This window comes from Streptomyces sp. NRRL B-24484 (genome assembly GCF_000717715.1).
Lineage (GTDB): Bacteria > Actinomycetota > Actinomycetes > Streptomycetales > Streptomycetaceae > Kitasatospora.
Genome location: NZ_JOAI01000007.1, coordinates 54,113 through 169,455 on the forward strand (window position 1 = coordinate 54,113; position 115,343 = coordinate 169,455).

The following is a 115,343-nucleotide window of genomic DNA, read 5'->3' on the forward strand; positions in this document are numbered from 1 at the left end:
GGCGATCGGCACCCGGTGGGGCTGCGGATCGCGCTGCAGGCCCACGTAGGAGGTGATGAAGGCCGCGGCGACGACCAGGGCGATCACCACCGGCTGGAGCCAGGCCCGCAGCGGCGCGCGGCGGGGTGCGGGGGTGGGGGCGGTGTCCATGGCGAGACCTTCGGGTGGGGCGTCGGTGCTCCGCGTCTCGGCGGAGCCCCGCTGGTATTTACGAGCATATGCTCCTATTGGGGGAGCGGCAAGGCGGTCCTCGCCTGTGCGAGCACATGCTCCTATCCTGGAGGGGAGCCCTGGAGGAGACCATGACACCTGCGCCGGCGAACCCCGCCCCCGCGTGCAACAACCTCGCCCTCCGCAAGGCCGCGCGGTACCTCGGGGCCACCTACGACAAGGCCCTCGCCGCGGCCGGACTCCGGGCCACGCAGTTCAGCATCCTGCAGGTGCTCGACGCGCACGGCGAGACCACGATCACCAGCCTCGCCGAGACGATCGCCATGGACCGCACCACCCTGGCCTCGAACCTCAAGCCGCTGGCCCGCGAGGGCCTGGTGGCGGTCGAGCCCTCGCCGGCCGACCGCCGGGCGCGGATCGCCGCGATCACGGACGACGGCCGGGCCCGGCTCGCCACCGCGGTGCCGCTCTGGCGGGAGGTCCAGTCGAAGTTCGAGGAGGCCTTCGGCGCCGGCGAGGCCGCCGCGCTGCGCACCTCGCTGGACGCCGTCCTCGGCACGGGCTTCGAGCCCTGGGCCGAGTAGCGGACGGCGTCCGCGCGGGTGCCCTCCGGCGCGGACGGCCGGCGGCCGTCAGGCGGACTCGGTGGGCAGGCCGGCCGCCACCCAGTCCTGGATGCCCTCGCGGTACTTGCGGACGTCGGTGTAGCCGAGTGCGGTGAGCCGGTCCGCGACCTGCCCGCTGTTCGGGCAGGCCTCGTTGGAGCAGTAGGTGACGACGGCGGCGTCGAGGTCGGGGAGCAGGCCCGGGGCGAGCGCGTCCACCTCGGCCCGCACCAGCGGGACGGCGCCGGGCAGGTGCTGCGCGGCGTAGTACTCGCCGCCGAGCGTGTCGAGGACGGTGACGGTGCCGGCCTCGATCGCGGCCGCCAGGTCGTCCCGGGTGATGAGTTCGGTCATGTCGTACCTCCACGGGGAGTCGGATGCGGACTATAGTCCGGTTATGGCTTCCGACATTAACGGACCGCAGTCCGGTTCTGCAATCCCCCCGCACCCCGGCGACGCGCCCGCCCGCCCGGTGGACCTCGAACTGCTCCGCACCCCGCCGCCGGTCGAACGCGCCGACGCCGCCCGGAACAGGGCCGCCGTCCTGCAGGCCGCGGCCCGGCTGTTCGCCGAGCACGGCGCGGAAGCCGTCTCCATGGACCAGGTCGCCGCCGCGGCGGGCGTCGGCAAGGGCACGCTCTTCCGCCGCTTCGGCGACCGGTCCGGACTCGCCGCGGCCCTGCTCGACGCCCGCGAGCGCGACCTCCAGGAGGCGATCCTGCGCGGGCCCGCACCGCTCGGCCCCGGCCCCGGCGACGGTCCCGACCCGGACCCCGCCGACCGGCTCACCGCCTTCACCGACGCCTACCTCGACCACCTGCTGGCCCACCTCGACCTGGTGCGGATGTCCGAGACCGCCGCCCGCGGCGCCCGCTACCGCATCGGCGCCTACCGCTTCTGGCACCGCCACGCCTCGGTCCTGCTCGCCGGACGCTCCGAGGACCCGGACCACGACGCCCACGCGCTGCTCGCCCCGCTCGCGGCCGAGCACGTCGCCGCACTGCTGCCCGAACTCGGCGAGCAGCGGATCCGGGCCGGCGTCCGACGGCTCGCCGCCCGGCTGGCAGCACCCCCGGCCGCCTGACCGCCCGGCCTCCGCCTCCTCCGCCGCCTCCGCCGCCCCGGCGTGGTTGCCCCGGGCTCCCACTGCCGGGCCCGCCGGGGGAGACGACAATGGAACGAGGTCCGGCCGGGCGGTCCGGCACCGTCGTCCGCCGCCGTGACGGCCGTTCTCGTCACGGCCGTCGTCGCCACGACTGGGGGCACCCCGATGGGACAGGAAGCCATCAGCGTCGTCGGCCTCAGCAAGCGGTTCGGTCCGGTGACCGCGCTGGACGGGATCGACTTCGACGTCCCGGCCGGCAGCATCTTCGGCCTGCTCGGGCCCAACGGCGCCGGCAAGACCACCGCGATCCGGATCCTCACCACGATCCTGCGGCCCAGCGGCGGCCGGGCCGTCGTCCTCGGCCACGACGTCGTCCGCGAGGCCCCCACCGTCCGCCGGCTCATCGGCCTGGCCGGCCAGTACGCCGCCGTCGACCCCAACCTCACCGGCCGCGAGAACCTCCGGCTGATCGGGCGCCTCACCCAGCTGCCCCGCGCCCGGATCCGCCCCCGCGCCGGCGAACTGCTCGACCGCTTCGACCTCGCCGACGTCGGCGACCGCCCCGTCCGCACCTACTCCGGAGGGCTCCGCCGCCGCCTCGACATCGCCGCCGCGCTCGTCCCCGAGCCGCCCGTCCTCTTCCTCGACGAGCCGACCACCGGGCTCGACCCGCACAGCCGCACCGCCCTGTGGGAGCTGATCCGCGAACTCGTCCGCGACGGCACCACCGTCCTGCTCACCACCCAGTACCTGGAGGAGGCCGACCGCCTCGCCGGCCGGGTCGTCGTCGTGAACGAGGGCCGGATCATCGCCGACGACACCCCCGCCGCCCTCAAGACCCGGCTCGGCAACACCGTGATCGAGCTCGGCATGGGCGACGAGACCCGCGCCGTCCGGGCCGCCACCCTCCTCACCGACCGCCTCGGCGAACCGCCCGAGCGCGAGGGAGTGCTGCTCCGGCTGGCCTCCCGGGACGGCTCCCGGCTGCTCCTCGACGTCCTGCACTCCCTGGACGGCAGCAGCCTCGTCCCGCACACCGTCACCGTCCGCGAGTCGAGCCTCGACGACGTCTTCCTCGCCCTCACCGGCCACCGCACCGGGCCCGACCGGTCCGCCGAGGACGGAGCCGGCGACCCGGCCACCCCGGGAGGCACCCCATGACCGCCACTGCCACCGCCACTGCCACCGCCCCCGGCGCCGGCCGGCTCGGCGCCCGGATCACCGCACCCGTCCGGGACGGCCTCGCGGTGGCCTGGCGCAACCTCATCGCGCTGCGCCGCGTCCCGCGGCTGCTCGTCTTCTCGACCGTCCAGCCGCTGGTCTTCGTGCTGATGTTCCGCTACGTCTTCGGCGGCGTGGTCGGACCGGCGCTGCCGCCGGGCGTCGGCTACGTCGACTTCCTGATCCCCGGCATCTTCGTGCAGACCGCCGTCTTCGGCTCGATGAACACCGCGATCGGGCTGGCCACCGACATGCAGACCGGGCTGATGGAGCGCTTCCGCTCGCTGCCGATGGCGAGATCGGCCGTCCTCTCCGGCCGCACCACCGCCGACCTGGCGCGGAACGTCTTCGTGGTGGCGCTGATGACCGCCGTCGGCTTCGCCCTGGGATTCCGGATCCACGCCGGTGTCCCCGCCTTCATCGGCGGCATCCTGCTGGTGCTGGCCTTCGGCTTCGCCATGTCGTGGATCTTCGCGGTGGTCGGCATGGCCGTCGGCGACCCGGAGACCGCGCAGGCCGCCGCCTTCCCCGTGCTCGCGCCCCTGGTCTTCGCCTCCTCGGCCTTCGTACCCGTCAGCACCATGCCCGGCGGGCTGCAGGCCTTCGCCGACCACCAGCCGGTCTCCAAGACCGCGGAGGCCGTCCGCATCCTCGTCCTCGGCGGCCCGGCCACCACAGCCGTCTGGGAGGCCCTCGCCTGGGACGCCGGCATCGTCGCCGTCTTCGCGCCCCTCGGCGTCTGGCTCTACCGGCGGGCGGTCTAGGCCGTCTCGTTCGGATCCTGCCGGGCACGCGGCGGTGGGCGCCCGCCCGGATCCGAAAGAGATGACCTGGCAGTCTTCGGGCGAGCCGCGGCCCGGCCGGCCCGGAGGTGCCGCGTGGACGGGGAACTCCGGGCCGGGCCGGGCGCGTCAGGGGCGGTCGCCGGGGGCGTCGACGATCGCGCGGGCCAGGACGGCCGTCTCGGCGATCACGTCGCCGGCCTTTCCCTGGAGGCCGTCGCGCAGCACGACCCGGCGCTCGCCCAGGAACTCGCCTGTGTTCCGGTCGAAGATCCACTCCACGCGGACGTCCTGCGAGCTCAGGCCCACCGCGACGCCGTGCCGCCCGGCCGCGTCGACCGAATCCCGGATCACCTCGACGCCCGGGATCTTCGCGGCGGCCCGGTAGAGCGCGGCGGCCACCGCCGGCGGAGCGATCTGCTCCCCGAGCAGGTCGCCGATGGTGCCGAAGGGCCGCTGGTCCGTCCACCTCTCGCCGTGCGGCTCGGAGTTGAGCAGTGCGAACATCTCGTCCGGGTCGGTGGGCAGCCCCGCGAGGTACCGGTAGGTCGGGGAGTGCAGGTTGGGGCTGGGGTTGGTGTCGAGCGGCAGGGTGCCGTCCGGCGCGGGACCCCCGGGACGGCCCGCCTTCACGTCCGCCGCGTCGACCAGGGTGCGGTCCAGCAGCCGCCCGGGCCGGCTGCCGTCCACCGAGAGCCAGACCTGCCGCTCGTGGAGTGCGCCCGGGACCGGCCCGTCGGGCGTCTGGTCCGGGTACTTCACCACCGACATCACGTAGACGAACTGGTTGTTCTCGACCTTCCGGACCGGCCCGCTCGCCGCCACCGCGGCGATCCGGTCGAGCAGCTGCACCGCGGCGGACGGTGTCACCGGCGCCGTCCCGGACGGAGCGGACGACGCCGGCCCGGCCGTGGGCGCCGTGGGCCCGGCCACGGTCGGCGACCCGCGCCCTGCCGGCTCCTCGCCGGGGGTCAGCACCACGGCCAGCGACAGCGCGCCCGCCAGGGCGGGCAGTGCCACCCAGCCGAGCCGTCGCCGCCGCGGGCGGACGGGGGCCTCGACGTTCTCCGTGCCGATCTCGTTCATCAGATGATCCCTCAACAGCTGGCGGCGGTCGGCGGGAAGCGCCGGCCCGTCGTGCTCCGGGATGCCGTTCATGCGCCCTTCCCCTCCACCGACCGGACCGCTGGGACGCGGTCACCCCGTACCTGTCCGCTGCGCCCGGCCGGTTCCGTGCCGGCCGGCGACCGCCGGGGCGCCGCCAACTCCTCCTCGGCCAGCCCGCGCAGCCGGGTCCGCGCCCGGGACAGCCGGGACCGCACGGTGCCGACCGGCACCCCGAGCGCCTCCGCGGCCGCCGCGTAGTCGAGACCGGACCAGACGCAGAGCGTGAACACCTCCCGCTCGGCGCGCCGCAGCCCGGCCAGCGCCCGCCGGGTCGCCGCCAGCTGGGCGGCGTCGTCGAGCCGGCCCACCAGCTCGTCGGTGAAGTCCGGCACGGCCTCCCGCTCCGGCAGCCGGGCCATCGCGGCCCGGTGCCGACGCGCGGCCCGGGCGGTGTTGCGCAGCACGTTGGCGGCGATGCCGAACAGCCACGGCCGCACGCTGTCGCCCTCCTCCAGCAGCTTGGCGCGCAGCCGCCAGGCCTCCAGGAAGGTCAGCGAGACGACGTCCTCGGCGGCGGCCCAGTCCCCGAGCGTCCGCAGGGCGTAGCCGTACAGGGCGTCGGCATGGTCATCGAATATCTCCCCGAAGGCGTTCTGGTGCCCGGCGCGCAGCCGGGACCTCAGTGACGGTTCCACACCCCTACCTGTCCGCTCGCCCGGTGCGGTTCCCGGTCGATCTCCGGACGCCCGGCGGGCCCGGTCGAGCGGCGGTGGTCACGGCGTGGCCCGCTCCTCCGGCGCGATCGCGAAGGCCTCGATCTCCACCAGGAAGTCGGGCCGGGCGAGCGCCGCGACCTGCACCGCGGAACTGGCCGGCGCGTGCTCCGGGTCCAGCACCTCGTCCCAGACCGTGCGGACCGCGGGCAGGTCCGCGATGTCGGCGAGGAAGAAGGTCAGCTTCACCACGTCGCGCCAGCCGGCGCCCGCGGCGGCGAGGCAGCGCTCCAGGTTGGTGAAGACCTGCCGCACCTGGGCGAGCGGATCTCCCGCGCCGACCAGCTCGCCCTTCTCGTCCAGCGCCACCTGCCCGGCCACCGAGACGAACCGCCCCCGCCCGCTCACCACGTGGCTGTAGCGGCCGCTCGGCGCGACCCCGGCCGGCTCCATGATCCGGGTGATCTCCGACATGGCGTCACTCCCTTCCGCGGCCGCACACCCTGCACGGCCGTCGTACGACCCCGCCATCCTCGCGGCCGCGGCCCGCCCGCCGACAGCGAATATCGCGGGCACGAACCGCCGTCGGACGACCCGGTCGGTAGGCTGCACCCCGCCCGGACGGCCGGGCCGGCGGGGAGGCGGGGCGGGTGGCGCGAGCGTGGACACGGACGCTGTGGTGGCGTGCGGCCGTGATGGTGGCCGCTGCGGCAGGGGTGCTCTCCGACGGACCGCTCCTGCAGCGGGTGGTGGTGGGGATCTTCCTGGCCGCGGGCGTGCTCGACCCGGCGCTCGGCACGGCCGAGCGGCTGCGTGCCCGACGGGCCGTCGGCTCCCCGGGGCGGGCCCGGGCCGACCGGCGGGACCGTCGAGGTGACGCCTCGTGAAGGCGACCGACCCCGACGACCGGTGGATCCCGTCGTTCCTGGTCGCCCGGTTCGTCGAACTCGGCAGGGCCGAGGAGGTGGCCCGGCGGGCCCGCGGCGGTGACCGGAACTGCGCGCAGGAGTGGGCACGGATCCTCGGCGGCCAGGACGGCCCCGACCGGCGCGGCGAGGCCCTGGCGGTACTGGAGCCGTACCTCGCCGCCGGCAGGTGGGAGGCGGTTGCGACGGCCTCCGGGCTGCTGGAGCGGTGGCGCCGGGCGGACGAGGCGATCGCCCTGGTCCGCCCGCACGCCGAGGCCGGCGGGCGGGACGCCCTGCACCACCTCGGGCGGCTGCTCCTGCGCAGCGGACGGCCCGAGGAGGCCCACGCGCTGCTGCTGCCGCACCTGAAGGACTGGCACCTCGCCGCCGTCCTGGTGGAGGCCGCGGGAGTACTGGACCGGGACGAGGAGGTCGCCGAGCTGCTGGCCGCCCGGATCGCGGAACCGCACGGCTGCGGCGACCCGTCGTGCACCCGGCGGACCGTCGAGCCGCTCAACGCCGTGGCCCTGCTGGCCGGTGTGCGCGAGCGGCAGGGGCGGACCGGCGAGGCGGTCGCCCTGCTCGGCGACAGCAGCGAGCTCGCCGACCTGCTGGCCCGCCACGACCGGCTCGACGAGCTGCGGGAGTTCGCGGCCGCCGAGTACCACGGGTTCGCCGCCCGGCGGCTCGCCGCAGTGCTGGAGGAACACGGCGACGTGGCGGGAGCGGTCGAGGTCCACCGCTCCCGTCTGGAGAACGGGCGCGGACGGCCCTCGGACGCGGCGCTGCCCCTCACCGAGCTGCTGGTGCGGCACGGCCGGGGCGAGGAGGCGGTCACGGTGCTGCGGGCCGTGCCGGTGTCCCCGTACGGGCCGGAGGCGTGGCTGGTCGAGTCGCTGTGCACCCTCTACGCGGACCTGGGCCGCCCCGAGGACGGCCTCGCCCACCTGGACGGGGTGCGGCGCTGCGACGGTCTCGACGACCGGGGCCACTTCCGGCTGCGCGCCCGGATGCTCGCCGCCTGCGGCCGCCGGGAGCAGGCGATCGAGGAGGCCCGCGCCCGGGACCTGCCCGCCGAGGACCGCTGGTTCCTCGGCGAGCTGCTGTCCGAGGCCGGACGCGGGGAGGAGGCGCTCGCCGCCGTGGCCCCCGCCGCCGACCTCGACCCCGACACCGTGGCCTGGCACCTGCTGGCGCTCGGCCGGGTCGACGAGGCCCTGGCGCTCTACCCGTGGCGCGGTGACGGGACTGCTGCCGGCGGCACCTGATCCACGTGCGGCGACCTCACCTGGCCGGGAGGGGCGGTGCCGGACCTGCCGGCCGACCGGTTCCGTGCGCCGGACGCGGGCGGCCACGGCGGCCCGCGGGCGGCCGGTCGCCCGGAGCACACCCTCGGCCCAGGCCGTCGGGTCGCCCTGACGCTCGTACAGCAGGCGTCCCCACAGCCGTCGGAGGTCGGCGTCACGGACGTCGGCGTCACGGACGTCGGCGTCGCGGACGTCGGCGTCACGGGGATCGGTCATCGGGTGATCGTGGCAGGACGGGCCGGTGCCGCCAAGGAGTTTCCGGTGGCCGGAGGGCGGTCGGACGGATCTCTTCCGGTTCGCCTGCAACCTGATGGGTGGTCAGGAGCGTTCTGCATGGCAGGGACGGTCGAACGCGTGGCCGGTCCGCGGGCTCGGCCGTCCCCGGCCGGCCCGTACGCAGGGCAGCCGACCCCCCGGCTGCCGCCGAGGAGGAACGAGGAAGACGATGAGAACCTCACGCGGCCTGGCCGGCCTGTTCGCGGTCGGTGTGGCCGGCGCCGTCACCGTCGCCCTGCTGCCGGGCTCCGACGGCGACCCGGAGTCCCCGCGTCCCGTCCCCGCCGCCGCCGCGGGCAGCGCCGCGGGCAGCCCCGCGCCGGCCCGGACGCCCGGGCCCTCGCCGTCACCGACCTGGGACGGCGTCGTCCGGTCGATCGGCGACGGCTCCACCTCGGACACCGGCCCGCAGCCGAACCGGCCGCCCGTGGCGAAGCTCAAACCCGGTGAGAAGCCGCCGCAGTTCGTCGTCTTCTCCTGGGACGGCGCGCTGGAGAACGAGGACCACCTGTTCTCCCACTTCCGCAAGGTCGCGCAGGAGAACGACGCCCACATGACGTTCTTCCTCAGCGGCATCTACCTGGTGCCCAACGCCAAGCGCTCGCTGTACCACCCGCCGCAGCACGACGCGGGCAAGGCGGACATATCCTTCCCCACCGACGCGCACCTCCGGGCGACCCTGGAACAGGTCCGGCAGGCCTGGTCGGACGGGAACGAGATCGGCACGCACTTCAACGGCCACTTCTGCGGCCCCAAGGGCGGCGGCGACTGGAGCGTCGCCGAATGGCAGAGCGAGCTGGACCAGGCCCGTTCCTTCGTCACCGACTGGAAGACCAACACCGGCATGAAGGACGTGCCGGCGCTGCCGTTCGACTACACCCGGGAGCTGGTCGGCGGCCGCGCGCCCTGCCTGGAGGGCCAGACGAACCTGCTCTCCGCCGAGAAGGCCTCCGGGTTCCGGTACGACGCCAGTTCGCCCGGCGAGTTCCAGGTCTGGCCGGCCAAGAAGGGCGGCATCTGGAACTTCCCGCTGCAGCTGGTCCCGTACCCCGGCAAGTCCACCCAGGTGCTGTCGATGGACTTCAACTTCCTCGCCAACCAGTCCGGGGAGAGCACCAACGGCGATCCGAAGAAGTACCAGGCCTGGGAGCGGGAGACCCGCGACGGCTACCTCAACGGGTTCGAGCGGGTCTACAACGGAAGCCGCGCACCGCTGTTCATCGGCAACCACTTCGAGACCTGGAACGGCGGCATCTACATGCAGGCCATCGAGGACGTGGTGAAGAGCGTCTGCAAGCGCGAGGGCGTGCGCTGCGTCTCCTTCAAGGAACTCGCCGACTGGCTCGACGCGCAGGACCCGAAGGTGCTCGAACGGCTGCGCGGCCTCGACCCGGCGCAGCCCGCCGACTGGTCCACCCTGGTCAAGTAGCCGCGCTCCGGGGCCGGGCGGCGCCGCCCGGCCCCGGAAGGACGGCCTACCGGCCGTGCCCGGCGCCGTCGGGCTGCCGGGTGTAGGCCGTCCAGATCCGCGTCGGGTAGGCGGAGACCGGGTCGGTGGCCGGTGCGCCGCCGACGCCGTCCAGCGGGAGCAGCGCCAGGCTCGTCGGGTCCATCCGGAACATGGTGACGGCGGTGGCGACCTGCCCCCGGTAGCCGACGAACCACCCCGCGGTGCGGTCCTCCGTCGTCCCCGGCTTGCCGGCCGCCCCGGTGCCGGCCGCGGCGGCCTCGCGCGCACTGCCGTCGCGGACGGCCCCCTGCAGCGCCTCGTCGACCCGGTCCGCGACCGCCTCGGGCAGCGCCCGGACGGCGGCCGGCCGGATCAGCACGACCGGTGCGCCGTTGCGGCTCACCGACACCACCGAGTACGGGTCGGTGTGCATCCCCCCGGCCGCGAAGGCGCCGTAGGCCGCAGCCGTCCGGATCGCGCTGGGCCGGGAGTTGCCGAGCGCGAACGACGGCACCAGGTCGCCGAGGGTCTCCGGCAGCAGCCCGAGCCCGGTGGCCGTCGCGCGGACCCTGTCCAGGCCGACGTCCATCCCGAGCTGCACCATCGGGCCGTTCACCGACTGGGCGACGGCGTCGCGCAGGCTGATGCTGCCCCAGTTCCTGTGGCCCTCGTTGGCGGTCTTCGCCATCTTCCCGTCCCGTCCCCAGTACGGGCCCTCCGGCGTCATCACGGGGATCCCGTCACCGCCGTCGTAGCGGGTGGCCGGGGCGACCTGGCCCCGGCCGCCCTCCCGGCCCTTGCGGACGCCCTGGTCGAGACCGGCCGCGTACACGATCGGGGTGAAGGCCGTGCCGACCGGGACGTTCGAGGTGTTGGCGTTGTCGAAGCCCTGTTTCAGGTAGTCGGGCCCGCCGTACAGCGCGAGGATCCGCCCGTCCGCGGCGACCGAGGCCGCGCCGATCCGCACGTGGGCGTCGGCCTCCCGCGCCGGGTCCAGCTGCGGGCCGGCGCTCTGCACGGCGGCGGTCAGCTCGGCCGTGCGCTGCCGGTCGAACGTGGTGCGGATCTGGTAGCCGCCCAGGTCGAGCAGGGCGGGCGTGACGGCGGAGTGCGCGACCAGGTAGCTCTCGGCCAGGTCCACCAGGTAGCCGGTCTGGCCGCCGAGACCCCGGGCGACCGGCGGCGCCACCGGATCGGGGAAGACGGTGTAGCGGGCGCGTTCGGCGGCCGAGAGCCTCCCGGTCTCCACCATCCGGTCCAGCACCCACGACCAGCGCTCGACCGCCCGCTGGCGGTTGTCCTTGCCCAGCGACGGGTCGTACAGCGAGGCGCCCTTGAGCAGCGAGGCGAGGAAGGCCGCCTCGCTCGGGTTCAGCGCCGACACGTCCTTGCCGTAGTACGCGGCGGCGGCCCGCTGGATGCCGTAGCTGCCCCGGCCGAACCAGCTGGTGTTGAGGTAGCCGGCGAGGATCTCGTCCTTGCTGAGCCGGCGGTCCAGCTTGACCGCGATGACGATCTCGCTGGCCTTCCGGGAGACGTCGCGCTCCTGGGTCAGGTAGATGTTCTTGACGTACTGCTGGGTGATGGTCGAGCCGCCCTGCGTGTCGCCGCCGGTCACCATCGCCCAGACCGCCCGGGCGATGCCGGTGGGGGAGACGCCCGCGTCCGAGTAGAAGGTCGCGTTCTCCGCCGCGAGCACCGCCGACCGGACGGACTCCGGCACCTTCTCCAGCGGCACCTCCTGCCGGTTCACCCAGCCGGTGCGGGCCATCTCGGTGCCGTCCGACCAGTAGAAGACGTTGTTCTGCTGGGTGGCGAAGGAGTTGAGGTCGTCCGGGACGTGCGTGGTCGCGAACAGCCACACGACCGTGCCGGCCAGCGCGGCCACCCCCGTCAGCAGGACGGTGAGCACCTGCCGCCAGGACGGCAGCCACCGCCGGACACCGCGCAGCCCAGGCCGCGGGTAGGCCGGCCGCAGCCGCCGGACCACCCGCAGCGCCCGGCCGCCCCGTCCCGCCCGGGCCCCGGCCCGGTGCCGGCGCCTCCCCGATCCTGCTGTACCGCTCCGGCGCCGCCCTGGGACACGCACACTCAGCTCCGATTCGTCGACGACAACGTCACCCCCGCCCTATAGACGCGCGATGCACCCCGTCATGGCTTTGTGATCTTCGCCATGCCGGCATCGGACGCCGACGACTTGACGGAGCCTCACCCGCCGTGATGCACCTCCGGCAGCACCCGCTCGCCCGTCACGAGCGGGCCGAACGGCAACCGGGACGGCGGCTCGGAAAATCCGGACCCATCCGCACCCCCGTCGGCCCCGAATGCCGTTCGTGAGCAACGACCATGACCACCCGACAGGCCGCCGCAGGGCGGGGCTCGGACGGGTGTGCGCCGCCGGCGCGGTGGGCCTGGTGGCCACCGGGCTGGCCCTGGCCGCCGGTGAGGTCACCGCGGCCCTCACCGGCCCCGGCACCTCCCCGGTCGTCGCGGTCGGCTCGGCCGCGATCGACCTGGCCCCGACCTGGCTCAAGGAGTACGCCGTCCGCTCCTTCGGCACCCACGACAAGGCCGTCCTGCTCACCGGCATCTACGCGGTGACGGCCCTGTTCGCCGCCCTCGTCGGGCTGATCGCCCTGCGCCGTCCGGCCGTCGGTGCGGCCGTCACCGCCCTGTTCGGCGCACTCGGCGTCTGGGCGGCCGCCTCGCGGCCGACCGCCCGGGCCGCGGACGCGCTGCCGTCCGTCGCCGCGGGCCTCGCGGACGCCGCCGCCCTCTGGTTCCTCTCCCGTTCGCTGCGCCGCGCCACCGGCCGCGCCCCGGACACCCCCACCGACCGGACGGGACCGCCGGACGCGGCCGCCGCCGGCCCGCCCCGGCGGACCGTCGTGGTCGCCACCGGCGCCGGCGCCGCGGTGGCCGTCCTCGGCACCGCCGGGGGCCGCCGCCTCGCCGACAGCCGCAACGACGTCGGCGCCGCCCGGGCCGCCGTCCGACTGCCCGCCCCCGCCGTCCCCGCCCGGCCCCGGCCGGCCGGCGTCCACCCCGCGGTGCCCGGCCTCACCCCCTTCGTCACGCCGACCGGCGACTTCTACCGCGTCGACACCGCGCTCACCCTGCCCGCGATCGACCCGCGGGACTGGTCGCTGCGGATCCACGGCCTGGTCGACCACCCCGTCGTCCTGAGCTTCGAGGACCTGCTGCGCCAGCCCCTGGAGGAGCTCGACCTCACGCTGAGCTGCGTCTCCAACGAGGTCGGCGGCCGGTACGCGGGCACCGCCCGCTGGCTCGGCGCCCCGCTGCCCGCGCTGCTGCGCCGGGCCGGTGTCCGGCCCGGCGCGGACCAGCTGGTCGGCCGGTCCCGGGACGGCATGACGATCGGCACCCCGCTGGAATCCGTCCTGGACGGGCGCCGGGCGCTGCTCGCCGTGGCCATGAACGGGGAGCCGCTGCCGGTCGCGCACGGCTTCCCCTGCCGCAGCCTGGTGCCCGGCCTCTACGGCTACACCTCCGCCACCAAGTGGCTGGTCGAGCTGGAGGTCACCCGCTTCGCCGCCTTCGACCCGTACTGGGTCAGGCGCGGCTGGGACCGCACCGGGGAGGTGCGGACCGCCTCGCGGATCGAGGTCCCCGCGCCGTTCGCCCGCGTGCCGGCCGGCGACGTCGACCTCGCCGGGACGGCCTGGGCCACCCACCGCGGCGTCGCCGCCGTGGAGGTCCGCGTCGACGGCGGCGCCTGGCAGCAGGCCGCGCTCGCCGCCGACGGCGGTCCCGACCTGTGGCGCCAGTGGTCGCACACCTGGCGCGGCGCCGCCCCCGGAACCCACCGCATCGAGGTCCGCGCCACCGACGCAGGCGGCCGGACCCAGCCCGAGACCCGCAGACCCCCGTTCCCGTCCGGTTCGACGGGTTGGCACAGCACGGTCGTCACCGTCTTCTGAGATCCAGGAGGATCCCATGTCCCGTCTCTCCGCTCCCCGGTCGTTCGCCGTCCTGCTCGCCGTCGGTTCCCTCGCCCTCGGGCTGGGCGGCTGCAGCAGCAGCGGCAGCGACTACTCCGCCGGTGCGGACTCCGCGGCCACGGCGATGCAGTCCCCGGACGGACAGGTCCCGGCCGCACAGGCCGCGCCGGCGGGCGGCGCGCAGCCGTTCGGCGCGGCCTGCGCCTCGGTGCCCTCCCAGGGCGCCGGGTCCTTCGCCGGGATGGCCCAGGACCCGGTCGCCACCGCCGCGTCCAACAATCCGGCGCTGTCCACCCTGGTCGCGGCGGTGACCAAGGCCGGTCTGGTCGACACGCTCAACTCGGCGCAGAACATCACCGTGTTCGCGCCGACCAACGACGCCTTCGCGAAGATCCCGAAGGCCGACCTGGACGCCGTCCTCGCCGACAAGGCCAAGCTCACGAAGATCCTCACCTACCACGTCGTACCGGAGCGCCTCGCCCCCGCCGCCCTGCCCGGCGAGCACAAGACCCTGGAGGGCGGCAAGGTCAGGGCCACCGGCTCCGGCGAGGACTTCACCGTCAACGGCAAGGCGAAGGTCGTCTGCGGCAACGTCCGGACGGCCAACGCCACGGTCCACATCGTCGACACCGTCCTGATGCCGACCTCCTGACCGGCCGTCCCGTCCGACGGCCCGACGGCCCCCGTGGTCTGCGTTCCCCCGGGGCCGTCCCGGACAGCGCCCTGCACCGCCGCCCTCCTCCCCGGCCGCGGCGGTGCGGGGCGCGCCGGTGCGGAACACCACGGTGGACCGTCCCGTCCCGCGGACCTGCTCGTCAGTGGGGCGGAGCGAGCGGGGTGAAGGTGTGCGGGGCGGTGGGGAAGGCGTCGGTGAGGATGCCGGAGCGGAACCGGCCGGTGAGAGTGGCGAGGAGGAAGCCGGCGAAGGGCAGGTCGACGTGCTCCCACCGCTCCTCGCGGGCCGCGTCGACCATGACCGTCCACGCGTCGGGGTGCCGGCCGGGGCGGACGAGCCAGTACAGGAACTCGCCGTTGTCGGTCGACGCCCAGGGGATCAGCCGGGCGCCGGACCCGCGGAGTTCGGCGGGCGGTTCCTCCGAGCTGCCCCAGAGGTGGGCGAAGGCCTCGGCACGTTCCTCGGCCGCATCGACGAGGTCGTGGTACGCGTTGGGGGAGTCCGGCTCCAGGACGTACAGGTAGCCGTCGACGTGGCCGCCGCCGATGCGCTCGACGAACTCCCGGTAGTCACGCGGGAGTCCGGACCCGAGCGCGGCCTCGACGGCCGTCCAGTCCTTGACCCGGCCCCGGTGGGGGCCCGGGAGCAGCCGGGCGAGCCGCTCGACCGCGTCGTGGGCGGCGGCCGCCCGGTCCGTGCCGCTCATCGGGTCGCGGCGGGTTCGGCGGCGAGCAGCGTCCAGGCCAGCGCGCGGAGTTCCTCGTCGGGGTGGCCCGTGCCGGAGAGGCCGGAGGCCGCGAGCAGCCTGAGCGGGGAGAAGGCGAGACCGCGGAGGGTGGGGCGCAGTTGCTCGGGGGTGCGGCCGACGGCGGCGAGGGCACGCAGGGCCGCCAGGCCGACGGGGCTGGGGCCGGCCAGGCCGGCGAGGACGGGGACGGCGCGGTCCGCGGAGCCGGTGATCCGGTGGTGCGCCTCGGCGGCCGCCAGCCGCGTCCAGTCACCGCCGTCCAGCAGCCGTTCGACGACCGGCAGCAGTGGAGCGGCGGCCGCGCCGAGCGGCTGGAGGTGGTCGAGGTACCAGTGGACCTGGCCGCCACCCGCGAGCAGCCGCTCGAAGGTGCGCAGCGCCGGGCCGGCCTCGCCGGTGAGCCGGTGGTGGGCGGCGGCCGCGGCGCTGCTCAGCGAGGCGTCGGTGCTCAGCGCGGCCTCCGCCAGCAGGCCGGTGATCTCCTCGGTCCGCTCGCCGAGGAGCCCGAGCAGGTGGGCGGCGACGATCGCGGCGCGGCCCGTCCGCAGGCAGTCGGTGAGTTCGGGCCGGGCCTGCCGGGCGGCCGGGCCGAACTGCTCCAGGGCGCCGACGAGGGCGACGGCCGCGTTGCCGTCGGCGCCCGCGGCCAGCGCGCGGCGGATCGCCGGTACCAGCCGGTCGGCGGCGCCGGGGAAGGACCGGGCCGCCGCCGAGAGCAGCGCGCTGCCGGGGTGCTCCGGCAGCAGGTCCGCTGCCCGCCCAGGCCCTTGCTCCAGCACCAGGTCCAGCGCCCGCGGGTCGCGGGCGTGCACCAGCGCGAGGAGGGCCGCCTCGGCGCTCGGGTCGTCGGCGGTCGCGTACCGGTGCAGGGTGTCGCGGAGGTCGGCGCCCGGCTCGGGCAGGTGCCCGATCCAGCCGCCGAGGACGCGGAGCCGGGCGCTGCGGGCCTCCGCGTCCGGCTGGTGGGGCAGGGCGGCGAGCAGCAGGTCCACCACCTCGGGCTCGCGGTCCCGCCAGGTCTCCGCGACGTTCCGGGCGAGCCAGGAGCCGCGCGCGCCGAGGTCGCCGGCGGCGATCCAGCGGGCGGCCACGGCGAGGGCGGCGTCCGGGTCCCGGACCAGCAGCCCGGTCAGGCGGCCGTCCGCGGTGCTGCCGTCGGCCCACGGCAGGTCGTCGTCCCGCCGGTCGGGTTCGGCGCCGTCCGCGGCGACCACCGCCACGAGCTCGGCCCGGTACGGCGGCCCGGACCGTTCGGCCTCCAGGACGGCGACCGCCAGCCTGACCTCCCGCAGCGGGTGGTCGAGCGCCCCCGTCTCCCGGCCGAGCAGGGCCAGGACGGTCGCCGCGTCCGCCCGGACCGCCGGCACCGGATCGGCCGCGTACAGGCCCTCGACCCGCGACGGGGCGGACGACCCGGCGGGGAGCAGGTCGGCCACGGCCCCGACCACCCGGAGCGCGGCCCGCCGGACGGACGGCTCGGCGTCCCCCAGGCAGGGCAGCAGGTCCGGCAGGACGCGGCACAGCTCGGTGCAGACGGCGGCCACGTCGGCACTGAGCCGGGCCGGCGAGCCGGCAGCCGTCCGGTCGTGGTCGGCCATCACGGCGAGCAGCATCAGCAGGTCGGCGCGGTGGCCCGGGGCGTGCCGGACGGCGTGCGCCAGGAAGGGGACGGCCGGGCCGGAGGCCCCGTACACCGTGCCCTGGTGGTGGATGCTCCCGAAGAGCTCGTAGACCGCCTCGGAGGCGGCCTCCTCGTCCCCGTAGAGCGCGCCGATCAGCTCGGGCACGTCCTCGGCGGAACCGTAGGCGTGGTCGAGGGCGTCCCACTGGACGCCGTCCAGCTCGTCCGGAGATCTCATGGCGCGCGTTCCCGTGGTGCTCGGTCGTTCAGGTGCCGCCGACCCTACCCACCGCCGCCGACAGCGGTGCCGGGCGGTGCCGCGTCCGGGGGCCGGGTACGGCGGGTGCGCGCCCGCCGGACCGGCGGATCCCGGACTGATACGGTGTCACGCGCCGTTCGCCCAGGGCGACATGCCGGTGCGGGACCCGGCCGTCGCGGCGACGACGCATCCAGGTTCCACGGGGGAAGGTCCATCACCATGTCCGCATCCGCGCGCGTCCTTCGCGCCAGCCTCGCCACCGCTGCCGCCGCAGCCCTGCTGACCGCCTGCGGCTCCGACGGGGGCAGCAGCTCCGCGGCGTCCGCCGCACCCGCCACCACGGCCGCGTCCGCCGGCACCACCACCGCCCCACAGACCGCCGGGACGCCGACCGCGGGGACTCCGAGCGCCGGCGCCACCGTGGGCAAGGAGCCGTGCGGGCCGGCGGCCGGTGCGAAGTGGGTGTACGTCGAGGGCATCCAGATCGAGACCACCGGCCTCCTGCTCAACGGCAGTGCGCCGAAGGTCACCTGCCACGGCGGTGCCACCGCGCCGACCGTCGAGCGGCAGCCGGACGCCCCCACCGACACCTACCCCCTGGCCCCGACCGCCAAGGTGCTGCTGCAGACGCCCGGCAAGCAGCAGGCGCCCGCCGCGACCGCCGACGACCTCGCGAAGCTGTTCAAGGCCCACGGCGAGGGCAAGAACACCTTCGGCGCGTTCGGCTGGCAGGGCAACGTCTTCACCATCCGCACCGACGCCCACAACACGGTCGTCTTCGCCGCGCAGGGCCTGAGCGTCAACCCGTGAGCAGGCGCCCGGCCGCCGGCCCACCGTCCCGGGGCCGGCCGGCCGGAGCCCCGGAGCCGAATTGACCCTCCCCCTGCGTCAGGCCCGAAGCTGAGGCCGACGAAAGGGCACGGGGATGAACCACTCCGTCGGACAGGTCGCGGCGTTCGCCGGGATCACCGTCCGCACACTGCACCACTACGACCGGGCGGGACTGCTCTCGCCGAGCGGCCGCAGCGACGCCGGCTACCGCCTCTACGACGACGCCGACCTCGCCAGGCTGCAGCAGATCCTCTTCTACCGCGAGCTCGGCTTCCCGCTCGACGGGATCGCCGCGATCCTCGCCGACCCGGACGCCAACGCCCTGCAGCACCTCCTGGACAGGCAGCGCCAGTTGGGCGAGGAGATCGCGCGACTCCAGCGGCTCGCCGAGGTCGCGGAACAGGCGATCGCCGTGCAGCGGACCGGCGTCGCGATGACCCCGCAGGAACGCTTCGAGGTGTTCGGCGAGATCGCCTTCGACCTGAGCTACGCCACCGAGGCCCAGCAGAAGTGGGCGCACTCCGAGGGACAGCGCGAGTCCATGGCGCGCGCCGCCGCCCACTCCAAGGAGGACTGGCGGCAGCTCATGGCCGAGTCCGCCGCCTGGCGGTCCGAACTCCTCGCCGCCTTCGACGACGGCGAACCGGGCGACGGCGAACGGGCCGCCGACCTCGCCGAGGAGCACCGCCTGCACATCGCCCGCTGGTTCACCACCTGCCCGCCCGAGATGCACCGCCGGATCGCCGACGACTTCGCGACCGACCCGCGCGCCTTCGCCCTGGTCGTCCCGCCCTCCCAGCAGCGCCCGGGCCTCGCGGGGTACCTGCACACCGCCGTCCACGCCAACGCGGACCGCCGCACCGCCCGTCCCGCCGACCGGCACGATGTCGACCACCATGACTCCGGGGAGTCACGATGAGGATCCTGATCGCCGCCGCCGGCTCCCGCGGCGACATCGCGCCCTACACCGGCCTCGGTGCCGAACTGCGCCGCGCCGGCTACGAGGTCGCCGTCGCCGCCGCCGACCCCTTCGCCCCGCTCGTCCGCGCCGCCGGACTCGAGTTCCGCAGCCTGCCCGCCGACACCCGGCCCCGCCCCGGCACCGGCCCTGCCCCGGACCGCCGCGAACTGCTGCGCACCGCCGGTGCGTTCGTCACGGAACTCGGCCAGGGTTTCGCCGACGCGGTGGACGGCGGTGCCGACCTGCTCCTGCTGTCCGCGACCACGGCACCGCTCGGCTGGCACCTCGCCGAGGCCACCGGCATCCCGAGCCTCGGCGTGCACCTCCAACCCACCGCTCCCACCGGCGACTTCCCGCCGACCGTCCCCGGCGTCCGCCCGCTCGGCCGCCTCGGCAACCGGACCACCGGACGCCTCGCCCTGCGGATCGCCGACCGGCTGTACGACCCCGCCGTGGCGCGACTGCGCGGCCGCCTCGGACTGCCACCGCTCTCCGCCGCCGCGATGCGCCGACGGCAGGAACGGGCGAACTGGCCCGTCCTGTACGGCTTCAGCACCGCACTCGTGCGCCGGCCGGCCGACTGGCGGCCCGGTCTCGACGTCGTCGGCCCGTGGTGGCCCCACGTCGACCCCACCGAGCGACTGCCGCAGGCGGTCGAGGACTTCCTGCGGGCCGGGCCGCCGCCCGTGCTCGTCGGCTTCGGCAGCATGGCGGCCGGCGAGGGCGAGCGGCTGGGCGACCTCGCCGTACGGGCGCTGCGCCGGGCCGGTCTGCGCGGCATCCTCCAGTCCGGCAGCGCCGGGCTCGCGGCCGAGGGCGAGGACGTGCTCACCGTCGGGGACCTCCCGCACGCGCTGCTGTTCCCACGACTGGCCGCCGTGGTGCACCACGCCGGGGCCGGCACCTCGGCCGCCGCGCTGCGGGCCGGCGTCCCGGCGGTCACCGTGCCGGTCACCGCCGACCAGCCGTTCTGGGCCGGCCGGCTGGCCGCGCTCGGCGCCGCGACCGAGCCGATCCCCTTCGCGTCCCTCACCGCCGCACGGCTGGCCGAGGCACTGCGCCGGGTCGTGCGGCGGCCGGCCTTCGCGCAGGCCGCCGCGGGGGCCGCGGAGCACCTGGCGGGCGAGGACGGGGCGGGCCGCGTCCTGCTGGCCGTCCGGCGGCTGACCGGCGGGTGACCCGGGCCTCGGCGGCGGGCGCTCCTCGGTGGCGGCCGTTCGCCGGTGGACGGACAATCCGTCGTGGTCCTGGAGACACCGGAGGCGGCATGACCGACCCGCAGACGATCCTCGAACACGCCCGCCACGGCGCCGCACCGGCGAACTGGCGGGTCTTCACCAAGAAGCGGGGGAAGCTGTCCGGCCTGCTGCACGGCTCCTCGCACGACCCCGACCCGCTGCTGGTGATCACTCCCGAGGGCGCCGTCGAGTACCGCGACGACCGGACGCCGCCGGACGTCGTGCGGTTCGACGACCTGGCCGGGGTGGAGCTGAAGGTCCGCGGGCAGAGCTTCTCCGACAGCACCACGGTGAGCATCGCCGCCTGGCTCGACCTCCACCACCGCGACGGGGGGAAGGCGAAGTGGCGCCCCGTCTCCTTCGGCGACGAGCTGGAGGCGATCCAGGCCTTCCTGGAGGCGTACGGCGCCCACAGGGCCCTCCGCGGCGGGTGACGGGCCGGGACGATCGTCGGAGGCGGACGCTAGGGTGCCCACCCGTGGATGCCGTCGATCTCGAAACCCGGACCCGCTCCGGATGGATTCCGCCCCGGCTGGTCGCCCTGATGGTGGAACGCGGCCACCTCGACGAGGTGGCCGCGCAGGCCCGTGGGGGCGACTGGTTCTGTGCGAGGGCGTGGGCGGGGGCCCTGGCCGGGGCGGGCCGCTTGGAGGAGGCACTGACGGCGCTCGCGCCGTTCACCGCCACGGGCCGGTGGAAGGCCGTCGAGACCGAGGCCGGACTGCTGGAGCGGTGGGGACGGCCGCAGGAGGCCGTCCTCCTGGTGCGTCCGCACGCGGAGCGGGGACACCCGCCGGCCGTCGCGCATCTCGCGCGGCTGCTCGCCGGGCAGGGCCGCGGCGGCGAGGCCTTCGACCTGCTCCGGCCGTACGTCGAGGACTGGTCGCTCGCGGAGGCGCTGGTCGAGGTGACCGCCGGTCTCGGCCGGGACGAGGAGGTCGCCGCCCTGCTGGCCGACCGGATCGAGGCTGCCGAGCGGTGTGACGGGCCGTGCGGCTGCCGGTCCGTCACACCCGACAACGCCGTGGAGCTGCTGGCTGAGGTCCGCGAGCGGCAGGGCCGGATCGACGAGGCGATCGCCCTGCTGCGCACCCGTGCCACCACGTCGATCGACGGGCGCGACCAACTGGCCGAGCTGTTGGCCCGGAGCGGCCGGATCGGCGAGCTCCGCGCGTACGCGGCGACCGACTCCCACGGCCATGCCGCCCGGTGCCTGGGGGACCTGCTGGAGGAACGCGGCGACCCGGACGGCGCAGCCGCGGTGTACCGCCGGCACGCCGAGGAGCACGGACCGGGCGGCAACTCGCTCGACCTCCTGGCGCAGCTCCTGGTGCGGCACGGCCGGGTCGACGAGGCGATCGAGGAGGTGCGCTCACGGGTCGACAGGCCCGGCGGCGGCACCGACGAGCGGGCCGTCGACACGCTGTTCCGGCTGTACGCCGACCACGGGCGGGCCGAGGAGGGGCTGACCCACCTCGACGCCCTCGAACCCCGCCTGGGATCCGAAGACGTGGAGCCCCTCCGGCTGCGGCTGGGACTGCTCGTCGCCGCCGGACACGTCGACCGGGCGGTCGGAGCCGCCCGGGCCCACCCCGCGAGCGGCTCGGGGTACGGCGCCTCGCACGTGGCCGGGCTGCTCGCCGGGGCCGGGCGGCCGGAGGCGGCCGTCGCGTACCTGGAGCAGTGCCGCTCGGTCATTCCCGCCGATCTCGCGCGGCACCTGGTCGAGGTCGGCCGCATCGGGGACGCCCTGGCGGCCCTCCGCCGGCCGGTGCCGCGCATGGTCCCGCCGTCCGCGAGCGACGGCCCGCCCACCGACCGGCCGCCCTTCTGAGGAGCAGAACCTCCTGGCCATCGGCCGGACCCGGCGGTACCCGGTCCGCTGACGACCTGCCACGGTGGCGGTCGGCGGGGGTGCGATACTCGCGGACGAATCGATCAGCACCCGCCGTGGCCGGGCCGGGCGGCCTTCCGTCGTCAGTGGAGCCATGGACCGTACCGCGTCACCCCCGTCACCGGCCCGCCGCATCCGCAGGGCGGTGCTCGCCGGTCTTGCGGTCCTCGGCGCTGCGGCCGTCGCCTTCCTCGCGCAGCGCCCGCTGCACCAGCACGGCGGGGGGTGGCACGGCTGGCTCGGCACGATCAACGGCGTGGTGTTCCTGACGACGGCCGGACTGCCGTTGGCCGTGCTGGCCGGGTGGGCGCTGGCCCGTCGTCGCCGCGCCGGCGGGACCTCCCCGGGGTGGGCGCGGCGCGCGTCGCTGGCCGAGGTCGGCATGGTCTACGGGACGCTGCCCTGGGTGTGGATGATCCTGCTGCCGGGCGCCGGGGCCGGCTCGGCTCCCCGCCGGGTGAGCCTGGTGCCGCTGCGGGACCTGTACGCGGTGCTCGCGGGCGCCCCGCTCACGGCGACCGTCCAGGTCGTCGGCAACCTGCTGGTCTTCGCCGCGCTGGGCTTCCTCGCCCCGGTGCGGTTCGCGGCGCTGGCCTCGGTGCCGCGCGTCCTGGCGCTCGGGGCGGTCTGCTCCGTCCTGGTCGAGACGGCGCAGTACGTGCTGTGGCTGGACCGGGTCTCCTCGGTGGACGACGTCCTGCTCAACGCCGCGGGTGCCGGGCTGGCCGCGCTGGCGTCCCGCGGCCGGTGGCGTCCCGCGGCCGAGCCCTCGGAACGACCCCGGCCGGCTCAGGTCCCGGCGCGCTGAGTCGTCGACCGCACGGCCTGCCGGGACGGCCCACCGCACGGCCCGCCGGGGTGGCGCAGTGCGCCGGGGGAGGGCGCGGAGAAGCACGGCACCGGCGGGTGGCGGTCGGCCCGCGCTGTGCGGGGTCCCGACCCCGGGCCACCGACCGGGTTCCATGACCGGGAACGGCGGCCGGGGAACGGTGACCAGGGAGCGGCGGTCCGGTGCGGCGTCATCTCCGTGCACCCGTCCGGGCCGGGCGACTTGGCCAGTTGCGCATGTGTTCACATGTGCGTGTGGCAGCGCCCGGTGCCTCCGGGCCGATACCGTCCCCGACATGCGGCGCCGAGGCCGTCCGACACCGGCGGGCCCTCGTGCCCGGTCCGGGCCGGGCCTGTGACCTGCGTTGCTACAGTCGAACCAGTACGCGAACCCACGACACGGACGGTGACCCCCATGCATGCCGGCGCCCCGCAGCAACCCTCCGTCGCCACGGTGCCGCTCTACCAGATCAAGGCCGAGTTCTTCAAAACCCTCGGTCACCCCGTGCGCATCCGGGTCCTCGAACTGCTGAGCCAGCGCGAGCACGCCGTCGCCGAGCTCCTCACCGACGTCGGCGTCGAGGCATCCAACCTCTCCCAGCAGCTCGCCGTGCTCCGCCGCGCCGGGGTGGTCACCTCCCGCCGCGACGGAGCCACCGTGATCTACCGGATCGCCAGCCCGGAGGTCGCCGAACTCCTCGCCGTCGCCCGGTCGATCCTGACCGACGTGATCACCGGCCGGGCGGAGCTGCTCGGGGACCTGCGCCCCGGCACCTGACCGCCCGCCATGTCCGCCGGGGCGGCGGTCAGCCCTCCCGGCCGGTGCTGCGGGCGACGTCCGCGACCAGCCGGGCCGTGGCCGGGGCCCCGATCCCGTGCGCGGCGGCGGCACGCAGCACCGCCCCGCCGATGGCGTCGAGTTCGAGCGGCCGGCCGGCCTCCGCGTTGCGCTGCATCGAGGACCTCATCCCGTGCGGCGACCGGTCGAAGAACCCGAGCACGTCCTCGCTCCTGACCGCCGTGCCCGCGGCCCGCGCCACGGCGGTGACCTCGTCGACCACGGCGGCGAGTTCCGGTCGCCGGTCACTGCGGACCGTTCCGGCGCCGGCCCGGTAGCGGGTGGTCAGCAGCGCGAACGGGGCGAGGAAGGCGAGCTTCTCCCAGAGCATCGCGGACTCGTCGGTGCGCAGGGTCACGCCGAGGCCGGCCGTCCGCAGCGCGTCCGCGAGGTCGTCCACCGGGGCGGCGAGTTGGACGTCGGCGAACGGGCTCCCGTGGACGATGCGGCCCGGCGCCGTCCGGGTGGCCTCGACCCGGATCGTGCCGGCCGCGACCCGCGCGGCGGGGTAGCGCCCGCGCAGGACGGCCGGGTGGTCGAGGCCGTTGAGCAGCGGAACGACGACGGCACCGCCGAGGACGTCGGCCGGCACGCGGTCGAGCGCCGCTTCCAGGGCGGTCTGCTTGACCGTCACGAGGAGGGCGTCCACCGGCCGTCGCAGCACGGTGTCCGCCTCGACCGCCGCGGTGAACTCCCCGTAGCGGGCGCTCTCGACGTGCAGACCGTCCGTGTCCAGCACGGCGGCGGTGGACTCGCCGGCCAGGCAGAGGACGCGGTGGCCGTCACGGGCGAGGAGTGCGCCGATCAGTCCTCCGACGCCGCCCGGTCCGAGGACGGCCACGGTCAGGGGGGTGGTGGTCACATGTGCTCCTGTCGTCTCCGGGTGCAGGGCGCGGGTGCGGCCGAGCGCCGCGGCACGCCGTTCGGACCGGCGCGGGGCAGCGACGGCCCGAAGCGGGTCGACACCCGCCGCCGCAGCCACCGCGTCCGGAGCGGGTGGAGGCGGCGGCGGGTTGCCGCCCTGGGCCCTGCAACGATCTTCGAGCACGGCGAAAACCCAAGTCAATCCTCGGGTTTGCTCGCAGAGACCCAAGCGGTACCTTGGGTCGCCGTGACCCTCGACGACCTCCGCGTCTTCACCGCCGTCTGCCGGACGGGTTCGCTGAGCGCAGCGGCCCGGGAGCTGTCCTGCACCCAGTCCGCCGTCAGCCAGCACGTGAAGCGGCTGGAACGCGAGGTGGGGCTGAGCCTGATCGAACGGCACACCCGCGGCGTGGTGCCGACGGCGTTCGGGCGGATGCTGGACGCGGCCGTCACCGAGGGCCTGGGGTGCATCGACCACGCCCTGCGGCGACTGGAGGAGACGGCCCGGGCCGGTGCGGGCTCGGTGCGGATCACCACGGGTGCCACCACCGTGCGGCACTTCATGGCCGCCGCCGTCGTCGACTTCCGGCGGCGATTCCCGCGGGTCAGCCTGGAGTTCCAGACCGAGACCTCCAGCCGCGGCTGCTTCGACGCCCTGGCGGCCGGCAGCGTCGACCTCGCCTGGATCACCCTCGGGCCCGCCGCCCGCGCCGTCCAGCAGCGACCGGTGGTCGAACTCCCGTGGTCGCTCGCCGTCTCGGCGGCCGATCCGCTGGCCGCGCGGACGGAGGTGGCGCCGGCGGACCTCCAGGACACGCGACTCATCGGACTGCCGGAGAACTCCACCGCACGGCGCCAACTCGGCGCGTGGCTGGCGGAGTCCGGCATCCGTCCGGTCTTCGACACCAGCGTCACCGACTGGGACACCGCGATCCTGCTCGCCGAACTCGGCCTCGGCCGCGCCGTCGTCCCGACGCTTCCCGCCTGGAGCGGTCCCGGCCACCCGGACCTGCGGTTGATCCCCCTCCCCGGACTGCCGGCCCTCACCGCGGGCTGGGCGGTCCGCCGCTGGGACGCCCTCTCCCCACCGGCACGCGCCTTCGCCGAGACCGTCGAGCACCACTGCGGCACCGCGACCGTCCCCGAACAGCGGCGGGCCGTGGCCCACCCGGAGCCGTCCGGGCGGTGAGTCACGGCGCCCGTGCACGGCGCACGGACCGTCCGGTGGATCGTCCGGTGGACAGACGGGGCGCGGCCGCCGGCTCAGGCGTCCCGGTCGGGGGCGCGGCGCTGCGCCCGGTCCTCCTCCGGGGTGCCGGGGCGCTCGCCGGGCTCGCAGTGGTAGCAGCGGAAGGTGCGGTCGTCCTGCCGGTACCACTGGTGGTCCCCGCAGTCCTCGGACCCCTTGGGGAACAGCCGCATCAGGGCGGCGGGCAGCGCGATCCGGGCGTCGGTGCGCCACCGGTAGCGGCCGGTGCCGCTCAGAAGAACCACCCGGGCGTCTCCCGGTAGACGGGAATCGGGTAGTCGCAGGACTCCCCGCCGTTCTGCCGGAAGTCGGCGGCCGCCGCGGTGGCGATGCCCGCGCCGACACGGTCGAGTCCGTCGGCGCCGACGACCGCGGTCAGCGCGAGGAGCACGTACACGAGCGGTGCGGCGATCCGGGCGGGCGGGTCGACGACCAGGTGGACGACGCCGAGCGCGCAGACCAGGCCGGCGAGGAGGACCGCCGGGACGGCCACGAAGCCGATGAGGGAGAGCTCGGCCGGCGTCGTGCAGAGCACGTGCACGTCCTGCGGCCGGGGCTTGGTCACCACCCGCTCGAAGACGGCGGCGGCGACGAGGAGCACGCCGCCCATCGGCAGCAGCGCCCAGCGCTGGGAGACGGGCCGGGTGCGCTCGGCGGTGGCTAGCAATGCGGTGTGCCTTCCGGTTCGGCGGGGCCGGAGGGAACCCGCGCCGTTGATCCGGGAGAGCGTAGCCGACGGGCGCGCCGATCCCGCAGGTGGTCGTCCCGCCGGCGGCCCACGAGGGTCGCGTCCCGTAGTACAGTCCGCTCACATGATCCACTCGGGGGGGCGGATGACCCAGAGGCGTCGCAGACAGGTTGCGTGGGGGCTCAGAGGACTGGCGCTGGTGCCGTTGCTGGCGTACCTGTCGGGCATTCAGGCTTCCCACTCGGGCGGGCTGGTGGAGGTCGAGCAGTGGTTCAACCACCCCGTGCCGCTGGTCGGGGCGGCGGTCGTCCTGACGGTGGTCTCGGCGGTGGTCGAGCTGGAGTTCCGCACGCAGTGGTCGCAGATCGGCTGCGCGGCCGGCCTGGTGGCGCTCATCCTCGGCGGCGTGCCGATCGCGTTCCTGGCCCTGGCGCTCGGCGGGTCCGGGACGCCGGTGGACCGGACGGCCCGGCCGGGCCACCCGGACCACGTGCTGACCGTGACCAACAAGGCCTTCTCGATCGACCCGGTCTACCACGTGGAGCTCATGACCGGCAGCGGCTGGTCGGCCCGGCACTGGGACCTGGGCGTGTGGGACGAGCGCGACGGGCGCGGCTGGTTCCAGAAGGCCGAGTGGTCGGGGCCCGACCGCATCACGGTGACCGCCGAGAGGGAGGTCAGGGTCATCACCGTCGACCCGGCCACCGGCCGCCCCGGCGAGCCGACGGTGACGCGCCGGTAGCCCACCGCGGCAGCACGGCGGACCGGACCGGCCCGGTCCGGCGGCGGCGACCGGGCCACCGTGCGCCGGACGACCGTGCAGCAGGGCACCGAGCCCGGCTGGGCCGGCGCCGCCCTGGCCGCCGCGCCGGACTCCACCTCGCCGCCATTTTCATGTGGTCAGCGAGATGAACCGAAGGAGTGCCCCGCAGGGACCGGCCGAGGATCCTCAGCCCTTGGGACTGACGGTCCAGGGCATCTCCGTCGAGCCGGAGGCCGCAAATCCGGTGGCGCCCCACTCGGCGCCCCAATTCCTGCCGGCCCAGTCACGACTGGGCGACCAGAGCGGCCGGGCCACCTCGGGGCCCCACACCGCGGGGTCCGCACGCACCAGGAGTTCGGCCTCCGCGGCGTACCCGCCCGTCAGTACGGTCACCAGGAAGTCCGCGAAGCCGCCGTCGAAATGATCGAGCCGATCCTCGAAGAACACCGTCACCGGCCACTTGTCGGGATCCGGTCCGATCGTGCGCCAGCAGCACTGGTTGTGGTTGCTGTTCCAACCCCAGGGCAGCAGGCCGTCCGGGTCCGGGAAGACCGGAGTGGCGCCCGGTGGATTCCAGTAGCATTCCTCGCCCTCGACCTGGTCACGGAAGCTGATGTCGGTGTCGTAGCGCCACCAGGCCAGACCACTCGGCTCCACGCCGCGCGGTTCCGATGTCGGGGTGTACACACCCCACTCGCCGTTCAGCACCACCCCGCCGTACAGGTCGATGAACGCCCGGTAGTCCGAGGGGAGTCGGACACCCATTTCAACGGGCGCCAGCTCCCACGGAACACGGGCCGGGACGTAGAGCGGTTCCCCCATGATCGCCCGAAGTCGATTCCACGCCTCAGCCATCCCCTTGCCTTCCTGCCGACCCGTCGGACACACCGATGCGCACCCTAGGAGACGACTCGGACAGGCATCTCATGAAGGCGGTGGCCCTGCCGCCCGATGATCCGAAAGAGACCTAGGCCTGCTGATCGCCGGCGAACTCGCCGACCGCGGCGCGCAGGTGATGATCTGCGCCCGTGATCCGCAGGAACCCACCACCGCCGAACGGGAACTGAGCCGGCGCGGCACCGTCGCGTCCACCGTCTGCGACCTCGCGGATCCGGACGCCCCGGAGCGGCTGGTCGCCGCCACCGTCGAGCGGTTCGGCCGGTTCGACGTGCTGGTGAACAACGCCGGACTGATCAAGGTCGGCCCGCTGCAGGCCTTCGGCGCCGAGGACTTCGACCGGGCACTGGACGTGATGGTGCGGGCGCCGATCCGGCTGGTGCTCGCGGCGCTGCCCGGTATGCGCGAGCGCCGCAGCGGCACGATCGTCACCGTCTCCTCGATCGGCGGCCGCATTCCGGCCCCTCACCTACTGCCGTACGTCGCCGCCAAGTTCGCACCGGCCGGACTCTCCGCGGGCCTGCGGGCCGAACTCGCCGCCGACGGCATCGGCGTCACCACCGTGCTGTCGGGCCTGATGCGCACCGGCTTCCACCGGGCCGCCGCCTTCGCCGGGCGCCCGGAACACGAGTACGCCCGGTTCGCGCCCGCCGCGAGCCTGCCGCTGCTCTCCATGGACGCCGCGCGTGCCGCCCGGGCGATCGTCCGGGCCGCCGAACGCGGCCGCCCGGAACTGGTGCTCACCCGGCCGCCAAGCTCGGCAGCCGGGTGTACGGCCTCGCGCCCGCCACCACCACCCGGGCCCTCACCCTGGCCGCCCGCCTGCTGCCCTCCGCCGGCACCCGGCCGAGCCGCCCGGTCCCGGGCACGGACGCCGCCGCCGAGGCCGAGCACAGGCACCCGCCGCTCGGCGCACTGACCGCGCTCGGGGACCGCGCGGGACGCAGCGCCAACGAGCCACGGTGACCCGGCACAGTCGGTCCGAGCTCTCCTCCTCCGTCGAATCCGCTCGTCGAGCAGGCGCGGGCCGGGGCGATCCCGGCGGCGACCAGATCGGCGGGCTGTCCGTGGTGCCGCAGCCCGTCCGGGCGGCTCGCAGCCGGCGCGGTGCAAGGTCCGCGACCACGAGTCCCGGATCGGGCGGCCCCGGCCGGCATCAGCTATGTGCGATGAGTCACCCTGACCGCCGAACAGAGCGAGGTCACCTGTCTCGGCTCCGTGGTGGTCGGCCCGCGGCTGTCCCGTCAGGTGGCGGGTGCGCCCTCGGGCTCGGTGGCCGGCTCCGGAGGGGCGGATGTGGGCTCCGGCTCGGAGTCGGTGTCCGGTTCCGGTTCCGGGGGCATGCTGGGCGTCAGCTGGCGCATGAGAGCCGCGTTGGTGTCCTGCACCGCGTCGTCGGCAGGGTTCGGGTCGAGACGGGCGACGAGATCGCGGGCATGGAGACGGACCGTGGCCTCAAGCAGGGTGGCGTAGGTGTCGGCGGCGGCGCGGGTGCGCTGCCGGCCGGCGACGGCGAGCACCGTGGTGGTGAGGAGGGCAGGCCACCACCATGCGGCCAGCGGAAGGTAGAGCAAGGCCCAGGCACTCAGCGCAGCAGCGCGGGTGAGGCCCTGCCGCGCCGTCGTGATCTCGCCGCGGACGGTGTCCGGAAGGACCAGCCACAGGTGCGGCCAAAGGGCGGCCAGGTCGAGGTTCTGGTCGCGGCCCAGGCGCAGCGCCGCAGCGTTCACGCGGTCGCCGGTCCAGGTGGGGCGGTCGGGTGCTTCGGGGGCGATCCTGGTCATGGCCGTCCATGCGGTCCGGAGCTCGGTGGCCTGCTCCTCGGTGCGGGCCAGGTCGGTGCCGGCCAGGCGGGCCATGGCTGCGCGGGCGCCGTCGGCGTTCCGCAGGCGGTGCCATTCCCTGGCGTAGTGCTTCCAACGGCGGTTCCTGCTGTCCCTTGCCCGCCGGGCGAGGGCGCGGGCCGGCGCGGGCCAGCTGCGCCAGTCGGCGGCCAGGTGGATTCGCTCGACGAGGGAGCCCAGTGCCTGGGCGGCCAGGCCGATGCCGGCGGCGCCGCCCAGTACCGCCGCCAGGAGGACGGTCTGGCCGCCGGCAGTGCGTACGGAGGGGGAACCGGCCCAGGCGGTGATTTGGTCGGTGAGCCGCTGCAGGTCGAGCGCATGGGCCTGGCCCAGGGTGTGGGCGACGGCCATGACGGCCAGGTACAGGGCGCCGGGCAGGACGAGCAGGGAGAGCCACCGGTCGGCGAGCTTCTTGCCGAGTTCCCCCAGCAGGCCGCCCACCGGCTACCGCCGCTCGCGGTGCAGGGCGTCTCCGCTCACTGCGCATCGTGGTACGGGAGCGGGGCCCTGCGGCCGCCAGAAGCGAGTGCATCGCGCCTCGGGACAGAGGTAGACCGGATCGGACGGGAGGCCCCGATCGATTCCGACGGCGTGGACGCCTCGGTCGCCGGTGGTCCCGTGCTGGTCGAAGGCCTTCAGGCCGCGTACGACCCCGACGGCCTCGAGCACGGTGTGCAAGGTGTCCAGCCGGTCGCCCACGTCCTCGCCGGCCCGGGCCGCCCGGATCAGCTCCCGGAGGAGATCGTCACTCCCCAGCTGCCCCGCCCGCAGGCGTCTCCCGATCTCCTGTTCCTGCGCGCACACAATCGCCATCCGCTGCGCAGTCTCTTCCGCACCAGCCATGTGTCCGAAAACCCCCCAGCTCCCCGACAGCCTCGCCGCTCGAGATCGGGCCGTCCGGTGGGGAGCGTATCCGACTGGCCTCCAGTTCAGCAGAGGATCGGCTGACTGCCTGTCAGCAGAAGGCTCTTCTCAGTAGCATCGCCGTTGCGATCGATCGGGGGGCATGGTGCGTGAGGCACAACTGGCCGCGCTGCAGGCACGGGTGGACCGGACCTTGGAGAGCGGGGATCCGTCGTGGGTCCTGGGACCGGGTGTCCTCCGTGACGCCCGACGGCTGGCCGAGGCCCATGACGACGTCGAGGTCCGCTACGCCCTCGGCTGGTTCCGCTGGAGTCGGTACCTGTACGGCGGCCGGCGGAGCTTCTCCCGGGACGAGCTGACAGCCGAGCTGAGGGATGCCGTCGAGGCGTTCACCGTGTGCTTCATGCTCGTCGGTGCCGATGATCTGCCCGAGCCGCTGCTGCCCGTGATCGCGGAGCGTGCGGCCCTGCAGGCTGTCGCGGCCTTCCGGCGTGCACAAGGCTCACCCGACCGCATCAGCTGCGCCGTCGCTGCAACGATGGTGCGGCGCGTCCTGGCCGCCACTCCCACCGACAGCCCGAAGCGCGCGGAACGATTGGCGTTGGTCGCCGAGGTGGTTCGTGACTGGGGCGTACGCGGCCTGCGGATCCTGGACCCGGATCTGCTTCTCGCATGCGTCCGCGGGGCTCTGGAGGCCGCTCCTGACGACCACCCGGACCGCGTGGCGTGGCTGACCGACATCGCAGGCCTGCTCCAGGCGCGCGGCCAGCGGACCGAGTCGGCGGACGACCTGGACGAAGCGGCCGAAGCGGCGTGGGAGGCCGTGGTCGAGGCCGGTCCTGACCACCCCGACATCGCGGAGCCGCTGTGGATGCTGGGCATCACCCTGGCGAGCAGGCACAACGTGACCGCGGAGGACACTGACCTCGACAAGGCCATCACCTACCTGCGGATGGCGCTCTCCGCCACCCCCGCCGACCACCCGCGGCACGCGATGCGGCTCTCGCACCTCGGCACAGCGCTCCGCGCCCGCTACCAGGCCAAGGGGGAACGGGCCGACCTGGAGGAGTCCATCGAGGTCGGCCAGCGGGCCGTGTCGGTCGGCTCGGCCGAGGAATTCGTCCACGCGGACGCGCTGGCAACGCTGGGGAACGCCCTGTGGGCCCGGCGACTGTTGACAGGGTCCGCGGACGACCGGGACGAAGCCATCGTTCTGGGGCGGCAGGCGGCGGCCACTGTGTCCGATCAGGAGCGGCCGGTCGTGCTGGCGAACCTGGGAGGCCGGTTGGCCCAGCGGTTCGACCGGACAGGGGCGCTGGCGGACGCGGACGCCGCCGTCGAACACCTGCAGGAGGTGACGGACGCCACGCGGGCCCGCGGCGACTCCGTGTTCCTGGAGGCGGCAGCGAATCTCAGCTCCGTGCTGATGCGGCGGTTCGAGGTGACCGGCGCGCTGGCGGACCTGGACGAGGCCATTGCGAAGGCGCGCGAGGTCGTTGCCGCTGCCGCCACCGAGCCGCTCTACCTGTGGGGTGCCCGGGGCAACCTCGCAGTCATGCTGATGCGGCGGTCGGAACGGACCGGCACGTCGGCGGACCTGGACGAGGCCGTCACCCTGGCGCGTGCCGCCGCGGCCGCGGCCACCGAGCCGCACCGCAGCAGACTCCTGGCCAACCTCGGCAGCGTCTTGCAGGCGCGGGCCGAACTCGGCGAGTCGGCCGCGGACCTGGACGAGGCGATCACCGCGGCGCGGGCCGCCGCGGCCACGACCACCGACCCGGTCGACCTCGCTTCGGCGCAGTCCGGCCTCGCCAACGCACTGATGCGGCGGTCGGAACTGACCGGCACGTCGGCGGACCTGGACGAGGCCATCACGATCGGGCGGCAGGTGGCGGACACCGTGCCTGCCGATTTCCTCGAACGGGCGACCTGCCTGTCGAACCTCGCCGGTGCGCTGACCGTCCGGTTCCGACGGTCGGCGTCCCAGACAGACCTGACGGAGGCGATCTCCCACTACCTGGCAGCGGCGAAGGCGGCCGCCACCGCCTCGGCCGCGGTCAACGCCTCGTACCGGGCCGCTCGTCTGCTGGCCGAAACGGGAGACCACGGACGAGCGGCACAAGCGGCGGAGAACGCGGTACTGCGGCTCCCCGAGGTGGCCCCACGCCGTCTTGAACGCGGGGATCAGCAGCACGCAGTAGGGCAGTTCTCGGGGCTGGCAGGCCGCGCCGCCGCGCTGGCACTCGCCGCCCCCGGCGGTACGGATGCAGAGCGGGCGGCTCGGGCGCTGCGCCTGCTGGAGGCCGGCCGGGCGGTTCTGATCGGCCAGACGCTGGAGACCCGCGGTGACCTCACCGACCTGTACGCGCTCCGGGCCGACCTGGCCACCCGTTACGTCGAGCTGCGCGCGCGGCTCGACGCGGGGACGAGGACGACCGCGGCGATCCGTCCCCTCGGCGGGACGGCCGACGAGGAGCTCGCCCACGAGCGCCTGGCCCGGGGCCGGCGCGTGGCGGCAGAGGAGTTCGCCGCGCTGCTGGAGGAGATCCGCGACCTGAAGGGCTTCGCCTCCTTCGCCCTGCCGCCCACCGACGAGGAGCTCATCGCCGAGGCTGCCCACGGCCCCGTCGTGGTGTTCAACATCAGCGAGTACCGCAGCGACGCACTGCTGATCACCACCGACGGCATCAGGAACCTGGAACTGCCGGGCCTCACCCCCGGCATGGTGACCGACCAGGTGAACCGCTTCCGCAACGCCCTGCACACGGCGCGCGCGGCCACAGAGGCGACCGACGCGGAGCTGGCCGCGGCCCAGCGGGCCGTGGTCTCCGTCCTCACGTGGCTGTGGGACGTGGCGACCGGCCCGGTGCTGGCGGCGCTGAACATGCACGGCCGCCAGGATGTCTCGGACGACTGGCCCCGCGTGTGGTGGGTTCCGGGCGGGCTGCTGGGCCTGCTCCCCCTGCACGCCGCCGGCTATCACAACGACCGTCCGGAGAGGCCGCGCCAGCGGCGCACCGTCATGGACCGCGTCGTCTCCTCCTACACCCCGACGGTCCGCGCGCTGCGCCACTCCCGCGAACGTGCCGCCCGTGCCACGGGCGGCACGCCGGCCCGAAGCCTGGTGGTGGCGATGCCGACCACTCCCGGTCTGCCGGGAAACGGCCGACTGCACTACGTGGGGAAGGAAGTGGCGATGCTCCTCGGGCGGCTGCCCGATCCGGTCCTGCTCGAGGAACCGGACCCCGAGAACGGCCGTGCAGTGTCGGCCGGCGCCCTGCCGACGCGAGACCACGTCCTCGCCCAGCTGCCGCACTGCTCGATCGCGCACTTCGCCTGCCACGGTTTCAGCGACCCGGCCGACCCGTCCCGGAGCCTCATGCTGCTCCACGACTTCGCGCAGGCTCCGCTGACCGTGGGCAGCCTCGCGTCCGTCGCGCTCGACGAGGCGCGGCTCGCCTACCTGTCGGCCTGCCGCACCGCGGCCATCGACAACTCCGAGCTGCTGGACGAGGCCATCCACCTCACGTCGGCCTTCCAGCTCGCCGGCTTCCCCCATGTGATCGGCACCCTGTGGGAGATCGACGACCAGGTTGCCGTCACGGTCGCCTCGCTGTTCTACGCCGGCCTCGGAGCCGGCCGGGCGTCGCCGGACCCGGACCGGGCGGCCCGTGCGCTCCACCAGGCTGTCCGTCGGGTCCGCGACGGTTACGGGCTTCCGCCTCACCTCAACCTCAACCTGAACGGGGCACCGAGGCTCTGGGCCGCCTATCTGCACGTGGGCGCCTGAGCGGTCGATGCGCCGACTGTCCGTCCCGTTGGACAGGGAGGCGTGCAGCTTCGTGTCGGCAGGTTCGTCGAAGGTGTCCAGGGCCAGTTCCTGCACGGGTCGGTGGCACCCGGACGGATCGGACGGCCCAGCCGGAGTACCGGCACCGCGGGCGGGCCGCCGACGTGCTCCACCGGTTCCTCGCCGCGGTCGCCCTCGGGCTCCTCTCCCGTCAGGGGCGCTTCCCCGGTCCCCTGGGCAGAGCGGGAGCGAGACCGGACAGCCGGTGTGCAGGAGCGCAGGGCTCGGCCGGCGACCTGCTGCACGGTCAGATGAGGACTTGGGCGAACAGGCCGGTGACGTCGGCGGCGAGAGCGAGGACGGCGGCGAACCCCGCGTCCGCGCCCGCACGGGCGGAGGGGTGGGTGACGAGTCCTACCCCCTCCGCGCAGCTTCCGACAGCCCGGTCGGTCGGGCGGCCTGTTCTGATGGTCCCGGTCAGTCCGCGGTGATGCGGAGGTTGGCGAGGACGGTGGTGTCGTCGTCGGCGAGGGCCAGGATGCGGCCGCTGCGGTGCCAGTAGGTGGCGGTGGTGGCGTGGCGGCGGACGCCGACCGGGGTGGGGCGGCCGTCGGGGCCGCTGGGTGCGGCGGGGACACGGAGGGTCAGGAGCGGGCTGTCGGTGGGGCGGCGGCCGGCCCGGACGGTGAGGTCACCGGTGCCGGATACGGGGACGGTCAGCGCCCAGTCGTCGCCGTCGGTGTGCGGGGGCGCGACGGGCAGGCCGTCGACGGTGAACGGGCCCGGGGTGGGGACGCCGAACCAGCGCAGGGTGGTCCGGCCCGCCTCGCGGTCGGCGGTGGTGAGCAGCCGGCCGCCGCCGGCGAGTGCGGCGAGGCCCACGAACGTGCCGGCTGAACCGAGTTCGTCGTCGGTGAGGGCGGTCCGGGAGGTCAACCGCCAGCCGGGCAGCTCCCAGGTCCAGCACTCGGTGAGTCCGGTGCCGAAGCGGGGACGGGTCAGGACGATGGCGGAGCAGCGGTTCGCGGTGCGCGACGGCGGGCCGGCCGGGCGCTGGTCCCCTTGGGCGTTGTCGCCGCCGAGTTCTCGCCAGACGACGGTGGGCCGGTCCGCCGCGGTGTCGAGGACCACGATGCCGTGAGCGTCGACGCCGATCAGGTGCCGGCCGTCGTAGGTGCCGAGCGTGGCGGTGGAGCGCAGGGTGGTCCAGGGTCGCAGCGTTCGGGTGGCGAGGTCGAGCCGGGAGATCTCGGTGACCCGGCCGTGGTCGGCGATCACGAGGGCGTTGCCGCCGTGGTCGGCGAGGACCAGGCGGTCGGCGGGGGTGTCCCAGCGGGCCTTGGTCCGCCCGTCGGGTGTGAGCAGCCGGACGCCTGCCTGGCCGCAGGCGAGTAGCAGGGCGCCGGAGTGCAGGTAGGCCGCGTCGAGTACCGGGAGGGTGCCGGGGCGGTCGGCGGCGGTGAGTTCCAGCGGTCGTCCGCCGCTTCGGCCGGGTCGGACGGGACGGGGCAGGTCGGCGGCGGTGAGTGGGTCGGCGCGGGCGAGCAGGCGGTCGAAGCGGGCGCGGTCGGTGCCCTGGGCGGCGTGTGTGCCGAAGCCGCCGTCGCGTACGGCGGCGCGGGCGGCGGCGGTCGCCAGTTCGCGGTCCACCACCGGGTCGGCGGCTGGGAGTTCGGACAGGGTGGTGAGCAGGGCTGCCCGCCCGCCGCGACCGGACCGCTCGTCGCTGTCGATCACGGTGCGGGCGAGTTGCACGGTCGCGGCGGGCGCGCCGAGGGCGAGCAGGTGAGCGAGTGCCCGGCCCTGGGCGGGGCCGCCGAGGGCCACCGCGTCGCGCAGGTCGGCGACGACGGAGCCGCGCAGTTCCTCCTCGGGCCAGACCGCTTCGACGGCGCCGATCCGGTCGCCGGCGCTGCGGCAGTGCTGTGCCCAGGCGAGCCGCAGTTCGCGGGCCGCGGCCGGGTCGGTGGCGGTGAGCCGTTCGACGGCGAGCGGGAAGGCGCCGCGCCGGTGGGCGGTCCGCACGGCGCGGTCGCGGTCGCCGGCCCGCCACCAGAGACGGACGACCAGGTCGGGGTCGAGTTCGCGGCCCTCGGCCAGTTCGGCGGCCTGGGCGGTGCGGCCGTGCCGGTCGAGGAAGGCGACCGCCTCGCCGGACCGGTGCAGCAGGTCGGCGAGGACGAACGCGGCCTCGTCGATGCGGCCCTCGCGTTCCAGGGCCTCGGCGGCGGCACGGTAGAGGCCGGTGAGGTACTGCTGCGCGTCGAGGCCGGAGAGTGCGGACGTGCCGCCGGGGACGGCGACACCCGGGGTGGCGCGCAGTGCGCCGGTGTAGCGCGACGGCAGGCCGAGGCTCAGCCAGTCCTGCCGGTCGCCGCCGGGGGCGCCGAGCTGGATGGCGTCGCGCAGCGCGTCCTCCCAGCGCTTCTCCCGGAACGCCCGGTCGAGGCGGTACAGGTAGCGGGCGTGGCGGCCGCGGACCAGGGCGGCGGCGGGGCTGCGCAGGGTGAGCCGGGCGAGCAGGCCGCGCAGCAGGGGACGGCGGGGCCGGCCGCCTGCTGCTGAGCGGCCCGCTGCGCCGGCCGCCGTCCCGGGGCGGCCGGTGCCTGCTGCGCCGCCGCCCGCGCCGCCGGTCTGCTGCCGCCGGGCACGAGCGGCGAGGGCGACGACCAACAGGAGGACGAGACCGAACAGCGGCGACGCGGATCCGATGTCGCCCGAGGCGAGCCCGTCGACCGTCCGGACCAGGATCAGCACGAGGCCGATCAGCACGAGACCTGCGCCGGCGAGGTTCACGAGGAGTCGCAGCGCGGTCCGGGCACCGTGGAGCGCGGATCGCAGGAGGCGGCCGAGGCCGCGCGGTGGCCACAGTCCGGCCCGGGATGCCGCGCCGCGGTGCGGGGTCTTCGGTGACGGCCCGCGGCGGGTGAAGCGCGGCCCGTCGGCCGTCCGGCGCAGGCGTGGCCGGGGCAGGGCGATGACGGGCAGGCGGTCGCGGAGCCGGGGCTTACGGGTTGTGTCGAGCAGCCGGTCGGCGGTGGCCGAGCGGGCGCCGAGTCCGGCGGCGGTGCGCAGATCGGGGGCGGCCGGGGGCGGCACGGCGTCGACGACGGGTGCCGGGGCGGGCAGGGTGCCGACGGGGCCGAGCCGGTGGACGGTGAGGCCGCCGGGGTCGAGCCAGTCCGCCGGGTCGACGGTGGGCAGTTCGGCGATCGGGTGCGCCTCGATGCGGCCGCGGGTGGTGAGCAGCAGGTACCCGGCGGGTGCGTCGGTGGGGCCGGTGCCGACGGCGACCAGCGCGCCGGCGGTGCGGCGCACGGGCAGTCCCGGGGCCAGGTCGGCGCGGACGGTGACGGGTGCGCTCAGGGTGAGGAGCCAGCGCCCGTCGGGCAGGCGGTGCAGTTCGGCGCCGTCCTGCCAGTGGGCGAGGACCCGGGTGGCGGCCTCCGCCGGTCCGGTGACGGGGGTGTCGAGGACGAAGCCGGCGGCTTCGACGGTGCCGCGGAAGTCCCCGGGTGCGGGCGGGCGGGCGGTGGTGGTGCGCGGGTCGGGCCCGTCGGCTGCTGCGGGGGTGCGGGCGGCGGCCCGGTCGGTGGCCGGGCGGGCCGGGCGGGGCGCCCCGCTGGTGCTCACTGGTCGCTCCCGATGACGTGGTGGATCCGTCCGGTGCCCGCGTCGCCGACCAGGATCCGGTCGGGGCCCTTGGGCACGGCGATCAGGGGCAGGGTGGGGTGGAGGGCGGGGCGGCCGCTGCCGCCGGACAGCCGGGCGAGGGTGCGCCGACCGTTGGCACCGGCAGAGCGCAGTACGGCGTCCTTGCGGCCGACGGTGATCAGGGCGGCACCCTCGGCGCCGTGGGTCAGCCCGATCACGTCCGCCTGCTCCCGGACGGTGACGAGCTGGTGGCCGCCGTCGCGGTCGACGAGATCCCAGGTCTGGCGGTCCGTGCTCCAGGCGACGGCGCCGGCGCCGTGCAGCAGGTGGCGCGCCTGCGCGGCGCCGGCCGGCAGGTTGCCCTGGTACAGGCGGGTGTCACGGGCCCGGTCGTAGGGCAGGTCCGCTGCCTGTCTGCCGACCGGTCCGTCGTCCTGGGCCCGGCCGTCCGGGCCGATCCGCCACCAGCGGCCGGCAATGGGCAGCCGCAGGAACCGGTCGTCGACCAGGAGCGGCAGCACCGGCTCGGTCAGCAGCGCGTCCAGGCCGTCGCGGTCGAGCCCGAGAGCGGCGCTGTCGGGGACCACGTACTCGCCGCGTTCGCAGAACCGGCGCCCGCTCACGTACGGGAAGAGCCGGCGGTCCCGGGCGCAGAGGACGATCAGGCGCCGTCCTGTGCGGCCGGCGGCCAGGGCGGGCCCGGGCAGGTCGTGGCGGCGGGCGCGGACCGTGGTCGCCTGCCGGGCGGTGCCGGGCAGGTGCACGGCGAGCAGGACGTCCGCGTGGCGGCCGCGGGCCAGCAGGGTGCGGGAGTCGGTGGTGAAGACCGGCAGGGCGCCGCCGCGGACTCCGGTCGGCAGCACGGCTTGCACCGGGGCGGCGCGGCGGAAGGCGGCGCCGCGCAGTGCCCGGACGGCGATGTCGGGGGCGGGCAGTGGCAGCAGCGCGGTGGTGGGGGCGGCCCGGCCGGTGGTGATGTGCACCTCGACGCCGGTGGCGCCGTTCGCGTCCCACTGCGCGGGCCGCGCGGTCAGGGTCCGGGTGCCGGCCGGGAGGAGGGCGGCGAGGTGTTCGGAGGTGAGCACCCAGGCACGGTCGCCGTCCTCCAGGAGCTCGCAGGCGTGCCGGACGTCCTCGGGGGTCGGGTCGCTCCGGCGGCGGGCCTCCAGCCAGGCCGGGAGCAGGTCCTCCAGGTCGCCGTCGAGCCAGGTGCCGGAGAGGTCGCCGAGGATGCCGACCCGCAGATCGGTGCCGCGGGCGGCGGCCCTGCGGTGCAGGACGAGCAGGGCGGCGAGCTGGACGAGGCGGGCGGCGCCGGCCTGCTCCGGGCCGGTGTCCGCCAGCACGACGGTCCGGCCGGTCGGCGTGGGCGAGGTGAACTCGGGCGCGAGGTGCAGGAGTTCGCCGTCGACGAGGCGGCGGACGAACTCGTCGGGGAACTCGTCGGCGAGCAGCCACTCGGAGGGGAGCAGTTGGTCCGGGCGGCCCGTGCGGGCGAGGCCGCCGTGGCCGTCCGGGGTGCCCTGGGCCCTGGTGACCGGCTCGTGCTCGGAGACCAGAGCGTCCAGGCGGCGCAGCAACGGGCCCAGGGCGGTGGCGAGTTCGGGGGTGAGGGCGGCGAGGGAGGCCGACCAGGGGGCGAGGGCGGAGGGAAGGGCGCCGGTCATGCGGGACGGCTTCCGGTGGGCTGCCCGGCGGATCCGGGTGCGGCCGGCCCGGGCCCGGTGCGGGCCGGTGCGGGGCCGGGGGCCGGGACGGCGTCGGGCCGCGGCCCGGCATCCGGCTCGGCCGGAAGGAAGCGGTCCAGCGCCGCGGGGTCGGTGGTGAGCGGCGGCGGGTCGGCGACCATCGCATGCCCGGGCAGCAGGACGCACACCTGGCCGCGCCGGGCGCCGAGGGCGGCCGGCCACAGGGCGGCCGCGGGCAGCGGGCGTGCCGTGGTGGGCACGAGCAGGTCACCGTCGCGCCCGAGGTAGCGGGCACCGTCGGCCCAGGGCAGGTCGCCGGCGGCGCCGAGAACGAGCAGGGCACCGGCGTCCGCGAGCGTGCCGAGCCGCGCACCGGCGAGCAGCCGGGCGCGGGCCGCCGCGGCCAGCGCCGGCACGGCGTCGCCGAGCGCGAGCACCGCGGCGGCCGGCAGGGGCGGTTCGCGCCGTTCCCAGCGCAGCGTGAAGACCGGCTCCGCGGCCGAGCCGCGAACGCTGAGCGGCCCGGCGGCGGTGGCCGCGCCGGACGCGACCGCGCTGCCGGGGCTGCCGGGGCCGCCAGGGCGGGACGGCTGGACGGGAACGGACGCCTCGGCGGAGTTCATCTCGAGGAGACCGCCACGACCAGGTCCGCACGTACACCCCGGAGCACGGCCGGCAGGTCGTCCGGATCGAAGCCCGCGTCGATCTCACGCAGCGCGCCCTCCAGCCGCAGCCGCGAGTCCGGGCCGCTCGGAAGCGTCCCGTGCTCGGCGAGCAACGCGGCCGCGGAGCGCGCGAGCCGCTCGGCCCGGGCGCCGGCACTGCGCGACATCTCCTCGGCGGCGTGCACCAGGCTGTGGTTGGCGGACTTCTCGATCAAGTCGGCGAGGGTGTCCCGGGCGAGCGCCTGGGCGTCGGCGGTGGGGGCGACGAGCGGCAGCACCCACAGGTCGCGGGTGGTGGCGCGGTCCCGTCCGTCGAGGACGGCAGCGGCAGCCACCAGCCGCTGGGAGCGCACGGCCCGGCGATCGCTGACGGGGACTCCGGCGGTGCGCAGCCGGCGCAGGGCGGTGGCGACCGCCGGGGTGACGTCGGTGAGGTCGCAGGCCCGGGCCGCGGCGGCGAGGCGGTCGAGGGCACCGAGCAGGTCTGCGGGCCCCCCGGGTGCGCCGTGGGGCGGAGCACCGGCGCCCGCCGACAGCGGGACCGGGGCCGGGCGTCGCCCGGCCTCGAGGAGGTCCTCCAGCCGGGCGTCGGCGACCGGTTCGACGAACAGCCGGGCGAGGAACCGGTCGGCGAAGGCGGCGAGCTCGGGATCCTCGGGCAGGTGGTTGGCAGCGCCGACGCAGACCCGCAGCGGGCTGGCCAGGACCGTGCCGCCGCGGCGGAAGACCCGCTCGTTGAGCAGCCCGAGGAGGGTGTTCAGGACAGCGGTGGAACCGAGGAACACCTCGTCCAGGAAGGCGATGTCGGCCTCCGGCAGCATGCCCCCGGTCTGGAACTCGACGCGGCCCTCGCGCAGCCGCTGCAGGTCGACCGGTCCGAACAGCTCGTTCGGCTCCGTGAACCGGCCGAGCAGGTACTCGAAGTAGCGCCCGCCGAGTTGTCCGGCGACCCGCCGCACGGCCTCGGACTTCGCCGTCCCCGGCGCACCCACGACCAACAGGTGCTCACCGGCGACCGCGCACAGCGCCACGACCTCGGCGACGACCTCGCGATCGACCATGCCCCGGCCCGCGGCCGCGACGGCAGCCGCCACCGTCTCCGCATCCGACGCGCCCGCACCGCCGTGCGCAGGCACACCGTCCCGGCCGGGCACCGGGGCCGACGCGGCCGCCGGGATCGACGGGGACTCGGAGTGCAGCGGGACCGCAGGTTTCGGCTGCGCGGCGGCGGAGGGTATGTCGGTCATGATCACGGGAGTCTACGGTCCGCGACCGTCGACCCACCAAAGGGTTTCGCCCGGCGCAGCGACGGGCGCGCTCCCGCCGACCGGACGCCGAGACCCGGTGGCTGCGCCGCCTGCTCCCGATCGCCAGGACGGGCCCCGCCGCACCGGGACGATCAGGCCTGTGCCGAGGGGCGGCCGGACCGGGCAGTCACCGTTCCTGCCCTGGCGCTCGCCGGTGGGGATGACCACCCTCCGCGGTGGATGAGCGGTCTCACTCCGCGGAGAGCGCGCCGCTGCCGTCGCGCTGCCGCTGGCGGTGTTTGCGCATGGACACCTGGGAGCCGCAGCCGGTACTGCAGTACAGCCCGCCCCCGTTGCGGGTGCGGTCGAAGAAGCCGAAATGGCACGGGGGGTTCCGGCACGCCTTGATGCGCCCCCAGTCGCCGGTCTGCGCGAACGTCGTCACCGCAGCCAGCACGGTTCCGAACACGCGCGGCACCCCTGTCTGGGGCGAGGCCAGCTGCACGCCGCCGGCCGTGACCACCGTTGCCAGCGGGTAGAGCGAACCCACACGCCGCAGGTGCCGTTCGGCACGCAGCAGCGGCTCGCCCGGACTCTCCTCATCGCCCGAGTGCGCGAGCAGCACGGTCACCAGGGCGTCACGCAGCTCGCGCGCGACCGCGGCGTCGGCGTCGGTCACCACGGTTTCGCCGCCGAACTCCTCACGCTCCGCCAGCCATGACGCGAACGAGTCCCCGTCCCCGAACAGCTCCCGGCGACCCGATCCGTCCGCACGCGTGTTCACGAACGCGAGAACGGTCTCCACCGTCGGCGTGACGGTGCGTGGGCTGGGTTTGGGGGATCCGGCTGCCGCAGTGACCATCCTCCCACGGTACACCAATGCGAGCTGCGCTAATCCGACTAGTGGGCAACCTTCCGCGCGATCCATGTTGACTCGTTGCGAGCTAAGCGCTTACGGTCGCAACATGAATGGAACGCCCAAGCACCAGACCCGCCTCCGCACATGGCTGATCACCGGCGCGACGTCCGGCATCGGCCGCGAACTGACGCTCCAGGCACTGGAGAACGGCGAAACCGTCTCGGCCCTCGCCCGCGACACCTCCTCCCTGGACGACCTGGCGCAGACGCACGGTGAGCGCCTGCATCTCATCCAGACGGACGTACGTGACGAGCGAGCCGTCAAGGACGCAGTGGACGGCACGCTCGCCCGGTTCGGCCGCATCGACGTCGTGGCCAACAACGCGGGATACGGACTGTTCGGAGCCGTCGAGGAGGCCTCCGACACACAGGTCCGCGCCGTGTTCGACACCAATGTCTTCGGAGTGCTCAACGTGCTCCGCGCAACGCTGCCGGTCCTCCGCGCCCAGCGCTCCGGGCACGTCCTCCAGGGCTCATCGGTCTACGGGCAGTCCGCCCACCCCGGCGTGGGCCTACTGGCCGCCACCAAGTACGCGATCGAGGGCCTGTCCGACGCGCTCGCGGCCGAGGTCGCGCCGCTCGGCATCAAGGTCACGATCATCCAGCCCGGGATGACCGCGACCCCCTTCCTCGCCAACCTCGATGTCGCAGCCGGCCTGGGCGACTACGACCAGACCGTCCGCGAGGTCCAGAAGGGCATCGGAGAGCTGCCGGCCTCCGCGTTCTCCGCCCCGGCGCGGATCGCCGCAGGCATCAGGACCGCGGTCGACAGCCCCAACCCCCCGCTGCGCCTGGCCCTCGGCACCTCCAGTGCGACGGGCATGCGCCCCGCTCTGGAGGCACGGATCGCAGACCTGGACGGCTGGCAGCGTGTGACCGACGCCGTCGACAGGGAATGAGCCGCGAATCCCTCGGGGGACGCGGTCATGGCGGAGCCGGCCCGGCCCTCCTCACCGCCCGGCCATGACCGGTGGGTCCGGGTCGAAGCCACGGCAGATCGCTTCGCCCCGGACCCCCGCCCGCCACTGCCCGGCGCCCCCGGCGGGCGCCGGCCACGGCCCGTCCGCCTCATCCGCGGCCCGCGATCGTCCCGGCCGTTCCGGCGGGTCGGGCCGCCGTGCCCGAGGCGGCAACGAGGACAGGCTGACCGGATCCGGTGTGGCCCGGCCACCGACACCGGCCCGGTCGGAGGAGACCGCCGGCGTCCTCCCGTGTCCTCGGCAGGGGCCACGCGGGCCGCGAGGCTCGTGGGCGGCTCCCCGCGATCGTCCCGCGTGAACCGACGCGCGCGGAATCAAGGAAGCGCCGGGCCGTCTGCGCCCGGCTGCGGCACCGCGCTGCGCCGTGGCGGGTATCCGGCGCGGGCCCGCTCGGTGTCCCGTGACCGGTCGGCGCAGGCCTTCGCGTGGGCCCGTCGGCTGCGCGCGCCGGGGCGGTGTGCCGGGCCTGTCGGGAGAATCGACGCGGGAGCTTTCAGACCCTGCCCTCCTGGACCCGGAGGCCGCTGATCCTGCCCGCCTCGGCGGGCGTCGATTCGCGGCCGAGGCCGACCCGGTATGCCGTGACGACCCGCGTGACGGATCGTTCGTCCGCCTGGTCGATCCGGCCACGCCTCCCTACGGCCCGGACAAACCGCACTTGAAGGCCCGAGGCTGGTTGGTCGGAGGACGGAAATCAACGGCCGCTCGGCGGCGTGCGTCAGGTCCGGAGGTCCAGAACCATGGTGTCCGAATTGCCGCTACGCCCGACCCTGGTGAAGCCGAGGGCGGTGTAGAGGTGCACCGCGGGGTTGCCGTCCTCGACGCTCAGGCTGAGCCGGGCGACCGGGACCGGTCCCTCGGCGGCGGTCCGGATCAGCGCCTCCATCAGAGCCCGGCCGTGCCCACGGCCGCGGTGTTCGGGCAACAGGCCCAGGGTCAGCTCGGGAACGTCCGCGGCGACGAAGCCGTATCCGGGTTCACTCCCGGGAAGGTGCCGCGCCCACGCCGCACCGATCGGTTCGCCGGCGTCGGTCTCCGCGACGACCCCGAAGTCGTCCCTGCGGGGCCAGCCGACGAGGTAGCCCGCGGCGTGCGGCTCAGCGGCGAGCTGCTCGGCGGTGAACCGTTGCCCGCCGTTCCAGTTGTACGCCTCGAGCAGGATGCGCCGGAGGAAGTCGGCGTCGTCGGCGACGGCGGGGCGGACAGGCATCAACGTCCTTCGGATCGGGAGCGGTTCGGGCCGGCCGACGATAGGTCGCCATCCGCAGATCGGCAAGGCGTTTGTCACGGGACGTCTGCAGCACCGGTCGGTCCCTGCAGAGCTACGGGAACCTTCGGGGGCCGACGCCTCGACCAGCGGCCGCCCGCCAGGGCCGGCGTTCAGGGTGACGTTGCGTTCCTCGTCGGGGTTGTCGGACGGGTCCGCGGGCTGGGCTGCGCCGTAGGGTGCCGGGGACACCGTGGGTGGGGACCGCGGCGGTGGGCGGGGGTGCGCCGCCGGAGGGGTTTCCGGTGCCGGCGGCGGTCCGGGACTGCGTTCGGCCGGAGGAGGGGAGCGCGGTGTTGCCGCGGCCGTCGATCCTGGCTCTGGAGATCAGCGCAACTGCGGCCGCCACGGTGTCTGCCACGAGGACGGCCGCCGCCGCGGTGACCGTGCCGTGGTGCGGACGGGATTCTTGCAAGCCGCCTTCCGTGCGCCGGATGCGGGTCTGGGAACGGCGGTGCGGGCTGGGCATCAACGGGGCAATCGGCGCCGACATCCGCACGCTCCAGGGGCCCGCCATCCTCACCCGACGTGGGTGGCTCGATCACCGGCGCCCGTCGGGGTGGTCCGGCGCCAGCGCGACTGGCTGTGAGGATCGGACCGGATACTGCAGCGGGAGATGCGACACTGCTTGGAGGTTCTCGCGGGCGGCATCGGTGAAGGCGTTCACTGCGTCCCGCAGCCCCCGGCATGCGTGCTTGACGTCGATCCCCGGAGTCCCGAACGGGATGTCCTCGTCGCCAAGATCTGCCCTCCCCAGAGTCAGCAGCCGATTGAGGACGACCGCCCGGACGTTGATCTGCTCGACCAAGGGGACCAGGGCTTCGGGAACGTCGAGGCGAGCCAGAGCGAGCGCCTCGAAGGTCGCGAGGGCGCGTGCCGACGGCGGGGCCGGGTACGAGGCCACCGGCGCCAGGTGTTCCTGCCATGCCTCGCGCCGGAACGCCGTCGCCTCGGCGATGAGCCTTGCGTACGCGGCCCGGCGTGCAGAATGGCGCGTCTGATCGAGCGCGGCCCAGTAGGACGTCTGGGCCTGGGCAAGGGCGGCCTTGGTCTGCCAGCGGGCGGCCAGCAGAGCGGCGGGGATACCGGCGAGTGCGGCAATCGAGGCCATTCCGGAGAGGTCCATGCGGCGGAGCGTAGGTGACCTGCGCCACGACCGACAGGGCGCACAGGTGGGTTCGGGAGCCCGTGGTGCAGCGCACTCAGGCGGATCTTGGCAGGAGACCCGCCGCGTGAGCGGCCGAGTGCCTCACCTCCCGCGCCACCTCCGCCGGCCGGTCGATCAGTTCCGCCCGGAGCCGAGCTGCTTTGACCACCTGCGCGGAGCCTCTTTTGGGGACGGGCGGTGGAACGAGCCGGGCCCCGGCCGCGTGCTGGTGCACGCGCACGGATGTCGAGTCGACCGCAACGTCCCAGTCGATCTCGCCGGCAGCAGCGGCTCCAGCCGCTCCCACTGGGCGTCCGTCAGATCAGTCCTCCTTCCCACGGTCGAGCGCGAGCGTTCGTTTTACTGAACGCCATGTTCGTCATCTCCACTCGTTCGGTATAGTGAACATATGGTTCATTCAAGCGCGACGCTTCAGGGAGCCGTCCAGGTCGCCACCTACCTGGACGACACGTATCTGGATCAGGCCGACACACGGGTGATCGCCGTAGGTGAGCGGGACGGTGCGCCGTGGGCCGCCGTCGAGCACTGCCTGTTCCACCCGCAGGGAGGCGGCCAGCCCGCCGACCCGGGCTGGCTGGACGACGGGGAGGTCGTACCGGTCCGGGACCGGGAGTCGGGGCTGGTCGTGCTGCTGGCGCCCGAGGGCGGCCGGCTGCCGCTCCTCGCCGTGGGCCAGGAGGTGCGGGCGCGGATCGATGTGCAGGCCCGGATGACGCACGCCGCGCTGCACACGGCCGGGCACCTGGTCGAGGCGGCCGGACGCGTTCAGGGGTGGGAGATGCTCAGCAGCAACCACTTCCCCGGTCAGGCCCGCATCGAGTTCCAGGCGCCGCAGACCGATGCCCGGCTGGCCGACCCGGAGGGGCGGGAGGAAGCCACCGCCGCTCTGCGGGACGCGGTGGCCGCCGCGATCGCCGACGATCTGCCCGTCCTCGCGCGGTACGAGGGCGAGGGGCGCCGCGTGGTCCACCTGGGCACCCTGCACTGCGCGCCGTGCGGGGGCACCCATGTGCGCAGCCTCGGCGACCTGGCCGAGGTGGCCCTGCCGACGCTGAAGGTGAAGAAGGGCCGTATCCGCGTGTCCTACTCCGCCACCCACCGGAGCCACTGATGGCCGCGCAGTCCGGCTCCGGCCGGCAGCCGGTGAGCAGTACCGCGGCCGCGGTCGGCGCGAAGATCCGTCTGCGCCGCCAGCAACGCGGCATGAGCGCCGCGGAGATGGCCCGGCGCGCCGGGCTGAGCAAGGCCACGCTGTCGCAACTGGAGGCGGGCAAGGGCAATCCGACGATCGACACCCTGGACGCGATCGCAATCGCGCTGCGCATTCCGATCGCGGACCTGCTGGCGCGCGACGCCGACACCGGGCCCGTCTACCGGCCGGGCACGCCCGCGGAACCGGGCGAGGTCGCCCGGGAACTACTGCGCCGCATCAGCAGCGGCAACAGCCTGGAGATCTGGCGGCTGCGCATCCCGCCCGAGACGGAGCTGACCGGCGTCCCCCACGCCACCGGCACGATCGAGCACCTGCTCATCGCCACCGGGCACGTGACCGCCGGGCCGGTCGATGCCCCGCAGGACCTGGGCCCCGGCGACATGCTCGCCTTCGCCGGCGACGCCCCGCACTTCTACCGCACCGGCGCCGAGGCGGTGGACATCACCGTCGTCTTCGCCTCTCCCATCAGCACCTGAGCAGCCTCGGCCGGGTGAGTGCGGAAGTGGAGCTTCCCGCACAGCCCGGGTGCCAGGCCGCTGGGGGCTGGTCCCTACCGCTTCCGGCGTCACCTGGAGCGGATAGCCTCCGGCGGAATGGACGACCGACGGGAGTGGGCGTGGAGATCGAGGACACGCCGGACCGGCTGGGTGCGGTGATCGGGCCGCCGCCAGAGGGCGGTGTGGTGCCGGTTCCGTGGGAGCTCGGGCCGGAGGTGATGGGTTTCCAACTGCCTGCGGACTACCGGGCGTTCGCCGACCGGTACGGGTCGGTCAGCATCAGGGGGAGCTGCACGTCTTCACGCCGTCGGCAGCACCCACCACCACGATCGGCCGGCCCCTCGGCTTCGAGGGGTTCCTGTACGACACGACGGAGCCCTACGGGTACTGCGGCATGCTGGCCCAGGCATACGCGGAGGGCGACTCGGACCGGGTGGGACTGTTCCTCGGGAACGGCTGCCGCGCCGGTGAGTCGCTGACATACTCGGCCCATGCCTGCAGAGGTGGAGCCTGAGCGGACATCGGAGCAGCAGTCGGCCTGGGGGTCGTGCCGCGCGCTGCCGGTCGCGACACGCGGGGTCACGCTCTTCCCGTCCGCGCTGTGACCGGCCGGCCGGCACCCGTGGTGCTGCCCCCGGCGCTGCGCGGGGGGCTCGGGCTGATGGCGGCCCTCGCCGCGTTGCTGGTCGCCCTGCTGGGGATCCGGTATGCCGACGCGGGTGGGCCCGGCGCGGTGGACGTGCGGGTCCGGGCGGTGGTGGACGGTGTGGGGCCGTCGTGGCGGTACGTCGCGTTGGCCCTGGACTCCTCGGGAGAGCCGGTGGGAGCCGCGACGCTGGTCGTGGCCGTGATGACGGGCTGTCTGCTGCGTCGGCGCCTGCGCGCAGCGGTGTTCGTCGTTGCCGGTGTCGGCATCGCCGTGGGGACGACGACGCTGCTCAAGCACCTGGTGGGACGCACCATCCACGGTGGGCACCTGTCCTACCCGAGCGGGCACACCGCCTTCGCCACCGCGCTCGCCCTCGCGGTGGCGATGCTCGCGACCCGCCGCCGGGGCCGGGACGGGCTCGACCCCGGCAGGACGGCCGGCACCGTGCTCGTGCTCGCCGCGGCGCTGGCCGCCGGGGCCGCCATGGGCTGGGCGCAGGTCGTCCTGGACGCGCACTACCCGACCGACGTCCTCGGCGGCTGCTGCACCGCGCTGGCGGCGGTGCCGGCGACCGCGTGGCTGGTCGACCGGGCGGCCGACGTCGGCCGGCGGGAGCACCGCTGACGTCATGCCGCGTGATGTCACGCCACGTGAACACCACACGACATCACGCGACATGACGTCACACCAGGCGGCGGAACACCGGCTTCACCGGCCGCCCGGCGAGCCAGGGGGTGGGATCGGCGGCGTCCAGCGCCTTCCGGTACACGGCACATGCCCGGGCCACCACGTCGACGGTGTGGTCGATGTCGGCGTCGCCGAGCGCGCTGCTCACCACGAACGACGGGGCCAGCACTCCGCCTGCGAGGAGCTGGCGCAGGAACAGGGTGCGGTACTGCTGCGACGGCTGCCGGTCCTCGTCGAGGGTCGCGAAGACCAGGTTGCTCTCCCGGCCGCGGAGGACGAGGTGGTCGCCGACGCCCGCGCAGGCGGCGGCCTCGCGGACACCGGCGGCCAACCGCTCGCCGAGGGCGTGCAGCCGGGCGGTGATGCCCTCCTCGACGTAGGTGGTCTGCACGGCCATCGCGGCGGCCAGCGAGTGCGTCTCCGCACCGTGCGTGGTGGACAGCAGGAACACCCGGTCGCCGGAGTGGCGCAGCCCGCCGTGCTCCATCAGGTCCCGGCGCCCCGCCAGCGCGGAGACGGCGAACCCGTTGCCCAGCGCCTTGCCGAACGTCGAGAGGTCGGGGACGACGCCGTACAGGCCCTGGGCGCCCGCCTCGGACCAGCGGAAGCCGGTGATCATCTCGTCGAAGACCAGTACGCAGCCGTGCCGGTCGGCCAGCTCGCGCAGGCCGGCGAGGTACCCCGGCGGCGGTTCGGTGTGGCCGGCGGGTTCGAGGATCAGGCAGGCGACCTCGTCCCGGTACCGGGTGAGCACTTCCTCCGTGGCGGCCAGGTCCGCGTAGGGGAACGCCACGGTGAGCTCGGCGGTCGCGGCGGGGATGCCGGCGGACATCGGCGTGGTGCCGATGAACCAGTCGTCGACGGAGAAGAACGGGTGGTCGCCGCAGACGGCGACCCGCGTCCGTCCGGTGACGGCACGGGCCAGTCGTACGGCGGCGGTGGTGGCGTCGGAGCCGTTCTTCGCGAACTTCACCATCTCGGCGGTCGGTACCGTGGCCAGGAAGCGTTCCGCGGCCTCGACCTCCACGACGGACGGCCGGACGAAGTTGCTGCCGCGGTCGAGTTCCCGCCGCGCTGCCTCGACCACCCGGGGGTGGGCGTGGCCGAGGCTGACCGACCGCAGGCCGGAGCCGTACTCGACGTAGCGGTTGCCGTCGAGGTCCCACACGTGGGCGCCGCTGCCGTGGCTGATGACCGGGGCCAGGTGCTCGGGGTACTGGTCGTCGCCCTTGGCGTAGGTGTGGGCGCCCCCGGGGACGAGTGCGTGCAGCCTCTCGTTCGCCTTCCGCGACCGGGGCAGGCTGAACCCGTCGGCGTCCTGCGGGCCTTCGGAGCCTCGGGCGTGCCAAGCGTCTCGGACGTCTCGGATGTCCCGGGTGTTCACGCCGGCCGCCCCTCGTACCGCAGGACCTCGGCGAGGCTCGGCGCCTTCCGGTCCCGCTCGGACACCGACACGGCCGGCAGCGGCCAGGGGACGGCGAGTTCCGGGTCGTCGAAGGCGATCGTCACGTCCTCGGCCGGATCGTGCGGGCGGTCGATCCGGTACGAGACGTCGGCGGTGTCGGTCAGCGCCTGGAAGCCGTGGGCGCACCCCGCCGGGACGTACACGCTCACCTGCGTCTCGCCGCTCAGCTCGAAGAAGGCCCGGCTGCGGTAGGTCGGCGAGTCCGGCCGAAGGTCCACGACGACGTCGAAGACCTTCCCGTACGAGCAGCGCACCAGCTTGGCCTCGCCGGCGCCGGAGCGCAGGTGCAGGCCGCGCAGCACGCCGCGGACCGAGCGGGACACGCTGTGCTGGACGAAGGCGTTCGGGTCGAGGCCGACGGAGCGGACGACCTCGGCGTCGAACGTGCGGCAGAAGAAGCCGCGTTCGTCGGCGTACGGCGTCGGTTCGAACAGGTATGCGCCGGCGATCGCCGGGACTTCGGTCGCCTTCATGGAGCCTCCCGTGGGGCGTGGTCGGGGTCGTGGTCGTGGGTGCGGTCGTGTGCGTGGGCACGGTTCCGGTCATGGGCGTCGGAACGGGCGCGGGTGCGGCCGACCGCCGGGAAGACGGCCGCCGTCAAGGCCCTGAACTGCTGGTCGAGCTCCCGGCGGGCGGCCAGGTTCCGCTCGGCGATGGTCCGCCGGAGCTCCGGCGACCGCTTCTCCAGCACCCGGAACTGCTCGAGCAGACGGTCGGCGTCGACCTCCCGGGCCGGGTGGCAGAACTCGCCCAGCCCCATCCGGGCCATCAGCGCCTCGCTCTTCGCCGCGTAGCTCAGGGCGAGCGTCGGTGTGCCGACCTTCAGCGCGCAGATCAGGTTGTGGTACCGGGTCGCCACCACGGTGTCGGCGGCTGCCGTCTCCCTCATCAGGTCGGCCAGTGAGGCCGGCGAGGCGGCGGTGACCAGCGGCGAGTCCACCGCGTCGAGGATCGCGGCGACCACCGGCCGGTCGACGTCGTCGCCCATGAGCAGCCGGACCGGTCTGCCGTCCTTGACCAGCGCGCGGACGAAGCGGGTCGTCCCGTCGAGGTAGCGCCGGTGGATCTCCTCCGCCCGGGCGCGGTCGTCGTTCCCGCCGTGGAAGGCCATGACGCCGACGCAGACCGGTCCCGGTGGACCGTCGTGCGCGCCCGGCGGCGGCGTCGGCAGGGAGAAGGCGAGGTCCGGGTAGACCTCGTCCCGCCCGGTGTCCACGCCCATCGCCCGCATCGCCTCGCGGGACGGCGCGTCCCGGTACGACCGGTAGGCGGCCAGCCGCGCCGACCAGCGCACCAGGGCCCGGGTGGGCCGGCTGCCGATCGCGGCGGCGCCGACGCTGACCAGCGCCACCCGGGTGCCGAACAGCCGGCCGGCCGCGCAGAGCAGGAACAGCGCGTACGGGAAGCCCCACGGCCGCAGCGGCAGCGTGGCCTCCAGGACGCCCATGCCCGGAACGATCACCACGTCGTGCCGGCGCACCCAGGCGCCGGTGCGGGCGGCGTCGACGAGCTTGCCCAGGCCCTTCGCCGCGATCGACCCCGCCCGCGACGCCGTCCGGTACTCGCCGCGGTACCAGTGCAGCCGGGTGGCGGCGATCCCGTACCGGCTCGTGACGGCCTCGGGGCCGCCGCACAGCGCGTCGACCACCGCCTCCGGGTGCTCGGCGCGGAGGTGGCCGAGCAGGGCTTCGAGCGAGCCGTCGTTGCCGAGGTTGCCGGAGCCGAGCAGGCCGAACACACCGACGCGCACCGGGGTTCCGTCCGTGGACGTCATGCCCGCCTCCCCTCGCGTCCGGCGACGAGGGCGTCCACGGAGACGGCGAACCGGTCCGGGTCGACCGGGACGCGGTCCTCGACCCGCTCGCCGGCGGCCGGCCGCGCCCGGCTGGCCGCCCAGGCGGCGAGGTGGCCGTAGCACGCGCGCCGGTCGGCCGGGGACAACGGCACCCGGCGGATCGTCGCGACGAAGCCCCAGACGTACTCGGCGAGCAGCCGGGGCGTCGGGTGCAGCGGGCCGGCCCGGCGCGGGTCCAGGTTGACGCACCGGGAGCGCTTGGAGGGGTTCGCCCGCTCGGCGCGGGTGGGGTGGTCGCGGCGGAAGTACAACAGCTCCGGCACCTGGTGGAAGCGCCCGCGCAGGCCGATCTCGGCGACGAACGTGCGGTCCGCGTGGTGGTAGCTGTCGAGCGGCTTGACCCGGCGCAGCACGTCGGCCCGGATCACCCCGTAGAAGTCGTCGCCGCCGGGTTCGAACAGCATGCTGCGGAAGCGCTCCGGCGCGTGCGGCGAACCGGTGGCGAGGCCGTACTCGTAGGGGACCTTCACCCGGCCGTCGGCGTCGACGACCGCCTGGTCGGAGTGCGCGAGGATCACGTCCGGCCGTTCGTCCAGCGCCTCCACGCAGCGCAGCAGCAGGTCCCGGGCGTACAGGTCGTCGTGCGAGGCCCACTTGAACAGCTCGCCGCGGCACTCGGTGAACACGTGGTTGTGGTTCGGCGAGGCGCCGATGTTCCGGGGCAGCCGGAGGTAGCGGATGCGCGAGTCCCGCGCGGCGTAGCGGCGGCAGATGTCCTGGGTCGCGTCGGTCGAGGCGTTGTCGGAGATGACCAGCTCGAAGTCCTCGTAGGTCTGGCCGAGCAGGGCGTCGAGCGACTCGGCGAGGTACTCCTCGCCGTTGTAGACGGGCAGCCCGATGCTCAACCGGGGTACGGCGGTCATGGGGTCCTCACTTCCGGGACTTCCGGGACTTCCGGGACGGGATTTCGGTGGTGCTCGCGCAGGGCGGCCCTCAGCTGCAGCCACCACACGGCCGAGCCGCAGGCGGTCGCGGTGGCGACGCCCCAGGCGGAGCCGGCCGTGCCGGCGAGGGCGGCTCCGCCGAGTCCGCCGCCGAGGTAGCAGGCGGAGGCGAACAGCTGGCAGCGCAGGCTGCGCCGGGCCGCGGCGAGCGCGCGCAGCCCGGCCGCCGCGCCGCTGCCCAGGCCGGCGCCGGCGACGCCGAGGGTGGCCGGCACGATGAGTTCTTTGGACGAGTGCCAGACGTCGCCGAGGACGAGCACGCCGATCCGGTCCGGCATCAGCAGCAGCGCGCCGCCCCACAGCAGGGCGGCGGCGGCCTGCCCGCCGCCCAGCCGGAGGCAGAACCCGCCGAGCCGGTGGGGTGCCTGCCTCAGAACCCGGGCCGCCTCCGCCACGGTGACCAGGGACAGCCCCATCAGGAGGGCGAGGAAGGGGCCGAGCAGGAGCTCGGCTCCCCGGACCGTCCCCACCGCACCGACCCCGGCGATCGCGCCGAGCCCGTACGCCCGGAGCTGGCCGGCGCCGCTGAGGCTGACGTTCTCGGCCAGGTACCGGCTGCCGAGGTCGCGCTGCTCGCGGAGCCACCCGCGGGCCGCGGTCACCCGGGGCCGGATGCCGGACTGGAGGAAGCCGTACCCGGCCGCCGTCGCGGCGGCGGCACCCCAGGCCAGCAGGAAGGCGGCCACGGTGTTCACCCGCGCCGCCACGACCATGGCCGGGACGAGCGCGACGCCCTGCACGAGGTCGTTGGTGAACGCCTTCCGCCCCGCGCCGGCGGCGAAGAACGCGAACCGCCGGGAGTCCTGGAGCAGCAGCGCCGGCAGCGCGGCGCCGAGGCAGACGAACGCGGGACCGATCCGACCGCCGAGACCGAGCCCGACGAGCAGGCACACGGCGCCGAGGGAGGAGCCGATGACGAGTGCGGTCCCCGACGACCGGGCCGCGGCCGCACGCCAGACGGTGTCCGGCACACCGCTGTACCGGACCATGAGCGGGTCCGTGGCCAGCCCGCGGGCGACGTTGAGCACCAGGCCGTAGGTCAGCCAGGCGAGGCTGAACACGCCGAACGCGGTCACCCCCAGCGAGCGGGCCACGAACGCGCCCACCATGAAGTTGGTCATGCTGGAGACCGCCTGGTCGGCCAGTCCCCAGGACAGCCGGCCGGCGACGCCCCGGCCGACGGCCCGTCGGGTCGCTCCGGGCGGGTCCGCCCGGGTCGTCGTCCTCTCGCTCTCGGTGGTCATCGGCGTCAGGCCTTGACCAGTCCGGCGCCGTGCAGGGCGTCGGCCGCGGCGGCGACGGCGTCGAACGGCAGCCCGGACCGCTCGGCGACGTCCAGCAGGCTGTGCTCGCCGTCGGAGAGGCTGAGCACCCAGAGCATGGCCAGCTGTGTCTGCTTGGCGTCGCTGCGGCCGCCGAGCGAGTCGTACAACCCGCGCCGGCCCAGCTGCGGTTCGCCGTACGGGCTGAGGTTGAGGTACCGCCGGTTGCGGTCGAGGACGGCGAACGCCTCGCGGCAGACCGCGAGGGTGTCCGCCATCGCCTCCGGGGAGACGAAGTCCGGATTGTCCGCCGAGGTGTGGTACTCGGGGTACCCGGCGTACGGGGTCCGGCTGAGCGAGCCGACGCCGAGGTCGAACCCGGGCGAGCAGTACTGCCGCTCGTCGTAGCCGTACGGCGTGAACTCGGTGACGTGGTGCGGCCGTTCGGATGCGCGCAGGACGTGCCGCAGCACCCGGTCGATCTCCGCGTCGCCGCGCCTGCTCTGCTTGTAGGTCAGCCGGCCCCGGTCGCCGGCGCAGGCCAGCACCAGCCCGTGCTTGACGCGTTCCACCCGCTCCGCGTTGCGGGCCAGCCAGGTGATCGCCCCGATGGTGCCGGGCGCGAAGACGAACCGGTAGGTGTAGTACGGCGTCCGCTCCGCCAGCTCCCGCGCCAGGAAGGTCGCCACCGCGACGCCCGCCAGGTTGTCGTTGGCCAGCGACGGGTGGCAGACGTGGCAGGAGACGATCACCTCGTCGGCGACCTGCCCGGGGACGACGTGCTCGGCGTAGGTGAGGTGGCCGTCCGCGAGCGTGGAGTCGATGCGCACCTCGTACTCGCCGTCGGGCAGCGCGTCCAGCGTCTCCTGGGCCAGGCAGAACCCCCAATCCGGCGTGTAGTAGCTGGTGCGGTACGGCACCCAGGACGGGTGGTCGGGCAGGGTGTGCAGGTGCCCGCGCAGCTCGGTCAGCGGCATGGTCGCCGCCACCGGGACGCTGTAGCCGAGCACGTGCAGGCTGGACGCGGCGAAGTCGACGACCCGGCGGCCGGCGGGGTCGGCGACGTACGCGTCCCGGATGTTCCACTCCTGCGGCACCGTCCAGTCGAGCACCCGCGTCCCGGTCGGCACCTCGTGCACCTGCAGCGGGACGTACTCGCCGACGATGTCCAGGGTGGCGCGCACGCCGTCGCCGGTGATGCTCCGGCAGATCGGGTACAACCGCTCCACCAGCGCGTGCATCCGCTCGCCCACCGTGGTCATCGGCGCCACCGCAGGGTGTTGTCCACGGCGCCGGCGTCGGACGCCGCGCGCAGCACGGCCAGCCGGGTGAAACGTCGTTCGAAGCCCTCCCGGGTCAGCCCGAACTGCCGGTACGCGTCGGCGAGTTCGAGTGCACCCCGCTTCACCGACCACTCGCAGTCGAAGCCGGGCAGCGCCGCGCGGAACCGCGAGAAGTCCACCCGGTAGGACCGCGGGTCGGCTCCGCTCTCCCCGGTGATCACCACCTTCGCGCCGGACACCGCCTCGGCGACCTGCTCGGCGATCTCGCCGACGGTGACGTTGTTGGTCTCGCTGCCGATGTTGAACGCCGTGTCGTGCACCGCCTCCCGCGGTGCGACCAGCGCGGCCGCGAAGGCCCGTGCGATGTCGGCGGCGTGCACCAGCGGGCGCCACGGGGTGCCGTCGGAGAGCACCAGCACCTCGCCGGACAGCAGCGCGTGGCCCACCAGGTTGTTCAGCACGATGTCGGCACGCAGCCGGGGCGAGTGTCCGAAGGCGGTGGCGTTGCGCAGGTACACCGGGCTGAAGTCGCCGTCGGCCAGCGCGTGCAGGTCGTCCTCCACCCGCACCTTGGACTCCGCGTACGGCGTCACCGGGCGCAGCGGGGCGTCCTCGGTGACCAGGCCGTCGCCGCCGGCGGCACCGTAGACCGAGCAGGTCGACGCGTACAGGAAGCGCCGCACTCCGGCGTCGCGGGCCAGCCGGGCCAGCCGCACGGAGGCGTGGTGGTTGATGTCGTAGGTGAGGTCCGGCGCCAGCGAGCCCAGCGGGTCGTTGGACAGCGCGGCCAGGTGGATCACGGCGTCCACCCCGGCCACGTGGTCGGCCGTGACGTCGCGCAGGTCCACCCGGTGCCCCGGCGGGTCCGCGGGCGCAGGGCCGAGGACGCAGTCCGCGAACAGGCCGGCGTCCAGCCCCACGACCTCGTGCCCGGCGGCCGCGAGGACCGGGGCCATCACGGTGCCGAGGTAGCCCTGGTGACCGGTCAGCAGTACGCGCAAGGTTCATCCCTCCAGATCGAGAACGAGTTTGGTGACGGCGAACGCCTCGGCGTAGCGCGCGTGGCATTCGATGCCGCGGATCCGGGCCAGCCCGAAGAAGGCCTCCGGGTCGTACCAGGGCCGGTGCCGTTGCGAGGGGTACTGCTCCTGCAACAGCCGCACCTTCTCCTCGGCGATCGCCGGGGACAGCGGCTGGTACGCCGTGGGACGGCCGAGGTCGCCGTCCCACTTGACGATCTCGTAGCCGAGCACGAGGTGGTCGCGGAACGCGGTGGTCACCAGCTGCGCCAGTCCGCGGTGGTCCTGGTGCGCGTCCTCGGTGCGCGGTGCGAGGACCAGGTCCGGCTCGGTCCGCCGGCGCAGCTCCTCGACCGAGGCCTTCGCCTCGTCCCAGTGCGCGGGCAGCCGGCCGTCCGGCAGCTTGAGCACGGTCAGGCGCAGGTCGGCGTCCGGACAGAAGGCGGCGAGCGCGTCCCGCTCCTCCAGCTCCCGCTCGCCGCCGCCACCGGAGAGCACCAGCGCGTCGACCCTGAGGCCCGGGCGCGCGAGGCACATCGTCAGCAGCGTGCCGCCGGCGCCGATGGCGATGTCGTCGCAGTGCGCCCCCAACGCGACGATCCGCTGCGGGCGCCCGGCGCCCAGCCGGATCACCCGGTCCTCGCCACGAGGCCGTCGTCGCTGCCGGCCGCGCCCGCGCCGTCCCGTTCCCAGACGGCCCACGGGCGGTCGCCCCGGGCGTAGGCGTCGTCGAGCGCGGCCCGTTCCTTCACGGTGTCGGTCGGCTTCCAGAAGCCGCGGTGCCGGTGCGCCACCAGCCGGCCGTGCTTGGCCAGTCCGGCGCACCCGTCGGCGACCAGGTCGCCGTCCTTGGGGATGTGGTCGAAGACCTCCTGGCGGAGCACGAAGTAGCCGCCGTTCTCCCACAGCGGCAGCTCGCTCACCGCGGTGATGCCCCCGACCATGCCGTCCTCGCCCAGGTCCACGCAGTGGAAGGAGGACTGCGGCGGCACCACCATCATCGACGCACCGGCGTCGCGCCGGGCGAACGCGTCGATCATCGCCGGCAGCGGGGCGTCGGTGAGCACGTCGGCGTAGTTGGCGAGGAACATCTCGTCGCCGTCCAGGTGGTGGCGCACCCGGCGCAGCCGCTCCCCGATCGGCGACTCGATGCCGGTCTGCGCGAACGTGATCGTCCAGGAGGCGATGTCGGTGGACAGCAGCTCGGTCCGTCCGCCCCGCAGCACGAAGTCGTTGGAGGTCGTCTCCTCGTAGTTGAGGAAGAAGTCCTTGATGTGGTGGGCCCCGTACCCGAGGCACAGGATGAACTCGGTGTGCCCGAAGTACGCGTAGTAGCGCATCACGTGCCAGATCAGCGGCCGCGGCCCGACCATCGCCATCGGCTTGGGCACGTCGTCGGAGGCTCCGCTGCGCATCCGCAGCCCGTAACCCCCGCAGAACAGGACGACCTTCACGGCTTGACCTCGACAATGCTGAGTTCCGGAACGGGGAAGACCAGCCGGCCGCCCCAGGCGTGCACGAAGGACAACTGCTCGACCAGCTCGTCCCGCAGGTTCCACGGGAGGACGAGGACGTAGTCCGGCCGGTCGGTGGCGATCTGCTCGGGCGGCAGGATCGGGATGCGGGTGCCCGGGGTGAACCTGCCGTGCTTGTAGGGGTTCCGGTCGACCGTGTACGGGAGCAGGTCGGGCCGGATGCCGCAGTGGTTGAGCAGGGTGTTGCCCTTGCCCGGGGCGCCGTAGCCGACGACCGTCTCGCCGCGCTCGGCCGCCTCGACGAGGAAGCGCAGGAGGTCCCGGCGCACCTTCGCCACCCGGGCGGAGAACTCGGTGTACCCGGACAGCTCCTGCAGCCCGGCGGCCTTCTCCCGGTCCAGCACCTCGGCCACCCGCCGGGTCGGCTCGCCGGCCGCCCCGGCGGGCCGGGCCCACAGCCGGATCGAGCCGCCGTGCGTGGGCAGCAGTTCGACGTCCACGAGCGCGAGTCCGCCGCTCTCCAGCGCCCGGGCCGCGGACGCGACCGTGTAGTACTGGAAGTGCTCGTGGTAGATCGTGTCGTACTGGTTCTCCTCGATCAGGGTCAGCAGGTGCTGCACCTCGATCGAGACCCAGCCGTCGTCGGCCACCAGGGCGCGCAGCCCCCGGGTGAATCCGACCACGTCGGGGATGTGCGCGTACACGTTGTTGGCGACGACCAGGTCCGCCGGGCCGTGCTCGGCGCGGACGGCCGCTCCGCTGGCCGGGTCCAGGAACTCCGTCAGCGTGGGGACGCCCGCCTCCCGCGCCGCGGCGCCGACGTTCACCGACGGTTCGATGCCGAGGCAGCGGATGCCCCGGTCCACCACGTGCCGCAGCAGGTAGCCGTCGTTGCTCGCGACCTCGACCACGAAGGACTCGGGGCCGAGACCCAGCCGCGGCACGGCCTCGGCGACGAAGGTGCGCGCGTGCTCCACCCAGGAGGTCGAGTACGAGGAGAAGTACGCGTACTGCGTGAAGGTCTCCTCCGGCGTGATCAGCGGAGGGATCTGCGCGAGCCAGCAGTCGGTGCAGACCCGCAGATGCAGCGGGTACGTCGGTTCCGGCCGGTCCAGTTCGTCCGCGGCGAGGAAGCTCTCGCACGGCGGGGTCGCCCCCAGGTCGACGACGCTCCCCAGCGCCGTCGAGCCGCAGAGTCGGCATCGTGTCATCTAGTGCCCCCATTCCCGCCCGCGCGGGGTGCCCCGCCGCGAGCCAGCGTTTCCGTTCCCTGCCGGCGGCGCGCCGTTCGCGCCGCCCGACCGCCCCGCGACGGCGGTGCGGTACTCCTCCTCCAGGCGCTCCAGCCCGACGGCCGGACTGAAGGCCTGGTCGTAGCGGTGCCGGGCCCTCTGGCCCATCTCCCGGTTGCCGGCCGGATCGGCCGTGATCCGGCGCAGGCAGGACGCGAGCGAGGCCGCGTCGCCGGGCCTGTGCAACAGCCCGGTCACCCCGTCCTGCACGAGCTCGACGAAGGCGCCGTGACCGGCGGCGACGGCCGGGACCCCGGCCGCCATCGCCTCCACGACCACCAGGCCGAACGCCTCCAGCCAGGTCGAGGGGGCCACCACGGCGACCGACCGGGCGACGGCCTCCCGGCACCGGGCCCGGTCGTACAGGCCGACGTACCGCACGTCGTCCCGGCCGGCCGCCCAGGCGGCCACCTCCCGCTCCAGCGGCCCCGTGCCGGCGACCACCAGCGGCACGCCCACCCCGCCGTCCGCGGCGAGCTCGTCCCACGCTGCCATCAGCAGCCGCACGCCCTTGGCCTCCGCGAGTCGGCCGAGGTAGAGCAGGTGCTCACCGGCGCCCGATCGGCAGGCACCCGGGTCGGGCACGAAGTTGTGCTTCACCGCCAGCCGTTCGGCCGGCAGGCCGGCCCGCGCCAGGAGGTCGCGCTGCGCCGCGGAGATGCAGAGGAACCGCTCCACGCCGGACCACCACCGCCGCCGGTTGACCGCCAGGCTGACCGCGAGCGGCACCGTCGCCAGCCGGGAGTTCCGGTAGCAGCCGTGCCGGACGGCAGGCAGCGGCGTGGCCCCGACGCACTCGGTGCACGGCCGGCCGTCCCGCTGCAGCGTGCCCGGCGGGCAGACCTGCGTGTAGTTGTGCAGCGTGGCGACGGCGGGCACACCGGTGTCGGCGCAGGCGGCCAGCACCGCGGGCGACAGCAGCGGGAAGACGTTGTGGACGTGCACCACGTCCGGCCGGTCGGCGCGGAGTCGGGCGGCGAGCTCCGCGCGGACCGCCGGGTTCCACGGCACCAGCAGCGGCACCGCCACCTTGCCCGGCAGGGACCGGGCGGCGATGTCGTCGCTGCGCCGTTCGAACACCTCGACCCGGTGGCCGGCCTCGCGCAGCAGCTCCACCTCCTGGTCGACGACCTTGTTCTCCCCGCTCGGCTGCGCCGAGGCGTAGCGGTTGTGCACCACGAGGACGTGCATGTCAGATGAGCTCCGTTCGCTGGGCCCGGGGCGCGGTGCGCTGCCGGGGGACAGCAGGCGTCGGAAGGGCGGCGGGCACGGCCGGTGCCGCCAGCAGTGAGACGGCCACGGTCAGGTGCAGCAGGTACGGCGAGGCGTCGCCCAGCCCGGCCTCGGTGTACGAGGCGATCGCGCAGTAGCTGATCAGGAAGATCGCGGCGGCCCGCTCCGGCGACGGCGGCCGCAGCAGCGCCGCGCCACCCAGTACGACGAAGACCGCCGCCACCACGGCGACCCCGGCCAGGCCCTGTTCGTTGTAGACGGCCAGCCAGCTGTTGTCGATCGGCAGCCCGCCGAAGGACTTGTCGCCCAGCCCCATCCCGAACACCTGCTCCGTGGTCGTCCGGGGCGCCGCCAGCAGGGCGTCCCAGACCTTGGCCCGGCCGGTCAGGTTGGAGAAGTTCTCCTGGCTCTGGCCGCGCAGGAACCAGGCCTGGAGCAGCGAGCTCAGGCCCACCCCGACCACGGTGGCCAGCAGCACCGCCCAGCCGAACAGCCGGCGGGCGGCGGCGCTGGTCATGACGAGCGAGCCGATCGCCAGCGCCAGGCCGACGATCAGGCCCAGGGTGGCCGTCCGGGTGTGGGTCAGCGCGAGCAGGACGAACGAGGGCACGATGATCGTCGCCGCGCTCGCCCCGCTGGTCCGGCGGTCCAGCAGGAGCAGCACGGTGAGCCCGATGATCACCGCGGCGTACTGTCCGATCTGCGGCGGGGTGAGCGGCCACAGCGCGCCGACCAGCCGTCCGCCGTAGAGGTCGGGCATGGCCGCGCCCGGTGAGGCGACCAGTCCGGCGGCCACCGACACGAGCACCGCGAAGTACATCCGGATGTGGAACCGGACGAACGTCGGGCTGCCGTCCCACCAGCGGCTGAGCAGCCACAGCGTGCTGACGAAGAGTGTCAGCCGGAAGCAGCGGAACAGCGCGCCGAACCCCGACTCCAGGTTCGCGCTGGAGATCACGCTCAGCACCAGCAGCAGGGTGAGCAGGAACAGGAAGCCGCCGGCCCGGATGCGCAGCCGGAGGTTGAGGACGAGCGCCAGCGCGAACGCGGTGACCAGCGCGCCCATGGTGGCCATCTGGATGAGGGAGCGGGGGAGCGGGACGATGGTCCGCGCCCCGGCGGAGCCGAGCGTGTTGAGGATCAGCAGCCCCCAGATCAGCTCGACGGTCCTCGGCGGGCCGGCGGGGCGCGCCCCGGCGCCGGGCCGCGTGCCCGCGGTGTCCGGTCCGTGCGGTGTCCCGTCGTGCGTCAGGTCGCGTCCCATCTCAGCCACCGGCCCGCGGCTGGAGGGTGCTGCCCGCGTCCTGCCGGTACGGCGCGCCCTGCCACTGCCCGAAGTCGAGCGTCCGGCTGGGGTCGTGGGCGACGAAGCTCCACGGTCCGACGTAGGTGTTGTCGTGCCAGCGGTTCTGCTGCTCGCCGGTGATCGCCTCGGCCACCGGTTCGCCCTTGTACGGCGACCAGTCCGGATAGGTGCCGTAGTTCGCCAGCACCGCCATCCGGCCGCACTTCGTCGTGCAGCCGACGACGGACGGGTTCAGCGTGAAGCGGTTGTCGTGGACGTCCACCCGCTGGGTCTTCCACCGGCAGTCCGAGTAGAGCGGTGCGGTGGCGATCGCCGGCCGGGCACAGCTGCCGGTGTTCTTCACCAGCAGCGTGCAGTCACCGGACGAGGTGTTGGCCGGGCTGTTGCAGAACCGGTCGGCGTTCTCCCACAGGGTGATCCCGGACCAGTTGTCCTCCAGCACGTTCCGGTCGATCTCGATCTTGTCGGTGCGGGCCGGGATCCGTGGTTCGCCGCCGGACTCGGACAGGTAGACGGTCGGATAGGGGAAGTTGTCGCCGCGGTCGGCGGACCGGCGGCCCTCGACCCAGTTGTTGTGCCGGATCGTGTTGTTCCGGACGACCGCGTTGTAGCTGGCCTCGTACACCAGCGCGGCACCGTCGTTGGCCTCCAGCACGTTGTCCTCGATGCGGAAGTCGTTGTTGTTGGTGTCCGCCCACAAGCCGGCTCCGCGGTTGTCGTGCACCCAGTTGCCGCGGACGTCGGCGCCGTCGACGGCCCAGAACTTGATTCCCCCGGTGCAGCCGCAGCCCGGCTGCCGCCGCTCCCAGTCGTCCGTGTTGTTGCCCACGACCTCGTTGCCCTCGACCAGCAGGCCCTTGATGGCGCCGCCGGACTTGTAGGCGTTCATTCCGTACTGTCCGTTGTCGCGCAGGCAGCTGGCGCGGACCTGCTGGTGGGCACCGGCCATCAGCCCGGCGCCGGAGTTGTGCTGGATCGTCGCGTGCTCGATCACCCACCCGTCGGCCATGTCGTGGTTGACCACGCCCTCGTCGTGCGGGGCGACGAAACCCTGCACGGTCAGGTAGCGGACGGTCACGCCGGGGGCGGTGCCGCTGAACGCGTAGTTGTTGGTCCTCCGGCCGTCGAGCACCGCGCCCGGCGCGCCGAGATAGGTGTCCCCCTCCTTGGTCACGACCTGGGCGTAGCGGTCCGGTTCGAGCGTGTGCGTGCCCGGGAGCAGCCAGAACGTGGTGTGCGGGGGGTTGCTCCTGGTCTTCGCGGCCAGATCACCGACCACCGCGGGGTCGACCGTCACCGCGCCCGCCGGCGGGCTCGCCGGCCCGGTCGGGGGTTCGGCGCAGACCCGGGCCACGGCCACGGCCACGGGCCCGGACGGCGTGGCGGTCGCCCTCGCCGGGGCGTCCGGCGTGCTCGTGCAGCCGGTCGTCACCAGCAGGGCCAGCGTCAGCGCCGGCGCCGCCCGGCGCCACCTCGTGATCCCCACCCGCCCCCCTAGCCCCGGAACCTGAGTACGGTGGTCAACTCCTGCGCGCCGCCGGCGAAGCCGGTACCGACCAGCGTGGTGGCGGGTTCCTTGCGGCCGAAGCCGGCGGAGTACCAGCCCAGTGGCGGGTCGCTCTCGCCGCGGTGCGCCGACCAGACCAGGCCCCCGGGCAGGTCGAGCACCGCGGAGCGGTCCGCGTCGTCCCGGGTCCAGGTGAGCGCGGCCCGGTTCCCCGTCAGGTCCGCGGTGACCGCCGGGCCGAGGTGGAACGCCAGGCGCACGGCCCGGCGCGGTCCGCGCAGCTCGTCGACGATCCGCAGTTCCCGGGTCGCGGCGGTCAGCTCCACCCGGCGGCGGTGCACCGACGGCCGGTAGCCGTCGTGCTCGGCACTCCAGCGGGCCACGCCCTCCTCGGAGGTGTCCGCGACCAGGACGCGGCTGCGGGCGTGCCGGGTCCACAGGAACGGGCCGCCGGAGACGGACTGGTCGCCGCCGTCCACCTGCAGGGTGTTGTGGCCGGGCGTCGAGCGGAAGTACTGCCGCCACTCGGGCTGCCCGTGGTAGCAGAACGTCCCCGGGTCGGCGAGCACGTCGACCCCGTCGTGCCGGACCTCCACGGACAGCGCGTCCGCGTGGGCGTGCGCGGCGATGGACAGGAACCCGTGCGGACCGCCGTCGCAGCGGCACCAGATCTCCTCGGGACCGCGCAGGACGGTCAGGCCCGCGTCGGCGAAGTGGGCCGGCCGGTCGGCCGGACGGGTCACGCCGCCCTCGTCGGCGCCGGCGTTCCGCGCGTACGGCCGGACGAGCGCGGCCAGCAGCGGGGTGCGCACATCGGTGCCGGTCACCACCGGCCACCAGGGGAGCCGGCCGAACACGGCGTCGCCGGTGGCCAGCAGCGAGCCCCAGCGGTCGGTGCCCGCGCCGTCCAGGACCAGACCGTGCCCGTCGTCCGCGTCGCCCTGGCGCGGGGGCCGCAACCGGTTGTCGACGACGGCTGCGAGGGCGTCGGTCATCCGCAGCAGTACGAGCCGGACGGACGCGGGGACCGGCACGGCCGCGGCGTCCGCCTCGGCCACCGCCGCCAGGCCGAGCTCCAGGACGAGCCCGTGGTACTCGGTGGCCAGCTCGCGGTTGAGGCCGGAGGGGAAGGTGTTGGCGCGCAGGTGCCGCTCCAGCGACCGCAGTGCGGCGGACCGCCAACGCGTCGAGGAGGGGAACCACCCGAACGCGCAGGCCGCGGCGAACTGCCCGGCCGCCTCGGCGACGACGTGGTTGTTCGCCGACGACCCCCGGCTGGGGAAGGCGGCCAACCAGCGCTGGTGGTGCCAGATCTGATGCAGCGCCACCGGGTTTTCCTCGAACAGCCCGGTCGCGCCCGGCCAGCCGTCGAGCAGCCGGCGCACCCACACCCAGGACAGCAACCGGATGCCCAGCTCGATGCCGCTGATCCAGTGCACGCCGCGCAGCGGCGGGTTGGCCGCCCACCACGACCGCAGGTGCTCGGCCACGCGTTCGGCGTACCGCTCGTTCCCGGTGACCGCGTAGGCGGCGGCGAGCACGGTCAGGTACTGGTGCCGGGACAGTTCCCAGATCTGCTTGATGTCCCCGACCGCGTCCTCGCTCCGGTACGGCACGTCGAAGGCGTAGCCGGCCGGCGCCCGCCGCCCGGTCCTCGGGTCGCGCCACCAGTCGGGGGCGGCCAGGTCGTCCCGGACCTCCCCGAAGAACTCCGCGTGACCGTCCATCAACCGGTCCGCCTCGGCGACGAGGCGCTTCGCGGCGTCCGGCGGCACCGCGGCGACCGTCCCGGCGGGCAGCACGGCGGTGAACCGGGCGTCCGTCACGGGCGGGCAGTCCGGCACCGCCGACCGCCACCGCCGCCTGCGCACGGCGTCGCCCACCCGGCCGCCGACCTCCTGCGGTCCCATCCGGGACAGCCGCCGCAGGTACCAGCCCGGGCCCATGGTCATCGCGCCCCCGCCAGGGTCACGGGCGCGCCGCCGGCCAGGGCGGCCCGCACCGCGAGGGTGGCAGCCGTGGTGGCGACCAGCGACTCCAGGGGCACCGGCATCGGTCCGCCGGTCCGCACGGCCCTGACGAACGCGGCCAGTTCGGCGGCCTGGCCCTTGTCCCGGGCCTTCGGCAGCCGCGAGCTGACCCACCGCCTGCGGCCGGCCGTGCCCTCGAAGTGCACCGAGGCGCGGACGAAGTCGTCGAGCTTCAGCACCTTGCCGTCCGCGACGAGGTCCAGCGTCTCCTTGGGGAAGCCGGACGCGCCTGTGGTCACGTAGCTGAGGGTGGCGGTGGAGCCGTCCGGGTAGCGCAGCACCACCTGGAGGTCCTCGTTGCCGGCCGGGGCGACCGCGTACACCGAGACCGGGTCGGCGTCCAGCAGCCAGCTCGCCGTGTCGATGAAGTGCCCGCCCTCGCCGGCGAACCGCGAGCCCTCGGAGTCCTGTCGGAGGTACCAGCTGCCGTGCTGCAGCCGGCCCGCGTTGACCAGGTAGCGCAGGCTCGCCGGACCGGTCCGGGCGCCGAACCGGCTCCTGGCCTCGCGCAGCAGCGGTGCGAACCGGCGGTTGAACCCCACCTGCAACCGGTCGTTGCAGGACTCCTCCACCGCCGCGAGCACGCCGGCCAGTTCGTCCTCGGTGAGGGCCAGCGGCTTCTCCACGAACACCGCCTTGCCGGCGAGCAGCGCCCTGCGGGTCAGTTCGGCGTGCGAGCTGTGCCGGGTGACCACGAACACCGCGTCGACGGAAGGGTCCCCGAGCACGGCGTCGAGATCGGTGGTCGCGTGGGCGAATCCGAACTTCCGCTGCGCGTTGGCCGCGGACAGCGCGGTCGTGGTGACGACCGTGGACAGCACGACGCCGTCGCGCTGTTCCAGGTGCGGCAGCAGCATCGACGTCGCGTAGTTCCCCGCGCCGACGAACGCCAGCCGCACCGGCGTCCCGGCGGGCCGGGCCGGGGCGGGCGCCGGGCCGCCGCGCCGTACCGCGGGCACCGCCACCGCCGGGGCCTGCGCCGTTGCCTCGTCCGGGGCGTCGGGGTAGCGGAACAGCACCGCCACGGCCTTCAACTCGCCGTCCTCCAGGTGCCGGTACGTCTCGACGGCGTCGTCGAAGTCGGCGACGTGGGAGATCAGGGGTTCCACCCCGACGCGGCCGCGGGCCATGAGGTCGAGGAAGCACGCCAGGTTGCGGCGCTCCGTCCAGCGCACGTAGCCGATCGGGTAGTCCCGCCCCTCCAGCTCGTACTCCGGGTCGTAGCGCCCGGGGCCGTACGAGCGGGAGAACCGGACGTCGAGCTCCTTCTCGTAGTAGGCGTTCCACGGCAGGTCCAGGCGGCACTTGCCGATGTCGACGACCCGGCCGCGGTCCCGGCACAACCGGGCGGCCAGCTCGACGGGCTGGTTGCTGCCGCCGCCGGCGGCCAGGTACACCTGGTCCACGCCGTGACCGCCGGTGAGCTCGGCGACGGCGGCCTCCACGGCCGCGGACGAGGGGTCGCCGCAGGCCGCGGCACCCAGGTGCTCGGCGAGCTCGCAGCGCACCGGGTCGGGGTCGGCCCCGACGACGCGGACCCCCGCGGCGGCGAGGAGCTGCACCACCAGCTGGCCGATCAGCCCGAGGCCGATGACCAGCGCCACCTCGCCGAGCTGCGGCTCGCCCTGCCGCACGCCCTGCAGGGCGATCGAGCCGACGGTGCCGAAGGCGGCGTGCCGCGGCGCCAGGCCGTCCGGAACGGGCGCGTAGAGGTTCTTCGGCACCCAGTTCAGCTCGGCGTGCAGCGCGTGCTCGTTGCCGGCGCAGGCCACCAGGTCGCCGACCTTCACGTCGTCGATCCCGGCACCGACCTGTTCGACCACCCCGCACAGGGAGTAGCCCAGCGGCGTGTAGGAGTCCAGCTTGCCCATCACCTTGCGGTAGGTGGCGGGCAGCCCGTTGGTGGCCACGCTCTGCATGACCTTGGCCACCTGGTCCGGACGGGAGCGGGCCTTGCCCAGCATCGACATGCCGGCCTCGGACACCTTCATGAGCTCGGTTCCGGTGGATATCAGCGAGAAGACGCTGCGGACCAGCACACCGCCGGGCTTGCACCCCGGCACCGGCACGTCGAGCACCGCCAGCTCGCCGCTCTTGTAGTTCTGCACAACCTGCTTCACCGGAAGTCCCCTCGTTTCTCTGCCGTCATGTGGGCGCTACGCCGTCAGCCGGGCGCCGTGGCCGGAGCCGGAGGTCGCGCCGCGGTACCAGTACTCCAGGGTCAGCACGTGCCACAGGTGCTTGGAGTAGTCCTGCTGCCCGGCGGCGTCCGCGGCGACCATGCGCGCGAGCGCGTCGCGGCGCAGCAGCCCGGAGCCGACGAGCACGCCGTCGTTCACGACCTCGCGCACCAGCGGTGCCAGGTCCCGGCTCATCCACGCCCGCAGGGGGGCGCTGAACAGGCCCTTGGGCCGGTACACGATCTCCCGGGGCAGGACCGAGGAGGCCGCCTCCTTGAGGACGGCCTTCCCCTGCCGTCCGACGATCTTGCGGTCGCCGGGCACGGCGAACGCCGCCCTGACGACCTCGACGTCCACGTACGGCACCCGCACCTCGGTGGACGCGGCCATGCTCGACCGGTCCGTGTACGCGAGGTTCAGGCCCGGCAGGAACATCCGGGCGTCACCCAGGCACATCCGGTTGACGAAGTCGTCGAGCTCGTTGTCCTGGTAGGTGTCCGCGTGCTCGGTCAGCACGTCCTCGACGGTCCCGGCCAGGTCCGGGTCGACCAGGGCGAGCAGTTCGTCCCGGTCGTACATGGTGTAGCTGCGCCGGAACGCGGTCTCCTCCGGCAGCTCGGCGAAGGAGAGGAACCTCTTCGCGAACCGCACCGACCGGAACCCCCGGCGGGCCGTGGCGACCGGCAGCCGGTCCACGACCGCGGACAGGCCGCGTCGCACGGGCCGCGGGACGCGCTGGTAGCGCAGCGCGAGCCGGTTGGCGAGGTGCTTGCGGTAGCCGGCGAACAGCTCGTCGGCGCCCATCCCCGAGAGCAGCACCTTGACCCCGGCCTCCCGGGCGGCCGAGCAGATCAGGAAGGTGTTGATCGCGGCGGGATCGCCGATCGGCTCGTCCAGGTGGTACGTCATCCGCGGCAGCAGGTCGAGCACGTCCGGGGCGATCTCGATCTCGTGCAGGTCGACGCCGAACCGCTCGGCCACCTGTCGGGCGTAGCGCAGGTCGTCCGGCATCGCCTCGACCCTGGCGTCCTCGGCGCGGAACCCGATCGTGTAGGCGGAGATCCCGGGCCGGTCGCGGGCCGCGAGCGCGGTCAGGTAGCTGGAGTCCAGGCCGCCGGAGAGGAACGTCGCCACGGGCACGTCCGAGAGCAGGTGACGCCGCGTCGACTCCTCGACGATCGCGGCGAGGTCCGGCAGCTCGCCGGCGAGAGCCCGATCCCGGCCCTCCGCGGCGACGTCGCGCAGGTGCCAGAACCGGCCGCGGTCCACCCGGCCGTCCGGCCGGCACCGGAGCCAGCTCCCCGGCGGCAGCTTCTCCGCCTCGCGGAACGCGCACCGTGAGTCCGGCACCCAGTAGTACAGCAGTGAGGCCACCAGCGCCGCGGGGTCCACCTCCAGCGACCCGCCGGTGGCGGCGGCCAGTGCCTTGAGCTCGGAGGCGAACACCAGGCCCCCGCCGCGCCGGACCAGGAACAGCGGCTTGATCCCGAGCTGGTCGCGGGCGAGCACCAGCTCGCCCGTCCGCTCGTCGAAGACACCGAACGCGAACATGCCGCGCAGCCGGGGCAGACAGTCCGTGCCCCAGCGCCGCCAGGCCTCCAGCAGCACCTCGGTGTCGGACGTGCCGCGGAAGCGCACCCCGGCGGCCGCCAGTTCGGCACGCAGCTCGGGCGCGTTGTACAACTCGCCGTTGTACGTCAGGACGAGGCCGTCCGAGGCCATCGGCTGGGCGCCCGTCCCGGACAGGTCGACGATGGCCAGCCGCCGGTGCCCCAGGTGCACTTCGCCGTCACCGACGGGGTGGCCGTAGCGACCCTCCCCGTCGGGGCCGCGGTGTGCGAGGGCCTCGGTGAGCAGGTCGGTCACGACCCCTCCGTCCGGCCATCGGTACGTACCCGCGATGCCACACATGTCCTACCGCACCTCCTGGTCACTGTCCGGGACCCTCGCGGTCCGCATCGTCGTGAGTCCCGTCCGCCGCCGGCCCGTGCCGGTGTGCCGGACCGGCCGCTCGTAACGGCCGCGCGTCGCGGTGAACGGCCCGTCCCACAGCGTGCCGTCGGTCCGGTCGCGCGGATCCGGGTCGATCAGCACCACACCGAGCACCGGGATGTCCTGGTCCGCGAGCTGCCGCGCCACGGTGTGCAGCCACGCGGTGCTGCCGTGCCCGGCGCGCACCACGAGCACGGTCCGGGTGCCGAGGTACCGGAGGTCGCTCCACGTCGTCCCGGGCGACACCGAGCCGACGCCCAGCCGGCGCCCCTGGCCCGCCCCGGCCGTCGCCCGCTCGCCGCCGGCCACGGTCGGCTCTCCCGGCCGCCGGCCGCGCCTCGCGAACCGCGGGCCGGGCAGCTCGCCGACGAGGACCACCGGCCCCTCGTCCGCCAGTGCCCCGGCGAGATCCCGGGCGATCGCGCCGGTGCTGCGCGCGCAGCCCAGCTCCAGCAGCGACACCGGCTCGGCGGAACCGCGCACGGCACGGGCCAGCGTCGTGGTCAGCCTCGCCCGTGCCGCCCGGGTCCGTCGGCCCTGCCACCGGCCGGCCGGCCGGCGGGGCACCCGGCGCAGCTCCGCGACGACCGAGGCGCCGAGGTTCGCCGCGACGTCCCGGCGCAGCACGGGGCGGTCCGCCACCACCGTGCCGACCGCGGCCACCGCGAGCCCGAGGACGAGCCCGAGGACGAGCCCGATCGCGGCGTCGGTGGCGGCGGTCCCGGCCAGGGACTGCCGCACCGGGCGCGGGGCGTCCACGATCTGCGTGCCGGCGACGAGCCCGGGCGTGCCGACCTTCGCCTCCGCCGCGCGCTGGCCGAAGTCGGTTACCCGCGCGGTGAGTTCGGCCCGGCTGGCGAAGAGCGACTCCAGGCTCGCCGACGCATTCGGCCCGCTCTGCCGGGAGGCGTCGCCGATCGTCCGGTTGACCTGGGCGAGCTCCTCCTGCAGGCGGCCCCGCTGGTCGAGCAGGGCCTTGGCCTGGGCGTCCGCGGTTTCCTGGATCCGTCGCACGTGGTCCGCGACGAACGCGTCGGCGAGCGCCTTGGCCCGGGCCACCGCCTCCCCCTCACTGTGACCCGTCACGGTGATCTGCAGCACGTTGTTGGTCAGGCCGATGCCCCCGTAGTCCTTCATGAAGTCCTCCGGCCGCTCCGAGGATCCGAGGGACTGCAGGGCCTTGCGGGCGATCCCCGTGGTCTGCAGCAGGGCGGCGTCGGTGCGGATCAGCGTCCCGGGGTCGTTCGGCTGGTCCGCCTGGTGCGCGACCAGCACCTTGACCAGTGCGGTCGGCGGCAGCGGCCGCAGGACGGCCAGCGCCGCGCCGGCCAGCAGCCCGAGCAGCGCCGTCGCGCACCAGAGGCGGCGCCGCCTGCGCACGGCGACCACCAGCGCCTGCAGGTCCACCAGCGGTGCGGCGGCCGACGGCTCCGATGTCGTACTCGTCGTCACCCCGCTGCTCTCCTCGTGTCGCCGCCGGCCGCGAGCACCGGCGTGGCGCCGTCCGGACCACGGTCGGCGGACCGTTCCGGACGGGCCCGGACGGCGCCGGCGACGACGGTGCCGACGATCTCGTGCCCGGCGTCCGCACACGCCTCCGCGATGCCGGCGAGCTCCGCCGCCGTCCAGCTGCCCGCGCTGAGCACGACCAGCGCGCCGGACTCTCCGTCGCCGTCCGGCACCAGCGGTCGGGACACCGAGACCCCCACCACCCGCAGCTCGGGGTGTCCCCCGCTCGAAGAGCTCGGGGAAGGACCGCCCTCCGCCTCGGCGACGAGCTGCCCGGCGGCCCGGACGGCCGTCTCGTCCCCGTCCGGGACGACGACCAACAGCGGCCGGGGCGCGGGCAGTCGGTCCCGGAGGCGGTCGCAGACCCGCCGGAAGCGGAGCTGCCGGCCGGCCTCGTCACCGGGAGCGTGCCGGGCCGGCAGATCCCACCGGACGTCGGTGCCCAGCAGCCGGCGGATCAGGGCCCGCGGGCCACGGCCTTCCGGCCGGTGCGCGGAGCGTTCACCGGGTACGTCGACGGTGCCGAGGAGCACCGAGCCCAGCGCCGCGGCGATCTCCGTTCCGGTGCGCAGCCGGCGGCTCGTCCGTGCGGCGGCGAGATGGCCGACGACCCCGAGCGTGAGGAACAGCACCGCCCCGCCGGCGACGAGCTGGGTCCTCGTCGGCGGTGCCTCCTCCGTCGGCCGGGCCGCCGGTCCCAGGACGACCAGGTTGACCGTCTTGGTGGCGGCCGGGTCGAGCTGGTCCAGCTTCTTGACGGCGTCCTGCAGCGCGGTGCGCAGCTTCACGAGTTCCGTGCGGGTCTGCACGCTCTCCACGCTCTGCCCCGAACCGGCCGCGTCGGCCAGGTCGGTGATGCGGCGGCCGGCCTGTTCCACCAACTGCCGCAGTGCCTCGGGCTGCGCGGCTTCGGCGTCGGTGCCGTCGCCCGAGTAGCGCGCGGCGAACCTGACGAACTCCTGGGCCACCCGGTCGGACAGCTGTTGTGCGCGCGCCGGGGTGTCGGCCGTGCCCGAGATCTTGATGATGTTCCCGTCCGCGGCCGTGGCGCCCACCCGGTCCCGAAGGTCGTTGCCGCCGGCCCCGGACCAGGGGAGCGCGGCCGCCACGCGGTCGAGCACCACCGAACTGGTCGCGATCTGCGTCTGGGTCGTCAACTCGCGCTCCTGCCACGCCCCCGGCAGCAGGACCGAGGCCGACGTCGTGTAGCGCGGCGGGAACAGCAGGGAACTGCCGTAGCCGACGAGCCCGCCCACCACGGCGAGGACGGCGAGGAGCCGCCAGCGCCGACGGAAGATGTGACCGATCACGACCAGGCGAATCGCTTCGTCGCTCAACGGCGCGGCCTCTTCCCGGCCGGGCCCGGGCCGCCCGCCGACACCGGCGGGAGGTCACGGCAGGCGGCGGCGTAGGCGGCGAGCAGCGAACGCTGGGAGTTCCGCCAGGCGAGCGGCCCGTTGATCCGCTCCTGGCCGATCTTGCCCATCAGGGCCCGCTTCTCCGGATCGTCCAGCAGCAGCGCGACGAGTTCGGCGAACCGGGCCTCGTCGTCGGCGGGCGCGTAGACGGCGGCGTCACCGGCGGAGACCCGCGCCTCGCGGAGGTCGAACGAGACGATCGGCCGGCCCATCACCATGTACTCCAGGACCTTGTTCATGGTCGACACGTCATTGAGCGGATTGTGCGGGTCGGGGGAGAGGCACACGTCCGCGGTGGACAGGTACCGCACCAGGTCGGCGTCCGGAACGCGCCCGGTGAACTCCACCTGCTCCGAGAGCCCGAGCCGCCGGGACAGCTCCACCATCGCGTCGAAGGTGTCCCCACCGCCGACGAACACCGCGTGCCAGTCGGTCCGCCCGAACTCGTCGCGGAGCTTCGCGAGGGCCCGCAGGGCGTAGTCCACGCCGTCCTGAGGCCCCATCACACCGAGGTAGCACAGCAGATGGGGCTTGCCGCGCTTGAGCTCCGGCTCCGGCGGCACCGGCCGGAACCGCCCGGTGTCGGGCGCGCTGCGCACTACGAAGACCTCGTCCGGGCGCCGGCCGCCACGGCGCAGTGCGACGTCCCGGTAGCTCTCGTTCGTGGCGAGCACGACGTCCGCGGCCCGGTAGGTCAGCCGTTCCAGCGCGCACACGCCGCGGTAGAGCAGGTCCTCACCGCGGTCGAACCGGGAGAGGTACAGCTCGGGCACCAGGTCGTGCTGGTCGAACACGAACCGGGCGCCGCGCCGCTTCAGCCACAGGGCCGGCAGGAACAGCAGGTCGGGCGGATTGCAGGCGTGGACCACGTCGACCGGGCCGACCCTGCGGGCCAGCCGGGCCGTGTGCCACAACGCGGATCCGTACTCCCGCAGGTAGCCGGCCGGCCCTCCGGTGGCCGCGCGCAACGGGTACCGGTGGATCCGCACCCCGTCGATCACCGCCTCCGGCTCCGTGTCCCGCTTGCTGCCCCGCGGGCAGATGACGTCCACCGTCCACCCCGCGTCACGGAGCGTCGTGCACTCCTGCCACACCCGTCGGTCGAACGGCACCGACAGGTTCTCCACCAGGATCAGCGCGCGACGGCCCCGCCCGTCGGCGCCCGTCGCGTCACCAGGCAAGGCCCGCGTACCCCGGCTCGGTCCGGCGCGCCTCGGCGTCGGGAAGGCGGACGAGGTCGACGACCATCGGGCTGCCACCGCGGGGCAGCGCCGACAGCACGGCCGGGTCGCTCGTCCCGACCACGCACACCTCGGCATGGTCGAGCACCTCGTCGACGGACTCCGCGAGCAGCTGCGCGAGGTGCGGCAGCCGGGTCTCGATGTACTCGCGGTTCGCGCCGAGCAGCCGGGAGAGGCTCACGTTGGGGTCGTGGATCCGCAGGTCGTGGCCCCGGCCGAAGAGCCTCTCCGCCAGTTCGACGAGCGGGCTCTCGCGGAGGTCGTCGGTGCCGGGTTTGAAGGACAGGCCGAACAGGCCCACCCGACGCTTCCCGGTGCGCTCGACCAGCTCCACCGCGCGCTGCAGGTGGTCGGAGTTGGAGGGCAGCACATGGGAGAGGATGGGCACCGAGACGTTGGCCCGCCGGGCCGCGTGGACCAGGCCGCGCAGGTCCTTGGGCAGGCAGGAGCCACCGAAGGCGAAGCCGGGCCGCAGGTAGGCGGGGCTGATGTTCAGCTTGCGGTCGGCCAGGAACACGTCGATCACCTGGTGCGAGTCCACCCCGAGCGCCCGGCACACCGCGCCCAGCTCGTTCGCGAAGCCGATCTTGAGCCCGTGGAAGGCGTTGTCCGCGTACTTGATCGCCTCGGCCGTCGGGACCGGCACCCGGAACACCTCGCCCGGCAGTCCGTCGTACAGCGCCGCGACGACGTCGCCGCTCGCCGGGTCGAGCTCGCCGATGACGGTCTTGGGCGGGTCGAAGAAGTCCCGCACGCTCGTGCCCTCGCGCAGGAACTCGGGGTTGACCGCGACCCCGAAGTCCACCCCGGCCGTGCCGCCGACGTACTTCTCCAGGATCGGCACCAGCAGTTCCAGGCAGGTGCCCGGGAGCATGGTGCTGCGGAACACGACGGTCTGCCGCCCACCCCGCTCGGCCACCGCGGCACCGATCTGCTCGGTGACCCGCTCCAGGTAGGTGGTGCACAGGCTGCCGTCGGGCTCCGACGGCGTGCCGACGCAGACCAGCGACACCTCACTGCCCGCGATCGCCTCGCGGACGTCCACGGTGGCGCGCAACGCCCCGGTCCGCACGACCTCGGCGATCAGCTCGCCGATCCGCTCCTCGACCACCGGGGCCCTGCCCTCGTTGACCAGGTCGACCTTCACCTGGTTCACGTCCACCCCGATGACCTCGTGACCCATCCTGGCCAGGCACGCGGCCGACACGCAGCCCACGTAGCCGAGCCCCAGGACACTGACCCTCATGAACCGTTCCTCCCCTCGGGCCGGCCCTCACGGCCGGCCGGCCGCGCGCCGATCGGACGGCGCCCCCCACGCATCAGTAGGCCCCCTGCCCCTGGAGCACCGCACGCAGCGTCTTCCACAAGATCACCGTGTCGAGGGCGAGCGACCAGTCCTCCACGTACCGCAGGTCCAGCCGGACCGCCTCCTCCCACGGCAGGTCGCTGCGCCCGCTGATCTGCCACAGGCCCGTGAGCCCGGGCTTGACGAGCAGTCGCCGCCGGATGTCCGGGCCGTACGCGGCGGACTCCTCCGGCAGCGGAGGCCGCGGACCGACGAGCGACATCGAGCCGGTGAGCACGTTGAGGAGCTGCGGGAGCTCGTCGATCGAGTACCGGCGGAGCACTCCTCCCACCCGGGTCACCCGAGGATCCCGGCGGAGCTTGAACAGCAGGCCGGCGCCCTCGTTGCGGTCGGCCAGCTCGGTACGTGCCCTGTCGGCCCCGGCGACCATGGTGCGGAACTTGAACAGGGTGAACTGGCGGCCGTCCTTGCCGACCCTGTGCTGCCGGTAGAAGGCCCCGCCCCGACTGTCCATCAGCACCAGCAGCCCGACGGCAACCATCAGCGGCGCGAACAGGACCAGCAGGACCGCGGCACCCAGCCGGTCGACGACCTCCTTGACCGCCCTGCGGCCCCCGGTGAACGTCGGCATGCTGACCCGCAGCATCGGGATCCCGAGCACCGCGTCGACGTGCAGCCGCGGGCCGGCCACCTCCATCAGCACGGGCGCCACGACCATCTCGGCATCGCCGCCCTCGAGGTTCCAGGCCAGGCGCTGCAGCCGGTCCGGTGTCCAGTACGGGTCCGGCGTGACTGCGACGACACGGTAGCCGTCGCGGCGGACGTGGTTGGCGACGTCCGTCAGCCGGCCGACGACCGGCACCCCGTCCAGCCGGTCACCGTCGTACCCGAGACCGTGCGGCGTGCACACCGCCTCGACCCGCCAGCCGATGTGCGGGAACTTCCGGGTCCGGGCGATCAGGTCGCGCACGGTGGCCGGGCTCCCGGCGGCGAGCACCGGGCGCAGGCACCGGCCCTCCATCCGCTGTCTGTGCAGCCACAGGCGCAGCAGGTACCGCTCGGTCATGGTGACGACCGTGATCGCCGGGATGGCGACGAAGATCCAGAGCTTGATGTTGTGCGAGGTGAGGGCGATCCCGCCGAGCGCCAGTACGACGGCCGCCGTGAACAGCGAGCGTCCGAGCCGACGGAATTCCTCGGCGCCCTGACCGAGTACGGCCGCAGCCCACGACCGGGTCGTGGCGAGCGCTCCCAGCACCAGCAGTTCGGTGCCGAAGGCGAGAATTCCCCATTTCTCGTGCCAGTTGGCCGCGTCCCGAACTCCGAAGAAGCGGCCGATCGCCGCCACCACGAAGGCGGTGGCCACGATGTCGCTGATGACGACGGCGCGACGGTACCGCTGCTCCCAGTCACTCTCGGGCCGACCGATCCTCCCGTTCGTCCGGCGTCCCCGCGCCGGTGGAAACGGACTGACCAGTTCTCCTTCCCCCTGCTTTACGGCCCCTTCCAGGTCGGCGGTGGGTTCGACGTGTTCGCTCCACACGGTTCCTCCCCCCGGGAGGCTTGCGCCTCCCGCACGGTTCCTCCCCTCGGGAGGCCCCCGCCTCCCGTTCCGTGTCGTTCCCACTTCTCAATAGGCCTCGCCCTCCGCGCATGACAAACCGGCTACCGCATTGCCACGTGAACATCCCACCCGGACGTCGGCGGACGCGTACGTCCCGCCGGAGTCCAGAGGTGCACGGGAAACCGTCGCCGACGGACCAATGGATCGCTAGTGCGCATCGCGTCCAACTGTGCGAAGCGATAATCAACTTAGAGCATCGGGAACGCCCGGCGGGGGCGATGTGTGAAACGCGTGCCCGATATTTGAACTTGATCTACGGAACGGTTGCTTCGTGGGTTTCTTGAGGAATTAGACGTGCATTGTGACGTGTGATGCGGGAGTTAATGGCCGGGTCCGAGGCGAGGCAAGAGGATCGGCCGACCTCGTGTCGCGCTCGGCCGTGCGGCCCGGAGGAGCTTGTGGAGGCGGCCGGTGCCGAGCACGGCGTGGTGTCACGGGCCACCTCCACCCGTGCTGGTCCTGCGGGAAAAGTTCGGGCCGGGTGTCGATTTCGTGGGTGGCTCTTCGTCTAGGGGGTGGAACGGGCCGCGGAAGAGCGGTCCGCAGGAGCAAGGAGCCCGTCATGCGCCAGGTCAACGCCACGCTGTCCATCACTCTCGACGGAGTCGTCCAGGGACCGGGTCGTCCGGACGAGGACACCCGCGGTGGCTTCACGCACGGGGGCTGGGGCGGCACGTACAACGACCAGGTCATGGGCATGGAGATGGGTAGGAGCATGTCCAAGCCCACGGACATGCTGTTCGGACACCGGACCTGGACGGACTTCATCACCGCATGGGGCAACCGCAAGGACGACAACCCCTTCACCGCGCACATGAACGCGGCGACCAAGTACGTGTGCTCCAGGACGCTGGAGAACGCGGACGCCTGGCAGAACTCGATCCTGCTGGAGGGCGACGCCGCCGGGACGGTGGCGAAGCTCAAGGCCGAGGACGGCAAGGACCTGACGATCATCGGCAGCGCCACGCTGGTCCGCGATCTTCACGCGGCCGGCCTGGTCGACACCTACCAGCTGCTGATCCACCCGCTCACCCTGGGCACCGGCATGCGACTGTTCGAGGGCCCCGCCCCGCTGACCGAGTTCGAGCTCACCGACAGCGTCACCACCACCAAGGGCGTGATCATCGCCCGCTACACCCGCAAGTAGGCATCCATGGGGAATTACCTTCTCTCGATCTACCAGCCCGAAGGCGAGGCCGACCCCGAGGCCATGGACCGGATCAAGGCCGATCTGCACCGGCTCAACGAGGAACTGCGCGAAAGCGGCTCCTGGGTGTTCACCGGCGGCCTGCACGCGCCCGGCACGGCCACGGTCGTGCGCGCCGACGGCATGCTCACGGACGGTCCCTACGCCGAGGGCAAGGAGCACGTCGGCGGGATCTGGGTGATCACCGCACCCAACCTGGACGTCGCACTGGAGTGGGGCCGCAAGGCATCCGCCGCGACCGCGCTCCCGATCGAAGTCCGCCCGTTCCAGGACGTCGAACCGTATTGATCCCGACACCGCAGCAGATCGCGGCCGTGTTCCGCGCCGAGTACGGCAGAGCCGTTGCCGTACTCGTGCGCCGGCTCGGCGACATCAGCACGGCCGAGGACGCCGTCGCCGAGGCCTTCGCCGTTGCCCTGCAGCGCTGGCCGGTCGACGGAATGCCGCCCAGCCCGGCCGGCTGGATCATCACCACTGCCCGCAACCGGGCCGTCGACGAGCTGCGCCGCGAATCGGTCCGTGCGCACAAGCACGCCGAGGCACAACGGCTCCACGGCCCGGACGAACGAGCAGACGAGGGACCCGTGCGCGACGACCGTCTCCGGCTGGTGTTCACCTGCTGCCACCCGGCCCTGGCGATCCCCGCGCAAGTGGCGCTCACCCTGCGCCTGCTCGGCGGGCTCACCACACCCGAGATCGCCCGTGCCTTCCTCGTGCCCGAACCGACGATGGCACAGCGCCTCGTGCGGGCGAAGGCGAAGATCCGCGATGCCGGGATCCCCTACCGGGTGCCCCGGGATGCCGATCTGCCCGACCGTCTCGGTGCGGTGCTCGCGGTGCTCTACCTGATCTTCAACGAGGGCTACGTCGCCACCTCCGGCACCGATCTGGCCCGCGCCGACCTGTGCGCCGAGGCGATCCGCCTGGCCCGGCTGCTGGTCGAACTCATGCCGGACGAGCCGGAGGCCGCAGGGCTGCTCGCGCTGATGCTGCTGATCGAGGCCCGCCGCGATGCCCGCACCGACCGGGACGGCAACCTGGTCCGCCTGGCCGACCAGGACCGCTCGCTGTGGAACGCCGCCCTGGTCGCCGAGGGCCGCACGATCGTCCGCTCCTGCCTGCGCCGCAACCGGCCCGGCCGCTACCAGCTCCTGGCCGCCATGAACGCCGTGCACACCGACCCCGTCACCGACTGGACGCAGATCCTCGCGCTCTACGACCGGCTCGCGCACTTCGACACCGGCCCGGTGGTCGCACTCCACCGCGCGGTCGCACTCGCCGAGGTCGAGGGCCCGGAGGCGGCACTTCGTGTGGTCGACGGCCTGGATCTCGGGAACCACCACCTGTTCCACGCGATCCGCGGTGACCTCCTCGCCCGCCTCGGACGGACACGGGAAGCCGGTCGGGCCCTCGAAGCCGCGGCCCGGCTCACCGGGAACGAGGCGGAACGGACCTTCCTGATAGCCCGGCGCGACCGACTCGGCTGAGCCGGCGCCTCCTTCGGAGGACTCCCCGCAGGCCGGCTGCTGTCCGTGGGGGTCGCTCCGCGGTACACGGCGACCCGCGCCGGCACGCAGACCCTGCGCACGCGGGTGGGCCTCGCGCTGCCGCCCGGTCACCCGGCGCGCAGGGTCAGGCTCTGGCGGGTGCGGTGGAGCAGCTCGACCGCGGCGCGTTCGGCGGCGGGGCTCGGGCCCAGCAGGCGGTTGCAGTGCAGGTGGACGTAGCTGTCGCAGAGGTCGAGGAGCGGGCGGCCGAGCAGTGCGCGCCGGTGCAGGTCGGTGAGCCGGGCGGCGGCGGGGGCCAGGAGGCGGCGGCGTTCGGCGAGGACGTCGGCGACCGGAGGCGGCGGCGGGGTGCTCAGCAGTTCGCAGAACTCGGCCTTGCGCGCGCGGAATTCGGCGCCGGCGAGGCGTTCGTGGCGGGCCCGGCGGCGGTAGAGGTGCAGCCGGGCCCGTTCGTCCAGGCCGATGCCCGCCAGCAGGTCGTCGATGCTGAGCACGGCGAGCGCCGTGTCGTCGAGCGGCAGCCGGCCGGTGCGGCGCAGGGCCAGCAGGTCGAGTACGGCGAGGCTGTCGGCCGTGTAGAGCGCCTCGGTGGCGTCCATGGCGGTGAGGCCGCCGTAGCGTTCGACCTCGCGGTCGTAGACGTCGAAGCCGAACCGGGTCAGGCACCCGTCGGCGAGGACGGCTGCGGCCCAGTCGCCGAGGGCCGGGACGAGCCGGGCGGGGTCACCGCGCAGGCGCAGCCGCAGGTGGGGTTCGGGGTCGGCGTAGCGCAGGAAGAAGCGGCGGTCGGTGTGGTGCGCCAGGGAGGCGACGATGTCGCGGACGGCGCCGGCGAGCAGGGCGTCCTCCTCCTGCCGGTCGCCGTACAGCTTGAGGTAGGTCCAGTCGCTGCCCGGGGGCCTGAGACGGTCGGCCCGCGCGACGGGGGCGTGGTGCGGGCGGGGCGGTGGCGAGGGCGGGGTGGCGGTGCGGCGTGTCATGGAGACGACGAGTTCCACGATGCGGGGCCCGTCCGGCCCGGTGGCCCAGGCGTCGTCGAGACCGGGGAGGGCCTCCTGGAGGATCACGGCGCCGCCCGGCGGCAGGTGGGTCAGGGCCCGGCGGATCTCCTCGGTGTGGGAGCGTCCGGTGGTGTCGAGGAGGAGGCGGTGGTCCGCCGCCTCGTCGCTACTGGTCAGGTAGGTGTGGCGGGGCACGCGCCAGCGGCGGCGCCAGGCGTCGAAGGCGGCCGAGAAGCCGTCCGGGCTCCCGGTGAGCCGCCGGGCCTGGAGGTGGTCGACGCGCCACTGGGCCGGGCGCAGGACGATCCGGCCGCAGGTGACCCGGGGGAGGTAGGGGAAGTGGCGGGCGGGGCCCCAGTCGAATCCGGCGAGTTGCGCGGTGCCGTCGTGGCTCAGGTCGGCGAGGAAGCGACAGACGGCGGGGGCCCGGCTGTGGTTGAGCATGTGCCCGGAGCAGACGGTGACCTCCCGGACGGCGCGTGGGACGCGCTCTCCGGTGCCGTCCGCCCCCGGGTCCGGGCCGGCCCCGCCGTCGTCCCAGATCAGGGCGAGCCTGCCGTCGCTGATCCGGACGGCGAGTTCGTCGAGGGGGACGTAGCGGGCCGGGCCGTCCTCGGCGCTCGTCCGGATACCGATCTCGTGGTCGCGGACGGTGGGGCGCACGACGACGTTGGCGGAGCGGGTCTTCTCGGGCAGGTACACCAGTTCGGCGAGGACGCGGTCGGGGTCCAGGGTGCGTTCCGCGGCGGCGACGTCGGCGAGGGCGGGGACGGCTCCCGGGAGCATGCCGGCGAAGCGGCCGAGGTTGCGTCCCGCGGCTCCCGCGCCGATGTTGGCGCCGACCACGAGCCGGAAGTCTCCCGCGTCGACGGCGGCGGCCGACGGGGCGGCGACCATGGCGTAGAGGTCGAGCGACAGGGGCAGCCGGGCGGGGGCGACGTCCCGGAGGGTGAGCCGGTCGAGGGTGTCCTGGTCGAGGTCGACGGCGGTCAGGTGGTCGTGGAGCGCCTCGGTGGCGAGGCGCAGCAGCGTGTCGGCCCGGACGGTGTCGAGGGCCGCGACCACGGTGGTCGGGGACGGGGTGCCGAGCCCGGTGACGGGGTCGAGGAGTTCGAGGACGGGCACGTCGCGGGCGGTTCCGTACCGGGCCTCGAACGCGCGCCGGTACGCGGTGATGTGCGGCAGCCCGTCCGGGAAGGGGGTGAGACGCAGCAGCAGGTCGGCGGCCCGGACGGCGGCGTCGGCGACCCGGTGGGACACCGTCCCGGCCGCGAGGGGCAGTGCCGTGTCGACCTGGACGGGGGTGCCGGTGTCGAGACCGGTGACGCGGCGGGCGTGGTCGGCCAGCGCCGGAAAGGTGTCGGCGCCGGCGTCCGGGGGCTGCTTCCGCCAGTCCTGGATGGCGGCGAGCAGCGCGGCCAGGTCGGCGTGGGCGGCGGCGGCCGCCGGGATCCGGCCGAGGTGGTCGAGGACGTGCCCGGCAGGGTCGAGGTGGGTCAGCGGCGGGTGGAGGTCCGTGAGGAGGAAGGCGTGCCGCCACAGCCGGTGGAGCAGGTCGTCGACCTTGCCGGGAGTCGCTCCGGGGACGGTGCGCAGCAGCTCGGCGGCGAGGTCGGCGTGGCTGATCGGGGTGCGGGCGAGGGCGAGGGCGCGCAGGACGGCGCCGGTGGCGCGGAGGGTGACGTTCTCACCACCGGTCGCCGTCCGCGGCGCCTCCACGCCGCTGAGGGTGACCCGGCCGGCCCGGTGCAGCACGGCCGGGTTGGTGATGACCCGGGTCGCCCGGCGGATCCGCGGGGCCGATTCGAGGTCGGTGACGAAGTGCAGCAGGGCGTGCATGTCGAGCCGGGCGTGGACCTCGGGCGGCCGGTCGTCGGCGAGTCGGACGTCGGTGGTCGGCCCCCACCGCCCCACGGCGGCGCCCGCGTTGAGCCCGAACGGGGTGGGACGGGTGCTGAGCCGGACGAGGTAGCGCAGCAGGCTCGCCTCGAGCCGCCGCCGATCGCGTTCGGTGGCCGTCGGGCGCCGCAGCGCGGCCGCCAGCGGCAGCGAGGAGACGGCGACGGCGCACCGCGCCAGCGCGTCGGCCCGTACGCACGCGGTGGCGGGCTCCGGCCCGGGGGCGTCGGCCGCGGGGTATCGGGTGACGGGCAGGATCGGGGCGCGGATCATGACGAAGTCGAGGGCGCGGTAGCGGCTCCGCGCCCCGGGGGACGGCCGTCGCCGGGCGCCCGGAGTCCGGGAGTCGTCGGTGGTCATCGCGGTGAGTGGGTGGTCATGGTGTCGGGTGGGTGGTCATGGCGGTGGGCGGCGGGTCACGACAGCAGGAAGAACCGGTCCCAGGCGGGCGGTTCGGGGGTGGTGGCGGCCAGCAGGGCGAGGGCGATCCCGGGAGTGCCCTCCAGGAGGCCGACCCGGTCCGCACGGGTGCCGTCGGGCTCGACGCTGCGGTAGCCGAAGGGTGATCGGGGCCGGTACTCGCCGAGCAACTGGTCGACCAGGCCGTGCGCCGCGGCGCCGATCGCCCCGTCCCCGGTGTCGGCGGCGAAACGGAGGGTGACCTGCAGCAGACCCGCGACGCCGTGGCAGAAGCCGGGCGAGTCGACGCGACGCCAGGCGATCGGGCGCGCCAGCGCGGCGCGCAGCGCGGCCGTGGCCGCGGCGGTGAGGCCGGAGTCACCCAGGGCGGTCCCGGCCAGCCACAGCGCGCGGGCGACACCCGGGCTGCCGTAGCACCAGGCGTCGCGGGCCGGCGTCGGAGCGGGGGCCCGTTCACCGGGCACGGCGGCCGAGGGCTCCTCGACCGCCGGTGGGTACGCGACGACCGACGGGTAGCCGCCGCCCCGGGCGTCCGCGACGTGCCGTGCGGCCAGCCAGGACGCGGCCCGGCGGATCGCCTCGGTGTGTCCCGGCACAACCGGGCCCCGGGCGTCCGCGTGGACGAGGGCGAGCAGGGCGAGGGGACCGGTGATGCCGTGCGCCAGACCGCAGTTGGCGACCGCGCCCGGGTACCTCGCACGCATCGCCTCGTCGGCGATCAGGGCGTGCGGGGTGTGCCAGGCGGGGAGCCCGTCGGGGTCCGGGCAGGCCCGGCACAGGTCGGCCAGCCAACCGAGCAGGGTGGCCGACGCGCGGTCCCGGTCCGGGCCGGGCGGCCGGACCCGCAGGCAGGCGGCCACACCGGTCCAGCCGGAGACGACGTCGAAGGTTCCGACCGCCAGTCCCCGCCCGTCGACGGCGGGCAGCCTGCGGGGGATCCGCGTGTACAGGCTGTCGTCGAGGTCGCCGAGCAGCGCACGGTACCGCCCCCGGCCGTCGGCCAGGTAGGCGGTGGTGAACGCCACTCCGGCGAGCCCGGAGAAGAGCCCCAGGGTCGTGACGGGGTCCCGCGCGGTGCCCTCCACGGCGCGGGCGAGGTGACGGTGGGCCACCAGGTCCCAGCCCTGGCCGGGCAGACAGCGGTCGAGGTGCCCGAAGGCCAGGGCGAGGCCGCCGGCGCCCTGCGCGGTGCTGTACGGCGTCCACCGCGGCCGCCCCCGGCGCGCACCGGCCCGGCCAGCGGCCTCCGCCGATCCGGGATCGCGCAGCCGGGAGAGGACGTCCACCGCCGCGTCACGGACCCGCACCGCGGTCCGCGCGTCACGGACCGCCGGCTCCCAGGCGGTCGCCTGCTGCGCCGCTACGGCCATCAGTCTTCCCTGGACGACCGGGGCTCCCGCTCGACGCGGCGGACGACGTGTTCTCCGGCGACCCTGCGGGTGATGCCGTCGGCGCGGACCTGACTGACCTCCAGGACGTAGTGGTCCTCGTAGAACCGGACCGGGACCGTGTCGCACTCCGAGGTGCACGAGCCGCAGGTCGAGCAGGTCTCCGTCTCGCCGGCCGCGTCGGCCGCCGGCAGGCTGACGACGGTGCACTCCTCACCGCAGGTGCTGGCGCAGCTGTTGGTGCACTCGTCCCCGCAGGTACTGGCGCAACTCGCCGTCTCGCCCGCGTCGGCGGAGAACCGGTCGACGGCCTTGGTGACCACCTTGACCCGGATGTCCAGGTCGAACTGGTCGTCGCTGATCGTGGCGTCTACTTGCCTGTCGTTCATGGCGCAACCTTCTAGGGCTGGTTGCCGAGCATGTTCACTCGTTTCCACTATGGCACCGCGACGGGTGCCTGCAAGCGGGTGACGACACCGCAGGAGGCGACTCTCCGTGACATTGTGACGCTCCGTTCCCGACGGCCGTCACCCTCCGCCACCGGTGGGTCGACTCACACTGCCGGGAGGCGTCAACTGATTGTTTCAGAATGAGGCGTCGGACGGTCCTTCGTATCAAGCCGCTGGAGAACCTGTGTGAAGTCGCCGTCGTCGAGGAGACCGACCAGCACCTGGGTCATGCTGTCGATGCCGGGATCCCGAACGATGAGGCCATCAGAGCACCAGAAGTAGCGGCCATCCAGCGCCTCGCCGGTGTGGGACCACCTCTCCATGATGCGTTCGACCTCGGCAAGCGTGAACACGGTCACGCTCCAGCGTGAGCCGTCCGCTGTCAGCCGGACCTCGACGTCGACGTTGCAGATGCCGTCCAGAGGTTCGCCCGCGTTGGGCAGGAACGACGCCTCGAACCGATCCGTTCGGACGCGGTACCAGGGTCCGTCCCATCCCTGCTGTGCGGCTTCGGTCCCAGTGTTGGTCATTCGGGGAGTATGTCGAGCGGACTCGAAGGGCTCAACCGGGTTCTCTGGCATGCTTCCGGGTCGTGACCGCGAACCTTGTCCCGGACGAGCTGTGGGATCGGATAGCCCTGCTGCTGCCGGCGCGACCCGCGCGCCGACACCGCCATCCCGGGCGGCTCCCGGTGCCCGACCGGGTCGCGCTGGCTGGCATCGTCCACGTCCTAGGCAAGGGCGTTGCCTGGCGCGACGTACCGAGTCAGGTCGTTGGTTGCTCCGGGGTGACGGCCTGGCGCAGGTTGCGGGACTGGACCACTGCGGGTCACGTCCGCTGGAGTGGTGTATCGACGGCCACTCGGTGATCCTGTTTCAGGCTAGGCGGTCAGGGCTGTGGTGATGGTCTCGTCGGGGGTTTCTCCCCCGATCGGGTGGAGGCGGCAGCGGCCGAGGATCTCGGAGCCGATGTAGCGGCGCTGCTCGGCCCATTCGTCGCTCTGCTCGGCCAGGACCGCGCCGATCAGACGGACGACAGAGCTGCGGTCGGGGAAGATCCCGACGACGTCGGTGCGACGGCGGATCTCCTTGTTCAGCCGTTCCTGCGGGTTGTTCGACCAGATCGACTTCCAGACCGTCCTGGGGAAGACGGCGAATGCCAGCAGGTCCTCGCGGGCGCTCTCCAAGTGCTCTGCGGCCTTGGGGAATCGCTCGTCGAGCGTGGCGATGACGGTGGCCATCTGCTTGCGGACCGCGCCCGCGTCGGGCTGCTCGAACACGGTCCGCAGCAGGGTGGCGACCCAGGGCTGGGCGGACTTCGGGACCTGCGAGAGCAGATTGCGCGCGTAGTGCGTTCGACACCGCTGCCAGGACGCCCCGGGCAGGGTCGCGCCGATCGCGTCGACCAGCCCGGCGTGGGCGTCGCTCACGACGAGGTTGACGCCGCCCAGGCCGCGGGCGACCAGGGATCTGAGGAAGGCGAGCCGGCCGGCGCCGTCCTCGCTGGTGGTGACGTCCAGGCCCAGGACCTCGCGCTGGCCCTCGTTGTTGACGCCGACCGCGACGAGGCAGTGGACGTTGACCACCCGACCACCCTCCCGGACCTTCTGGGTGAGCGCGTCGACCCAGACGAAGGTGTAGGGGCCCTGGTCGAGCGGGCGGTTGCGGAACTCGGCGACCCGCTCGTCGAGGTGCTTGGCCATCTCGCTGACCTGGGACTTGGAGAGCTGGGTGACACCCATGCTCTCGGCGAGCTTCTCCACCCGCCGGGTCGAGACGCCGAGCAGGTAGCAGGTCGCGACCACGCTGACCAACGCCTGCTCGGCCCGGCGCCGGCGCTCCAGAAGCCAGCTCGGGAAGTACGAACCCGAGCGGACCCTGGGAATGGCCAGGTCGATCGTGCCGACCCTGGTGTCCCAGTCCCGATTCCGGTATCCGTTGCGGGAGTTGACCCGTTCCTCGCTCGGGCGGCCGTACTCGCCGCCGCAGGCCCGGTCGACGTCGGAGGACATCATCGCCTCGGCGAAGGTCTTCACCATCGCCCGCAACAAGTCGGGACTCGCCGAGGCCAGGTTCTCCTCCAGCAGGGCGGCAAAGGGCAGACTGTCGGGTGCGGTCATCGTGCTGTGACTCCTTCAAGAGCTTGGTCGTTCTCGAAGAATCAGCCAGTGGCCGTCTTACGTTCTCAGGCGACACCCATCACCGGGACGAAACCCCCGGTACGGGTGGAACCCGTACACCACTTCCCTGGACGCAACCATTCCGAATGCCGATAGGCGGGCGTTCTCGTTGGATGGGCGACACCTTCCCGGGGACCGGCCCCGGCCGTCGTTCTGGAGGACCAGCCCGTGGGCAAGCACCGCAAACCCCGCAGCTACCGCCCGGACTGCAGGACCCCGCCGACGGCAGAACCGTTCCGCCACTGGTCGCCGCCGGCCTGAGGCCCTCTGGCGACGTCGGCTCGGGCGTGGGCCGGACCACCGACCGGGGACGGGTCATCACCGGCGACGCCATCGAGCGGATGCGCGGCGGACAGCTTGTGGACGCCCGCCAGCTCAACGATGCGTGGGCCGTGATGGGACCTGGACCACGACCAGCCGCGGATGGAGCCGCGCGAGGCCACCGAGCACGGGTGGGGCGGCCTGTTCCAGGAGCCGCCCCACCTCGTGTGGTCCTACCTCACCCAGGACCAGCGTGCCGCCGAAGCCTGCTGACACTCGGGCGTCGGCCGCAGCGCGAGCCCGGAGCGGCCGGCCCACCGCAACCCGACCGGCCGCACGTGGCGCCGTTGACACAGCGACGGCATCGACCGCGGTTGTCGGCACCTGTGCCGACAACGTTGCGTAAGCGCTGCAACCAGGGCTTTCGTCCGTATGCCACCTAGCGTCATTGCCCTGCGGAGCTTTCGACAAGGATCGGCGTCGATCCCCCGATCCTCGACCCGCTGTCCGGGTAACGCGATGCGGGCAGTCGCCGATGGCCAGAGCCGACGAGGGGAAACTGATCATGGTGAGGGCAACCAGCGGGCACCTGCTGGCGACCAAGGACCCCGGATGCGCCACGTGCCACGGAACCGGGCACTCGCCGGGCGGGGCTCCGTGCAGGCCGTGCGCAGTTCCGTTGCCGCCGAGCCTGATCCGGTGGCTCGACTCCGACAGCGGTGCCCGGCGGAAAGCGCTTCTGATGCGTCTGTGACAGTGCATGCCGGGCCGAAGCCGACAGTGGCCCCGGGTGCCTTCCCGAGTCCGAGAAGCGCACCGCCGGGCACCCCTCCCGGGCAGCGCACCGTCGGGCAGCCGCACCAGCTCAATCCAGGGCGACTCGTTACGCCACTGCACGCGGTGTTTGGTGAGCTGCTGTCCAGGATCGCCCGCGGTGTCGAGCTTGCTTCCGGGGGTGGGGCGCAATCGTCGATCCGCGCGGGTGAGCTGTGATGCTGCCACTGCCTTTCCGGTCGGGGCAGTGCGCTGCCGGGACTGGCTGTCAAGGTGTGGGCGGGTGGCCGCGGTGGTGGCGGGTGGTGCCGATGGCGTTGCGCAGGGCGGGCAGGTCGGCGGTGGTGGCCTGTTCGGCGAAGCGGGCCAGGAGTCGGCGCCGGCCTCGTTGGTCCCGGTCGTGGTCGGCTCCGGTGATGGCGGCCGTCAGTGATGCCCGGGTGTGTGGCTCGGGTGTGCGCACCGCGGGCTCTGCCTGAGGTCCTTCCATTACCGGCCTTCCGTTCGTTCGCGGCCCCGGGCTGCTGGACGCGGCTGATGCGGCTTCCTCCGTCGTGTGATGCGGCCGCGGCTCCGGTCGCATCCCTCCGGTTGTGGCGGGCGGGCCGCCTCTCACGCCGGAGGGAGGATACCTCCTCGGCATGCGCGGAAAAATCTGTGCTCGCTGGAGTAGACATTGCCCGATGGTGTGGCTAGTGTTTCTCTCGTAGTCGAGGTCTGGAGGTACCCGCCAGACACGAACTGGCGGGCAGCAGGACTGAAGTTCGCAGTTCGGCACGGTGGCAGGGTTCTGAAGCCAGGGATGGTGCAGTAAGGCGACAGGGCCGGCGGCCGGGCCGGGCGGCCCGCGGGTATCAGGGGCTGCTGGAGCGGTATCGCAGTTCAGAAGGTGCATTACCAGCAGGTGAAGTTGAGTTCAGGTACCGGCAGTCGCAGGACGCGGTATCCCAGCAAAGGCGCCGGGCTGCCGGCGTGCGTGCTGGGAGGTCCGGGCAGTGGGGTTCCGAGCCGAGCAGGTGAGCAGGACGGGCGACGGGGCTGGCTGCCGGACAGTGGCGGACCCTCGGGACCGCCACAGCAGTACAGGGTAGTTCGCAGTACCAGTGGTTCGCAGTTCAGCAGTGCCGAGCAGTACCTCGTGAGAGAGCAGCACCGAGCGGTTCCCGCATTTCGAGTACCCGGCAGTTCGCAGTGCCCGCAGTTTGCAGTATCAGTACAGGTCGGTACGCAGAGGAATGGAGGGACAGAGCGCCATCAGGATCGCCCGGCCCGTGAGGTCTTCACCCGGGCGGACACCGCAGACCCCCTGTGAGTACGAGGACGGTGGTTTCCGGTCACGCATACGCGATCCCCGCACGCCCCATCCCCCGGGGCCGTGCGGACACAAGGAACCCGGCCAAAGGGTCGGAAGATGGTGTAAAACCCTTCGGGGCCCCGGGAGCGCAACACTCCCGGGGCCCCTCGACGCGTCCCCGACCCCCGACAAGAAGAGGTGCAGTGACCACGGCAACCATTCGACCGCACACCCCCGACACCCCCAACTCTTTTGACGACGACGACTATCCCGCCTACACCATGGGTCGCGCCGCCGAGATGACCGGCACCACTCCCGGCTTCCTACGCTCGCTCGGCGAACACGGCCTCATCACACCACTGCGCTCCGACGGCGGACACCGCCGCTACTCCCGCTACCAGCTGCGCATCGCGATGCGCGCCCGCGACCTCGTCGATCAGGGCACCGCCATCGACGCCGCCTGCCGCATCGTCATCCTCGAGGACCAACTCGAGGAGGCCCTGCGCATCAACGAAGAGCTTCGCCGCTCCCGGCACGGCCAGGAGCCGGAAGCCGACACCTGACCCACTCCACGCCCGCCCCGGCCGCCGCCCTGGCCGGCGGGACCGGTCCGCGGTGAGCGCATGCCGTTCACCGCAGGCCGCCCCGGGAGTGGGAACCACACCGGCCCGCCGCCTCCGAGTGCGGTCGGAGTTGTCGAGTGGTCCAGCATCGTGGCGGCGCGGTACCTGGCCGGATCGGCGGGAACCAGGCCAGCCGGCCACGATGCCTCGCCGCGGCCTGGAGTTCATGGCTGCGGTGTTCATCCACTTCCGTTCGTCCCGGGTCATGACGTTGCCCCGCGGGCGTGGGCCCGGGCCCGGGCATCGTTTCGTCGGCCGGACCGCGCCCCCCCACTACAGCTGGCACCGGCCGCCCGATGCTCACCCCGCGACCGGCCACGCCGCGCGCGAAGGGCCCGGGGCGCTGCAGCCCCGCAACCCTGGCGAAGCGGACGTTCGCGCCCTGTCGGACGGCGAGGTGGCCGAGGGCCTGGGCGACGTGTGTCTTGCCCGCGCCCACGGAGCCGAACAAGATCACGGACTCGCCGGCATGGAGCCGGCGCAGGGCGGCTAGGTCGCGGATCTGGGCCGCGGGCAGCTTCGGAGAAGCCGCGTAGTCGAACTCTTCCAGAGTGATCTGCTGCTCGAACTCCTCGCTGCGGACCAGCTTCGTGATCGACGACACCGCCCTCAACGTCTCCTGACGCAGGGCAACCCGGCGACCGCCGGGGACAGGCCCTCCGGCCTGCCCTCGGCGGTCGTCCCTGCATGCGGGCCACCAGAGAGAGAAGGTGGGAGCGTGCGCACTCCACCGCACCGACCCGACGCACCCCGCCGATGCCGCGCCGCACGCCTGCTCGCCGTCCTGCTCGCCGGCGCCGCGGCGGCCGCGGGCTGCTCCGTGTCAGGCCACCCGGCTGCGGGCCCGTCCGGCGGCAGCACGGCGACGGCCGGCCGGCTCACCCTCGACGAGTGTGCCGCCGGCACCACCGTCCGGGTGACCGTCGGGACGAGCGTCAAGGTCAGGCTGCACAGCACGTACTCGTCCCTGCCGAACGCCTCCGACCCGCAGGTCCTGGCCGCCACCGGCGGCGGGAGCACCCCCACCGGGACCTGCGTGCCGGGCGGTGGATGCGGCGTCGTCACCGCCGCCTTCGTGGTACTGCCCGATGCCCTGCGGGGGAGATCGTCGTCGGGGGAGGGGGCAGCGGCCGGTCCGCTCGATGGGGGTCAGTGTCGGCAATGATGCTGAAGGGCTCGTTGGTCCTGCTGGGATAGGTCAAGGGTTGTGCGCGGCTGACTGTTGCTGGGTCGACCGCCGCAATGCGGGTATGCGCACCCGTCCACACCTTTATAGGTATAGACCAATTATATGACGCTTGGTCAGAAAGGTCGGCGGGTCGGCATTGATCCGACCAGACCCTGCGAAACCCGGTCGCACATGAGGCCGGAGGCTCCTGGCGGACGGGTGCTCCGGGCGGGTCCGCAGGGTTGCTGGGCGGTCGGTGCGGCCGGCGTCCGGCGCGTACTCGCCGATCGATCCTGCGACCCTCCGCGCATGTCCTGGTATGTAAATATCTTCAGGTCAGCGCACGCGGCCACGCGGCTTCAGGGGGAGCGGCGGCAGCTCCGGGGCGCTCAGTCGGGCGCCGTCGTAGCCGTGCACCTCGCCGAACCGCGAGCTCTGCTCCCAATCATTTCGTGCCTGTACGATCTCCTCGCCGGATCGGCCGATGAAGTTCCACCACATAGCACGGTTCTGACGTTTCCTCGCAGTTCAGGGGCTTGATCGACCATCCGGGGTCAGCAAAGGGTCAGCAAGTCACCCGGGAGCGAGATCGACCATGGCGACCACCAACCTCGTCCGCGGCATGGGTTCCTTCTTCAAGCGGTGCGAGCATCCCGAGAACCGGTGGCCGAGGTGCCCACATGAGTACACGATCCGTTAGAAGCCTTTGTCTTTCCGATAGTGACGGATGTTTTCCGCTGGTCAGGCATAGTGCGGCGCCTCGGTAGCAGAGACGAGGTGTCGTGTCGTCTCTTCGGTGGAGGTGCCGGATGCCGTCGGTGATGGGGCTGTTGGAGGAGCGTGAGCGTGCTGCTCGGCAGCGGGCGGAGGGCCTGCAGGCCGAGCTGCAGGAGGCGGAAGCCGCGTGGGAGCGGTTCGTGATCGTCCGTCAGACGGTGGCCGAAGTCCTGGCAGAACCTCCTGCAGGTGAGGAGGCGCCGCCGGCCGGGGTGGCCGGTTAACGGCCTGCGCGGTCGCCGGTGCGGTGCCCGGACCGGTGGTTCCCGCCTGGAGGGGAGGGCTCGCTCTCGACTCGCTGGCGCCGGACTATCAGCGGCTCGTGGAGGTCCTGGCGGGGAGCGGGGAGGAGATGGACTGTCGGCAGCTCGCGGCGGCCTTGGGTCTGGAGGTGGTCGCGGCGAAGGTGGAGGGAGTGCGGCCGAAGGTGAAGCGCCTGGCCGTGCGGGGCTGGCTGGCCGAGGAGCGCCCGGGGATGTTCAGCGTGCTCGCCGGGCGAGCCGGCGGCTCATGACCATGCTCATCGACCACCGGATCATCGCCTCGGAGGTGTCGGTGCGGGTCGCGTAGTCGCGGGCCAGGCGGCGTGAGTGCATCAGCCATGCGAACGTCCGTTCCACCAGCAACCTTTTCGGCAGCACCACGAAGCCCGTGGCGTCGTCGGTGCGTCTGACCACCGTCAGCGCGATCCGCAGGACATCGCGGGCGAGGTCGACCAGGCATCCGGTGTAGCCGCCGTCGGCCCACACCAGCGAGATGCGCCAGTGCCGCCGCTCACGCAGCCGCTCCAGCAGCGTGCGGCCTGCCTCGCGGTCGGTGACGGATGCCGCGGTGACCATCACGGCCAGCAGCAGCCCGAGGGTGTCCACCACGATGTGCCTCTTGCGGCCGTTCACCTTCTTCCCGCCGTCGAACCCCCGGCTGGCCGCCGGCACCGACGCGGCCCCTTTCACCGACTGCGCGTCGATGATCCCGGCGGTCGGCTCCGGCTCACGGCCTGCGGCCCGGCGGACCCGGTCGCGCAGCCGGTCGTGGAACTCGCCGACCAGGCCCTTGTCCCGCCGGCGCCGGAAGAAGGCGTAGACGCGGTCCCATGCGGGGAAGTCCGCGGATACCGTCCTCCGGGCGATGCCGCCCGCGACCAGGTAGCGCACGGCGTCGACCAGCTGCCGGTGACAGTAGCCCTCCGGTTGCCCGCCGCGGCCTTCCAACCAGGCGGGCACGGGCATCGCGTCGCGCACGACTGCCCATTCCGCGTCGGTCATGTCCGAGGGGTACCTCGGACGCCTGTGCGGGCGGTCCCCGGCGTTCCCGAACCGGCGAGCGAGGCAATCACACGACAGGGGTGCGGAGTTGGACGGCAACGTCACGGAGACGGAAGACTGCGGCACCAGGGGCCTCCTGTTGCTCGGCTGGATTCGACACCCACGAGCTGTGCGGGAGGCCTCACTTTCATGCCCTGCCGACCAGAAGATCACCCGACCGAGTCGGCAGAATCGAACTCACGATCACCAAGATCGATAGAGCAACGGCTAGTTACAACCCGCGCTCTCCCTCTCTCGCGACACTGCACTCCGCGGCCTTGACAGGCCATAGGAGCGTCCTGCCCGGACCGGGACCCGGGTCGAGTAAGAACGCGGGGCCACTCGGCCACACTGCGGCCAGGCCCAAAGAGCCCTGACCGAGTCGCAACGGCTTACGGCCCTTTGATCATGCCCGACCCCAGACCGGACAGGACGCCGGCCAAAACCACTTCACCACCCGCGCCGTCTCTCGCCCAACAGATGGTCTCCTGCCGGCCTAGCGGCGGCCGGGCGGAGGGGACTATCAGGATTCCGAATTCATGACACTCCCGGGCGGAGCCTCACAGGGCCATTCCCGGATGGCAACATCGTCCCGGCTGCCGCTGGCGTTGCTCGGGTGGCCGCGGCGGGCGGCAGCGGTGCCACCCGCCGGGCGATGGTTGTCGTCCTGTATCAGGCGGACCGCCGCTCGAACTGCTGGCTGGCGCCGGCGCCGCAGCTCTTCTGGATTATTTTGCCGCCGTCGCCGAGAGAGGCGTCCTTCACATCCAGGCACTTGCTGCTGTGCCGGGCGACGAGGCGGTAGTAGCCATTACCCTGATCCTCCAGCAGCCACTGCTGGTTGTCGCCGCTGCCGCAATCGTACTGGATGACGTCTGCTCCGTCCGTGGTCGACGCGCCGGACACATCGAGGCACTTGCCGCTGTGCTGGGCCAGGATCTTCACGTAGCCGCCGCCGGCATCCACGAACCTCAGCTGCTGGTTGAGACCGCCATTGCAGCTCCACTGCATGACGGCTGCAAGGTTGGCGGCAGAGTTGTCCCCGACGTCCACGCACTTGCCGCTGTGACGCGCAACCAGGTTGTAGTAGGGGCCGCCGCCCGCACCGTTGAGCGTTCCCGCGGCGGTGTCGATGGCGATCTGGGGGTACCAGGGCAGCACCATGGTGGTGTTGGTGGGGAAGGACAGCGGGAGCCAGACGTACTGGGAGTCCTTGACCTTGCCTCCGATCGAGTCGCCCCAGCGGTCGCCCATGTAGAGGTAGGAGGTGCCCGCGGTGCCCTGGACGGGGAGGACGAAGGCGGTCTGCGAGCCGTAAGCAGTCCGGTCACCGGCGTCGGCCAGCGCGGTCCATGGTCCGCTGATGCTGGTGGCGGTGGCGTACTTCTGCTGGTTGGGCCACCAGCCGGTTGCGCCGGAGGTCAGCAGGAAGTAGACGCCGTTGCGCTTGAACATGGCCGGCGCCTCGCGGTATTGGCCGTTCCACAGGCTCTGCACCTGTGCACTGATGCCGGTGTAGTCGGCGGTCAGCCGGTAGATGTGCAGGTCGGCGTTGTTGTTGGACGCCGAGATCATGTAGCCGGTGCCGTCGGTGTCCACGAAGGTGGTGATGTCACGGGACATCTCACCGAGCGGCCGGAAGCTGCTCTGCCAGGTGTAGTTGCCGTCGATGGTGTCGGAGACGGCGACGGCGGCCCGGGCCTGGCTGTAGTCGGTCGCGCTCACCTCCTTGTGCATCCACATGACGTACTTGTGGGTGGTGGCGTTGTAGATGACCTTGGGGCGCTCGATGTTGGCAGTGGCCAGCTCGGGGTTGCTGGCCGGGGTCAGGACGTTGTTCCTGAACTCCCATGTCTTCATGTCGGTCGAGCGGTAGGCGGAGACTGCCTTGAAGGTGTTGTCGGCGTTGCGGTTCTCGCCGAACCAGTAGTAGTACTGGCCGACCTTGGTGACGCCGCCGCCGTGGGCGTGCAGCACGGCGCCGGTGGTGTCGGTGAACTGCACACCGTTGGGGATCGTCACCTGGGCGGCGTGCGCGGTGCCCGCGCTGCCGAGCAGCGGCAGAAACAGGGTGAGCAGGGCGGTGAACAGGGTGGCTCTGAGCCGCGGCATGGTTGTGGACCTCGCGTCATCTGAATGGATGTGTGAGCGATCCGCTGGGCGGGCATCTGCGCGATCACGCCCGAAGGAAGAGGTGGGCCGTCAGGCCGCTGCAGGGACGGTGTATGCCGAGCGGACGGGAGCGTCCCGGCGGTGCCTCCGGATGGGGCGGGTCCTCCCGGGCCGCCTACCTCGTGGGGAGCACCCCGGCCCGGCGCCGTGTCGACCTGGTGGCGCCAACGAAGCGACCGCTCGGATGCAACAGATTCAAACCAAATCAACCATTTGTCAACAGTTCAAGCCAAAAAAGGCACAATTGCCCCCATGTGCCGGGAAAGTCTGAGAAGCCGTTGTCGTACCGATCAAGGAGCTTGGCGATCGAACGAGAGTCTCGATGGGGTGATCGCCGGACCGGTCGGCGCCTAGCGGTACTCGGCGGCCCACTCCCTTGGCAGATGAGGCAGGTGATCGACACGGTCCACACTTAACTATTCCGGCATGAGGTCGTCGGTGGCGCGCACGGCCTGCTGGAGGAGCCCGAGGGCATGGGGCGCCTGTTCCCGACCGAGCACAGCAATGTCGACGACGTACTGGCCGTAGCGGAGTTCGCCGTACCAGGCCTGGCATCCCTCTTCCTTGAAGGTCTTGTCCTGTATGAGGCAGGTGTAGGACTGGTCATCCGCCTTGGAGCTGCCGGTCGGCCGGAACGACTGGTAGGTCCAAGGCTTGTCGCTCTGCGACCGGCGGCGCCGGTGGGTGTAGAGCCAAGCCCAGGTCGGCGAATCGAACCGCTTGATGCCCTGCGAGAAGCCGTGGCGTAGGAAGTCGCTGCCGTGGAGCACGAAGTTCCGGGAGTCCTGCTCATCGAGCCCGGATTCGAGCAGATCCATGCCCTTGGGGTAGCTCTCCCAGGGCCCCGGCCCGGGCGGGGACTGCGCCAGGAGCTGCGCGAGCGCGGGCTCGCCCCGCCACTGCCCGGCCAGCGGGACGTTCCACAGCAGGACCGCGGCCAGCACCGGCCCGACGGTGCCCGCAGCCAGGACCCGGCCGAACCGTGTCGCGGGTATCAAATGTATCGTCACGAACGGGACGGACGCGCGAAGCACGCACTCAGTTGCACCCACGACATCCGGCCCGCACCCGGGTCGGTCCCACAGGCGACGACCTCGAGGAGACGGCCCTGACGAGGCTCCCGGGTGTCGGCAATCCAGGCCCTGAAACTGCGTTAGTGATGTGAGAAGCCGTTGTCGGACCGATCGTGGGACGTGTCGATCGAACGGGAGTCTCGTTGGGGTGATCGTCGGCCGGTCGGTGCATGAAGACAGGGCCTCTTGGTAGCTCGAAGGTTGTCGAAGCCGGTCGAGGTTCCAGGAGGCCCTGGTGTCGCAGTCTTCCGTGCGGGAGTTGGTGGAGTCCAATTCGGTTGCCCGATCGTGTGATTGCCTCGCGCACGTGTACGGGAACACGGCCGATCGTCCGGAAGGCTGCGGCGGTATCCGTCGGACATGACGGATGAGGAGTGGGCGGTTGTTCGTTCGTCGCTGCCTGTGCCGGGGTGGCTGGAGGGCCGGGGCGGGCAGCCGGAAGGCTACTGCCACCGGCAGATGTTGGATGCTGTGCGCTACCTGGTCGCCGGCGGCATTTCCTGGCGGGCGGTGCCCGTCGACTTCCCCGCGTGGGACCGGGTCTACGCCTTCTACCGGCGCTGGCGCGACCAGGGCTTGATCAAGGAACTGCACGACCGTCTGCGGGGGAGGGTCCGCGAGGCGGCCGGGCGGGATCCGGAGCCGACAGCGGGGATCATCGACTCGCAGTCGGTGCGGGCCGCCGCGTCGGTGCCGAGGGCCACGTCCGGCTACGACGGCGGGAAGAAGGTCCCGGGGCGCAAGCGGCACATCGTGGTGGACAGCCTCGGACTGCTGTTGGCCGTGGTGGTCACCGCCGCGTCCGTCACCGACCGCGACGCCGCCCGAACCCTCCCGGCGGCTACACCGGTCGCCTGGTCGACCTCGCCGCGAATGCTTGGCGGATCGCGTTGACGGTGGTCAAGCGCAGTGACGACACCACCGGGTTCGTCGTGCTGCCGAAGAGGTGGCTGGTGGAGCGCACGTTCGCGTGGCTGATGCGCTCACGCCGCCTCGCGCGGGACTACGAGGCCCGCACCGACACCGCCGAGGCGATGATCTGGTGGTCGATGACCATGGTCATGAGCCGTCGCCTGGCCCGCCGGCGATGCTGAACCGGCCCGGCCCGGCACGTCCTCGGCCAGCCCAGCCGCGCTCGACCAGGCGCTTCGCCTTCGACCGCACTCCTTCGACCTTCGCCGCAACTACGTCCAGCCCCAGCGCGGCCGCGATCTCCTGGCAGCCCATCGCCCCGCCCGAGCCCGATCGTTGATGGTCTGCCAGAAGGTTGACGATCCTCTGGTAGTCCGGTGCCAGCGCGGTCGCGGCCAGTCCGTTTCGGCGCACCGGCACCACCGAACGGGCCACCGCCGACCGAACCGGAGCCCGGCCGGCCCGCTCGGAGGGCTTGTCCTCGGGCACCGCCGGCATCTCCGGCCCGCGCGGGGCGGACAGGACCTGACCGGACCCTCTCCCGGGCGATCACCCACCGTTCCCAGTCGGTCTCAGCGGCCGCCAGCTCGGCCAGGATCCGGTCCGCAGCCTCGCGCAACGACTCCACCCGCTGCTGCGCGGCGAGTTCCCGCTCCTCCAGCAGCCCCACCACCGACGCCATCCGGCACCTCCACCGACGAGACGATCCCGATGGACCAACCCTGCCGCCCGGCTGCCGACACTATGTCTCACCAGCGGAAATGCCTCGATCACGTCCGATAAGACAACGGCCTCTCAGGCCTTGCAGCGCGCCGAGACGAAGCGGGCCAAAGCCTCCGCCGCCACCACAGTCGGCAGTCGCGCAGCCACCATTTCAGGCGCCGACGTCCATGGCCAACCGGCGCCGTGAACGGCGGCGCTTCCGGCCGCCCGGAGTCATCCGGCTCATCACATGACACACCGCCAGACAGCCTGGTTCCCCTAATGGTTTCCGTCACCGCAGACCCGGGGCCCGGGACGGGCTGCTCCGCCGGGTGGCTGTCGGGCGGGGCCGGCCGAGGTCCGGATCCGTGAGCTGCGAGGTGTCGTAGTTCCAGACCGGGTACCGCCGCCGGTTCGAAGCTGCGGATCGTCGGGTGCCCGGTCGCCTCGGCATGTGCGGTGGCGTGTTCGGCGGGAGAGTCGTCGCAGCAGCCGATGCGGCGGCGGCGCGCGCAGCGGGGCGGGTGAAACCACCAGCCGCCGGCGGCTTCGCATTCGACGCAGCCTGTACCACTCGGCGGCACTTTGGTCGATCGGCTGGACGGACGGGACGTTCCCCGGTCTCACCACTGACTTTCGCTCTGGCCAGGGCATGAACCCTCATCCTGGGCAGCGTCACGCCCTGTGGGTCGACCATGGGTCTTCCGGCGGGCCGAGGTCAGGGATCACCGTCGAGGCCCACATGAAGGTTCGGTCCGCGTCGATCCAGGGATACCGGTGCCGGACGCCTCTGTCTGTCGGCTGTTCCGGGCGCGCGCCGCCACGGTGCTGGAGCGCACTGGTGTTGAGGCGGCGGGGTCACTGGGGTTGATGCGGGCCCAGTGGGTGGTGTGGCCGCCGGGCCAGGTGTGGCTGCCGTGGTGTTCGGCGAGCGTCCGGACGATGGTGAGGCCGCGACCGTGCTCGTCGGGGGTGCGGGAGTGGCCCCAGGCGCTGTCGCACATTGCTGGGCCGGCGTCGCTGACGCCGATCCACACCCGGCCGTCGGTCTCGGTGCGGTACAGGTGCAGATGCACGGGGGCCAAGGCGTGTTCGACGGCGTTGGTGACGAGCTCGGAGACGACCAGCAGGACCGTGTCCCCGGTGTCGTCATCCCCGATCTGCCAGGCCCGCAGGGAGTTGCGGGTGATGCGGCGGGCGTCCGCGGCGGCCTCCGGTCGGTGCTCGAGCAGCCATGTGCCCCCTGGCGCCGGCGGAGTCGTTCGGCCGTGCTGCGGACGTGCGACCCGGGCCGGTGCCAGGGCGAGAGCCGTGCCGTTGCCTGCGCCCGGGCCGGTGCCGTGGATGAGGGTGCTGGCGTACATGGCGATCACATCCGATGATGGGTGCTGCTGTCTCGGTCCGGAGCCCCGGCCGTTTCGGGTCCCTACCAGTCGCCCTTTCGTCTCTGGGCGGGTATCGCCTTGGGTGACCGGTGGCCAAGAGAACGAAGTGCTCGAATGTGCCGGTCGGTTCTGTGGCTGGCGGCTCAGGCAGGGCTGTGGTCGTGATGGCGGAGAGTGCTTGCACGGCTGGTTCAGCGTTACCGGTCAGCCCGGTCCGCCGAGGAGAATGCGGCGGCCTGCTGGCGGTGGCGTTTCGGTGCACCGTCTCGTCGACGTCGATGTCCGCGTGATGCACGGACACGGCGAGGGCACTGTCCGGTCGAACCCGGATCGGGTTCGACCGGATTGCCGCTCGGGAGGCCGATACCCGGTGCGACGGTTAGACCTCGCCGGGTCGGAGACCGGGAGCCAGGCTGTCGACCCGGCGTCTCTCGGCTGCCTTGGTTGCGTTGGCGGTCGAGCCGAAGCCGAGATGATCATGCAGAAGATGTCTGATCTGATCATCAGCTGATGAGATTTACGAAGCATGCTCCGAGAGGCTCCGGTTCCACTGCCGCCCAGGGCGCCGCCGGTCCCGGGGCGATACGGGTGGCCACTGCCGAGGTCACCGCGGGTGAGAGGCGGTGTGTACGGGCAGTTCGGCTCCGGACTGCTCTTGTGCTTGGCATTTCAAGGCTCCTTTGCCTGTCCTGGCGTCCTGGGGAAAACTATGGTCGCCGATGTGATGGAGGTCACGTTTACGGTCATTTAGTTCACGCCTCACCGTCCTCACGCCGGAGAAGACGGTGCACACTGGCAGGTATGCGGCTCATCCCCGGTCACCCAGCCGGACCGGCTTCGGACCGCGCTGCGCACCGCCTGCTGCGCAGCCTCGCTGGGCAGCTCTTCCTCGTGCAGGTGGTGATCGTGGCCGCTGTTGTCGCCGGGGGCGCCGTCCTCGCCTTCCTGTTCACCGAGCAGCGCACCCATGACGCGGCGGTGCGCCAGGCCACGGCCGCCGCCCGGGCGGTCGCCGATGCGCCGAGCGTCCGGGAGGCCGCCGTCCGCCCCGACCCCACGGCCGTCCTCCAGCCGTACGCCGAGCAGGTCCGGAAGGACACCGGCGTCGACTTCGTGACCGTCATGGACCCGCACGGCATCCGCTGGGCGCACCGCGACCCCGCGCAGATCGGCCGCCCCTTCCTCGGCCACATCGACGGTGCGCTCGCCGGACGCACCACCAGCGAGACCTACACCGGCACCCTCGGCCCGTCCGTCCGCGTGGTCACCCCGATCCTCGACGGCAACGCCCAGGTGGTCGGCATGGTCAGCGCCGGCATCACCCTGCATTCCATCAGCGCCGAGCTGCGCGGCCCGCTGCTCGCCCTGACCGGCGTCGCCGCGGGTGCCCTCGCCCTCGGCGGTGCCGGCAGCTACCTCGCCAACGTCCGGCTGCGCCGCCACACCCACGGCATGGGCGCCGCCGAACTCAGCCACCTGTACGACTACCACCAGGCCACCCTGCACTCGGTGCGCGAGGGACTCGTCCTGCTCGACCGCTCCCAGCAGGTGATGCTCTGCAACGACGCCGCCCGTGAACTCCTCGATCTCCATGGCGACGTGGAGGGGCTGCGGTTCGACGCGCTGGGCCTCCCCGACTCGCTGGTGCAGGCGGTGCTCGGCCCTGAGCCGGCCCACGACGAGGTGCACCTGACCGCCGAGCGCGTGGTGGTGCTCAACACCTCGCCGATCGGCACCGACCTCGGCAGCGTGCTCACCCTCCGCGACCACACCGAGCTTCAGTCCCTCACCGGCGAACTGGACAGCGTCCGCGGCTTCGCCGACGCGCTCGGCGCACAGGCGCACGAAGCCGCAAACCGGCTGCACACCGTCGTCTCGCTCATCGAGCTCGGTCGCCACCACGAGGCGGTGGAGTTCGCCACCGCCGAACTCGAGCTCTCCCAGCGGCTCACCGACGACATCGTCGGTGCGGTGGGCGAACCCGTGCTCGCCGCCCTGCTCCTGGGCAAGGCCTCGCAGGCCGCGGAACGCGGCGTCGACCTCGTCCTCACCGAGGACAGCCGGATCGACGACGGCCTGCTGCCACCCGAGCTCGCCCCGCGCGACCTGGTCACCGTCCTCGGCAACCTGATCGACAACGCCGTCGACGCCGCCCTGGAGAACGCAGCCGCCCACCCGGGCCCACCCGAGGTCGCCGTCACCGCCCGCGTCGACGACGGCAGCCTGCTGCTCCGCGTGGCCGACTCCGGCGCCGGCATCGACGCCGACGAGGCCCGCGAGGTCTTCCGCCGCGGCTGGACGACCAAGCAGCACGGACGCGGCCTCGGCCTCGCCCTGGTCGCCCAGACCGCACGCCGCAACGGCGGCACCGTCGAGATCGGCCGCGAGCGCGGCGCCGTGCTCACCGTCCGGCTGCCGCTCCAACGGGACGCCGTCCGATGATCGCCGAGATCGCCGTCCTGGTCGTGGAGGACGATCCGGTCGCCGCCGACGCGGCCGGTCTCCACGTCACCCGCACCCCCGGCTTCCGGCTCGCCGCGACCGCGCACAGCTGCGCCGAGGCACTGCGCGCCCTGGAACGGGCCCGGACCGCCGGCGCCCCGATCGACCTCGTCCTGCTCGACCTCTACCTGCCGGACGGCCACGGCCTGCGGCTGTGCCGCACGCTGCGGGCGTCCGGCCACACCCCGGACATCATCGCGGTGACCGCCGCACGCGACCTGGCGATGGTCCGCGCAGCCGTCTCCGAGGGCATCGTGCAGTACCTGCTCAAGCCGTTCAGCGGCGCCGCGCTGCGCGAACGCCTCGACCACTACGCCCGCTACCGGGCCAGCATCGGCCGCCCGGGCGAGGCCGTCGGCCAGGACGAGGTCGACCAGGCCATCGCGTTGCTCCGCACCCCTGAGCGCCGGACCGCCCTCCCCAAGGGCCTGAGCGCTCCCACGCTGGAGACCGTGGCCGGGGCGCTGCAGGCTGCCGGCAGCGGGTTGTCCGCCGCCGCGGCGGGCACCGCCGCCGGCGTCTCACGCATCACCGCCCGCCGCTACCTGGAACACCTGGTCGACAGCGGCCTCGCCGTGCGCGAGCCCCAGTACGGCCAGGTCGGTCGGCCCGAGCTCTGCTACCGCTGGCGCCGCTGATCTGGCCCATTCGACCACGGTCGGGAAAGCACGCGTTGGTCGCCCCGACAGCGCGTACGCGGCCAAGGTCTTCCGCACGGGCCCGGCGCGCGTTCCGGCCGACCTTCCTCCGTCTCGTCGGCGCCGAGGAGGACCGCAGCACGCCTGCCGCCACCGGCCTGCTTGCCGCCGCGTCAGCCGGCGCTGTCGAGGGCGTCGCGCACGTGGCCGCGGGTGACGCCGAGTTTCCTGAGGGTGTTGGCGACGTGGTGTTCGACGGTGCGAGGAGAGAGGGACAGGGCGTGCGCGATGTCCTTATTCCCGGCGCCGGTGGCGAGGAGCTCGGCGACCTGGTGTTCGCGGGGGGAGAGGTCCGTGCCGTAGCTGCGGCGGCCGCGGGCGGCGGGCCTGAGCCGGCCGCTGTCGCGCAGGGCCTGTTCGCAGCGGGCGGCATCGGCCGTCGCACCGAGGCGGCTGAACACGTCGAGGGCGTCCTGGAGTTCGCGGGCCGTCCCCGGCCGGTCGGGGTGGTGGGCGAGCCTGAGACGTCCGATGTCCTCGGCCACCCTCGCGGCGGTGGGGATGCGCCCGATCGCCTCGTACTGCACGCGGGCGCGTCCCAGGTCGGCGAGCGCGGCGTCGTCGTTGCCGGCGTCGTCGGCGAGCATGCCTCGGCACCAGTCGACCCCGGCGGCCACCCCGGGGGCGTTCAGACCCCGGATGCCGCGTTCGGCCTCGTCGGTCAGGTTCTGTGCCTCGCCATGGCGGCCGCAGGCGAGGGCGGTGCGGACGACGGTCGGGACCAGGTCGACCGGCCGGGACCACAGCTCCTTGGAGCGCCTGCCCGCGACCAGTGGCTCCGTCCGGTGCCAGGCTCCCTGCGTGTCACCCTCCAGCAGGTCGAGCCGGGCGAGCAGGGTGATCGCCTCCGGCGCGATGTCCGCGTTGACGGCAGCGGCGATCGGCTCCAGGCTCGCGCGGGCCCTTGCCCACCGGCCGCGAGCCGTGTCCAGCGTTGCCTTCGGTACCAGCAGTTCGACCTGGAGGTTGCTGTCGTTGGCGGTCTCCTGCAGCATCGCCTCGATCCTGCGGTCCAGGTCGGCCCAGAGCCCGCCCGCGAGATCGAGCTGCAGCCGGATCAGACGGCAACTCACCTGCGTGATCTGGTTGTCGGTGCGCTCACCGAGTTCCTCGGCCTGGCCGAGCAGGACGCGGGCCTCCTGGTCGCAGCCGCGTGCCATCTCGTCGTAGGCCGCGTTGTGCAGGGCGCGGGCGCAGTGGCGGAGGATGCGGCGGTCTGTGCTCCGACGGGGCAGCTGTGCCAGGAGTTCGCGGCCCCGCGGGTCGCCGACCAGCTCAAGCAGGGTGATGTGATTGGCGAGGACATCCGCCCGGGAGACCGGATCGTCACTGTGCGCCACCAGCTGTACGGCCTGCTCCATCCGGGCCAGGTTCTCGGCGATGCTGCCGCCTCGTGCACCGAGGCTGGAGTGGATACTCAGGGTCGCCATGGCGACGGCCGCCAGCTCAGGCCTGGCCGCCAGCTCGACAACCGACTGTTCCAGCTCCACCTGGCTGTCCTGGTGCGGATCGGTGTTGGCCACGATCCGGCCGAGGTTGAAGCGGATCTCGCCACGGACCGTGGTGGCAAGCGCGGGGTCGGCGAGAATCCCCCGCAGTGTCGCGATGCTGGTCACGGGGTCGGCCCGGTAGACGGCGATGGTGCTGAGCGCGAGCGCACAGCGGGCGCGGTCGTCGGGCGGGAGCGTGGGCTCGGCGAGAAGCTGCCCCAGGAGTTCGGCGGCGACGCCGTCATCGCCGACCGCGGTGGCGTGGTCCGCGGCGGCCTGTGCCCGGGGCAGCCAGGCGGCGGTGTCGCCGAGCCTGCGAGTGTGGTGGGCGATCTGGACCAGTGCGGGTGCCTGCTGTGCGGAGAGGACCTCGACGGCGCGGGCATGCAGGCGGCGGCGCCGCGGAGCCGAAATCCTGTCGTAGACCGCGCGGCGGGCCAGCACGTGGCGGAAACCGTAGCGGCCGTTGGCCTTCTCGACGAGGACGTCGGCGTCCAGTACCGCGATGAGTGCCTCCTCGACCTGATCCTCGGTCAGCGTGGCCAGTTCGGAGAGGAGTTCCTCGCTCACGGGGACGGCGAGGACGGCAGCGGCCTGCACGACGGCCGTCGCTGCGGGGTCGAGCGGTTCGATCCGGCTGTTGACCGCCTCCTGCAGGGCGCGCGGCACCCTGGTGTCCTCCACGAGTTCCGGCGGTGCGCCGCCGTCACCCGCCGGGGTGATGCGACGGGCCAGGACGAGGAGGTCCTCCTCGGCGGCGAGGGGGAGGCCGCCGCTGCGCTCGAACAGTTCCCGGCACAGGGGGCCGGTGGCCGCGGGGCCGATGACGGAGGCGGCCAGGTCCCGGACGTCGTCCTCGCTCAGCGGCCCGAGGACGATCTCGGTGCCGCCGACGCCAACGGGCCGGCGGTAGGGCGACCCGAGCACGTTGCCGCTGCCGGGCACGTCGTTCGGACGGTAGGTGAGGACCAGCCGCAGGTGCTCCGGCGGGTTGCGGGCCAGGAGGAGCAGCAGGTCGCGGGTGGCTTCGTCGGCCCAGTGAAGGTCCTCCACCATGAGCACGGCCGGGCCCAGGGCGCCGAGTACCTCGTGGACCGCGCGGATCAGCAGCTGCGTGCGCGGGCCGTCCTCGGGGTTCGGGCCGGGATCGGGGAACCGGTCGGCGAGCTCGGGAACGAGGGGCGCGAGGACGGTGGCACCCGGGCCGAACCGCGCCTCGGGCCCGAAGTGCGACCGGCCGTCGCGCAACGCCTCGATCGCCGGGCCGAACGGCAGCGGTTCGCGCAGCGGATGGCACGCGCCCCGCAGCACGGGCGTGCCGTTCGCGGCGATAAGGTGTTCCGCCTCGTGCAGCAACCGGGACTTCCCGATACCGGCCTCGCCCGCCACGAAGACCACTGCCGGACCGTCACCGAGACCGTCCATGAGTCGGCGCATCGCGTCCTCGCGCCCCACGAACGCGAACCTCGTGCGGTGGTCGGGACCGGGCCTGCCGGCCCGCGCGCCTGGCATGGCTCCTCCGAACGGACTGATCAAGCAGTCGCACTGGCAATTTTCTCACAGTGCTCCCCGGCCGCCCGGCAGGTCGATCCGAGGGCCGCCCGGCGCAGGCCCCGGCCTGGCGCTTTCCGGGCGCTTCGGGATTGATGTGCCGGGCTTGTGCTCGGCATCGCCGTGCCGTGCCTCGTCACGTCGGCGGCCCGTCGGGTGCCGTGGCCCCTGCCGCGTATCCATCCGGCATCGGTGCGAGCGGCGTACAGGCCGACCCATTGACTTCAACGGACGGACGGTGCTTCACTGCCTCAGCACGTTTGAATATGTTTGATTTCGCGCGAACAGGTTTGATTCTTGCTGGTGATGCGGCGACCGTCGGGGAACGGTCGCCTGCGCAGGCCTCCGATCCCGCCTCTCCGGCCGGCCGGCTTCCGCTCGACCCTTCGACGGCCGACGCGGCACAGCCGAACGACGGCCGCTGGGCGGACGTCGCGGCGGAAGTCCATCCACTCACATCGGACTCCCGAGGAAGCACGATGTCCACCAAAGGAAGTTCCCCACTGGACCCGGTCACGAGCGCAGCCGGGCGTACGGCGCCCCAAGCCGCCCACGCACTCCTGCCTCCGTCGGCACCATCGGCTGCCCGGAGCGGCGGAGCCGGGCGGCTGCCCAGGTGGAGGCCCGGCCGGCAGGTCGGCGTTCACCGGCCCGGAGTTTCCCGCGGCCGGCACCCCGACGCCCTGCGGTAGCCCGAGAGCAGTGCTCCGCTGTCCCAACTCCGAACGCACACCGTGCTGTCGTCCGGCTCTTCGGCCCGCGCCTCTGCGGGCAGCGCGCAGGCCAGGAGGCCCCCGTCGGAAGCCTTCTCGCAGGTGGGACCTGCCTTCGGCAGCCGGAAACCGATTCATGAGGGAGGTCTCGACAGTCTTCCCAGGCAATTTTGCTGACGCTGGTCCATGTGCAGGAAATTTCGAGCAGTGAAGAGTCACACCTCGCTTCGAGGAGCTCGGCACAGATGGAGGAAGACCATGAAAAGAAAGGCTTCAGGGCGCAGCCGGCTGGGAGGAGCAGTGTGCCTGCTCGCGCTCGGCGTCGCGAACCTGTTCGCCGTGTCGCCGCCCGCAACGGCTGCGACCCCGGACACGACGGTGACGGTGGACGGAAACGGCACCGGCCGGACCTTCGACGGCATCGGTGCCGTCAGCGGCGGCGGCGGCAACTCGCGCCTGCTGATCGACTACCCGGAGCCCCAGCGGTCCCAGATCCTGGACTACATGTTCAAGCCGGGCTACGGCGCCGCTCTCCAGGTCCTCAAGGTCGAGATCGGAGGCGACACGAACTCCACCGACGGCGCGGAGGCCTCCCACGAGCACGTGCAGGGCCAGGTGCGGTGCGACACCGGCTACGAGTGGTGGCTGATGGAGCAGGCCAAGGCCCGCAACCCCGACATCAAGCTCGCCGCCCTCGCCTGGGGCGCGCCGGGCTGGGTCGGTTCCAACGGCAACATCTGGAACGCCAACGGCATCACCTACCTCAAGGACTGGCTCGGCTGCGCCAGGCAGAACGGACTGTCGATCGACTACCTCGGCGGTCGCAACGAGAGCGGCACCCCGGCCCCGACGTGGTTCCCGCAACTGCGCTCCGCGCTGAACACCGCCGGGTACGGCTCGGTGAAGCTCGTGGCGGACGACGACTGGCACGGCTTCCCGGTCAAGAGCGACACGACCGGCACCTGGCCCCTCCTCACGCAGATGGGGGCCTACCCCGACTTCGCCAACTCGGTGGACATCATCGGTCACCACTACCCGTGCGAGGGCACCAACGGCGGCACCGGTGACACGGGCACCGCCTACAACTGCCCGGTTCCGGCCGCGGCCACCCAGTCCGGCAAGCCGATCTGGGCGAGCGAGAACGGCTCCCTGGACATGAACGCGGGCACCGCGCAGCAGATCCGCACCATCACCCGCGGCTACCTCGACGGGAAGATCACCGCGACGTTCAACTGGCCGCTCATCGCCGCGCTCTACCCCAACCTGCCGTTCAACACCGTGGGCCTGCTGCAGGCGGATCAGCCGTGGTCGGGGTACTACAACGTAGGCGCGACCGTGTGGTCGACCGCCCAGATCACCCAGGTCACCAAGCCGGGGTGGAAGTTCATCGACTCCGCCTCCGGATACCTCGACGGCGGCACCGGCAGCGCCACGTCGCCCGGCAGCTACGTGACGCTCAAGTCGCCCACCGGGGGCGACTGGACCACCGTCGTGGAGACCAGCACCGCCACCGGCCCGCGGACCGTGCACCTCAACGTCACCGGCGGCCTGTCGACCGGCACCGTCCACGTCTGGGCGAGCAACCTGGCCTCCACCGACCCGTCGCAGTACTTCCTGCGGGGGACCGACATCACGCCGCAGAACGGCAGCTACTCCTTCACCGCGCAGCCCGGCTACGTGTACTCGCTCACCACCACCACCGGACAGTCCAAGGGCAGCACCGCCCTGCCTCCGCAGGCCTCGCTGACCCTGCCCTACAACGACAACTTCGACGGCTACGCGCTGCACAGCGAGGCCGCTCTCCTGGCCGACATGAACGGCTCCTTCGAGGTCGCCTCCTGCGGCGGCGGGCGAAGCGGCCAGTGCGTGCGTCAGATGGCCAACCAGACCCCGCTGCCGTGGGCGGGTAACAGCTCGCAGCCCTACACGCTGATGGGCGACGGCGGGTGGCGTGACTACACGATCGGCGTCGACACCCTGCTCGAACAGCCCGGAACGGTCCGCGTCATGGCCCGCGTCGGCGCGCAGTGGGGCGTCGCCAAGATCAATGCGTACTCCCTGCAGGTGTCCGACCAGGGCGCCTGGTCCATCGTCAAGACCGATACCAACGGTACGACGACCAACCTCAGGTCCGGCACCACCACGGCGCTCGGCACCGGAACGTGGCACCACCTCGCCGTCACCGTCCAGGGCAGCACCATCACCGCCGCGGTCGACAACGTCACGGTCGGCTCCGCCACCGACGCGGCCTTCACCGCCGGGCAGGTCGGCCTGGCCCTGGGCGGCTACCAGACCCAGGAGTTCGACAACCTCACCATCAACCCGATCGGCCAGCTGCCGTCGGCCTACACGTACCAGATCACCAGCCACGGGACCAAAATGGCCCTGGACCTCGCCGGCGACCCCACAGTGACGGGTGCAAAGACCGTACAGCAGCCCGTCAGCAGCACCGCCGACTCCCAGAAGTGGCAGCTGAGCGCCAGGAACGGCTCCTTCACCCTGACCGACGTCGCCAGCGGCGAGGTGCTCGACGTCCCCGGAAACAGCACCACCGACGGCCTCCCGCTGGAGCAGTGGACGGCCAACGGCGGGGACAACCAGCACTGGCGCATCACCCCGACCGCGAACGGCTCCTACACCATCGCCACCCGGCTCAGCAGCGGATACCTCCTGGACGTCTTCCGCGCCCTCCCCGACCCCGGCACGTCCATCGTGCAGTACCACAGCACCGGTCAGCCCAACCAGCAGTGGGACTTCACCCCCGTTCCCGCCGCCGGGGCCGGTTACAACCTCTCCAACGTCGCGAGCGGCCTGGTCATGGATATGTCGGGCGGCTCCCTCAACCCCGGCGGCAGCGCCATCCAGTGGACGCCAAACGGAGGCACCAACCAGGTGTGGGACCTGCACACCGCCGCCACCGCGGGCATGTTCACCATCACCAACCGCATGTCCGGCCTGTGCCTGGACGTCGCCGGTTCCTCGACCGCCGACCAGGCCCAGATCCAGCAGCAGACCTGTGCCGTCGGCAGCCGCAGCCAGCAGTGGGCCTTCCAGCCGGCCGCCAACGGCCACTGGGCGCTGATCAACCTCAACAGCACCAAGGCCCTCGACACCGCCGGTTCCTCCACCGCCAGGGGCGCCAACATCGTCCAGCAGACCCCGAGCAGCACCGCCGTGACCCAGCAGTGGACGCTCATCCCCTCCTGACGCACGGACCCCCTGCACGCCCAGGCCGACGGTCCGGCCCCCCACACCGGGGGCCGGACCGTCGGCCTCGGAGCGCCGCGCACGCATCCACGCCCGCCGCGCCGACCGGCCCTTCGGCAGTTGACGATCGGTCGGCAACCGGCGGGGTCGGTACGCAGTGCTCGACGGCGCCAGGCGGGGAGGTGCAGCCGCATCAGGTTGGGGGATTCTGTTGCATTTCATTGCCGACCTGTTGGATTTTCCCCTACACTGGCCGACAGGCACGACGAGAGGCGCCGGAGGCAGACCCAGCCGCCCACGCCGGTGGTCGTTCGCCCGGAGACCGCTGTGCGCCGTCGGCAACGCTTCCCGCGCGGTAGCCGACAGCATCTGCGTGCCCGCGCCCACACATCCAGGGCGTTGGTGGCCGGTGCTCCCGACGTCGGGGCCACAGCTCGCGGGCCCCTCCGCCCGGCCCACCGGCAACTGCTGGGCAGTCGCCGCGAGGCCCTGGGATTCCATCGAAGGACGAGTCGCCCATGCATGTGCCCGGCTCCCCGCGGAAATCGCTCGTGTCGAATCATCGGACCTGCCGAATGTCCGCCGGGACGACAGAACGGCGCGGCTTGCGAACGGCGGCCGGGACGCTGTTCCGCGGCCGCCGCGAATGGCAGCGGTCCGAATGTGCCGAGCAGGCACATCGACGAAACCTGACACCGTCCACCGCGCCTCCGGCCCCGACCGTGCCCGTGAGGAGAGGTGGCGGTGGCCCTCCCGTCAAGGTCCGGGCCCGCCGGCACCGGCCCTCCGGGTCCGGCCCGGACGGCCGCCGTCCAGGGCCCTACCCAGGGAATACCTACGTCTCCGCGGGCAGTACCCACCGCGTCCCCCGACTGCGCGTTCCGAAGCACGCACATGTCACCCATCTCAGGCAACGGCTATACCCACGCGATATGAAAAAGACATCGTAATCCTGTTCCTCGGCCGTGGCCCCGGACCCTCGGGCGGGTTTTCATAGAAACGAGCCGGAAAAAACAATCCACCGAACGGCATACCGGCCGCATCCCCCACGGGACATCGCAGCACGTATTTCCTGAATCGGCCGGGCGAAACCCGGTGCCGCAGCACCACGGGATTTCGTGCACCCCGTCCCGCCCTGCCTGAACACCCAGCCGCCGCGGCACCAGCCCCCGGACCCGTGCACCGACCACGGGCCCACGGCACCCTGCGCGCCTGCGACGGCACGAGCACCACGCCGGGAGACCGCCATGACCACCGCCCGCGACCTCGAACAGGTCGGCGACCAGAGCGCCGGACCGCACCCCATGTGTTCCCGAGCCGCCTGCGCCACGGCCGCCGCCGAGGCGTCCGTCCCGCAGATGCGTCGATTCGTGCTGTACTGCGTCCGCCATCTCGGCCTGTCCGAGAACACCTGCGACACGGCCTGCCTGGTCGTCAGCGAGCTGGTGACCAACGCCGTCCTGCACAGCGGCAGCCACTCGGTCGCGGTCCTGGTCGCCATCGGACCGGAGCACCTGCTCATCTCGGTGCGCGACTGCGGATGCTGGCGCGAACGGCCCGAAGCCCGTCGCAGCGGCGCCGACGCCGACGCCCCCTGCGGGCGGGGCCTGGAGCTGGTCCGGGCGCTGACCGACCGCTGCACGGTCGCGTCCGGTCCCACCGGCACTCTCGTCGAGGCCTGCGTGCGGCTCCCCGCGGCGCGGTCCGCCCACCCGGAGGAGGAACGATGACGGCGGGGACGGGCGCCGAAGGGCCCCGATCGGCCACCCACGGGCAGGCGCGGCGGCGGGCGTCCCACCGGGCGCTGCTGCTCCGGATCCTCCGCCGCAACGGCCCCGCGACCCGGCAGGAACTCGTCCGGCAGAGCGGTCTGTCGCTCACCACCGTCGCAAGCCTGGTGGCCGAGCTGGAGTCGCACGGTCAGGTCACCCAGACGGCCATCCCGCACGGCCGGTCCGGCCGCCGGCCGGTCCTCGTCTCCTTCGACCGGACCGCCGGCGCTGCCCTGGCCGTCGACATCGGCCCGCGCCGGCTGGCGGTGGCCGTGGGCAGCCGGTTGCACCCCGTCCTGGCGGAACGCCGGGTGGACCTTCCGTCCGGGCACGAGGCGCGGGCCACGGAGCGCCTGCTGCTGGCCTGCATCGACCAGGTACTGACCGATGCCCGGGTCGGCCCGGAGGTCCTGCTCGGCGCGGCCCTCGCGCTGCCCGGAGCCAGCCGCCCGGACCGCGGCTGCCCGCCGGTCCTCGGCCCCGCGCAGGGCCTGTGGGCGGGAACCGTGGCGCGGATGGTGAGCCGGCGCTGGCAGATCCCCGTGGCCGTCGAGAGCAGTGCCGGCCTCGGCGCGCTCGCGGAGTCCTCCCGGGGTGAGGCCGCAGGCGCGCACACCGTGCTCAACGTCGCCTACAGCGGAGGCATCGAGGTGGGGATCGCGATCGGGGGGACCCTCCACCGCGGCCGCACGGGCCGCGCCGGGAGCCTCGGCCACCTGGTGGTCCGCCCCGGAGGCCGGTTCTGCCGATGCGGACGGCGCGGGTGCCTGGAGGCGTACCTGGACGACAAGGCCCTGCGGCGCGTGTTCGCGCGCGACCGCGGTGCTGCCGCTTCGGCGACGACGCGCCCGGGCCCAGGCCGGGTCACGGATCTCGACACGGACGGCATCACCCTTCTCGCGGAGGCCGTGGCGACGGCGGTCCTGCTGCTCGACCCGTCGGTCATCGTGCTCGGCGGGGCACTTGCGCCGCTCGGTGAGCGACTGGCGGGGCCGCTGCGCTCGGCGCTGCGCGCACTGCCCTTCGACTCCACCGCGCTGGTGTTGTCCTCCACGCTCGGGGAGCGGGCGGCGCTCCTGGGAGGTGTGGAGCTGGTGCTGGCGGCAGCCGGTGATCCCGGGGAGTCTCCGGCCCCGGGCCCCGCCCGGGAAAGCTGACGGCAGACGCCGGTGCGGCGCAGGGGGTGTGTCGGGTGTGCCGTGCCGATGGCCGGTCACGTGTCGCCAGATGCGGAAGCATCAGAATCAAACACCGATGAGCGCTCGCGTAGCGGGGGCGCCGATCGCTGACGGTCGGTCGAACCGGGGTTCCCGCCCTGTCGCACGCTGAACCCAAGTGCCATGTCCTGCTGGCACAATGAGGTGCCCGGCGGTGCGGAGCAGGAAGAGGGGAGTCGAGAAGCAGTGACGAACCGTTGCCGGTTGTCTTGACAAGCGGGACGGCCGGCCCGAGGCTCTCCACTGGTTGGTTCCGTTGGATTCAGTGCCTTTGTGTGCTGATCACGTTCCGGGAGGCCCCCATGACTCCGATCCTCCGCAGGAAACGACAGAAGAGTCGTCACAGGATCGCCGGCTTTGCCACCACCCTGGCCGTCCTGTGTGGCGGCGGTGCACTGAGTACGGCCGCCCTTGTCGGCCTGGGACTGGCCGCCGCCGCCCCTGCCGCCGCGCTCCAGAACTCACAGGCCGTCACCCCGCAGATGGGTTTCAACAACTGGAACTCCACCCACTGCCGGGCCGAGTTCGACGAGGCGATGGTGAAGGGCATCGCGGACATCTTCGTCTCCCAGGGGCTGAAGGCCGCCGGTTACACCTACGTCAACCTCGACGACTGCTGGGCGCTGCCGAACCGCGACGCGGGCGGCAACCTCGTCGCCGACCCGGTGCGCTTCCCCGACGGCATCAAGGCGGTCGCCGACTACGTCCACTCCAAGGGCCTGAAGTTCGGGCTCTACTCCAGTGCCGGCACCAAGACCTGTGACGGGAGCGGATTCCCCGGCGGCCTCGGCCACGAGCAGCAGGACGCCAACCTGTGGGCGTCCTGGGGAGTGGACTACCTGAAGTACGACAACTGCAACAACCAGGGCGTCGACGCCCAGCAGCGCTACAAGGCGATGGGTGACGCGCTCAGGGCCACCGGCCGCCCCATCCTCTACAGCATCTGCGAGTGGGGCAGCAGCCAGCCCTGGACCTGGGCCCAGGAGGTCGGCAACTCCTGGCGCACCACCGGCGACATCTCCGACTCCTGGTCGAGCATGATCACCATCGCGCACGCCAACCAGTCCCTCGCCGCGTACGCGGCCCCCGGCAGCTGGAACGACCCGGACATGCTGGAGGTCGGGAACGGCGGCATGACCGACACCGAGTACCGCACCCACTTCAGCCTCTGGGCGCAGATGGCCGCTCCCCTGCTGATCGGCACCGACCTGCGCACCGCCACGCCGGCCACCCTGGCCATCCTCACCAACACCGACGTCATCGCCGTCGACCAGGACCCGCTGGGGCGCCAGGGCACCGTGCTCGCCGACGACAACGGCCTGGTGGTGATGAGCAGGCCGCTCGCCGACGGCTCCCGCGCCGTCACCCTGACCAACGAGACCGCCACCGCCGGGACGATCTCCACCACCGCCGCGGCCGCCGGCATCGGCGGCGCCGCCTCGTACACCCTGAAGGACCTCTGGTCCAAGCAGACCACCACCACGACCGGGGCGATCAGTGCCTTGGTCCCCTCGCACGGCACGGTGATGTTCCGGGTCACCCCGAGCGCGCCGACCGCACTGACCACCGGCCTGTACCAGCTCGGCGACCTGGCCTGGACCTCCGCCGTCGGCGGCTGGGGCCCGGTCGAGCGCAACCACAGCAACGGCGAGACCGCACCGGGTGACGGACGGACCCTCACCATCGGCGGCGCCACCTACGCCAAGGGCCTCGGCGTGCATGCCCCCTCCGACATCCGCTACCACCTCGGCGGCACCTGCACGAGCCTCACCGTCGACGTTGGAGTCGACGACGAGGTCGGGAACAGCGGGGCGGTGGACTTCCAGGTATACCGCGACAGCACCCTGGTCGCGGACAGCGGAATCCGCCGCGGCACCGACCCCGCCCTGCGCCTGACCGCCGACCTCACCGGCGGCAACGACCTCCGGCTGGTGGTCACCGACGGCGGCGACGGCAAGAACTACGACCACGCCGACTGGGCCGCGGCTCGTGTCGGGTGCGGCAGCGTGCCTTCGGCCGGCACGCACGCCCTGAGCGACCTGACGTGGACCTCCGCGCTCAACGGCTGGGGCCCGGTCGAGCCGAACCGCAGCAATGGCGAGACCGCGCCCGGCGACGGACGGACCCTCACCATCGGCGGCGCCACGTACGCCAAGGGCCTCGGCACCCATGCCACCTCGACCGTCACCTACTACCTCGGCGGCAGGTGCACCGCGCTGAGTACCGACGCAGGCGTGGACGACGAGGTCGGCAACAACGGCTCGGTGGACTTCCAGATCCTCGCTGACGGCGTCAAGGTCGCCGACAGTGGAACGGTCACCGGCAGCGGCGCAGCCGTGCACCTCAACGCCCCGCTCACCGGCGCCTACGAGCTGACCCTGCAGGTCGGGCCCGCAGACGGCGGCAACGCCTACGACCACGCGGACTGGGCGGCGCCCCAGCTGACCTGTTCGTGACCCCGCGCCCTCGGCCGGTCCTGCAGCCCCACGGCCGCAGGACCGGCTTCGGCATGCCCGGCGACCCGAACCGTCACTCCGGACCCGCCGGCGGGTCCGCGTCGGGCCGTGGTTTGACCATGTTGATTTCTGTTGGATATTCTCCGTCACGTCGGCCGCGGACCACGCACCAGGCGGAGCATCCATGGCATACGCGTCCTCTCCCAC

91 protein-coding genes and 6 pseudogenes (2 of these 97 running past the window's edge) are annotated in these 115,343 nt (G+C 73.4%); 40 read left to right on the top strand and 57 right to left on the bottom strand.

The annotated features are described in order from the left end of the window. Window positions 1-150, bottom strand: partial view of a hypothetical protein gene (locus IE98_RS48965; protein ID WP_078660866.1) — the start only. The gene continues 1,602 nt to the left of window position 1, outside the view; 150 of the gene's 1,752 nt are visible here — the first part of the coding sequence; its start codon is at window positions 148-150; the stop codon falls past the left edge of the window. 152 nt (window positions 151-302) lie between these two features. Between IE98_RS48965 and IE98_RS0108895 the strand changes: the two genes are divergently transcribed. Further along, complete coding sequence (locus IE98_RS0108895; RefSeq protein WP_030266968.1) at window positions 303-755, top strand: MarR family winged helix-turn-helix transcriptional regulator; 453 nt, start codon at window positions 303-305, stop codon at window positions 753-755. Between the two features lie 48 nt (window positions 756-803). Here IE98_RS0108895 and IE98_RS0108900 read toward each other — a convergent pair whose 3' ends face one another. Further along, window positions 804-1,130, bottom strand: a complete 327-nt coding sequence (locus IE98_RS0108900; RefSeq protein ID WP_030266970.1) for a rhodanese-like domain-containing protein — start codon at window positions 1,128-1,130, stop codon at window positions 804-806. A gap of 43 nt (window positions 1,131-1,173) precedes the next feature. Here IE98_RS0108900 and IE98_RS0108905 point away from each other — a divergent pair, with 43 nt between their 5' ends. The 3 genes from IE98_RS0108905 (at window position 1,174) to IE98_RS0108915 (ending at window position 3,866) form a co-directional block, all read left to right on the top strand. Then, window positions 1,174-1,860: a TetR/AcrR family transcriptional regulator gene (locus IE98_RS0108905; RefSeq protein ID WP_030266973.1), complete on the top strand. Its 687-nt coding sequence runs from the start codon at window positions 1,174-1,176 to the stop codon at window positions 1,858-1,860. A gap of 186 nt (window positions 1,861-2,046) precedes the next feature. Then, window positions 2,047-3,042 carry a daunorubicin resistance protein DrrA family ABC transporter ATP-binding protein gene (locus IE98_RS0108910; protein WP_043173766.1) on the top strand — a complete coding sequence of 332 codons (996 nt, stop codon included), beginning with the start codon at window positions 2,047-2,049 and terminating at the stop codon, window positions 3,040-3,042. Beyond that, entirely contained in the window at window positions 3,039-3,866 is an 828-nt protein-coding gene (locus IE98_RS0108915) for an ABC transporter permease (RefSeq protein ID WP_030266980.1), read from the top strand. The genes IE98_RS0108910 and IE98_RS0108915 overlap by 4 nt, the downstream gene beginning before the upstream one ends. 147 nt (window positions 3,867-4,013) lie before the next feature. On the opposite strand, the gene IE98_RS0108920 is transcribed toward IE98_RS0108915, so the two are convergent. From IE98_RS0108920 to IE98_RS0108930, 3 genes are all read right to left on the bottom strand, one after another. Beyond that, on the bottom strand, window positions 4,014-5,042 hold the full coding sequence (locus IE98_RS0108920; protein ID WP_052390306.1) for a CU044_5270 family protein: 1,029 nt from the start codon (window positions 5,040-5,042) through the stop codon (window positions 4,014-4,016). Beyond that, complete coding sequence (locus IE98_RS0108925) at window positions 5,039-5,686, bottom strand: RNA polymerase sigma factor (protein WP_106976546.1); 648 nt, start codon at window positions 5,684-5,686, stop codon at window positions 5,039-5,041. Before IE98_RS0108925 ends, IE98_RS0108920 begins: the two co-directional genes overlap by 4 nt. Before the next feature lie 78 nt (window positions 5,687-5,764). Beyond that, window positions 5,765-6,178, bottom strand: a complete 414-nt coding sequence (locus tag IE98_RS0108930; protein WP_030266990.1) for a RidA family protein — start codon at window positions 6,176-6,178, stop codon at window positions 5,765-5,767. Between the two features lie 176 nt (window positions 6,179-6,354). Here IE98_RS0108930 and IE98_RS0108935 point away from each other — a divergent pair, with 176 nt between their 5' ends. The 3 genes from IE98_RS0108935 to IE98_RS0108945 all read left to right on the top strand — a co-directional run bounded on the left by IE98_RS0108935 (window position 6,355) and on the right by IE98_RS0108945 (window position 9,624). Then, window positions 6,355-6,591, top strand: a complete 237-nt coding sequence (locus tag IE98_RS0108935; protein ID WP_159400861.1) for a hypothetical protein — start codon at window positions 6,355-6,357, stop codon at window positions 6,589-6,591. After that, window positions 6,588-7,880 carry a tetratricopeptide repeat protein gene (locus IE98_RS0108940; RefSeq protein ID WP_052390307.1) on the top strand — a complete coding sequence of 431 codons (1,293 nt, stop codon included), beginning with the start codon at window positions 6,588-6,590 and terminating at the stop codon, window positions 7,878-7,880. The genes IE98_RS0108935 and IE98_RS0108940 overlap by 4 nt, the downstream gene beginning before the upstream one ends. Before the next feature lie 484 nt (window positions 7,881-8,364). Beyond that, a complete protein-coding gene (locus tag IE98_RS0108945) occupies window positions 8,365-9,624 on the top strand; it encodes a hypothetical protein (protein WP_030267000.1) in 1,260 nt (419 codons plus the stop codon). 46 nt (window positions 9,625-9,670) lie between these two features. Here the strand turns inward: IE98_RS0108945 and IE98_RS0108950 are convergent, their stop codons facing one another. Beyond that, window positions 9,671-11,557 carry a transglycosylase domain-containing protein gene (locus tag IE98_RS0108950; RefSeq protein ID WP_234443462.1) on the bottom strand — a complete coding sequence of 629 codons (1,887 nt, stop codon included), beginning with the start codon at window positions 11,555-11,557 and terminating at the stop codon, window positions 9,671-9,673. Between the two features lie 412 nt (window positions 11,558-11,969). Between IE98_RS0108950 and IE98_RS0108955 the strand changes: the two genes are divergently transcribed. Together IE98_RS0108955 and IE98_RS0108960 are read left to right on the top strand one after the other, a co-directional pair. Beyond that, window positions 11,970-13,586 (top strand): molybdopterin-dependent oxidoreductase, encoded by a 1,617-nt coding sequence (locus tag IE98_RS0108955; protein ID WP_030267004.1) that lies wholly within the window; start codon window positions 11,970-11,972, stop codon window positions 13,584-13,586. 16 nt (window positions 13,587-13,602) lie between these two features. Continuing rightward, window positions 13,603-14,259: a fasciclin domain-containing protein gene (locus IE98_RS0108960; RefSeq protein WP_030267006.1), complete on the top strand. Its 657-nt coding sequence runs from the start codon at window positions 13,603-13,605 to the stop codon at window positions 14,257-14,259. Window positions 14,260-14,422: 163 nt separating this feature from the next. On the opposite strand, the gene IE98_RS42210 is transcribed toward IE98_RS0108960, so the two are convergent. Further along, window positions 14,423-14,989: an SMI1/KNR4 family protein gene (locus IE98_RS42210; RefSeq protein WP_052390309.1), complete on the bottom strand. Its 567-nt coding sequence runs from the start codon at window positions 14,987-14,989 to the stop codon at window positions 14,423-14,425. After that, entirely contained in the window at window positions 14,986-16,890 is a 1,905-nt protein-coding gene (locus IE98_RS0108970; RefSeq protein WP_030267011.1) for a hypothetical protein, read from the bottom strand. Before IE98_RS0108970 ends, IE98_RS42210 begins: the two co-directional genes overlap by 4 nt. 240 nt (window positions 16,891-17,130) lie before the next feature. On the opposite strand from IE98_RS0108970, the gene IE98_RS0108975 reads away from it, so the two are divergent. The 7 genes from IE98_RS0108975 (at window position 17,131) to IE98_RS0109005 (ending at window position 23,441) form a co-directional block, all read left to right on the top strand. Further along, entirely contained in the window at window positions 17,131-17,721 is a 591-nt protein-coding gene (locus IE98_RS0108975; protein ID WP_030267014.1) for a hypothetical protein, read from the top strand. Between the two features lie 115 nt (window positions 17,722-17,836). Then, on the top strand, window positions 17,837-18,661 hold the full coding sequence (locus IE98_RS0108980; protein ID WP_030267016.1) for a MerR family transcriptional regulator: 825 nt from the start codon (window positions 17,837-17,839) through the stop codon (window positions 18,659-18,661). Then, the gene (locus tag IE98_RS0108985) at window positions 18,658-19,881 is read left to right on the top strand and encodes a glycosyltransferase (RefSeq protein WP_030267019.1); all 1,224 of its coding nucleotides are present in this window, start codon (window positions 18,658-18,660) and stop codon (window positions 19,879-19,881) included. Before IE98_RS0108980 ends, IE98_RS0108985 begins: the two co-directional genes overlap by 4 nt. An 89-nt stretch (window positions 19,882-19,970) precedes the next feature. After that, window positions 19,971-20,375: a hypothetical protein gene (locus IE98_RS47795; protein ID WP_030267022.1), complete on the top strand. Its 405-nt coding sequence runs from the start codon at window positions 19,971-19,973 to the stop codon at window positions 20,373-20,375. A 44-nt stretch (window positions 20,376-20,419) separates the two neighbouring features. Then, window positions 20,420-21,775 (top strand): tetratricopeptide repeat protein, encoded by a 1,356-nt coding sequence (locus tag IE98_RS47800; protein ID WP_043173768.1) that lies wholly within the window; start codon window positions 20,420-20,422, stop codon window positions 21,773-21,775. 154 nt (window positions 21,776-21,929) lie between these two features. Continuing rightward, on the top strand, window positions 21,930-22,643 hold the full coding sequence (locus IE98_RS0109000; protein ID WP_078660867.1) for a VanZ family protein: 714 nt from the start codon (window positions 21,930-21,932) through the stop codon (window positions 22,641-22,643). A gap of 435 nt (window positions 22,644-23,078) precedes the next feature. After that, entirely contained in the window at window positions 23,079-23,441 is a 363-nt protein-coding gene (locus tag IE98_RS0109005) for an ArsR/SmtB family transcription factor (RefSeq protein WP_052390310.1), read from the top strand. Window positions 23,442-23,469: 28 nt separating this feature from the next. Here the strand turns inward: IE98_RS0109005 and IE98_RS0109010 are convergent, their stop codons facing one another. Continuing rightward, entirely contained in the window at window positions 23,470-24,363 is an 894-nt protein-coding gene (locus IE98_RS0109010) for a ketopantoate reductase family protein (protein WP_030267031.1), read from the bottom strand. Window positions 24,364-24,612: 249 nt separating this feature from the next. Here IE98_RS0109010 and IE98_RS0109015 point away from each other — a divergent pair, with 249 nt between their 5' ends. Continuing rightward, window positions 24,613-25,554, top strand: a complete 942-nt coding sequence (locus IE98_RS0109015; RefSeq protein WP_052390311.1) for a LysR family transcriptional regulator — start codon at window positions 24,613-24,615, stop codon at window positions 25,552-25,554. Window positions 25,555-25,628: 74 nt separating this feature from the next. Here the strand turns inward: IE98_RS0109015 and IE98_RS0109020 are convergent, their stop codons facing one another. Further along, window positions 25,629-25,859, bottom strand: a complete 231-nt coding sequence (locus IE98_RS0109020; protein ID WP_030267035.1) for a hypothetical protein — start codon at window positions 25,857-25,859, stop codon at window positions 25,629-25,631. Beyond that, entirely contained in the window at window positions 25,847-26,281 is a 435-nt protein-coding gene (locus IE98_RS0109025; RefSeq protein ID WP_030267037.1) for a hypothetical protein, read from the bottom strand. Before IE98_RS0109025 ends, IE98_RS0109020 begins: the two co-directional genes overlap by 13 nt. A gap of 220 nt (window positions 26,282-26,501) precedes the next feature. Between IE98_RS0109025 and IE98_RS0109030 the strand changes: the two genes are divergently transcribed. After that, complete coding sequence (locus IE98_RS0109030) at window positions 26,502-27,044, top strand: hypothetical protein (RefSeq protein ID WP_030267038.1); 543 nt, start codon at window positions 26,502-26,504, stop codon at window positions 27,042-27,044. 207 nt (window positions 27,045-27,251) lie between these two features. On the opposite strand, the gene IE98_RS0109035 is transcribed toward IE98_RS0109030, so the two are convergent. Continuing rightward, window positions 27,252-27,830, bottom strand: coding sequence for an SMI1/KNR4 family protein (locus tag IE98_RS0109035; RefSeq protein ID WP_030267041.1), 579 nt, complete (start codon window positions 27,828-27,830; stop codon window positions 27,252-27,254). Window positions 27,831-28,080: 250 nt separating this feature from the next. Here IE98_RS0109035 and IE98_RS0109040 point away from each other — a divergent pair, with 250 nt between their 5' ends. Continuing rightward, window positions 28,081-28,881, top strand: a complete 801-nt coding sequence (locus IE98_RS0109040) for an SDR family NAD(P)-dependent oxidoreductase (RefSeq protein WP_234443463.1) — start codon at window positions 28,081-28,083, stop codon at window positions 28,879-28,881. A gap of 325 nt (window positions 28,882-29,206) precedes the next feature. Here IE98_RS0109040 and IE98_RS0109045 read toward each other — a convergent pair whose 3' ends face one another. After that, window positions 29,207-30,247 carry a hypothetical protein gene (locus tag IE98_RS0109045; protein ID WP_052390312.1) on the bottom strand — a complete coding sequence of 347 codons (1,041 nt, stop codon included), beginning with the start codon at window positions 30,245-30,247 and terminating at the stop codon, window positions 29,207-29,209. Between the two features lie 565 nt (window positions 30,248-30,812). Here IE98_RS0109045 and IE98_RS0109055 point away from each other — a divergent pair. Beyond that, window positions 30,813-34,460, top strand: coding sequence for a CHAT domain-containing protein (locus IE98_RS0109055; RefSeq protein ID WP_052390313.1), 3,648 nt, complete (start codon window positions 30,813-30,815; stop codon window positions 34,458-34,460). A 477-nt stretch (window positions 34,461-34,937) separates the two neighbouring features. Here the strand turns inward: IE98_RS0109055 and IE98_RS0109060 are convergent, their stop codons facing one another. From IE98_RS0109060 to IE98_RS0109080, 5 genes are all read right to left on the bottom strand, one after another. Next, window positions 34,938-38,093 (bottom strand): bpX6 domain-containing protein, encoded by a 3,156-nt coding sequence (locus IE98_RS0109060; RefSeq protein ID WP_030267055.1) that lies wholly within the window; start codon window positions 38,091-38,093, stop codon window positions 34,938-34,940. Further along, complete coding sequence (locus tag IE98_RS44380) at window positions 38,090-39,781, bottom strand: hypothetical protein (RefSeq protein WP_052390314.1); 1,692 nt, start codon at window positions 39,779-39,781, stop codon at window positions 38,090-38,092. Before IE98_RS44380 ends, IE98_RS0109060 begins: the two co-directional genes overlap by 4 nt. Then, on the bottom strand, window positions 39,778-40,425 hold the full coding sequence (locus IE98_RS44385) for a hypothetical protein (protein ID WP_052390315.1): 648 nt from the start codon (window positions 40,423-40,425) through the stop codon (window positions 39,778-39,780). Before IE98_RS44385 ends, IE98_RS44380 begins: the two co-directional genes overlap by 4 nt. Further along, complete coding sequence (locus IE98_RS0109075; protein ID WP_078660881.1) at window positions 40,422-41,714, bottom strand: AAA family ATPase; 1,293 nt, start codon at window positions 41,712-41,714, stop codon at window positions 40,422-40,424. The genes IE98_RS44385 and IE98_RS0109075 overlap by 4 nt, the downstream gene beginning before the upstream one ends. A gap of 250 nt (window positions 41,715-41,964) precedes the next feature. Continuing rightward, entirely contained in the window at window positions 41,965-42,576 is a 612-nt protein-coding gene (locus IE98_RS0109080; protein ID WP_030267065.1) for a CGNR zinc finger domain-containing protein, read from the bottom strand. 103 nt (window positions 42,577-42,679) lie between these two features. Here IE98_RS0109080 and IE98_RS0109085 point away from each other — a divergent pair, with 103 nt between their 5' ends. Continuing rightward, window positions 42,680-43,531: an SDR family NAD(P)-dependent oxidoreductase gene (locus tag IE98_RS0109085; protein ID WP_030267068.1), complete on the top strand. Its 852-nt coding sequence runs from the start codon at window positions 42,680-42,682 to the stop codon at window positions 43,529-43,531. A 799-nt stretch (window positions 43,532-44,330) separates the two neighbouring features. Here the strand turns inward: IE98_RS0109085 and IE98_RS0109090 are convergent. From IE98_RS0109090 to IE98_RS52530, 3 genes and pseudogenes are all read right to left on the bottom strand, one after another. After that, on the bottom strand, window positions 44,331-44,822 hold the full coding sequence (locus IE98_RS0109090; protein WP_030267070.1) for a GNAT family N-acetyltransferase: 492 nt from the start codon (window positions 44,820-44,822) through the stop codon (window positions 44,331-44,333). A 598-nt stretch (window positions 44,823-45,420) separates the two neighbouring features. Beyond that, window positions 45,421-46,005 (bottom strand): hypothetical protein, encoded by a 585-nt coding sequence (locus IE98_RS0109095; protein WP_159400862.1) that lies wholly within the window; start codon window positions 46,003-46,005, stop codon window positions 45,421-45,423. Between the two features lie 53 nt (window positions 46,006-46,058). Then, window positions 46,059-46,312, bottom strand: a pseudogene (locus IE98_RS52530) (IS5/IS1182 family transposase); the annotation flags it as partial. Between the two features lie 123 nt (window positions 46,313-46,435). Between IE98_RS52530 and IE98_RS0109100 the strand changes: the two are divergent. The 3 genes from IE98_RS0109100 (at window position 46,436) to IE98_RS0109110 (ending at window position 49,030) form a co-directional block, all read left to right on the top strand. After that, window positions 46,436-47,158, top strand: coding sequence for a metal-dependent hydrolase (locus IE98_RS0109100; RefSeq protein WP_030267076.1), 723 nt, complete (start codon window positions 46,436-46,438; stop codon window positions 47,156-47,158). Then, window positions 47,158-47,736 carry a helix-turn-helix domain-containing protein gene (locus tag IE98_RS0109105; RefSeq protein ID WP_030267078.1) on the top strand — a complete coding sequence of 193 codons (579 nt, stop codon included), beginning with the start codon at window positions 47,158-47,160 and terminating at the stop codon, window positions 47,734-47,736. The genes IE98_RS0109100 and IE98_RS0109105 overlap by 1 nt, the downstream gene beginning before the upstream one ends. Window positions 47,737-48,358: 622 nt before the next feature. Continuing rightward, window positions 48,359-49,030, top strand: coding sequence for a phosphatase PAP2 family protein (locus IE98_RS0109110; protein WP_030267081.1), 672 nt, complete (start codon window positions 48,359-48,361; stop codon window positions 49,028-49,030). Window positions 49,031-49,088: 58 nt separating this feature from the next. On the opposite strand, the gene IE98_RS0109115 is transcribed toward IE98_RS0109110, so the two are convergent. The 21 genes from IE98_RS0109115 to IE98_RS0109215 all read right to left on the bottom strand — a co-directional run bounded on the left by IE98_RS0109115 (window position 49,089) and on the right by IE98_RS0109215 (window position 76,920). Continuing rightward, the gene (locus tag IE98_RS0109115) at window positions 49,089-50,393 is read right to left on the bottom strand and encodes a glutamate-1-semialdehyde 2,1-aminomutase (protein ID WP_030267084.1); all 1,305 of its coding nucleotides are present in this window, start codon (window positions 50,391-50,393) and stop codon (window positions 49,089-49,091) included. An 80-nt stretch (window positions 50,394-50,473) separates the two neighbouring features. Beyond that, window positions 50,474-51,031 carry a dTDP-4-dehydrorhamnose 3,5-epimerase gene (gene rfbC / locus IE98_RS0109120; RefSeq protein ID WP_030267086.1) on the bottom strand — a complete coding sequence of 186 codons (558 nt, stop codon included), beginning with the start codon at window positions 51,029-51,031 and terminating at the stop codon, window positions 50,474-50,476. Continuing rightward, window positions 51,028-52,332, bottom strand: a complete 1,305-nt coding sequence (locus IE98_RS0109125; RefSeq protein ID WP_078660871.1) for a polysaccharide pyruvyl transferase family protein — start codon at window positions 52,330-52,332, stop codon at window positions 51,028-51,030. Before IE98_RS0109125 ends, rfbC begins: the two co-directional genes overlap by 4 nt. After that, entirely contained in the window at window positions 52,329-53,276 is a 948-nt protein-coding gene (locus IE98_RS0109130) for a glycosyltransferase family 2 protein (RefSeq protein WP_030267094.1), read from the bottom strand. The genes IE98_RS0109125 and IE98_RS0109130 overlap by 4 nt, the downstream gene beginning before the upstream one ends. Next, the gene (locus IE98_RS0109135; protein WP_030267098.1) at window positions 53,273-54,601 is read right to left on the bottom strand and encodes a membrane protein; all 1,329 of its coding nucleotides are present in this window, start codon (window positions 54,599-54,601) and stop codon (window positions 53,273-53,275) included. Before IE98_RS0109135 ends, IE98_RS0109130 begins: the two co-directional genes overlap by 4 nt. A gap of 5 nt (window positions 54,602-54,606) precedes the next feature. Beyond that, a complete protein-coding gene (locus tag IE98_RS0109140; RefSeq protein WP_030267101.1) occupies window positions 54,607-55,881 on the bottom strand; it encodes a DUF4910 domain-containing protein in 1,275 nt (424 codons plus the stop codon). After that, complete coding sequence (locus IE98_RS0109145; RefSeq protein ID WP_030267103.1) at window positions 55,878-56,903, bottom strand: NAD-dependent epimerase/dehydratase family protein; 1,026 nt, start codon at window positions 56,901-56,903, stop codon at window positions 55,878-55,880. Before IE98_RS0109145 ends, IE98_RS0109140 begins: the two co-directional genes overlap by 4 nt. A gap of 3 nt (window positions 56,904-56,906) precedes the next feature. Further along, window positions 56,907-57,554, bottom strand: a complete 648-nt coding sequence (locus tag IE98_RS0109150; RefSeq protein WP_030267105.1) for a PIG-L deacetylase family protein — start codon at window positions 57,552-57,554, stop codon at window positions 56,907-56,909. After that, entirely contained in the window at window positions 57,551-58,375 is an 825-nt protein-coding gene (locus tag IE98_RS0109155; protein ID WP_030267108.1) for a glucose-1-phosphate cytidylyltransferase, read from the bottom strand. The genes IE98_RS0109150 and IE98_RS0109155 overlap by 4 nt, the downstream gene beginning before the upstream one ends. Continuing rightward, on the bottom strand, window positions 58,372-59,607 hold the full coding sequence (locus IE98_RS0109160) for a class I SAM-dependent methyltransferase (protein ID WP_030267111.1): 1,236 nt from the start codon (window positions 59,605-59,607) through the stop codon (window positions 58,372-58,374). Before IE98_RS0109160 ends, IE98_RS0109155 begins: the two co-directional genes overlap by 4 nt. Beyond that, window positions 59,608-60,879 carry a glycosyltransferase gene (locus tag IE98_RS0109165; protein WP_030267113.1) on the bottom strand — a complete coding sequence of 424 codons (1,272 nt, stop codon included), beginning with the start codon at window positions 60,877-60,879 and terminating at the stop codon, window positions 59,608-59,610. Between the two features lies 1 nt (window position 60,880). Beyond that, on the bottom strand, window positions 60,881-62,185 hold the full coding sequence (locus tag IE98_RS0109170) for a membrane protein (protein ID WP_030267119.1): 1,305 nt from the start codon (window positions 62,183-62,185) through the stop codon (window positions 60,881-60,883). Window position 62,186: 1 nt separating this feature from the next. Next, window positions 62,187-63,713 (bottom strand): right-handed parallel beta-helix repeat-containing protein, encoded by a 1,527-nt coding sequence (locus tag IE98_RS0109175; RefSeq protein ID WP_030267121.1) that lies wholly within the window; start codon window positions 63,711-63,713, stop codon window positions 62,187-62,189. A gap of 8 nt (window positions 63,714-63,721) precedes the next feature. Beyond that, window positions 63,722-65,686, bottom strand: coding sequence for an alginate lyase family protein (locus IE98_RS0109180; protein ID WP_030267124.1), 1,965 nt, complete (start codon window positions 65,684-65,686; stop codon window positions 63,722-63,724). Continuing rightward, complete coding sequence (locus IE98_RS0109185; protein WP_030267126.1) at window positions 65,683-67,884, bottom strand: bi-domain-containing oxidoreductase; 2,202 nt, start codon at window positions 67,882-67,884, stop codon at window positions 65,683-65,685. Before IE98_RS0109185 ends, IE98_RS0109180 begins: the two co-directional genes overlap by 4 nt. 36 nt (window positions 67,885-67,920) lie before the next feature. Next, window positions 67,921-69,855 (bottom strand): asparagine synthase (glutamine-hydrolyzing), encoded by a 1,935-nt coding sequence (gene asnB / locus IE98_RS0109190; RefSeq protein WP_030267128.1) that lies wholly within the window; start codon window positions 69,853-69,855, stop codon window positions 67,921-67,923. A gap of 3 nt (window positions 69,856-69,858) precedes the next feature. Continuing rightward, window positions 69,859-71,388, bottom strand: coding sequence for a Wzz/FepE/Etk N-terminal domain-containing protein (locus IE98_RS0109195; RefSeq protein WP_030267130.1), 1,530 nt, complete (start codon window positions 71,386-71,388; stop codon window positions 69,859-69,861). Beyond that, window positions 71,385-72,782 carry a membrane-bound polysaccharide biosynthesis protein gene (locus IE98_RS0109200; RefSeq protein WP_030267133.1) on the bottom strand — a complete coding sequence of 466 codons (1,398 nt, stop codon included), beginning with the start codon at window positions 72,780-72,782 and terminating at the stop codon, window positions 71,385-71,387. Before IE98_RS0109200 ends, IE98_RS0109195 begins: the two co-directional genes overlap by 4 nt. Then, the gene (locus IE98_RS0109205; protein ID WP_030267135.1) at window positions 72,779-74,044 is read right to left on the bottom strand and encodes a glycosyltransferase family 4 protein; all 1,266 of its coding nucleotides are present in this window, start codon (window positions 74,042-74,044) and stop codon (window positions 72,779-72,781) included. The genes IE98_RS0109200 and IE98_RS0109205 overlap by 4 nt, the downstream gene beginning before the upstream one ends. Then, window positions 74,034-75,350, bottom strand: coding sequence for a nucleotide sugar dehydrogenase (locus IE98_RS0109210; protein WP_030267137.1), 1,317 nt, complete (start codon window positions 75,348-75,350; stop codon window positions 74,034-74,036). Before IE98_RS0109210 ends, IE98_RS0109205 begins: the two co-directional genes overlap by 11 nt. A gap of 73 nt (window positions 75,351-75,423) precedes the next feature. Further along, window positions 75,424-76,920, bottom strand: a complete 1,497-nt coding sequence (locus IE98_RS0109215) for a sugar transferase (RefSeq protein ID WP_052390329.1) — start codon at window positions 76,918-76,920, stop codon at window positions 75,424-75,426. Between the two features lie 676 nt (window positions 76,921-77,596). On the opposite strand from IE98_RS0109215, the gene IE98_RS0109220 reads away from it, so the two are divergent. Genes IE98_RS0109220 through IE98_RS0109230 form a run of 3 tightly spaced genes read left to right on the top strand, consistent with a single transcriptional unit; the run spans window position 77,597 to window position 79,728 of the window. After that, window positions 77,597-78,181 (top strand): dihydrofolate reductase family protein, encoded by a 585-nt coding sequence (locus IE98_RS0109220; RefSeq protein ID WP_030267143.1) that lies wholly within the window; start codon window positions 77,597-77,599, stop codon window positions 78,179-78,181. A gap of 6 nt (window positions 78,182-78,187) precedes the next feature. Then, on the top strand, window positions 78,188-78,529 hold the full coding sequence (locus tag IE98_RS0109225) for a YciI family protein (protein ID WP_030267149.1): 342 nt from the start codon (window positions 78,188-78,190) through the stop codon (window positions 78,527-78,529). Then, entirely contained in the window at window positions 78,529-79,728 is a 1,200-nt protein-coding gene (locus IE98_RS0109230) for an RNA polymerase sigma factor (RefSeq protein ID WP_199922887.1), read from the top strand. The genes IE98_RS0109225 and IE98_RS0109230 overlap by 1 nt, the downstream gene beginning before the upstream one ends. A 128-nt stretch (window positions 79,729-79,856) precedes the next feature. Here the strand turns inward: IE98_RS0109230 and IE98_RS0109235 are convergent, their stop codons facing one another. The 4 genes from IE98_RS0109235 to IE98_RS0109250 form a co-directional block, all read right to left on the bottom strand. After that, on the bottom strand, window positions 79,857-83,009 hold the full coding sequence (locus IE98_RS0109235; RefSeq protein ID WP_030267155.1) for a lantibiotic dehydratase: 3,153 nt from the start codon (window positions 83,007-83,009) through the stop codon (window positions 79,857-79,859). A gap of 56 nt (window positions 83,010-83,065) precedes the next feature. Further along, the gene (locus IE98_RS44390; RefSeq protein WP_052390316.1) at window positions 83,066-84,439 is read right to left on the bottom strand and encodes a lanthionine synthetase C family protein; all 1,374 of its coding nucleotides are present in this window, start codon (window positions 84,437-84,439) and stop codon (window positions 83,066-83,068) included. Then, window positions 84,439-84,846, bottom strand: coding sequence for a hypothetical protein (locus tag IE98_RS0109245; protein ID WP_030267164.1), 408 nt, complete (start codon window positions 84,844-84,846; stop codon window positions 84,439-84,441). Before IE98_RS0109245 ends, IE98_RS44390 begins: the two co-directional genes overlap by 1 nt. A gap of 182 nt (window positions 84,847-85,028) precedes the next feature. Further along, window positions 85,029-85,436 carry a hypothetical protein gene (locus tag IE98_RS0109250; RefSeq protein ID WP_030267166.1) on the bottom strand — a complete coding sequence of 136 codons (408 nt, stop codon included), beginning with the start codon at window positions 85,434-85,436 and terminating at the stop codon, window positions 85,029-85,031. A gap of 62 nt (window positions 85,437-85,498) precedes the next feature. Between IE98_RS0109250 and IE98_RS46100 the strand changes: the two are divergent. Beyond that, window positions 85,499-85,735: pseudogene (locus IE98_RS46100) on the top strand (transposase); the annotation flags it as partial. A 51-nt stretch (window positions 85,736-85,786) separates the two neighbouring features. On the opposite strand, the gene IE98_RS0109255 reads toward IE98_RS46100, so the two are convergent. Then, on the bottom strand, window positions 85,787-87,025 hold the full coding sequence (locus IE98_RS0109255; RefSeq protein ID WP_030267169.1) for an IS256 family transposase: 1,239 nt from the start codon (window positions 87,023-87,025) through the stop codon (window positions 85,787-85,789). Window positions 87,026-88,388: 1,363 nt separating this feature from the next. Continuing rightward, entirely contained in the window at window positions 88,389-88,583 is a 195-nt protein-coding gene (locus IE98_RS0109265) for a hypothetical protein (RefSeq protein WP_030267172.1), read from the bottom strand. A gap of 1,112 nt (window positions 88,584-89,695) precedes the next feature. On the opposite strand from IE98_RS0109265, the gene IE98_RS0109270 reads away from it, so the two are divergent. Beyond that, window positions 89,696-89,977: a MerR family transcriptional regulator gene (locus IE98_RS0109270; RefSeq protein WP_106976547.1), complete on the top strand. Its 282-nt coding sequence runs from the start codon at window positions 89,696-89,698 to the stop codon at window positions 89,975-89,977. Between the two features lie 67 nt (window positions 89,978-90,044). Here IE98_RS0109270 and IE98_RS50660 read toward each other — a convergent pair whose 3' ends face one another. Further along, complete coding sequence (locus IE98_RS50660) at window positions 90,045-90,773, bottom strand: ATP-binding protein (protein ID WP_267882328.1); 729 nt, start codon at window positions 90,771-90,773, stop codon at window positions 90,045-90,047. A gap of 768 nt (window positions 90,774-91,541) precedes the next feature. Beyond that, window positions 91,542-91,706: pseudogene (locus tag IE98_RS46115) on the bottom strand (pirin family protein); the annotation flags it as partial. Between the two features lie 308 nt (window positions 91,707-92,014). Between IE98_RS46115 and IE98_RS50665 the strand changes: the two are divergent. Further along, entirely contained in the window at window positions 92,015-92,206 is a 192-nt protein-coding gene (locus IE98_RS50665; protein WP_234443464.1) for a hypothetical protein, read from the top strand. Between the two features lie 128 nt (window positions 92,207-92,334). Continuing rightward, window positions 92,335-92,496, top strand: a complete 162-nt coding sequence (locus IE98_RS50670; protein WP_234443465.1) for a hypothetical protein — start codon at window positions 92,335-92,337, stop codon at window positions 92,494-92,496. Here the strand turns inward: IE98_RS50670 and IE98_RS0109295 are convergent. From IE98_RS0109295 to IE98_RS0109305, 3 genes are all read right to left on the bottom strand, one after another. Then, window positions 92,462-93,247 carry an IS5 family transposase gene (locus IE98_RS0109295; protein ID WP_030267184.1) on the bottom strand — a complete coding sequence of 262 codons (786 nt, stop codon included), beginning with the start codon at window positions 93,245-93,247 and terminating at the stop codon, window positions 92,462-92,464. The genes IE98_RS50670 and IE98_RS0109295 overlap by 35 nt on opposite strands. 711 nt (window positions 93,248-93,958) lie before the next feature. Next, window positions 93,959-95,398: an RICIN domain-containing protein gene (locus IE98_RS0109300; protein WP_030267186.1), complete on the bottom strand. Its 1,440-nt coding sequence runs from the start codon at window positions 95,396-95,398 to the stop codon at window positions 93,959-93,961. Window positions 95,399-95,874: 476 nt separating this feature from the next. Continuing rightward, entirely contained in the window at window positions 95,875-96,402 is a 528-nt protein-coding gene (locus tag IE98_RS0109305; RefSeq protein ID WP_159400864.1) for a hypothetical protein, read from the bottom strand. 489 nt (window positions 96,403-96,891) lie between these two features. Between IE98_RS0109305 and IE98_RS42235 the strand changes: the two are divergent. After that, window positions 96,892-97,625 (top strand): annotated as a pseudogene (locus tag IE98_RS42235) (IS5 family transposase). Here the strand turns inward: IE98_RS42235 and IE98_RS52230 are convergent. The 3 genes from IE98_RS52230 to IE98_RS51890 all read right to left on the bottom strand — a co-directional run bounded on the left by IE98_RS52230 (window position 97,591) and on the right by IE98_RS51890 (window position 99,509). Then, the gene (locus IE98_RS52230; protein ID WP_324605755.1) at window positions 97,591-97,932 is read right to left on the bottom strand and encodes a hypothetical protein; all 342 of its coding nucleotides are present in this window, start codon (window positions 97,930-97,932) and stop codon (window positions 97,591-97,593) included. The pseudogene IE98_RS42235 and the gene IE98_RS52230 sit on opposite strands and share 35 nt — an antisense overlap. A gap of 281 nt (window positions 97,933-98,213) precedes the next feature. Beyond that, window positions 98,214-98,729 carry a UBP-type zinc finger domain-containing protein gene (locus tag IE98_RS52535; protein WP_106976548.1) on the bottom strand — a complete coding sequence of 172 codons (516 nt, stop codon included), beginning with the start codon at window positions 98,727-98,729 and terminating at the stop codon, window positions 98,214-98,216. A 141-nt stretch (window positions 98,730-98,870) separates the two neighbouring features. Continuing rightward, a complete protein-coding gene (locus IE98_RS51890; protein ID WP_078660883.1) occupies window positions 98,871-99,509 on the bottom strand; it encodes an ATP-binding protein in 639 nt (212 codons plus the stop codon). Between the two features lie 822 nt (window positions 99,510-100,331). Here IE98_RS51890 and IE98_RS0109325 point away from each other — a divergent pair. Both IE98_RS0109325 and IE98_RS0109330 read left to right on the top strand, forming a co-directional pair. Next, window positions 100,332-101,972 carry a sensor histidine kinase gene (locus IE98_RS0109325; protein WP_052390317.1) on the top strand — a complete coding sequence of 547 codons (1,641 nt, stop codon included), beginning with the start codon at window positions 100,332-100,334 and terminating at the stop codon, window positions 101,970-101,972. Then, on the top strand, window positions 101,969-102,670 hold the full coding sequence (locus IE98_RS0109330; RefSeq protein ID WP_030267195.1) for a response regulator: 702 nt from the start codon (window positions 101,969-101,971) through the stop codon (window positions 102,668-102,670). The genes IE98_RS0109325 and IE98_RS0109330 overlap by 4 nt, the downstream gene beginning before the upstream one ends. A 173-nt stretch (window positions 102,671-102,843) precedes the next feature. On the opposite strand, the gene IE98_RS0109335 is transcribed toward IE98_RS0109330, so the two are convergent. After that, on the bottom strand, window positions 102,844-105,675 hold the full coding sequence (locus IE98_RS0109335) for an ATP-binding protein (protein WP_030267198.1): 2,832 nt from the start codon (window positions 105,673-105,675) through the stop codon (window positions 102,844-102,846). A gap of 1,109 nt (window positions 105,676-106,784) precedes the next feature. Between IE98_RS0109335 and IE98_RS0109340 the strand changes: the two genes are divergently transcribed. The 6 genes and pseudogenes from IE98_RS0109340 to IE98_RS0109360 form a co-directional block, all read left to right on the top strand. Next, window positions 106,785-109,691, top strand: coding sequence for an RICIN domain-containing protein (locus IE98_RS0109340; RefSeq protein ID WP_052390319.1), 2,907 nt, complete (start codon window positions 106,785-106,787; stop codon window positions 109,689-109,691). A 1,247-nt stretch (window positions 109,692-110,938) separates the two neighbouring features. Then, window positions 110,939-111,421, top strand: coding sequence for an ATP-binding protein (locus tag IE98_RS44405; protein ID WP_052390320.1), 483 nt, complete (start codon window positions 110,939-110,941; stop codon window positions 111,419-111,421). Further along, on the top strand, window positions 111,418-112,620 hold the full coding sequence (locus IE98_RS0109350) for an ROK family protein (protein WP_030267202.1): 1,203 nt from the start codon (window positions 111,418-111,420) through the stop codon (window positions 112,618-112,620). Before IE98_RS44405 ends, IE98_RS0109350 begins: the two co-directional genes overlap by 4 nt. Window positions 112,621-112,982: 362 nt before the next feature. After that, window positions 112,983-114,680 (top strand): annotated as a pseudogene (locus IE98_RS0109355) (NPCBM/NEW2 domain-containing protein); the annotation flags it as partial. 33 nt (window positions 114,681-114,713) lie between these two features. Beyond that, a pseudogene (locus IE98_RS50690) lies at window positions 114,714-115,136 on the top strand (NPCBM/NEW2 domain-containing protein); the annotation flags it as partial. Between the two features lie 184 nt (window positions 115,137-115,320). After that, window positions 115,321-115,343, top strand: partial view of a hypothetical protein gene (locus IE98_RS0109360; protein ID WP_030267206.1) — the start only. Its footprint extends 271 nt past the window's final position; only the first 23 of its 294 coding nucleotides appear in the window; it begins with the start codon at window positions 115,321-115,323; the stop codon falls past the right edge of the window.

Coding starts and splice junctions, on each gene's coding strand:
- IE98_RS0109160 (WP_030267111.1), bottom strand. CDS start 59,607: ATGACACGATGCCGACTCTGCGGCTCGACGGCGCTGGGGAGCGTCGTC.
- IE98_RS0109180 (WP_030267124.1), bottom strand. CDS start 65,686: ATGACCATGGGCCCGGGCTGGTACCTGCGGCGGCTGTCCCGGATGGGA.
- IE98_RS0108980 (WP_030267016.1), top strand. CDS start 17,837: ATGAACCACTCCGTCGGACAGGTCGCGGCGTTCGCCGGGATCACCGTC.
- IE98_RS0109055 (WP_052390313.1), top strand. CDS start 30,813: ATGGTGCGTGAGGCACAACTGGCCGCGCTGCAGGCACGGGTGGACCGG.
- IE98_RS0109035 (WP_030267041.1), bottom strand. CDS start 27,830: ATGGGTGTCCGACTCCCCTCGGACTACCGGGCGTTCATCGACCTGTAC.
- IE98_RS0109040 (WP_234443463.1), top strand. CDS start 28,081: ATGATCTGCGCCCGTGATCCGCAGGAACCCACCACCGCCGAACGGGAA.
- IE98_RS0109235 (WP_030267155.1), bottom strand. CDS start 83,009: ATGACCACCGACGACTCCCGGACTCCGGGCGCCCGGCGACGGCCGTCC.
- IE98_RS0109075 (WP_078660881.1), bottom strand. CDS start 41,714: ATGACCGACATACCCTCCGCCGCCGCGCAGCCGAAACCTGCGGTCCCG.
- IE98_RS0108975 (WP_030267014.1), top strand. CDS start 17,131: ATGTCCGCATCCGCGCGCGTCCTTCGCGCCAGCCTCGCCACCGCTGCC.
- IE98_RS42210 (WP_052390309.1), bottom strand. CDS start 14,989: ATGAGCGGCACGGACCGGGCGGCCGCCGCCCACGACGCGGTCGAGCGG.
- IE98_RS0108945 (WP_030267000.1), top strand. CDS start 8,365: ATGAGAACCTCACGCGGCCTGGCCGGCCTGTTCGCGGTCGGTGTGGCC.
- IE98_RS0109080 (WP_030267065.1), bottom strand. CDS start 42,576: ATGGTCACTGCGGCAGCCGGATCCCCCAAACCCAGCCCACGCACCGTC.
- IE98_RS0109140 (WP_030267101.1), bottom strand. CDS start 55,881: ATGACCACGGTGGGCGAGCGGATGCACGCGCTGGTGGAGCGGTTGTAC.
- asnB (WP_030267128.1), bottom strand. CDS start 69,855: ATGTGTGGCATCGCGGGTACGTACCGATGGCCGGACGGAGGGGTCGTG.
- IE98_RS0108895 (WP_030266968.1), top strand. CDS start 303: ATGACACCTGCGCCGGCGAACCCCGCCCCCGCGTGCAACAACCTCGCC.
- IE98_RS0109295 (WP_030267184.1), bottom strand. CDS start 93,247: ATGACCGACGCGGAATGGGCAGTCGTGCGCGACGCGATGCCCGTGCCC.
- IE98_RS0109135 (WP_030267098.1), bottom strand. CDS start 54,601: ATGACCACCGAGAGCGAGAGGACGACGACCCGGGCGGACCCGCCCGGA.
- IE98_RS0109085 (WP_030267068.1), top strand. CDS start 42,680: ATGAATGGAACGCCCAAGCACCAGACCCGCCTCCGCACATGGCTGATC.
- IE98_RS0108970 (WP_030267011.1), bottom strand. CDS start 16,890: ATGAGATCTCCGGACGAGCTGGACGGCGTCCAGTGGGACGCCCTCGAC.
- IE98_RS0109300 (WP_030267186.1), bottom strand. CDS start 95,398: ATGCCGCGGCTCAGAGCCACCCTGTTCACCGCCCTGCTCACCCTGTTT.
- IE98_RS0109165 (WP_030267113.1), bottom strand. CDS start 60,879: ATGCACGTCCTCGTGGTGCACAACCGCTACGCCTCGGCGCAGCCGAGC.
- IE98_RS0109245 (WP_030267164.1), bottom strand. CDS start 84,846: ATGAACGACAGGCAAGTAGACGCCACGATCAGCGACGACCAGTTCGAC.
- IE98_RS0109125 (WP_078660871.1), bottom strand. CDS start 52,332: ATGACGTCCACGGACGGAACCCCGGTGCGCGTCGGTGTGTTCGGCCTG.
- IE98_RS0109005 (WP_052390310.1), top strand. CDS start 23,079: ATGCATGCCGGCGCCCCGCAGCAACCCTCCGTCGCCACGGTGCCGCTC.
- IE98_RS0109210 (WP_030267137.1), bottom strand. CDS start 75,350: ATGAGGGTCAGTGTCCTGGGGCTCGGCTACGTGGGCTGCGTGTCGGCC.
- IE98_RS0109220 (WP_030267143.1), top strand. CDS start 77,597: ATGCGCCAGGTCAACGCCACGCTGTCCATCACTCTCGACGGAGTCGTC.
- IE98_RS50670 (WP_234443465.1), top strand. CDS start 92,335: ATGGACTGTCGGCAGCTCGCGGCGGCCTTGGGTCTGGAGGTGGTCGCG.
- IE98_RS0108905 (WP_030266973.1), top strand. CDS start 1,174: ATGGCTTCCGACATTAACGGACCGCAGTCCGGTTCTGCAATCCCCCCG.
- IE98_RS0109170 (WP_030267119.1), bottom strand. CDS start 62,185: ATGGGACGCGACCTGACGCACGACGGGACACCGCACGGACCGGACACC.
- IE98_RS0109090 (WP_030267070.1), bottom strand. CDS start 44,822: ATGCCTGTCCGCCCCGCCGTCGCCGACGACGCCGACTTCCTCCGGCGC.
- rfbC (WP_030267086.1), bottom strand. CDS start 51,031: ATGAAGGCGACCGAAGTCCCGGCGATCGCCGGCGCATACCTGTTCGAA.
- IE98_RS44405 (WP_052390320.1), top strand. CDS start 110,939: ATGACCACCGCCCGCGACCTCGAACAGGTCGGCGACCAGAGCGCCGGA.
- IE98_RS0109000 (WP_078660867.1), top strand. CDS start 21,930: ATGGACCGTACCGCGTCACCCCCGTCACCGGCCCGCCGCATCCGCAGG.
- IE98_RS0109225 (WP_030267149.1), top strand. CDS start 78,188: ATGGGGAATTACCTTCTCTCGATCTACCAGCCCGAAGGCGAGGCCGAC.
- IE98_RS50665 (WP_234443464.1), top strand. CDS start 92,015: ATGCCGTCGGTGATGGGGCTGTTGGAGGAGCGTGAGCGTGCTGCTCGG.
- IE98_RS0109325 (WP_052390317.1), top strand. CDS start 100,332: ATGCGGCTCATCCCCGGTCACCCAGCCGGACCGGCTTCGGACCGCGCT.
- IE98_RS0108920 (WP_052390306.1), bottom strand. CDS start 5,042: ATGAACGGCATCCCGGAGCACGACGGGCCGGCGCTTCCCGCCGACCGC.
- IE98_RS0109350 (WP_030267202.1), top strand. CDS start 111,418: ATGACGGCGGGGACGGGCGCCGAAGGGCCCCGATCGGCCACCCACGGG.
- IE98_RS0109095 (WP_159400862.1), bottom strand. CDS start 46,005: ATGGACCTCTCCGGAATGGCCTCGATTGCCGCACTCGCCGGTATCCCC.
- IE98_RS0109130 (WP_030267094.1), bottom strand. CDS start 53,276: ATGACCGCCGTACCCCGGTTGAGCATCGGGCTGCCCGTCTACAACGGC.
- IE98_RS0108955 (WP_030267004.1), top strand. CDS start 11,970: ATGCCGTTCGTGAGCAACGACCATGACCACCCGACAGGCCGCCGCAGG.
- IE98_RS51890 (WP_078660883.1), bottom strand. CDS start 99,509: ATGTACGCCAGCACCCTCATCCACGGCACCGGCCCGGGCGCAGGCAAC.
- IE98_RS0109270 (WP_106976547.1), top strand. CDS start 89,696: ATGGGTCGCGCCGCCGAGATGACCGGCACCACTCCCGGCTTCCTACGC.
- IE98_RS0108960 (WP_030267006.1), top strand. CDS start 13,603: ATGTCCCGTCTCTCCGCTCCCCGGTCGTTCGCCGTCCTGCTCGCCGTC.
- IE98_RS0108930 (WP_030266990.1), bottom strand. CDS start 6,178: ATGTCGGAGATCACCCGGATCATGGAGCCGGCCGGGGTCGCGCCGAGC.
- IE98_RS0108910 (WP_043173766.1), top strand. CDS start 2,047: ATGGGACAGGAAGCCATCAGCGTCGTCGGCCTCAGCAAGCGGTTCGGT.
- IE98_RS47795 (WP_030267022.1), top strand. CDS start 19,971: ATGACCGACCCGCAGACGATCCTCGAACACGCCCGCCACGGCGCCGCA.
- IE98_RS0108915 (WP_030266980.1), top strand. CDS start 3,039: ATGACCGCCACTGCCACCGCCACTGCCACCGCCCCCGGCGCCGGCCGG.
- IE98_RS0109105 (WP_030267078.1), top strand. CDS start 47,158: ATGGCCGCGCAGTCCGGCTCCGGCCGGCAGCCGGTGAGCAGTACCGCG.
- IE98_RS44380 (WP_052390314.1), bottom strand. CDS start 39,781: ATGACCGGCGCCCTTCCCTCCGCCCTCGCCCCCTGGTCGGCCTCCCTC.
- IE98_RS44385 (WP_052390315.1), bottom strand. CDS start 40,425: ATGAACTCCGCCGAGGCGTCCGTTCCCGTCCAGCCGTCCCGCCCTGGC.
- IE98_RS0108985 (WP_030267019.1), top strand. CDS start 18,658: ATGAGGATCCTGATCGCCGCCGCCGGCTCCCGCGGCGACATCGCGCCC.
- IE98_RS0109255 (WP_030267169.1), bottom strand. CDS start 87,025: ATGACCGCACCCGACAGTCTGCCCTTTGCCGCCCTGCTGGAGGAGAAC.
- IE98_RS0109250 (WP_030267166.1), bottom strand. CDS start 85,436: ATGACCAACACTGGGACCGAAGCCGCACAGCAGGGATGGGACGGACCC.
- IE98_RS0109100 (WP_030267076.1), top strand. CDS start 46,436: ATGGTTCATTCAAGCGCGACGCTTCAGGGAGCCGTCCAGGTCGCCACC.
- IE98_RS0108900 (WP_030266970.1), bottom strand. CDS start 1,130: ATGACCGAACTCATCACCCGGGACGACCTGGCGGCCGCGATCGAGGCC.
- IE98_RS0109330 (WP_030267195.1), top strand. CDS start 101,969: ATGATCGCCGAGATCGCCGTCCTGGTCGTGGAGGACGATCCGGTCGCC.
- IE98_RS44390 (WP_052390316.1), bottom strand. CDS start 84,439: ATGGCCGTAGCGGCGCAGCAGGCGACCGCCTGGGAGCCGGCGGTCCGT.